General features: G+C 64.1%; 102 protein-coding genes (1 of these 102 only partly in view). 37 read left to right on the top strand and 65 right to left on the bottom strand.

From position 1 onward, the window contains the following. The 7 genes from Q0D44_RS09110 to Q0D44_RS09080 all read left to right on the top strand — a co-directional run. A protein-coding gene (locus Q0D44_RS09110) for a TonB-dependent receptor (RefSeq protein ID WP_294135564.1) crosses the window boundary here: on the top strand, positions 1-1,920 show its 3' portion. 225 nt of this gene lie to the left of the window's left edge; the window shows 1,920 of its 2,145 coding nt (coding positions 226-2,145); the start codon falls outside the window, past its left edge; it ends in the stop codon at positions 1,918-1,920. A 16-nt stretch (positions 1,921-1,936) separates the two neighbouring features. Next, positions 1,937-2,599, top strand: a complete 663-nt coding sequence (gene tenA / locus Q0D44_RS09105; protein ID WP_294135562.1) for a thiaminase II — start codon at positions 1,937-1,939, stop codon at positions 2,597-2,599. 210 nt (positions 2,600-2,809) lie between these two features. After that, entirely contained in the window at positions 2,810-4,294 is a 1,485-nt protein-coding gene (locus Q0D44_RS09100; RefSeq protein ID WP_294135560.1) for an aldehyde dehydrogenase family protein, read from the top strand. Then, positions 4,291-5,091: a carboxymuconolactone decarboxylase family protein gene (locus Q0D44_RS09095; RefSeq protein ID WP_294135558.1), complete on the top strand. Its 801-nt coding sequence runs from the start codon at positions 4,291-4,293 to the stop codon at positions 5,089-5,091. The genes Q0D44_RS09100 and Q0D44_RS09095 overlap by 4 nt, the downstream gene beginning before the upstream one ends. Beyond that, the gene (locus Q0D44_RS09090) at positions 5,088-5,846 is read left to right on the top strand and encodes an SDR family oxidoreductase (protein WP_294135556.1); all 759 of its coding nucleotides are present in this window, start codon (positions 5,088-5,090) and stop codon (positions 5,844-5,846) included. Before Q0D44_RS09095 ends, Q0D44_RS09090 begins: the two co-directional genes overlap by 4 nt. Positions 5,847-5,865: 19 nt before the next feature. After that, positions 5,866-6,672, top strand: a complete 807-nt coding sequence (locus Q0D44_RS09085) for an NAD(P)-dependent oxidoreductase (protein WP_294135554.1) — start codon at positions 5,866-5,868, stop codon at positions 6,670-6,672. Between the two features lie 22 nt (positions 6,673-6,694). Beyond that, entirely contained in the window at positions 6,695-7,480 is a 786-nt protein-coding gene (locus Q0D44_RS09080; RefSeq protein ID WP_294135553.1) for an SDR family oxidoreductase, read from the top strand. Here Q0D44_RS09080 and Q0D44_RS09075 read toward each other — a convergent pair. From Q0D44_RS09075 to Q0D44_RS09065, 3 genes are read right to left on the bottom strand one after another with little or no spacing between them, the layout of a single operon-like run. Then, positions 7,477-8,232 carry an SDR family oxidoreductase gene (locus Q0D44_RS09075; protein ID WP_294135551.1) on the bottom strand — a complete coding sequence of 252 codons (756 nt, stop codon included), beginning with the start codon at positions 8,230-8,232 and terminating at the stop codon, positions 7,477-7,479. The two genes, Q0D44_RS09080 and Q0D44_RS09075, sit on opposite strands and share 4 nt — an antisense overlap. Further along, on the bottom strand, positions 8,229-8,744 hold the full coding sequence (locus tag Q0D44_RS09070; RefSeq protein ID WP_294135548.1) for a cupin domain-containing protein: 516 nt from the start codon (positions 8,742-8,744) through the stop codon (positions 8,229-8,231). Before Q0D44_RS09070 ends, Q0D44_RS09075 begins: the two co-directional genes overlap by 4 nt. Then, a complete protein-coding gene (locus tag Q0D44_RS09065) occupies positions 8,741-9,700 on the bottom strand; it encodes a fumarylacetoacetate hydrolase family protein (RefSeq protein WP_294135546.1) in 960 nt (319 codons plus the stop codon). Before Q0D44_RS09065 ends, Q0D44_RS09070 begins: the two co-directional genes overlap by 4 nt. 180 nt (positions 9,701-9,880) lie before the next feature. Here Q0D44_RS09065 and Q0D44_RS09060 point away from each other — a divergent pair, with 180 nt between their 5' ends. Genes Q0D44_RS09060 through Q0D44_RS09050 form a run of 3 tightly spaced genes read left to right on the top strand, consistent with a single transcriptional unit; the run spans position 9,881 to position 12,458 of the window. Continuing rightward, positions 9,881-11,032 carry an alpha/beta hydrolase gene (locus tag Q0D44_RS09060; protein ID WP_294135544.1) on the top strand — a complete coding sequence of 384 codons (1,152 nt, stop codon included), beginning with the start codon at positions 9,881-9,883 and terminating at the stop codon, positions 11,030-11,032. Further along, positions 11,032-12,051, top strand: coding sequence for an aromatic ring-hydroxylating dioxygenase subunit alpha (locus Q0D44_RS09055; RefSeq protein ID WP_294135542.1), 1,020 nt, complete (start codon positions 11,032-11,034; stop codon positions 12,049-12,051). The genes Q0D44_RS09060 and Q0D44_RS09055 overlap by 1 nt, the downstream gene beginning before the upstream one ends. Further along, on the top strand, positions 12,051-12,458 hold the full coding sequence (locus Q0D44_RS09050; protein ID WP_294135540.1) for a VOC family protein: 408 nt from the start codon (positions 12,051-12,053) through the stop codon (positions 12,456-12,458). Before Q0D44_RS09055 ends, Q0D44_RS09050 begins: the two co-directional genes overlap by 1 nt. A 347-nt stretch (positions 12,459-12,805) precedes the next feature. On the opposite strand, the gene Q0D44_RS09045 is transcribed toward Q0D44_RS09050, so the two are convergent. The 4 genes from Q0D44_RS09045 to Q0D44_RS09030 all read right to left on the bottom strand — a co-directional run bounded on the left by Q0D44_RS09045 (position 12,806) and on the right by Q0D44_RS09030 (position 16,672). Then, entirely contained in the window at positions 12,806-13,876 is a 1,071-nt protein-coding gene (locus Q0D44_RS09045; protein WP_294135538.1) for a VOC family protein, read from the bottom strand. Positions 13,877-14,049: 173 nt separating this feature from the next. Then, complete coding sequence (locus Q0D44_RS09040) at positions 14,050-14,280, bottom strand: hypothetical protein (protein ID WP_294135536.1); 231 nt, start codon at positions 14,278-14,280, stop codon at positions 14,050-14,052. Beyond that, positions 14,277-15,866, bottom strand: coding sequence for an NAD(P)/FAD-dependent oxidoreductase (locus tag Q0D44_RS09035; RefSeq protein ID WP_294135534.1), 1,590 nt, complete (start codon positions 15,864-15,866; stop codon positions 14,277-14,279). Before Q0D44_RS09035 ends, Q0D44_RS09040 begins: the two co-directional genes overlap by 4 nt. Further along, complete coding sequence (locus Q0D44_RS09030; RefSeq protein ID WP_294135533.1) at positions 15,863-16,672, bottom strand: SDR family oxidoreductase; 810 nt, start codon at positions 16,670-16,672, stop codon at positions 15,863-15,865. The genes Q0D44_RS09035 and Q0D44_RS09030 overlap by 4 nt, the downstream gene beginning before the upstream one ends. Positions 16,673-16,769: 97 nt before the next feature. On the opposite strand from Q0D44_RS09030, the gene Q0D44_RS09025 reads away from it, so the two are divergent. Continuing rightward, a complete protein-coding gene (locus Q0D44_RS09025) occupies positions 16,770-17,210 on the top strand; it encodes a helix-turn-helix domain-containing protein (protein ID WP_294135531.1) in 441 nt (146 codons plus the stop codon). Between the two features lie 85 nt (positions 17,211-17,295). Here Q0D44_RS09025 and Q0D44_RS09020 read toward each other — a convergent pair whose 3' ends face one another. From Q0D44_RS09020 to Q0D44_RS09005, 4 genes are read right to left on the bottom strand one after another with little or no spacing between them, the layout of a single operon-like run. Beyond that, positions 17,296-18,324, bottom strand: a complete 1,029-nt coding sequence (locus Q0D44_RS09020; protein WP_294135529.1) for a LysR family transcriptional regulator — start codon at positions 18,322-18,324, stop codon at positions 17,296-17,298. Positions 18,325-18,337: 13 nt separating this feature from the next. Beyond that, positions 18,338-19,267 carry an NAD-dependent epimerase/dehydratase family protein gene (locus Q0D44_RS09015; protein ID WP_294135753.1) on the bottom strand — a complete coding sequence of 310 codons (930 nt, stop codon included), beginning with the start codon at positions 19,265-19,267 and terminating at the stop codon, positions 18,338-18,340. Between the two features lie 3 nt (positions 19,268-19,270). After that, entirely contained in the window at positions 19,271-20,659 is a 1,389-nt protein-coding gene (locus Q0D44_RS09010) for a sulfatase-like hydrolase/transferase (protein ID WP_294135526.1), read from the bottom strand. 57 nt (positions 20,660-20,716) lie between these two features. Further along, on the bottom strand, positions 20,717-23,158 hold the full coding sequence (locus Q0D44_RS09005; RefSeq protein ID WP_294135525.1) for a TonB-dependent receptor: 2,442 nt from the start codon (positions 23,156-23,158) through the stop codon (positions 20,717-20,719). A 234-nt stretch (positions 23,159-23,392) separates the two neighbouring features. Here Q0D44_RS09005 and Q0D44_RS09000 point away from each other — a divergent pair, with 234 nt between their 5' ends. After that, a complete protein-coding gene (locus tag Q0D44_RS09000; protein ID WP_294135524.1) occupies positions 23,393-24,517 on the top strand; it encodes an FAD-dependent monooxygenase in 1,125 nt (374 codons plus the stop codon). Positions 24,518-24,539: 22 nt separating this feature from the next. Here Q0D44_RS09000 and Q0D44_RS08995 read toward each other — a convergent pair whose 3' ends face one another. Genes Q0D44_RS08995 through Q0D44_RS08985 form a run of 3 tightly spaced genes read right to left on the bottom strand, consistent with a single transcriptional unit; the run spans position 24,540 to position 26,787 of the window. Next, positions 24,540-24,839 (bottom strand): antibiotic biosynthesis monooxygenase, encoded by a 300-nt coding sequence (locus Q0D44_RS08995; protein WP_294135522.1) that lies wholly within the window; start codon positions 24,837-24,839, stop codon positions 24,540-24,542. An 18-nt stretch (positions 24,840-24,857) separates the two neighbouring features. Then, positions 24,858-25,571 carry an SDR family NAD(P)-dependent oxidoreductase gene (locus Q0D44_RS08990; protein WP_294135520.1) on the bottom strand — a complete coding sequence of 238 codons (714 nt, stop codon included), beginning with the start codon at positions 25,569-25,571 and terminating at the stop codon, positions 24,858-24,860. Continuing rightward, positions 25,564-26,787 (bottom strand): MFS transporter, encoded by a 1,224-nt coding sequence (locus tag Q0D44_RS08985; protein WP_294135518.1) that lies wholly within the window; start codon positions 26,785-26,787, stop codon positions 25,564-25,566. The genes Q0D44_RS08990 and Q0D44_RS08985 overlap by 8 nt, the downstream gene beginning before the upstream one ends. A gap of 238 nt (positions 26,788-27,025) precedes the next feature. On the opposite strand from Q0D44_RS08985, the gene glpD reads away from it, so the two are divergent. From glpD to Q0D44_RS08970, 3 genes are all read left to right on the top strand, one after another. Further along, positions 27,026-28,477 (top strand): glycerol-3-phosphate dehydrogenase, encoded by a 1,452-nt coding sequence (glpD, locus tag Q0D44_RS08980; protein WP_294135516.1) that lies wholly within the window; start codon positions 27,026-27,028, stop codon positions 28,475-28,477. After that, a complete protein-coding gene (gene glpK / locus Q0D44_RS08975; RefSeq protein ID WP_294135515.1) occupies positions 28,474-29,952 on the top strand; it encodes a glycerol kinase GlpK in 1,479 nt (492 codons plus the stop codon). The genes glpD and glpK overlap by 4 nt, the downstream gene beginning before the upstream one ends. Positions 29,953-30,045: 93 nt before the next feature. Next, on the top strand, positions 30,046-32,070 hold the full coding sequence (locus Q0D44_RS08970; protein WP_294135513.1) for a M3 family metallopeptidase: 2,025 nt from the start codon (positions 30,046-30,048) through the stop codon (positions 32,068-32,070). 2 nt (positions 32,071-32,072) lie between these two features. Here Q0D44_RS08970 and Q0D44_RS08965 read toward each other — a convergent pair whose 3' ends face one another. The 21 genes from Q0D44_RS08965 to Q0D44_RS08865 form a co-directional block, all read right to left on the bottom strand. Then, the gene (locus Q0D44_RS08965; RefSeq protein ID WP_294135511.1) at positions 32,073-32,921 is read right to left on the bottom strand and encodes a shikimate dehydrogenase; all 849 of its coding nucleotides are present in this window, start codon (positions 32,919-32,921) and stop codon (positions 32,073-32,075) included. A gap of 76 nt (positions 32,922-32,997) precedes the next feature. Beyond that, positions 32,998-35,937, bottom strand: coding sequence for a TonB-dependent receptor (locus tag Q0D44_RS08960; protein ID WP_294135509.1), 2,940 nt, complete (start codon positions 35,935-35,937; stop codon positions 32,998-33,000). Between the two features lie 82 nt (positions 35,938-36,019). Continuing rightward, positions 36,020-37,309, bottom strand: coding sequence for an MFS transporter (locus Q0D44_RS08955; protein ID WP_294135508.1), 1,290 nt, complete (start codon positions 37,307-37,309; stop codon positions 36,020-36,022). Then, positions 37,306-37,764: a type II 3-dehydroquinate dehydratase gene (locus Q0D44_RS08950; RefSeq protein ID WP_294135506.1), complete on the bottom strand. Its 459-nt coding sequence runs from the start codon at positions 37,762-37,764 to the stop codon at positions 37,306-37,308. Before Q0D44_RS08950 ends, Q0D44_RS08955 begins: the two co-directional genes overlap by 4 nt. A 112-nt stretch (positions 37,765-37,876) precedes the next feature. Continuing rightward, a complete protein-coding gene (locus Q0D44_RS08945; protein WP_294135504.1) occupies positions 37,877-38,983 on the bottom strand; it encodes a hypothetical protein in 1,107 nt (368 codons plus the stop codon). Then, positions 38,980-39,513, bottom strand: coding sequence for a DUF3237 domain-containing protein (locus tag Q0D44_RS08940; RefSeq protein ID WP_294135502.1), 534 nt, complete (start codon positions 39,511-39,513; stop codon positions 38,980-38,982). The genes Q0D44_RS08945 and Q0D44_RS08940 overlap by 4 nt, the downstream gene beginning before the upstream one ends. 11 nt (positions 39,514-39,524) lie before the next feature. Continuing rightward, positions 39,525-41,150: a carboxylesterase family protein gene (locus tag Q0D44_RS08935; protein WP_294135500.1), complete on the bottom strand. Its 1,626-nt coding sequence runs from the start codon at positions 41,148-41,150 to the stop codon at positions 39,525-39,527. Then, positions 41,150-42,157: an alpha/beta hydrolase gene (locus tag Q0D44_RS08930; RefSeq protein ID WP_294135498.1), complete on the bottom strand. Its 1,008-nt coding sequence runs from the start codon at positions 42,155-42,157 to the stop codon at positions 41,150-41,152. Before Q0D44_RS08930 ends, Q0D44_RS08935 begins: the two co-directional genes overlap by 1 nt. 108 nt (positions 42,158-42,265) lie before the next feature. Then, positions 42,266-42,925: a TetR family transcriptional regulator gene (locus Q0D44_RS08925; protein WP_294135496.1), complete on the bottom strand. Its 660-nt coding sequence runs from the start codon at positions 42,923-42,925 to the stop codon at positions 42,266-42,268. A 28-nt stretch (positions 42,926-42,953) separates the two neighbouring features. After that, on the bottom strand, positions 42,954-44,816 hold the full coding sequence (locus Q0D44_RS08920; protein WP_294135494.1) for a sugar phosphate isomerase/epimerase and 4-hydroxyphenylpyruvate domain-containing protein: 1,863 nt from the start codon (positions 44,814-44,816) through the stop codon (positions 42,954-42,956). Between the two features lie 127 nt (positions 44,817-44,943). Then, positions 44,944-45,597, bottom strand: a complete 654-nt coding sequence (locus Q0D44_RS08915) for a peroxiredoxin-like family protein (protein ID WP_294135750.1) — start codon at positions 45,595-45,597, stop codon at positions 44,944-44,946. Between the two features lie 104 nt (positions 45,598-45,701). Continuing rightward, complete coding sequence (locus Q0D44_RS08910) at positions 45,702-47,051, bottom strand: LLM class flavin-dependent oxidoreductase (RefSeq protein WP_294135493.1); 1,350 nt, start codon at positions 47,049-47,051, stop codon at positions 45,702-45,704. Positions 47,052-47,065: 14 nt separating this feature from the next. Then, positions 47,066-47,857, bottom strand: coding sequence for a class II aldolase/adducin family protein (locus Q0D44_RS08905; protein ID WP_294135491.1), 792 nt, complete (start codon positions 47,855-47,857; stop codon positions 47,066-47,068). Positions 47,858-47,940: 83 nt separating this feature from the next. Next, entirely contained in the window at positions 47,941-48,906 is a 966-nt protein-coding gene (locus Q0D44_RS08900) for an ABC transporter substrate-binding protein (RefSeq protein WP_294135488.1), read from the bottom strand. Further along, positions 48,881-51,463, bottom strand: coding sequence for a TonB-dependent receptor (locus tag Q0D44_RS08895; protein ID WP_294135486.1), 2,583 nt, complete (start codon positions 51,461-51,463; stop codon positions 48,881-48,883). The genes Q0D44_RS08900 and Q0D44_RS08895 overlap by 26 nt, the downstream gene beginning before the upstream one ends. Positions 51,464-51,595: 132 nt before the next feature. Beyond that, entirely contained in the window at positions 51,596-52,555 is a 960-nt protein-coding gene (locus Q0D44_RS08890) for an ABC transporter substrate-binding protein (protein ID WP_294135484.1), read from the bottom strand. Between the two features lies 1 nt (position 52,556). After that, complete coding sequence (locus Q0D44_RS08885) at positions 52,557-53,645, bottom strand: LLM class flavin-dependent oxidoreductase (protein WP_294135482.1); 1,089 nt, start codon at positions 53,643-53,645, stop codon at positions 52,557-52,559. A 16-nt stretch (positions 53,646-53,661) separates the two neighbouring features. Next, on the bottom strand, positions 53,662-54,924 hold the full coding sequence (locus tag Q0D44_RS08880; protein WP_294135481.1) for a rhodanese-like domain-containing protein: 1,263 nt from the start codon (positions 54,922-54,924) through the stop codon (positions 53,662-53,664). Beyond that, positions 54,921-55,535 carry a cysteine dioxygenase gene (locus tag Q0D44_RS08875; protein WP_294135479.1) on the bottom strand — a complete coding sequence of 205 codons (615 nt, stop codon included), beginning with the start codon at positions 55,533-55,535 and terminating at the stop codon, positions 54,921-54,923. The genes Q0D44_RS08880 and Q0D44_RS08875 overlap by 4 nt, the downstream gene beginning before the upstream one ends. Beyond that, entirely contained in the window at positions 55,532-56,329 is a 798-nt protein-coding gene (locus Q0D44_RS08870; protein WP_294135478.1) for an ABC transporter ATP-binding protein, read from the bottom strand. Before Q0D44_RS08870 ends, Q0D44_RS08875 begins: the two co-directional genes overlap by 4 nt. A 2-nt stretch (positions 56,330-56,331) precedes the next feature. Next, a complete protein-coding gene (locus Q0D44_RS08865; RefSeq protein WP_294135476.1) occupies positions 56,332-57,150 on the bottom strand; it encodes an ABC transporter permease in 819 nt (272 codons plus the stop codon). 291 nt (positions 57,151-57,441) lie between these two features. On the opposite strand from Q0D44_RS08865, the gene Q0D44_RS08860 reads away from it, so the two are divergent. Further along, positions 57,442-58,278 carry a LysR substrate-binding domain-containing protein gene (locus Q0D44_RS08860; RefSeq protein WP_294135748.1) on the top strand — a complete coding sequence of 279 codons (837 nt, stop codon included), beginning with the start codon at positions 57,442-57,444 and terminating at the stop codon, positions 58,276-58,278. Between the two features lie 21 nt (positions 58,279-58,299). Here Q0D44_RS08860 and Q0D44_RS08855 read toward each other — a convergent pair whose 3' ends face one another. Genes Q0D44_RS08855 through Q0D44_RS08840 form a run of 4 tightly spaced genes read right to left on the bottom strand, consistent with a single transcriptional unit; the run spans position 58,300 to position 61,553 of the window. Further along, on the bottom strand, positions 58,300-59,244 hold the full coding sequence (locus Q0D44_RS08855) for a D-isomer specific 2-hydroxyacid dehydrogenase family protein (RefSeq protein ID WP_294135474.1): 945 nt from the start codon (positions 59,242-59,244) through the stop codon (positions 58,300-58,302). 12 nt (positions 59,245-59,256) lie between these two features. Then, positions 59,257-60,438 (bottom strand): acyl-CoA dehydrogenase family protein, encoded by a 1,182-nt coding sequence (locus Q0D44_RS08850; protein ID WP_294135472.1) that lies wholly within the window; start codon positions 60,436-60,438, stop codon positions 59,257-59,259. A 4-nt stretch (positions 60,439-60,442) separates the two neighbouring features. Beyond that, on the bottom strand, positions 60,443-61,420 hold the full coding sequence (locus Q0D44_RS08845) for an ABC transporter substrate-binding protein (RefSeq protein WP_294135470.1): 978 nt from the start codon (positions 61,418-61,420) through the stop codon (positions 60,443-60,445). A 1-nt stretch (position 61,421) separates the two neighbouring features. Then, positions 61,422-61,553 (bottom strand): hypothetical protein, encoded by a 132-nt coding sequence (locus Q0D44_RS08840; protein ID WP_294135468.1) that lies wholly within the window; start codon positions 61,551-61,553, stop codon positions 61,422-61,424. Positions 61,554-61,658: 105 nt separating this feature from the next. Here Q0D44_RS08840 and Q0D44_RS08835 point away from each other — a divergent pair, with 105 nt between their 5' ends. Together Q0D44_RS08835 and Q0D44_RS08830 are read left to right on the top strand one after the other, a co-directional pair. Next, on the top strand, positions 61,659-63,011 hold the full coding sequence (locus Q0D44_RS08835) for an FAD/NAD(P)-binding protein (RefSeq protein WP_294135466.1): 1,353 nt from the start codon (positions 61,659-61,661) through the stop codon (positions 63,009-63,011). A gap of 136 nt (positions 63,012-63,147) precedes the next feature. Further along, a complete protein-coding gene (locus Q0D44_RS08830; protein WP_294135465.1) occupies positions 63,148-64,485 on the top strand; it encodes an LLM class flavin-dependent oxidoreductase in 1,338 nt (445 codons plus the stop codon). Positions 64,486-64,592: 107 nt separating this feature from the next. Here Q0D44_RS08830 and Q0D44_RS08825 read toward each other — a convergent pair whose 3' ends face one another. Together Q0D44_RS08825 and Q0D44_RS08820 are read right to left on the bottom strand one after the other, a co-directional pair. After that, positions 64,593-64,868: an HU family DNA-binding protein gene (locus Q0D44_RS08825; RefSeq protein ID WP_294135463.1), complete on the bottom strand. Its 276-nt coding sequence runs from the start codon at positions 64,866-64,868 to the stop codon at positions 64,593-64,595. 155 nt (positions 64,869-65,023) lie between these two features. Continuing rightward, the gene (locus Q0D44_RS08820; protein WP_294135461.1) at positions 65,024-66,715 is read right to left on the bottom strand and encodes an FAD-binding protein; all 1,692 of its coding nucleotides are present in this window, start codon (positions 66,713-66,715) and stop codon (positions 65,024-65,026) included. Positions 66,716-66,862: 147 nt separating this feature from the next. Here Q0D44_RS08820 and Q0D44_RS08815 point away from each other — a divergent pair, with 147 nt between their 5' ends. Further along, positions 66,863-67,663, top strand: a complete 801-nt coding sequence (locus Q0D44_RS08815; RefSeq protein WP_294135459.1) for an enoyl-CoA hydratase-related protein — start codon at positions 66,863-66,865, stop codon at positions 67,661-67,663. Between the two features lie 22 nt (positions 67,664-67,685). On the opposite strand, the gene Q0D44_RS08810 is transcribed toward Q0D44_RS08815, so the two are convergent. The 7 genes from Q0D44_RS08810 to Q0D44_RS08780 form a co-directional block, all read right to left on the bottom strand. Continuing rightward, the gene (locus Q0D44_RS08810; protein ID WP_294135457.1) at positions 67,686-68,792 is read right to left on the bottom strand and encodes a Gfo/Idh/MocA family oxidoreductase; all 1,107 of its coding nucleotides are present in this window, start codon (positions 68,790-68,792) and stop codon (positions 67,686-67,688) included. Further along, positions 68,789-69,019, bottom strand: a complete 231-nt coding sequence (locus Q0D44_RS08805) for a lipoyl domain-containing protein (RefSeq protein ID WP_006950849.1) — start codon at positions 69,017-69,019, stop codon at positions 68,789-68,791. The genes Q0D44_RS08810 and Q0D44_RS08805 overlap by 4 nt, the downstream gene beginning before the upstream one ends. A 122-nt stretch (positions 69,020-69,141) precedes the next feature. Then, a complete protein-coding gene (locus tag Q0D44_RS08800) occupies positions 69,142-69,795 on the bottom strand; it encodes a carboxymuconolactone decarboxylase family protein (RefSeq protein WP_294135455.1) in 654 nt (217 codons plus the stop codon). After that, positions 69,792-70,571, bottom strand: a complete 780-nt coding sequence (locus Q0D44_RS08795; RefSeq protein ID WP_294135453.1) for a phosphatase PAP2 family protein — start codon at positions 70,569-70,571, stop codon at positions 69,792-69,794. Before Q0D44_RS08795 ends, Q0D44_RS08800 begins: the two co-directional genes overlap by 4 nt. A gap of 4 nt (positions 70,572-70,575) precedes the next feature. After that, positions 70,576-70,878, bottom strand: coding sequence for a DUF1330 domain-containing protein (locus tag Q0D44_RS08790; RefSeq protein ID WP_294135451.1), 303 nt, complete (start codon positions 70,876-70,878; stop codon positions 70,576-70,578). A gap of 12 nt (positions 70,879-70,890) precedes the next feature. After that, positions 70,891-72,225: an MFS transporter gene (locus Q0D44_RS08785; RefSeq protein ID WP_294135449.1), complete on the bottom strand. Its 1,335-nt coding sequence runs from the start codon at positions 72,223-72,225 to the stop codon at positions 70,891-70,893. Between the two features lie 34 nt (positions 72,226-72,259). Beyond that, positions 72,260-73,015, bottom strand: a complete 756-nt coding sequence (locus Q0D44_RS08780; protein ID WP_294135447.1) for an SDR family NAD(P)-dependent oxidoreductase — start codon at positions 73,013-73,015, stop codon at positions 72,260-72,262. A 222-nt stretch (positions 73,016-73,237) separates the two neighbouring features. Here Q0D44_RS08780 and Q0D44_RS08775 point away from each other — a divergent pair, with 222 nt between their 5' ends. Both Q0D44_RS08775 and Q0D44_RS08770 read left to right on the top strand, forming a co-directional pair. Then, a complete protein-coding gene (locus Q0D44_RS08775; RefSeq protein ID WP_294135445.1) occupies positions 73,238-74,455 on the top strand; it encodes an MFS transporter in 1,218 nt (405 codons plus the stop codon). Then, positions 74,452-75,315: an SDR family NAD(P)-dependent oxidoreductase gene (locus Q0D44_RS08770; protein ID WP_294135443.1), complete on the top strand. Its 864-nt coding sequence runs from the start codon at positions 74,452-74,454 to the stop codon at positions 75,313-75,315. The genes Q0D44_RS08775 and Q0D44_RS08770 overlap by 4 nt, the downstream gene beginning before the upstream one ends. Here Q0D44_RS08770 and Q0D44_RS08765 read toward each other — a convergent pair. After that, a complete protein-coding gene (locus tag Q0D44_RS08765; RefSeq protein ID WP_294135442.1) occupies positions 75,309-76,352 on the bottom strand; it encodes a dihydrodipicolinate reductase in 1,044 nt (347 codons plus the stop codon). The genes Q0D44_RS08770 and Q0D44_RS08765 overlap by 7 nt on opposite strands. Positions 76,353-76,370: 18 nt before the next feature. After that, complete coding sequence (locus tag Q0D44_RS08760; RefSeq protein WP_294135441.1) at positions 76,371-78,035, bottom strand: MFS transporter; 1,665 nt, start codon at positions 78,033-78,035, stop codon at positions 76,371-76,373. Positions 78,036-78,192: 157 nt separating this feature from the next. Here Q0D44_RS08760 and Q0D44_RS08755 point away from each other — a divergent pair, with 157 nt between their 5' ends. Both Q0D44_RS08755 and Q0D44_RS08750 read left to right on the top strand, forming a co-directional pair. Continuing rightward, positions 78,193-79,449, top strand: coding sequence for an acetyl-CoA C-acetyltransferase (locus tag Q0D44_RS08755; protein ID WP_294135439.1), 1,257 nt, complete (start codon positions 78,193-78,195; stop codon positions 79,447-79,449). A 76-nt stretch (positions 79,450-79,525) separates the two neighbouring features. Then, positions 79,526-79,990 (top strand): MarR family transcriptional regulator, encoded by a 465-nt coding sequence (locus Q0D44_RS08750; RefSeq protein WP_294135437.1) that lies wholly within the window; start codon positions 79,526-79,528, stop codon positions 79,988-79,990. A 61-nt stretch (positions 79,991-80,051) separates the two neighbouring features. On the opposite strand, the gene Q0D44_RS08745 is transcribed toward Q0D44_RS08750, so the two are convergent. Together Q0D44_RS08745 and Q0D44_RS08740 are read right to left on the bottom strand one after the other, a co-directional pair. After that, positions 80,052-80,357, bottom strand: a complete 306-nt coding sequence (locus Q0D44_RS08745) for a hypothetical protein (RefSeq protein ID WP_294135435.1) — start codon at positions 80,355-80,357, stop codon at positions 80,052-80,054. Positions 80,358-80,528: 171 nt separating this feature from the next. After that, positions 80,529-81,320, bottom strand: coding sequence for an SDR family oxidoreductase (locus Q0D44_RS08740; protein WP_294135433.1), 792 nt, complete (start codon positions 81,318-81,320; stop codon positions 80,529-80,531). Between the two features lie 231 nt (positions 81,321-81,551). Between Q0D44_RS08740 and Q0D44_RS08735 the strand changes: the two genes are divergently transcribed. From Q0D44_RS08735 to Q0D44_RS08715, 5 genes are read left to right on the top strand one after another with little or no spacing between them, the layout of a single operon-like run. Then, on the top strand, positions 81,552-82,778 hold the full coding sequence (locus Q0D44_RS08735) for a CoA transferase (protein WP_294135432.1): 1,227 nt from the start codon (positions 81,552-81,554) through the stop codon (positions 82,776-82,778). 22 nt (positions 82,779-82,800) lie between these two features. Next, a complete protein-coding gene (locus Q0D44_RS08730) occupies positions 82,801-83,091 on the top strand; it encodes a hypothetical protein (RefSeq protein WP_366009287.1) in 291 nt (96 codons plus the stop codon). Between the two features lie 9 nt (positions 83,092-83,100). Further along, positions 83,101-84,597 carry a fatty acid--CoA ligase family protein gene (locus tag Q0D44_RS08725; RefSeq protein ID WP_294135429.1) on the top strand — a complete coding sequence of 499 codons (1,497 nt, stop codon included), beginning with the start codon at positions 83,101-83,103 and terminating at the stop codon, positions 84,595-84,597. Position 84,598: 1 nt separating this feature from the next. Continuing rightward, positions 84,599-85,750 carry a CoA transferase gene (locus tag Q0D44_RS08720; protein ID WP_294135427.1) on the top strand — a complete coding sequence of 384 codons (1,152 nt, stop codon included), beginning with the start codon at positions 84,599-84,601 and terminating at the stop codon, positions 85,748-85,750. Continuing rightward, positions 85,744-87,156 (top strand): amidohydrolase family protein, encoded by a 1,413-nt coding sequence (locus Q0D44_RS08715; protein WP_294135425.1) that lies wholly within the window; start codon positions 85,744-85,746, stop codon positions 87,154-87,156. The genes Q0D44_RS08720 and Q0D44_RS08715 overlap by 7 nt, the downstream gene beginning before the upstream one ends. On the opposite strand, the gene Q0D44_RS08710 is transcribed toward Q0D44_RS08715, so the two are convergent. Then, a complete protein-coding gene (locus Q0D44_RS08710) occupies positions 87,088-88,035 on the bottom strand; it encodes an enoyl-CoA hydratase/isomerase family protein (protein ID WP_294135423.1) in 948 nt (315 codons plus the stop codon). The genes Q0D44_RS08715 and Q0D44_RS08710 overlap by 69 nt on opposite strands. Before the next feature lie 124 nt (positions 88,036-88,159). Between Q0D44_RS08710 and Q0D44_RS08705 the strand changes: the two genes are divergently transcribed. From Q0D44_RS08705 to Q0D44_RS08695, 3 genes are all read left to right on the top strand, one after another. Then, positions 88,160-89,668: a long-chain fatty acid--CoA ligase gene (locus Q0D44_RS08705; RefSeq protein WP_294135421.1), complete on the top strand. Its 1,509-nt coding sequence runs from the start codon at positions 88,160-88,162 to the stop codon at positions 89,666-89,668. A 77-nt stretch (positions 89,669-89,745) separates the two neighbouring features. Next, positions 89,746-90,573, top strand: coding sequence for a helix-turn-helix domain-containing protein (locus Q0D44_RS08700; protein WP_294135419.1), 828 nt, complete (start codon positions 89,746-89,748; stop codon positions 90,571-90,573). Beyond that, positions 90,566-91,843, top strand: a complete 1,278-nt coding sequence (locus Q0D44_RS08695) for an amidohydrolase family protein (RefSeq protein WP_294135417.1) — start codon at positions 90,566-90,568, stop codon at positions 91,841-91,843. Before Q0D44_RS08700 ends, Q0D44_RS08695 begins: the two co-directional genes overlap by 8 nt. A gap of 68 nt (positions 91,844-91,911) precedes the next feature. Here Q0D44_RS08695 and Q0D44_RS08690 read toward each other — a convergent pair whose 3' ends face one another. From Q0D44_RS08690 to alr, 3 genes are read right to left on the bottom strand one after another with little or no spacing between them, the layout of a single operon-like run. After that, positions 91,912-92,256 carry a RidA family protein gene (locus Q0D44_RS08690; protein ID WP_294135415.1) on the bottom strand — a complete coding sequence of 115 codons (345 nt, stop codon included), beginning with the start codon at positions 92,254-92,256 and terminating at the stop codon, positions 91,912-91,914. An 18-nt stretch (positions 92,257-92,274) separates the two neighbouring features. Continuing rightward, entirely contained in the window at positions 92,275-93,531 is a 1,257-nt protein-coding gene (locus Q0D44_RS08685) for a D-amino acid dehydrogenase (RefSeq protein WP_294135413.1), read from the bottom strand. Further along, entirely contained in the window at positions 93,528-94,661 is a 1,134-nt protein-coding gene (gene alr / locus Q0D44_RS08680) for an alanine racemase (RefSeq protein ID WP_294135411.1), read from the bottom strand. Before alr ends, Q0D44_RS08685 begins: the two co-directional genes overlap by 4 nt. A gap of 117 nt (positions 94,662-94,778) precedes the next feature. Between alr and Q0D44_RS08675 the strand changes: the two genes are divergently transcribed. Further along, the gene (locus tag Q0D44_RS08675; RefSeq protein WP_294135409.1) at positions 94,779-95,243 is read left to right on the top strand and encodes an Lrp/AsnC family transcriptional regulator; all 465 of its coding nucleotides are present in this window, start codon (positions 94,779-94,781) and stop codon (positions 95,241-95,243) included. A 542-nt stretch (positions 95,244-95,785) separates the two neighbouring features. Continuing rightward, positions 95,786-96,565, top strand: a complete 780-nt coding sequence (locus tag Q0D44_RS08670) for a cyclase family protein (protein WP_294135745.1) — start codon at positions 95,786-95,788, stop codon at positions 96,563-96,565. A 10-nt stretch (positions 96,566-96,575) separates the two neighbouring features. Here Q0D44_RS08670 and Q0D44_RS08665 read toward each other — a convergent pair whose 3' ends face one another. From Q0D44_RS08665 to Q0D44_RS08645, 5 genes are read right to left on the bottom strand one after another with little or no spacing between them, the layout of a single operon-like run. Further along, entirely contained in the window at positions 96,576-97,244 is a 669-nt protein-coding gene (locus tag Q0D44_RS08665; protein ID WP_294135407.1) for a cytochrome b/b6 domain-containing protein, read from the bottom strand. An 11-nt stretch (positions 97,245-97,255) separates the two neighbouring features. Next, positions 97,256-97,753: a cytochrome c gene (locus Q0D44_RS08660; RefSeq protein ID WP_294135405.1), complete on the bottom strand. Its 498-nt coding sequence runs from the start codon at positions 97,751-97,753 to the stop codon at positions 97,256-97,258. Positions 97,754-97,781: 28 nt separating this feature from the next. Continuing rightward, positions 97,782-99,149, bottom strand: a complete 1,368-nt coding sequence (locus tag Q0D44_RS08655; protein ID WP_294135404.1) for an ankyrin repeat domain-containing protein — start codon at positions 99,147-99,149, stop codon at positions 97,782-97,784. Further along, on the bottom strand, positions 99,142-100,482 hold the full coding sequence (locus Q0D44_RS08650; protein WP_294135403.1) for a DUF1552 domain-containing protein: 1,341 nt from the start codon (positions 100,480-100,482) through the stop codon (positions 99,142-99,144). The genes Q0D44_RS08655 and Q0D44_RS08650 overlap by 8 nt, the downstream gene beginning before the upstream one ends. 10 nt (positions 100,483-100,492) lie before the next feature. Beyond that, positions 100,493-102,925 (bottom strand): DUF1592 domain-containing protein, encoded by a 2,433-nt coding sequence (locus tag Q0D44_RS08645; RefSeq protein ID WP_294135401.1) that lies wholly within the window; start codon positions 102,923-102,925, stop codon positions 100,493-100,495. A 309-nt stretch (positions 102,926-103,234) separates the two neighbouring features. Between Q0D44_RS08645 and Q0D44_RS08640 the strand changes: the two genes are divergently transcribed. Further along, positions 103,235-104,749 carry an adenosine deaminase gene (locus Q0D44_RS08640; protein ID WP_294135399.1) on the top strand — a complete coding sequence of 505 codons (1,515 nt, stop codon included), beginning with the start codon at positions 103,235-103,237 and terminating at the stop codon, positions 104,747-104,749. On the opposite strand, the gene Q0D44_RS08635 is transcribed toward Q0D44_RS08640, so the two are convergent. The 4 genes from Q0D44_RS08635 to Q0D44_RS08620 form a co-directional block, all read right to left on the bottom strand. Next, positions 104,721-106,076, bottom strand: a complete 1,356-nt coding sequence (locus Q0D44_RS08635) for a nucleobase:cation symporter-2 family protein (protein ID WP_294135397.1) — start codon at positions 106,074-106,076, stop codon at positions 104,721-104,723. The genes Q0D44_RS08640 and Q0D44_RS08635 overlap by 29 nt on opposite strands. Continuing rightward, entirely contained in the window at positions 106,076-107,437 is a 1,362-nt protein-coding gene (locus tag Q0D44_RS08630) for an 8-oxoguanine deaminase (RefSeq protein ID WP_294135396.1), read from the bottom strand. Before Q0D44_RS08630 ends, Q0D44_RS08635 begins: the two co-directional genes overlap by 1 nt. A 1-nt stretch (position 107,438) precedes the next feature. Beyond that, a complete protein-coding gene (locus Q0D44_RS08625) occupies positions 107,439-108,539 on the bottom strand; it encodes a purine nucleoside permease (RefSeq protein ID WP_294135394.1) in 1,101 nt (366 codons plus the stop codon). Positions 108,540-108,602: 63 nt separating this feature from the next. Beyond that, on the bottom strand, positions 108,603-111,074 hold the full coding sequence (locus Q0D44_RS08620; protein ID WP_294135392.1) for a TonB-dependent receptor plug domain-containing protein: 2,472 nt from the start codon (positions 111,072-111,074) through the stop codon (positions 108,603-108,605). Between the two features lie 317 nt (positions 111,075-111,391). On the opposite strand from Q0D44_RS08620, the gene Q0D44_RS08615 reads away from it, so the two are divergent. From Q0D44_RS08615 to Q0D44_RS08605, 3 genes are all read left to right on the top strand, one after another. After that, positions 111,392-112,327 (top strand): LysR family transcriptional regulator, encoded by a 936-nt coding sequence (locus Q0D44_RS08615; protein ID WP_119744618.1) that lies wholly within the window; start codon positions 111,392-111,394, stop codon positions 112,325-112,327. 78 nt (positions 112,328-112,405) lie between these two features. Next, positions 112,406-112,936, top strand: coding sequence for a phosphoribosyltransferase domain-containing protein (locus tag Q0D44_RS08610; protein ID WP_294135390.1), 531 nt, complete (start codon positions 112,406-112,408; stop codon positions 112,934-112,936). Then, a complete protein-coding gene (locus Q0D44_RS08605; protein WP_294135388.1) occupies positions 112,936-113,514 on the top strand; it encodes a TIGR00730 family Rossman fold protein in 579 nt (192 codons plus the stop codon). Before Q0D44_RS08610 ends, Q0D44_RS08605 begins: the two co-directional genes overlap by 1 nt. Positions 113,515-113,649 lie beyond the last annotated feature (135 nt).

Genomic DNA, 113,649 nt, shown 5'->3' with positions numbered 1-113,649 from the left:
AACGATCAGGACCCCGGCACCAACCTTATTTCCGTGCGCGGCATATCCACCAATCGCAGCCAGTCTCCGTCGATCGCCTATATCGTCGATGGCCTCGCGCTGCCCGATTCCGAACTGTTCACGCTGCGCCCTTATGATCTGGCGCGGGTTGAGATTTTGAAGGGGCCGCAGGGCGCGTTGTTCGGTCGTTCCGCGTCGGGCGGGGCGATTGCCATGACCACCAATGATCCCGGCCCGGACTGGGGCGGCGAGGCAGCAGTCGGCATCGGCAACGGCCTGACCTGGACCGCCGATGGCGTGGTCAACGCCCCCGTGTCGGATCAGGTGCAACTGCGTCTGTCCGGTTCCTATCGCAACAGCGACGGCTTCATCCGCAACACGTTCCTCGAGAAGAAGGTCGATGGCAGCATTAGCCGCAATCTGCGCCTGAAGGCCAAGGTCGCACTCAACGAAACCGCCACTTTCCGCTTCCGACTAGGCTGGGCCAATGAGGAAGGCGGCGCGGCCTATATCTCGTCGGGCAATGTCACCGGTCTCTATGGCGGGCGACTGTCGGGCGCGGCGCTGACCAACCCGTTCGGCGATTTTGAAGGCCGGGCATCGCGCACATGGTGGGGCGCGCAGGCCAGTTATGAACAGGAAGCGGGCGACGCGCTGCTCTTCACATGGACTGGTGGCTATGACGATTATCACAAGGATTTCGTTGAGGAACTGGATTTCCGCAACGACAAGCCGCTGACCTTCTTTGGCGTCCCAGCCTTTCCAGATGGTATCCAACCCATTGCCCAACCTGTTGATATCAAGGCATGGACCAGCGAAACCCGGCTGACCTCGCGCGGCGACGGGCCGCTACGCTGGCATGTCGGCCTGTTCTACCAGCGGCTGGAGCGCGACCGCACCGATGATTTCGGCCCGCTGCTGTTCGGTGGCGAAGCGTTCCGCGCCGAAACCCGATCCAGCCAGATCGGCATTTTCGGACAGGCCAGCTATGACATCACGCCCCAGGTCGAAGCGACCCTCGCGCTGCGCTACGACCGCGACCGGCGCAAGGAAGATACGGTCGGCACCGTTAGCGGCACAACCGTTGCCCAACGCGCCCGGACGTTCGAGAAGTGGCAGCCCAAATTGTCTATCGCCTGGCGGCCGACCGATCATCTGACCGCCTATGTCACCGGCGCGATCGGATTCAAGGCGGGCGGTTTCAACCCCCTGCCCGGCCCGGCCGACGTATGGCAGGCGGTGTTCCCGGCCGAAACCGCCCGGTCGATCGAGGCGGGGGTCAAGGGCGAGAGCGCCGATGGCCGCGTTCGCCTATCGCTGGCCGGGTTCGTCACCGACTATGACAATTTCCAGAACACCGTATTCCTGGGCAATTCGGTCGTGCTGTCGGTGCCGCAGGTCGATGTCCACGGGATCGAGGCATCGGCGCAAGCGGCGCTAGGTGCGGGCTTCAGTCTCGACGGTGGGCTGGCTTGGACCCACAGCCGCACCGGCCCCTATTTCACCCCCAACCCCACGCCAGAACCGGGCGAACCAGCCATCCTCGACATTAGCGGCCAGCGGACCCCCAACGCGCCCGACTGGACCATCAATGGCGGCTTGGGATGGCAGGGCGCGACTGGTCCAGCAACTGTGGATGTACGGCTCAGTGTCGCCTATGTGTCCCGCGTCGATTTTGAGATCGACAATATCCTCCATTCGCCCGGCTACACATTGGTCGACGGACGGATCGGCGTCAGCCATGGCGCATGGACCTTCGACCTCTGGGCGAAGAACCTCCTCGATAAACGCTGGGCGATCTCGGCGTTCGGCCAACAGCAATTGCCGCTGCTGCTGGGCCTTGGTCCCAACGGCCCGTTCGACAGTTTCACCATCAACACCGGCCGCCAGTTCGGCGCCAGCGCCTCCGTGCGTTTCTGACGAAAAGGACATAGCGATGGGCTTTTGCGATCAGATCTGGGCAGACGTCGCCCCGCTGCGGCAGGCGATCCTGACCCATCCCTTCCTGACCGCACTGGCCGACGGCACGCTGCCGCGCGACAGTTTCCAGCATTATATCGTGCAGGACAGCCTCTACCTCGCCGAATATGCCCGCGTGCTGGCGATCGCTGCGGCCCGCGCACCCAGCGCTGCCGGACGGCTGGAATTTTCCGATGGGGCCAAGGTCGCGGTGCAGGTGGAGGAAGGCCTGCATCAGGCCTTCTTCGCACAGTTCGGCGTGACAGCAGCGATGGCACAGGCCGCCGAACCGACCCCGGCCTGCCTTGGCTATACCAGCTATCTGGCCAGCCTGGCCGCGACCCGCAGCTATGAGGAACTGATCGCAGGCATCCTCCCCTGCTTCTGGGTCTATTGGGAGGTCGGCTGCGCCATCAAGCCGCGCGCCACCAGCCTCAACCCCTATGCGCCATGGATCGACACCTATGCCGACCCCGGCTTTGGCGCAGCGACCGACCGGGTCCGCGCGCTGGTGGACGAAGCCGCCGCCGCCACAACGCCGACAATGCGCGACGCCATGGCGCGCGCCTTCCGCAACGCGACCCGTTACGAATGGATGTTCTGGGATTCCGCTTGGCGGCTTGAACGCTGGCCGGTCTGATGCGCGCAAATCGGCGGCGATCCTTGCAACTGCGACGGATGGAGCGACGCCGACGCCCCGATAGCATAGATATATTTATACGCACATAATATCCGCAACGCTACTGCGATATGGCTTAAATCCGCCATGAACCTGTAGTAATACGCGCATATTATGCTATCTTCCGCTCCTAGACGCCAAATCCGACGGATGGCGCAACAGGAGGGATGAATGGCTTTTACCCAACCCGCTATCGATCTGCTGCCGCGCCATCCCATCCTGATCGGCGATCGCCGGGCCGAAGCGGGCGGCGGCGCGATCCACGACCATATCTATCCCGCCACCGGCCAGGTCACGCGCAGCCTGCAACTGGGCAATGCCGATGATGTCGATGCGGCGGTAAAGGCGGCCAGGGCTGCGCTGCCGGGCTGGCGCGCGCTGGCAGGGGACAAGCGCCGCGACCTGATGTTCAAGGCGGCGGCTCTGTTCGAACAGGCGATGATGGAGCTGGCCACGCTCAGCGTCATCGAAAATGGCTCGATCATCCGCGCAGCGCCGTTCGTCGCGATGGATGCGGCACAGAAATTCCGCTATTTTGGCGGCTGGGCCGACAAGATTCAGGGGCAGACCGTGCCGACCTGGGGCAGCCCTGCCCATGATTATGTCGCCTATGAACCCTATGGCGTGGTCGGCGCGATCGTGCCGTGGAATGGGCCGCTCTTCGCCGCGACCATGGTGCTGGCCCCGGCACTGGCGGCGGGCAATTGCATCGTCCTCAAGGCACCCGAACTTGCCCCATGGGCCGTCATGCGGCTGGGCGAATTGCTGCTGGAGGCGGGCTTCCCAGCCGGGGTCGTCAATGTCGTTGCCGGTGGCGCTGATGTCGGGGCGGCAATGGTCGCGCATCCCGGCATCGACAAGATCCAGTTCGTCGGCAGCGGTGCGACGGCCAAGACGGTGCTGCGCAACGCGGCGGAAACGCTCAAGCCCTGCGGCCTAGAATTGGGCGGCAAGTCGGCAGTGATCGTCTTTGCCGACGCTGATCTTCAGGAAGCGGCCCGACGTGGCCTGTCCGGGGGCGTCAGCGCCAACGGCCAGGGCTGCGTCAATGGCACGCGCCTGCTGGTCCAGCGGCCGATCTACGAACAATATCTCCAGATGTTGGGTGCCATGGCGGCGCATGTCCCCGTCGGCGACCCGTTCGACAAGACGGTGGCGCTCGGTCCGGTCATCTCCCAGCCTGCCCTGCATCGCATCGCCGGGATCGTAGACGCGGCCAAGGCCGACGGCGCGCGGGTCGTTGCGGGGGGCGCGCGGCTGGAGGGTGATTATGCCGACGGCTATTTCCTGCCACTGACGATATTGGCCGATATCAACCCGAACCATCCTGTCGCCCGCGAAGAGATATTTGGCCCGGTCCTGACGGTCACCCCCTTCGACAGCGAGGAGGAGGCGATCGCGATCGCCAATGACAGCGATTTCGGCCTGGGTGGTTATATTCACACGCAAAATCTGCGCCGCGCCCATCATGTCGCAAGCCAGCTGGACGCCGGGCAGATTCAGGTCAATGCGTCCGGCGAAGCCATGACCCCCTGCGTTCCGTTCGGCGGGATGAAGCAAAGCGGCTATGGCCGTTTGGGCGGAGAAGCAGGTCTGCATGAATTTCTGCGGATCAAGAATGTTTACGTCAATCTGACTCTCCCGGCGGTGGCATGATGACGCTGCTCGATCCGCAGCAGCGCACGGCGCGCGGCCTGGCCTTGCAGGGCGAGATACTCGATCTGCAAGCGCCGGAAGCGGCGACGCTCTACGACCAGTCATGGCGCGATTTCGTCTTTGCCGAAGTCTGGTCGCGCGACGCCCTCGACCGCCGCTCACGCTACCTGATCGCGCTGGCGAGCGCCGCCAATACCGGCCATCGCGCGATGGCCACGGCCTATGCGCGGGGGGCGCTCAAAAATGGCGATCTGATGCTGGCTGAACTGCGCGAAGCCGCGACCCATTCCGCCATCTATTGCGGATGGAGCGCGGGCGCTTTGTTTGATGAAGCGGTCAGCAGCGCTGCCGACGCACTGGGCTTGTCCCCCGCCGACGTGCCGCCAATCCGGGCCGAACCATGGCAGCATGATGTGCGGATGGCGGACGGCATAGCTGCCTTCATCGACGTCATGACCTTTGGCGGCCCGCCTGCGAAAACTGCCTATTTTGAGGCCGGAATCAATGGCTATGTCTTTGGCGAAATTTGGAACCGGCCCGGCCTGGACCAGCGGGCGCGCCGCTGGATCACGCTGGTCGGGGTCTGCGATTCAGCCGCCTATACGCCGATCCACACCCATATCTACGCTGCGATTAAGAGCGGCAATACGACCCAAAGCGAGATGTTCGAATTCGTCCTGCAATATGCGATCCATGCTGGCTGGCCCAAGGCATCGGTCGCGCAAGGCGCAGTGATCGAACAGGGCGCACAGGTCGCCAAGGGTCTGGCCTTTGGCGCAAAGGAGACAGACGCATGACCCCTGCATCCATGGTGGACAAGGTGGCGCTCGTCACCGGTGCAGCTTCCGGCCTTGGCCGGGCAACAGCCATCGCGCTGGCCCGCGCCGGTGCCAGCGTCTGCATCGTCGATGTCAATGCGCAGGGGCTGGCCGACACCGCCGGGGAGATCACGGCGAACGGCGGGGTGGCCCACATCCATAGCGCCGACCTGTCGCAGCCCGACAATTGCGCCGCAGCCGTCGCAGCGACGGTGAGCGCCTTCGGTCGGCTTGACGCGCTGTGCAATGTCGCGGGTGTCATCAAATTCGCGCACACGCCGGACATGGCCGCGCGCGATTATATGCTGACGATGTCGGTCAATCTTCATGCCCCCTTCTACCTGTGCCAGGCGGCCATCCCGCACCTGCTGGAACAGAATGGCGCGATCGTCAACGTGACGTCATCGGCCGCCTTTGTCGGCGAAGCCTATCTTGCCGCCTATTGCGCCAGCAAGGCGGGGCTGACCCATATGACCAAGGCGCTGGCGATGGAATATATGCACCAGCCGATCCGCATCAATGCGGTTGCGCCGGGCGGCATGATGACCGGTATCGTCACCGGCTTGACCATGCCGGACAATATCGACCCGTCGCTGATCGCCCGTTTTTCCGGTCTACGCGGTCTGGTTGAGGTGGACGAGGTCGCCCAGACGATCGCCTGGCTTGCCTCGCCCGCAGCGCAGGGCTTCCATGGCGCCTGCATCAACATCGACCGTGGCATCACCGCAGGGTGAAACGGGGGAGGATAGCGGAATGACGGTCGGTTTCATTGGTCTGGGCAGTCAGGGCGGCCCGATGGCGCAGCGCCTGATCGAGGCGGGCCATCCGGTGATGCTATGGGCGCGTCGCCCCGACAGCCTGGCCCCCTATCGCCATAGCGGTGCGACCTTTGCCGACAGCGTAACCGCGCTGGGCGCGGCGTGCGCTATCGTTGCGGTCTGCGTGGTGGATGATGCCGGGGTAGAGGCGATTTGTGCCGATCTGATTCCGGCCATGGCTTCCGGCGGCATCATCATCATCCATTCAACCATCCATCCCCGCACCTGCACTGGCCTTGCGGATCAGGCCGCTGCGCGCGGCATCAGCCTGGTTGATGCGCCGGTCAGCGGTGGCGGTGGTGGCGCGGCAACCGGAACGCTCACCGTGATGCTGGGTGGCGATGCCGATGTCGTGGCGAAGGTCACGCCCCTGTTGCGCGCCTTTGCCGGGACCATCGTCCATCTGGGCGATGTCGGTGCCGGACAAAATGCCAAGCTCATCAACAATGCGCTGATGGCTGCCCATATGGCGCTGGCGCATAATGCGCTCGAAGCGGCGGACGCGATCGGCGTCGATCGCGCGGCACTCGCCGAACTGGTCAAGGTCAGCAGCGGGCGCAGCTTCGGCTTTGATGTCTATGCCCGCCAGCCGAGCGTTGGTGCCTTCGCTCATGGCGCCAAATTGCTCGCCAAGGATGTCGGGCTGCTCGGCGAGGTGATGGGCGACGCGCCATCCTTTGCCGTGTTGCGCGACACCGCTCACCCCTATCTCGATCTGGTCGCGCACAGCGCCGCCGCCTGACCCTTCATTCGCAGGAGCCTTTATGTCCTTTTCCATCGACCAGTTCCGTCTGGACGGCAAAGTCGCCATCGTCACCGGCGCGGGCGGGCGCGGTAACAGCATCGGTCGCGCCTATGCGACGGGCCTCGCCGCCGCGGGTGCCGCCGTCGTTGTCGCCGACATCAATCTGGCAGGCGCGCAGGCCGTCGCTGACGAAATCATTGCGGCGGGTGGCCGGGCCATTGCCGTCGGGGTCGATATCACCCAGGACGATCAGGTCACCGCGATGGCGGCGGCTGCGCAGAAGGCCTTTGGCGGGGTCGATATATTGGTCAACAACGCCGCGCTGATGCTGGAACTGGGACAGCTGAACGTCGCCGACGTGCCGTTCGATCAATGGGACAAAATCATGGCCGTCAATGTGACCGGCGCGCTGCGTTGTGCGCAGGCGGTCATCCCGTCGATGCGGGCGCGCGGCGGTGGCCGCATCATCAATCAGGTGTCGGGCGGTGCTTTCCCTGCCGTGTCCATCTATGGCGTCAGCAAGCTGGCATTGACCGGCCTCACCACCACCATGGCCAAGCAGTTGGGCCGGGACGGCATCACCGCCAACGCGATCGCGCCGGGCAACGTCACCAGCGAAGCGGGCGCGAAGTTGGTGCCCGAAGGCTCCCCTTTCGCGCAATATCTGGCGATGAGCGTCTGCACCCGCGCCAGTGGCGCACCGGACGAACTGGTCGGCGCGTTGCTGCTGCTCTGTTCGCAGGCCGGCGCCTGGATCACAGGGCAGACGCTGCATGTCGATGGCGGCTGGGTGCTGCGCCCCTAACTGCCGTCGGTGATCAGCGTACCGCCATCGACCACCAGATTATGGCCGGTGACAAAGCCCCCGGCGGGTGACGCCAGAAAGACCGCCGCGCCCGCCACTTCCGCCATCTCGCCGGGGCGGCGCAGCGGGGTCATCTGCATCCGCCGGGCCATGAAGCCTTTATTGGCGAGCAGCGGCGCGGATAATTCCGTGCGGATGAGGCCGGGCGACAGGGCGTTGACGCGCACGGCGCGCGGTCCCCATTCGACCGCTAGGTTGCGCGCGAGTTGCGCCACACCCGCCTTGGCCAGCGCATAGGCGTTGATCGCGCCATTGCCGCGCAGGCCAGAGAGACTGGCGATCAAAATGGCCGATCCCCCGCCCCGCTGCGCGATGTGCGGCAACGCCAAATTGCAAAGCACGACTTGACTGCGCAGGTTGATCGCCATGACACGGGCATAGTCGGCCATGTCGATCGTCGCGAACGGCCCCGCCTGCCCGGTGATGCCCGCATTGCAGACGAGTATGTCGAGACCGCCATGATGCGCGATCGTCCCATCGACCAGCGCTGTGAGTTGGGTATCGTCGGCAACGTCGGCCGGAATCGCCAATGTGCCAAGATCGCGGCCAACCCGTGCGCAATCAGCAGCGTCCTCGCTGGAAATCACCACTTGCGCGCCCTGGGCCTGAAGCGCGCGGGCGATGGCAAGGCCGATGCCGCGCGTCGATCCGGTGACCAGCGCGACTTTGCCGGTGAGGTCGAACAGGCTCAATGCTTGTCCTCAGGCTTATCCTCCGGCAACGGCTGGCCATTGTGGAGATAGGCGGGCGCCTCGATCAGGATGAAGGCGATGCGGCATGGTTTGTCGGTGACATTGCGCCACAGATGGTTGGTGCCGCGCTGGACGATGATGCCACCCTCCCGCACCGTCGACACCCGGCCATCGTCCAGTTCCAGCTCGATTTCGCCCGACATGACGATGCCATAGTCGATGCTGTTGGTGCGGTGCATCGGCGACTGCTTACCGGGCAGCATATCGACGATACGGATCACTGATCCGCGGCTGAGGGTCAGGCCAGCGTCGCGGAGGCGACCGTCGGTTTCGTCATTATTATCCGCCGGGACCGTTTCGGTCGTCCAGAGCAGGAGGAAGGCGGCGTCGCCCGACGGGATCATCTTCGTTGGCGTCACATCTTCCGATTTGAAGACGGCCCGGCCGTCCGCATCATGGCCCGTGACGACGCGCTGAACCGGGGGCAGGCCGGAATCGCTGAGGTCCGTCATGACGATGCTCCTGCATAGGCGACGACCTGCTGGTCGATAATACCGAACGGTGCGCGGCCATCGGCCAGGCGACCTTCCATGCGGACACGATCGCCAAAGCGCATGAAGGCGGTGCGGGCCGCGCCTTCATCGACAATTTCGATCCCGCGCCGCTCAGCGATGCAGGAAGAACCGATCTCGCGAAAATTGGCGTTGGACACGGTGCCGGACCCGATCACCGTGCCCGCTACCAGCGGTCGGGTGCGGGCTGCGTGGGCGACCAGTTCATGGAAGCCAAAGCCCATCGGCTCGCCATTGGCAGCGCCAAAGCGTTCGCCATTCCAATCGACGAGCAGGTCCATGCAAACCCGGCCATCGCGCCACTGGTCGCCCAGTTCGTCCGGCGTCACGGCGAAGGGCGCCATGGTGCAGGGCGGCTTGGCCTGTACCCAGCCGAAGCCGGTTTTCATTTCGGGACCAGCCAAAGCGCGCAGCGACCAGTCGTTGATCTGTACGATGAGGCGGATATGCGCCATCGCCTGGTGGGGCGTCGCGCCCATCGGCACGGCGTCGGTGATGATCCCAAACTCGCCCTCAAAATCGATTCCCAGCGCCTCGTCGGGCATCGGAACATCGTCTGTCGGGCCATAGAAACGGTCGGACACGCCCTGATACATGAGTGGAAGGCCGGTCTTTTCCGGGACGATGCCGAACACCTTGTCCATCAGCGCGCCGTGGCTTTCATAAGCCGAGCCATCGAGCCACTGCCAGGCGCGCGGCAGGGGTGCGGCGAGCGTCGCGGGGTCGATGGCGTTAGGAAAGTCGCTGATCGCGGCCAGCGCGGGCTGTGCGGCGTCCCATTGTTCGATCGCCTGCTGGAGCGTCGCGACCGGAGCATCGGCATAATGATTGCCATCGGGCGATAGCAGGATCAGCCGTCCGTCCCTGCTGCCGTCCCTGCGCGTTGCGAGCCGCATCGTCTCTCCCTCTCAATCTGTGTCGATGCTGGCGATGGGACAGGGCGGCGGCTGCGTCAAAGCGAAATCGTGGATAGCGGGCTTCCACCGTTTCAATTTGATCCACGCCACAGGACGCGGTCTGTGGCGAGATGGATCAGGTCGCCCTGCGCGGAGGCCGTGACAATCGAGAGGATTTGCATGTTCGAGCCATTCCCCGGAAATTATGTCTGGAATCTCGCCACCAATCTGGCGCTGGTGTGCGGCGGCAATCATGGCGAGATTGACGAGGCGAACCGGCCTATCATGGAAGCGGCCAAGGCAGGCGCGGATGCGGGCAGCGCGCTGATGTTCGACAGTTGGATAAAGGTAGCCGATCAGGTCGCGGCCAATGCGGCGGCCGACGAGGCGGCGGGCTTTACCCTGTCGGCGGGAAGCAAATATCTGCGCGCGTCGGGCTATTATCTGGCGGCGGAACGGATGCAGAGCCGCGACTATGCGCCGCGCTGGGCCGCCTATGACCGGGGGCTGGACCTCTATGCCAAGGGCGTGACACTGCGCGGGCTGCATGTCGATTTTGTCGAGATACCCTATGAAGGCAGCGCCTATACCGCGATCTTCGTCCATGACGGATCCGGCACGCCGCGTCCGACTTTGGTATCCGTCAACGGGCTGGATTCCATGAAGGAGCAGGTCAATATGGCGGGCCATGGTGCCGCGAATCTGGAGCGGGGGATCAATACGCTGTTCGTGGATCAGCCCGGAACTGGCGAGGCGCTGCGCAAGCGGGGGTTGACGGCGGTGTTCGATGCCGAGCGCTGGGGATCGCCCGCCTTCGACTATCTGCTGACCCGGCCCGACGTGATTCACGACAGGATCGGGATTTTCGGCCTGTCCTTCGGCGGCTATCATGCGCCGCGCATCGCTGCCAATGATCCGCGCTATGCGCTGTGCGCCGTCATGGGCGCGAACCATGTCTGGGGCCAGCGCCAGCGCGAGCGGGTCGCCAATGAGGGCGAGAACCCGGTGCCGCATTATTGGGATCATGTGATGTGGGTATTCGGCATCGACAATCAGGCCGATTTCCTGACCTATGCCGACCAGATCACGTTGGACGGGCAGATCGAGAAGATCAGGGTGCCCTTCCTGATCACCCATGGCGAAAATGACCGGCAGATCCCGGCGTTCAATGCGCAGCTGAGTTATGATCAGGCGATCAACAGCCCCAAGCGAACTTTGCGGATGTTCACCAAGGCCGATTTCGAGGTCGAACATTGCGGCGCGGACAATGGTACCGGGATGCGCGACTATATCGCCGACTGGTGCGCGCAGACCTTTGCGGAGATGGGGTGATGGCGGATTATCCCGCGCGATGCTGGTATATGGCGGGCTGGGCGGACGATCTGGGCGAACGCGGTTTTACCCGTGAGATCAGGGGGCAGCGACTCCTCTTCTTTCGCACCAGTGAGGGCGTCGCGGCCTTGCTGGATCGCTGCCCCCACCGGTTTGCGCCGCTGTCGATGGGGTCGCGCGATGGCGACCGGGTGGTGTGCGGCTATCATGGGCTGGCCTTCGCGCCCGATGGCCAGTGTGTTCATAATCCATTTGCCGACCGCATTCCCGCTGGGGCGAAGGTGCCGGCGTTTTGCGTGGTCGAACGGGACGGTATCCTGTGGCTATGGGGCGGCGCGCGGGAAGAAGCGGATGAGAACCTGATCCCCGACTTCGCCTTCGTGCCGGATACGCCCACCAGCCGGACGGTGCGCGGCTATACGCTGATGCAGGCCCATTATGAATATGGCACCGACAATCTGATGGACCTCAGCCATATCGAGTTCGTCCACAAGGGGACGTTTGCGGGCCAGGGGGTGATCTTTGCCGGGCAGCATAAGGTGCGGCTGGAGGGGGCGACGCTCCATTCGGACTGGTGGATGCCGGGCATCGCCCCACCCTCGGTCGCGCGGGGGCATGTGCCTGATGGCGCGCTGGTCGATCATTGGCTGGAGATGCGCTGGAATGCGCCCGCCTCCATGCGGCTGATGGTCGGCGTCTGCCCGCATGGCGCGGCGCGGGAGACGGGTTTTGAGGTGCCGCAGGCGCATATCCTCACCCCGGCCAACGATCATCAGACCCATTATTTCTGGTCCTCCACCCGCTATGATGCGCTGGAGTCGGCGGAAGTGGATGCAGCGTTGCTGACGCTGTTTGGCGAGGCGTTCGATCAGGAGGACAAGCCGATGATCGAGGCGGCCTATGCCAATGTCGGCAGCGGCGGCTTCTGGGCGGAAAAGCCCCTGTCTCTGGGGATAGACCAGGGCGGGACACGGGCGCGCCGCCTGATCGAGGCGATGATCGCGCGGGAGATCCACTGATGGCGGATTTCACCTTCCACCATGGCGGGGTGAGTGTTCCCAATCTGGACGAGGCGATCGACTGGTATGGCCGGATGCTGGGATTTGCGGTGGAAAAACGCTTCTACATCGAAGCCGCACGATCCCATGCGGCGATGGTGCGCAAGGGCGCGTTGCGTTTTGAGCTGTTCGAGGTGGAAGGTGCTGCACCGCTGCCCGACGAACGGCGGCATCCGCCGTCGGACATCAAGACGCATGGCAACAAGCATGTCGCCTTTCGGGTCGATGATCTGGAGGCGTTTCTGGTCGAGATGGGAGGCAAGGGGGCCGACATCGCCTTTGTCGTGCGCGAGGCGTTCGGCAAGGGATGTTTCCTGCGCGATTGCGCAGGCAATCTGATCGAATTTGTCGAGGAAGAGGCGGCCTGAAAAATAGGGTTTCGGGCGCTTAACTTCGCATATTTCCCGGTAAATGCGACATTATCGTGCGTCATAGAGACATTTTGTGTCGCGAAACTTCGCTAACTTCGCCCATATCGTCTATGTGAATTCAGGCATGACAGGAGGGACGACAGCGGCACGATGCGCTGTCGGGGATGGTGAGCGGACGATGGGAAGGAGCCATTGCCGAGCCTAGCAGAATCGGGGCGTGTAGGACAGGATGAGGGATGGGCGTGCTGCAGGAACCAGCGTCGATCCCCCTCTTCCAACTTCGCCTAACCCGCTGCGCGGGTAAGGCTGCGTATCCTTCTCCCCGCCGGGGAGAAGGTCTTTCCTCAGATCGCGTGTTCGTCCGCCTCGGTGATGTCGGCCAGCTTGCCCTCTACCGGGCGCTTGCCGGGGCTGGTCCTGCGATAGGGTTCAAAGCTGGCGCGGTCGGCGTCGAATGCCATGTCCCAGGGGATATTGTCGCCGCGGAAGATAGGCGGCGCGTTGTTCGACCAGAGCAGGGAGCCGAAGCGGAAATCCCAGGCGCGCGGCACCCAGTTGTCGTCGAGATAATCGGTATCGGCGTGATATTCCGCCTCCCCCGCCTTGCCCGGCATGTCGCAATAATAATAGATGGCGGATGAAATGCGGTGGCGCGAAATGCCGCCGGAGCTGTTCATGGACTGGTTCTTCCAGCCCCTTGCCTCCATGATGTTCGCGCCCAGCATCACTTCATCGATATCGTCGCACCCAAAGGCGATGTGCATGAATTTGAAATGGTCGGGCGCGATCGGCAGGTCGCAATTGACCCAGAAGATCGCATGATGTTCGAACGTGCCGGGCGCGCGGGCGAAAATGCCGGTCCCCTTGCTATGATCGACATAGCGGAAGCCCATGTGGCGCTCGTAAAATTCAAAGCTGCCGACATAGTCGGGCGAGAAAAAGACGACATGGTTGATCGTCTTGGGAATGGCTTTGCGCCGCCAGATGCGATGCTGGTTGAAGCGCGGATAGGAGGCCGGTGTGTTGACCGGGCTGGCTTCGCTGACCACCGGGCGCTTGGCCCAGACGCGCAGGGCGATGGGCTGGCCATCGGGGCAGGTGCAATGGATGGTGCCATCATCGTCGCGACGCACCGCGACTTCGGTGGCGAGGCTGGTGGCGATCCGATCCAGCGCGTCGGGGCTTTCCACGCCCCAGACGGTTTCCTTGAGGCCATCGCCGGGGAAAGGATCGGGCGAGGGCAGGCGCGCGTCGCCATGGCGGTAGAGGATGACGCGCGAACCGGAGGCGAGGCGGAAGATGGTTTCATGCTCATCCGCCTGTTCCAGCGGCAGGCCGAAATCGGTCCAGAAACGGGTATGTTCGCTCAAGTCTGCGACCCCGAAAATCGCGCTCTCAACGCCCAAAATGCTCATGCATGACTCCTCATCCTGGGCGTCATCATGGCGGCGGGGGGGACGGCGCGGAAACGCATTTCATGGGAGGCTGCTATCGGTGGGGCGGATAGGTGGGGGATGTTGCGCGCGCTGCTTTTGTCGATGGCCCCCACCCCAACCCCTCCCCTGACGGGGAGGGGCTATTATGGCTCCTACCCCCGGCGGAACAGCATTGTCAGCAGGAACAGGATGGTGCGCGCGTCCAGCAGTTTGAGCGCCGCGCGCGCTTCGGCGGGGGTGAGTTTGGCGACCATGGGCATCGCGCCGAAAATCTTGCCGCGGATGATCAGCGCATTGCCGTCGCGCTCGATCTTGCGGACCGTCATCAACTCCTTGTCCTGCGCGTCGAGGATTTTCATGACCGGCTGTTTCTGGTTCGTCATTGCACGGCTCCTGCGCAGACCTTGTCATAATCAATGCCCATATCGTCCATCATCTGGATCGCGGTGGCGCGGCCCGCGCCGAACACGCCGCCGCCCGGATGCATGAAGGGGCCGACGAGATAGAGGCTCTCAATCCCCGGCACGCGGAAATGGCCAAGGTCTGGCGTGGGGCGATGGCCGACCGTCTGGTACATGAAAGGCGCGCAGCCATGGATGTCGCCCTTGACGAAGCTGGCCGGGCTGTCGCGTTCATGGTCCAGGGGCGAACGGACCAGCGATCCGATGATATTGTCCTCGTCCAGATTGCTGTAGAACAGGCGATATTGCGCCAAGCTTTCCTGCGCGACCTGCTCCTTCACCCGGTCCCAGGCCGCCGGGCCGCCATCATGCAGATCATAGGGCGCGAATGTCACGCCGTAGAATATGCCGCCGCCCGCTGGCGCGCGGCTGGGGTCGTTGGACGTGTTGTCGCCGCCTGCGATCAGGCGGCGCGGTGGCACCACGCCCCGGCGCAGATGGTCGTAATCGAGCAGCATGTCGCGCATCGTGTGGGTCTGGAGCAGTTCGGTCATCACGCCGCCCTCCCCTTCGGCCCAGCGCAGCTTCGCCTTTTCCTTCAAGGCCATGTGCAGCAGATTGATCGAGAAAGTGGAGGGCGTGACCCGCTCGGCGCGTTGCAGCACCGGTTCGGGGGTTTCGCTTACGAAGCGGCGCAGGACATGGGGATGGATCGCGCCGATGACGCCATCCTTCGCCATGATCGTTTCGCCATCGGTCAGTTCCAGGCCTGTCGCCTTGCCCGACGAGACGATGACGCGCTTCACCTCCGCATTGCAGCGCACTTCGCCGCCCATATGTTCGATCGCACGGACCAGCGCTTTGCTCAATTCGCCGGAACCACCCTTGGGCATCGACACGCCATAGGTGTGGATGATGCCGGGCATCAGTAGCGCGCCCATGCCGGTACCCAGTTCGTCGGGCATCTGGAGGTTTTCGGTGACGAGCCGGACGATATGGATTTTGAGCCGGTCGCTCTCAAAATATTGGTTCACCACATCGAGCGCGGAGCGTTGCATCACATCGAGCAGGAAACGCCCTTCGTCCGACTGGTCCATCATCGCGACGAAGGCACCCATCGGGAAGGGCGGCGCGTAAAGGCCGCCCATGAACATCGGCAGCACGCTTTGGCTGATCTCGACAAACTTGCGATAGGCGTCGGCATCGCGCGGGCTGTACTGCGCGATTTCCTGACAGGTGCGGTCGAGATCCTTCCAGCTGCGCATCACGGTGCCATCGTCCCAGATGCTGACATGGGGCAGTTCGGGATAGATATAGTCGAGGCCGAATTTGCCGATCAGACCCAATTCATCCTCGCGGATCATCGGGTTGCCCTGAATCATGATGTGAACATTGCTATGTTCGTCATGCCAATAGCCTGGCGTGATGAGTTCGCGGGTGGAGACGCCGCCGCCGAAATGGGGCTTGCGTTCGAGGACCAGAACCTTCTTGCCCGCCTTGGCCATATAGGCGGCGGCGGTCAGGCCATTATGGCCCGCGCCCATGACGACGATGTCGTACTTGCTCATTGATGCTCTCCAAAGAAGGCGCGGAACCGGGCGATGCCGGGAACGTGCGACGCGCAGCCGCCATCGGCGACGATCAATTGCCCGGTGATGTTGCGGGCGGCGTCGGAGGCGAGGAAGGCGGCGACCTGAGCAATGTCGTCAGGGTCACCGAGCTGGTCGCGCAGGGTTTCAGCTTCCACGGCTTCGCGCAAGGTTGGCGGAAAGGCAGCGCGCAGCGCGGGCGTCATCGTCATGCCGGGCGCGACCGCGTTGCAGCGTATGCCGTCGGGTCCGTGACTGGCGGCGATCGAGCGGGTCAACTGGATGATCGCCGCCTTGGACGAGCTATAGGCCGCCTGGATCATATGGCCCTGCAACGCCAGATTGCTGACGGTGTTGACGATATTGCCGCGCGTGGCGCGCAAATAAGGGAGCGCGGCGCGGCAGGCGACCATGGTGCCGCGCACATTGACGGCATAGGTGCGGTCCCACAAAGCCGTGTCCATATGCTCGACATTGCCATCCTGCTGCGCGATGTCGGGGCCGAGCAAAGCGGCATTATTGTGGAGAATGTCGAGGCGTCCGAAATGGGCCATGGTGGTGGCGATCATCGCTTGCGTGGAGGTTTCGCTTTCCAGGTCGAGTGCGATGGCCAGCGCGTCGGGCAGGGTCGCGGCCAGCGCCTGCGCTGCCTCGAACGCGAGGTCGGCGATGGCCACGCGCGCGCCGCGCGCTGCCATCAGTTGCGCAGTGGCCGCGCCGATCCCGCCCGCGCCGCCAGTGATGATCGCCACGTTGCCGTCCAGTCGGATCGCGTCGGTTTGCATCGCCCTCTCCTCTCTTGCTCTTGTCGTCCGGCACCATAAGGTGGGCGGCAGAGGGGAAAAGACGGCACTTTTTTGTGCCTTCGATTTTGTGGGGCCGATGCAGGATTTTGATGATTTCGATGCCGGTTGCCGGGCCGGGCTGATCGCGCTGGCGGACGAGATGGCGCAGCATGGGGCGGCGCGCGACGCGCCCGTTCGCACCATATTCGGACTGCTGGGGGATCGCTGGTCGATGCTGATCCTGCTGCTGCTGGGAATCGCGCCGTTTCGCCATGCCGAATTGCGGCGGCTATTGATCCGGCTAAGCGCGGAGGGCGGGATTTCGCAGCGGGTGCTGACGCTCAAGCTGCGGCTGCTGGAGCGCAACGGGCTGGTCGCGCGCTCAGTCAGCGCCGATGTGCCGCCCAAGGTGGGTTATGCGCTGACGGACCTGGGCGGTGAGCTGGTGGAGGAAGCGCGGCGGTTGCTCGGTTGGGTGCAGGGCAGCGGCGCGCGGATCGAGGCGGCGCGGGTAGCGTTCGACGCGGGGGAGGATTAACGCATGATCCGTTCGTTTCGAGCGAAGTCGAGAAACCTGCGCGCTGCGTTTCTCGACTTCGCTCGAAACGAACGGGGATAGATGCTTAGCTCGCGTTGCGTCCCGCCGCGGCGGTGTCGCTCTGGAACTGGGCCGACAGAGCCTGATGCGATGCGTCCTTCTGACGAATTTCGTCGAGCGAGACGATACGCGCATCCGCGATTGGGCCGACTGGCGCTCTGGCGGCGGTGCCCAGCCGTTCAACGATCCAGCGAATGGCGGGATCATTATTGCTGCTGATATGCCACTGGATCATTTCGCGGATCGACGGGATTTCAAGCGGTGCCTCCCTTATAGTCAACGGCAAATATTCGGCCATCTTGCTGGCCAGTCGCCGGTGCAGGGTGGCGATGCGGTTGGAACCGATGACAAGGCCGGGCAGCGACATGAAGCTGGGCGCGATGATCTCGATCCGGCGGGCGCGCTTCTGACGGCGGACGAACCAGTCCTCAAATGCCGACACACGCCCGCGTCCGAAACGCGCGGTGACATGGCCCAGATCGAAATACAGCTCCTTGGTCATCGGCCCGGCCATGGCGGGATTGCCGTTCCAGCCGACGACGACATAGTCATCCTCGAACAATATCTGGCTGGGGTGGTCGGCCGAGATCGCATAGTCGATGGTGATGAGCATATCGACAAAGCCGCGTTCCAGCGTTTCGGTGAGCGCTTCGGTGAGCGGCTGAATCTCGAACCGCATGTTGGGGGCCAGCTGGTGCAGGTCTGTAAAGGCGGTGGTGAGCAAGACTTCGGTGACATAGTCCGACGCCATCAGGCGGATGGTGCGGTCGCAGGTTGCCGGGTCGAAGGGCGGCGGGACCGCGATGGTCGAGCGGATTTGCTCCAGCACCGCACGGACCGGCTCGACCAGTCCTTCGGCGCGGGCGGTCAGCACCATCTGACGCCCCTTTTGCACCAGCAGTTCGTCAGCGAAATAATCGCGCAGCCGTCCCAAGGCAGAGGATGTCGCCGATTGCGACAGGCAGATGCGATCCGCCGCCAGGCTGACGCTGCGTTCGCTGAGCAGCGCGTCGAGCGCCACCAGCAGGTTAAGGTCCAGCCTGTCGAAGCGCATGTCCGTCTCCCGCTCAGCCTGCCGCTATCACCGACAATGCATTGGCGACCAGTGTAGCAGGGTCGCCGTCATGGGCAAAGCCCGCGCGCTCGGCGGCTGGCGTGGCGAGCGGGGGATTGGCGCCGAATGCGGCCTCCAGCGCGGGGTCCGGGCGATAGCTGACAAGATCGGTCGAGACGCCGCACTGGCGGGCGATTTCGGTGGCGAGAGCGTCCATGGCGATGCGCTGGGCGGGCAGGGTCACGACGCGGGTGGCGGGCATCAGCGCGGCGTCCATCGTCAGCGCGTGGAGCAGATTGTCGGCGCAGCGCGCGACCGACTGCGCCCAGATGGTCGCGCCCTGCGATACGGGGCAGACGAACGGTTCATTGGCGCGCAGGGCGTGGAACAGGTCGCTCATGAAAGCGGATTTCATGCCCGACGGTCCCTTGGGCCGGGCGAGGATGCCGGGCAGGCGGACGCTGATCCCCTCTATCTCGCCACGATGGTGCATCATGGCGACGGCGATCTCCATCATCGCCTTGTGCCCGCCATAGATCATGCGCGGGGCAAGCGGGGTCTGATCGTCCACGCCCGATGCTGGCAGCGGGTCGCCGAATACTGCGATCGAGCTGGCATAGACGATGCGGGGGCGGTTGCCCGCTGCCTTGGCTTCGTCCAGCAGGTCGTACATCGCGTCGATATTGATCCGGCGGGAGGCGGCAGGATCGGCTTCCGCCGCGCCGCCCGGAACGGTCGCGAGATGGACGATCGCGCTGCATCCGTCGCGCAGGGCGTCGGCGCGGACGGCAGGCGACGCGATGTCGCCCGCGACCGCGCGCGCGCCCGCGGGGATGCCGCCCGCCCTGCTGTCCATGCCCACGACATCATGGCCCGCCGCCAGCAGCCGTTGCACCAGTTGCCGCCCGACAAAACCGCCCGCGCCCGTCACGATGATGGTCATCACTCAATACCTGTCTGCATAATGGTCCCGCACATCTTCGCTATAGCTGCCGAGCGGATAGGACAGCATCTGCGCGTTCCAGCTGTCCCATTGCAACCGCATCGCCTTGAGCCGCGCAGGATCGTCGGCGGCCAGATCGGCGCGTTCGCGTTCGTCCTGGGCCAGGTTGAACAGATGTTCCTTGCCGCCGAGTTTGAGATATTTCCAGTCGCCCTGCCGCAGCGCCGCCTGTCCGTTCGCCTTGAACCGCCAGTAGAGACTGCGATCGACCGGCGCGGCCTTGCCCGTCAGCTGGGCGGACAGATCCATGCCGTCGAACGTCCCGGCTTTGCCGACAGTGCCGCCCGCCATCGTGAGCAAGGTCGGCAGGAAATCCATCGAGATCATCACCTGGTCACTGGTCGATCCGGGCGCTATCCGCCCCGGCCAGCGCGCCAGCAGCGGTACGCGGATACCGCCTTCCAACAGTTCGCCCTTCACCCCGGTAAAGGGCCAGGTTTCGGAAAAGCGCTCACCGCCATTGTCACTGGTGAAGAGGATGATCGTGTTGTCGGCCTTGCCGCTGCGATCCAGCGCCGCCAGCAATTTGGCGACATTCTGGTCCATCGCCTCGACCATTGCCTTATATTTGGCGAGGCTGCCGCCATTATAATGGAAGGATGCGCCAAGGGTCGGCGCGACCGCAGCATCCTCCCGCCCCTCCCACGGCCAGTGCGGCGCGTTGAAATGGAGGCTGAGGAAGAAGGGCGTGTCACCGGGTGCTTCGATGGTTTTGACCGCTTCATCGCCGAACAGGTCGGTCAGATAGCCGTTGCGTTCGATCGGCGTATCGCCCTGCGCCAGACCGATGCCGACATCCTTGCCGCCCATTACCATATGGTGGCGGAAATAGTCGGCCGCGCCCTCGATAATGCCGAAAAATTCGTCATAGCCGTGATGGAGTGGGCTATGTTTGGGCGGCTCGCCCAGATGCCATTTGCCCACCAGCCTGGTGCGATAGCCCTGCGCGCGCAGCACCGATGCGATGGTCGGCCGGTCGAGCGGCACCCCGATCCCCGCGGGCGCACCCGGACCCAGCGGCTCCTCCACCCCGATCGGGAAGCGATATTGATAGCAGCCGGTCAGCAAGGCCGTGCGGGTCGGCGAACAGATGGCACTGTTGGCATAGCCCTGCCGCAGCATGATGCCCTGCGCGCCGATACTGTCGATCGCGGGCGTCCTGATATGGTGCGACCGGGTGCAGGACAGATCAGCATAGCCCAGATCATCAGCCATGATGAAAATGATGTTGGGCCGTGCCGCCTTGGGCGCAGCCCCCTGCCCTTCGCCCGTAACGGCCAGCGCACCCAGCGCACCCGCACCGCCCATGAAAGAGCGTCGATCGACCTGCATTATATCTCCTCTCCTGTCGGGGGCGGTGCGACCCGCTCCGCCCCCTTATCTATGCGCTCAGAAATTCGCCGACAAACGCAGGCCATAGGTGCGCGGCGCGGTGAAGCGGGCGACGGCCATGCCAATCGGCGAGCGCTGGGGCGAGGAGATGCGGCGTTCATTTTCCAGATTGTTGATGAAGCCGCCGATCGACCAGCCGCTGTCCGCCGCACGCAGCGTCAGGGTCAGGTCCGTCTGCCAGTAAGCCGGGATCCGTTCGAAATCGAGATATTCAAACGCGCCCCACTGGCTGGCGCGCCAGGCGGTGGCAATGTTGCCGACCAGTTCCAGCGTGTCGCCAAGCGGCACCACTTGTTCCGCGCCCAGATTGACCGTCCATTTGGGCGAGAAGAGCAAAGGGTTGCCCGAACAGTTGAAATCCTTGACCGGCGCGCCGCCTGCCGTCCCGCCGGTGAGGGTGAAGGGGCAGGCGATATTGTCGCGCGGCGATGCGGTGAAGAGGTGCAGATCGTCATAGGTGGCTTTGAGATATTGCACCTTGGCGTTCAGCGTCGTCGTCGGCGTCGCCTTGACAGTCGCGTCCACGTCGAAACCCTTGATCGTCGCCTTGCCCGCATTTTCGCTGGAGTTGATCAGCGTGCCGCTGGTATCGACCGTGAAATAGGTGATCTGCTGGTCCTTATACTTCCAGTAGAACCCCTCCACATTCAACTGCACCCGATTGTCGAAAAAGCGGTTCTTCGACCCGATGGTATAGGCGGTGATGAATTCCGGGTCATAGTGCGACTTGCCCTCGGCCAGCTGGAAGCCACCGGCGCGATAACCGGTTTCGACCGTGGCGTAGAGCAGGTTTTGCGGACCCAGATCAAATTCCGCCGACGCCTTCCACGTCACCCGCGAATAGGTGCCGCTGTCGACCACGGGGTTGTAGGTTTTAAGGATTGTCCCCCGGCCATTGAGCAGAGGAAATACCTGCGGGTTCGCCTGATCCGTGCTGCCGGGCGCGATCCAGCCATTGGTCGCCAGCCAGTTGACCGTGTCGCCGGTGGTCAGGAAATTGGGATAGCGCGGCAGCGCGTTGGGCGCGGCGCAACCATTGGCGAAGGAGGCGGGCGGGGTAATGTTGGCCGGTGGCAGGCCACCGCAGAAGGTGATGAAATTGTTGATGATGCCGTCCATCGCCTTCTTGTCACGGGTGTAGCGCGCGCCACCAACCAGGCGGAAGCGATCGGTGACATTGGCGGTCAACTGCCCGAAGGCGGCCCAGCTCTTGGTCTTGTGGGTGTAGGACTGGATCGGCAGGACGAATTCCTGATTATATTCGTTGTTCGCCTTGATCGTTTCGTCGAAATAAAAGCCGCCCAGCACATAATCGACCATGCCGACCGCGCCGGCCAGCCGTGCTTCCAGGCTGAACTGGGTGTCGGTTTCCCTGGTATAGGCGGTGTTGAAGGCCGGGCCATAGAAGAAGCTGTCGCCCTTCGACTTGCGATAGGCCGGGATCAGCGTGAAGGTGCCGAGATCGGTTTTCCAGTTCAGTTCCGCATTGACGCCCCAATAGGTGAAATCAACCGACTGCTGCTGGTTCATCCCATTAAGGAAGCCAAAGCCCGGCGCGCCCAGCAACGTCCGGCGATAGGCGTTGGCTGCCGCTGTACCCAAACCTTCGGATTCGTCGAACGGGCTGGGGGTGAAGGTAAAGCCAGCCGGTCCCGGCGTGAACGCGCCGAGATAGCTGTTGCCCGGCCCCACGCCGCCCACCTTCGTCCAGTCGGCGGCAAGGCGCAGATTGACCGTGTCGCTCGGTTCGATCAGGAACTGCGCGCGCAGGCCGCTGCGGTCGAGATCATCACTGCCGTCGCGGTTGAGACCATCGCGCACCTGCCGCGTCGCGGCGACGCGAAGCGCGCTATTGTCGCTGGTCGCCAGGTTCACATAGCCATCGACATTGACCGCGTCATAATTGCCAAAGGACAGGTTGAAGCCGCCGCCATTCTTGCCCAGTTCGGGCCGCGCCGGGATGATGTTGACTGCGCCGCCCGTGGCATTGCGACCGTAAAGGATGCCCTGCGGACCCTTCAGCACCTCGACACGGGCGAGATCGTAAAAGGCCGCGCCGAACGCGCCCGCCGCGCGCGCCAGCACGACGCCGTCATAGCTGGGCGTGACGGCCGGATCATTATAGCTGCTGGTGGTGACGTTGCCGACGCCGCGCAGGAAGATCGACGTGTTCGACCCGCCGCCATTGGCGATGCTGATGGCGGGGACCGTCTTGGTAATGTCCTCGGCGCGGGTGATACCTTGCTGGACAAGGTCGCTGCCGGCGACCGCGTCGAGCGCGATTGCGGCCTTTTGCGCGCTTTCGGACTTGCGCTGGGCGGTGACGACGATTTCGTCGAGACCGGAGGCGGCCTGCTCCGCGCTCTGGGCGACGGCCTGGCCGGGCATGGCCGCCATCAATCCGATAAAGGCGGTGGTGGCGAACAAGGTGCAACGCATAAGACTCTCCCTGGATGGTTTTGATTTTGGTCAATTCTGGTCATCGACAGGGGGGAATGTCACATTGATATTGTCCATGGCACCTATCTGCGCGCAAGGACGATGGCGAAACGATGGGCGTGCATCCTGCTATCCAAGTCCCCGATAGCATCTATTGAGGCAAAGCATTTGGCCACCCGCCAAGCCGCCGATAGCAGGAAGGGAACGAAAAGACCCCTGGGAGAGACCTGCATCATGATTTCGGGCAAACGCATCCTGATCGTCGGCGGCGGCATTGGCGGCATGGCGGCGGCGATCCGCTTGGCCGAACTGGGCGGGCAGGTTTTGCTGATCGATATCGACCCCCAATGGCGGGTCTATGGCGCGGGCATCACCATAACCGGGCCGACGCTGCGCGCCTATCGCCGCCTGGGCCTGCTCGACGCGATCAAGGAACAGGGGGCAATTGCGGCGGGATCGACCATCTTTCGCTATGACGGGCTGCGGCTTGGCCAATTGGACGAACCCGCGCTGGAGGAAGGCCTGCCGGCCACTGGCGGGATCATGCGACCCAAATTGCACCGGATCATGCAGGCGCGGGTCAAGGCGCTGGGGGTGGAAACCCGCCTTGGCCTGTCGGTCAGCGCGCTGGTCAACCGCGACGATGGCGTGGACGTGACCTTTACCGATGACGCGCAGGACCGGTTCGACCTGGTGGTAGGCGCCGACAGCATCTATTCCTGCGTGCGGCGCATGGCCTTCCCGCATATGGCCGAAGCGCAGCCCACCGGTCAGGGATGCTGGCGCGTGTCGATGAAGCGGCCGCCGACGCTCGAAAGCGGCGAGATTTATCTGGGGCATCGCTATCCGGCGGGGATCAACCGCTGTGCTGCAGACATGGTCTATCTGTGGATGCTGACCCCGCATGTGTCGCGCGAACGCCATTTCACCGATGACGAACTGTTCGACGCACTGCGCGCCAATCTGGCCGATTTCGGCGGCAATGTCGGGTGGGTGCGCGACAACATGACCCGCGACGATTGGATCAACTATCGCCCGCTCGCCGCGGCGCTGCAACCGGGGCCATGGTTTAACGGGCATATCGTGCTGCTGGGCGACGCGGTCCATGCGACGACGCCGCATATGGCGTCGGGCGCGGGCATGGCGGTGGAAAGCGCGCTGGTGCTGGCCGAGGAACTGGACCGGGCGGAGGCGATCCCCGTGGGTCTCGCTGCCTATCAGGCGCGCCGCTTTGACCGGTGCCGCCATGTGGTGGAAACCAGTATTGCGGTGGGCAAGATGCAGCTGGCCGGTGAATCCCCCGAAGCGGTCGGCAGCGCGCTGGGGGCGGGGCTGCACCGGCTGGCGGGGGATTATTGATCGGGGGGTTTTAGGCCTTGCCCTAAAAGCCCTCTACCGCCGTTTCGACATGATCGACCTGCGGCGGCGTCTTGAAAAAGGGGCCGGCCAGCGCGCGCCAGGCCTGGAATTCGGGCGAGGCGCGGAAATCGACCATATGCGCTTCGACGCTCTCCCAGCCCACGACCAGCAGATAATGGCCCGGATGATCGACCGAGCGGTCCAGCCGGAAACTGTGGCAGCCGGGTGCCGCGCGGAAATGCGGGGCGGCAGAGGCGACGGCAGCCTCGAACGCGGTAGCGTCCTGCGGGTCGATTTCGATCCGCGCCAGTTCGGAAATCATGCTTAGGCTCCTTTGGTATTACCAGGCGGTTGCACCGGCATCGACGGCAATGTCGGCACCGGTGACGTAGCGCGCTTCGTCGGAGGCGAGCCAGAGGGCGCAATAGGCGATATCGGCCGGTTCGCCCAGACGCTGGATCATATTCTTGGCCAGTACCTGCGCCTCGAACGCGGGGTCGGCGGCGAGATGGCGCTGTGTCGCGGCGGTGCGGATGAAACCGGGGGCGATGCTGTTGGCGCGAATATTGTGCGGCGCGCCCTCCATCGCCAGCTGGCGCGTCATCGCCAGCACCCCGCCCTTGCCCGCGCAATGGGCCAGCGCGGGCGATCCGGGGAGCGCGTGGCGGGCGTTGGCCGAGGCGAAGTTGATGATGGCGGCGCGCCCGCTGACCTTCAGCCAGGGCCAGGCGGCGCGGGTCGCGAGAAACACGATGTCGAGTTCGCCTGCCAGCGTCGCCTTCCACGCATCATAGGTCATCGCCTCGATCCAGGCGAAATGGGCGAAGGCGGCGGCGTTGACGATGATGTCGATATGGCCATGCTGCGCGCCGATCCGGTCGAACAGGGCGGTGGTGGCGCTTTCGTCGAGCAGGTTGCAGGCTTCGTCCGCCCCGGCGCGATCCACGCCGATGACGGTCGCGCCCTCTGCCGCGAACAGCTGCGCGCACCCCTGCCCTATGCCGTTGGCCGCGCCAGTGACTATAGCGACCTTGCCGGTGAGGCGATCAGCCATGCGCCACTACCCCCGCGACAGGCTGGCCGCCACGCCCGAATGGTAGCAGCAGCGCGATGCCGACGCCGATCAGCGCGCCGAGCGAGAGCAGGACGAAGGCAGGCAGCAGGCCGCGTGCCAGCCCGGACAGCAGAGTCACGACCAGGGGGCTTAAGAATTGGCCGAAGGCAAAGGCGCTCTGCCACAGGCCAACGCCGCGCCCGCGTATCTCGAAACGCAGCAGGCTCATCGCCCAGACCAGCAAGGTGGGAAGCAAAAGTCCCGCGCCGATCTGGTTGAGGAAACAGCCGATCAGGAAGATGGAAGGGGTGCGGGCATAGCCCATGATGCAGAAGCCTATGGCCAGAATCGCAAATTCCAGCAGCAAGAGCATCCGCACCGGCCAGCGCCCGATCCGCGAATAGAGAAAGGTGCCGAGCGGCACGCCAATGCTGGCGATCGAGGTCAGGAAGCCGATCCGCGCCGGATCGGTCAGCTGCAATTGCACCAGTCCCGACGACGCCTGAATCTGCACCGTGTAGAAGAAGATGGAGCCATAGACGGTGATCGCCAGGATGATCAGCATATTGGACCAGGGGAAGGCAACCGGGGCTGACGACGCGGCGTCGGCGGGCGATGGCGTGGCGTGCCTGGCCGGTTGCCGGGTGAAGATCAGCACCAGCAGGAACATCAGCAGCGCCGATCCATAGGCCCAGAAGGGCGTCCGCCAGCCGAGCGCGCCCAACTGCCCGCCTATGTTGAAGAAGAGCAAGGCCGACAGCGAGGCAAAGGCGGTCTGCGCCGCCAGCCAGCGGTCGCGCGCCGCGCCGCTGAAATGATCCGCGATCATCGCGGTGGACAGGACCATGATCAGCGCTTCGGAAAGGCCCACCCCGACCCGCGACAGCAGGATGGCGGGCAGGCTGTGCAGGAACAACGGCGCGACACCGACGACTGCATAGACCAGCAGCGATCCCAGCAGCAGGCGGCGATGGCCGAGCCGATCGCCCAGCAGTCCCGCTATCGGCGAGAAGAAGGCGACGCACAGCGCCGGGATCGTAAGGATCATCGGCACCCAATAGGCCGCGCCCGGCACATGACCGAACGCCTGCATCAGCTGCGGCAGGATCGGCGCGAGCAGCACGATCGCCATGGTGGACAGGGTGATGGGCAGCAACAACGCCACGCCCGTCAGCATGCCGGGCGCGCGACTCATCGGCTCAGGCTTGCCCTTCATATCCACTCCTTCAATCATTGCCTGCCAGCAGAGCCGGAGCGGCGGGCGGGATCAAACGCAAAATATGAAATCCACCTATCGACCCGATGGCGCGGGTAAAAAGGCCGCGTGTTCGGAAGCAAAGTCTATGGCAAGAAGCGGATTAACGATCGCCGATACAAACAGAAGGAGAGCTGCACCGCCATGGACACAGGGTTGACGCCGCACCGGACGCATGGCGACGAGGCCCGCCCCCTCCATGCCTGAGCCATATGACCTTTTGATCGTTGGCGGCGGGGTGAACGGCACCGCCATTGCCAGAGCCGCTGCGGTCGCGGGCCAGCGGGTGTTGCTGGTCGAGCAAGGCGATCTGGCGCAGGGGACATCGTCTGCCTCCACCAAGCTGATGCATGGCGGGCTGCGCTATCTGGAATATCATGAGTATAAGCTGGTGCGCGAGGCGCTGGCCGAGCGGGCGGTCATGCTGCGCACCGCGCCGCACATCGTCTGGCCGCTGGAGTTTCGCCTGCCGCACATGCCATCGATGCGGCCCTGGCCGATCGTGCGGATGGGATTGTGGCTTTATGACCTGTTCGCGCTTGGTGGCGGCCTGCCCCGCTCGCGCGGCATCCGGCTGGATGATCCGGCGCTGGTGCAGAATGGCGGGCGAGGGTTCAGTTACTGGGACGGCTGGGTCGATGATGCCAGGCTGGTGGTGCTGAACGCCATGGACGCAGCGGAGGCCGGGGCGGAAACCCGCACCCGTACACGGCTGGAAGCGGCGCAGCGGGCGGCGGACCAGTGGGCCGTGACGCTGCGCGACGCGACGGGCGTGGATCAGGTCGTGGCGCGCACTATCGTCAATGCGGCCGGGCCATGGGTGGAGCAAGTGCTGCACGGTCGGCTGGGGCAGAATGACGGCAGCCATATCCGGCTGGTGCGGGGCAGTCATGTCGTCGTGAAGCGGTGTTTGACGGGCGACCATGCCTGGCTGCTCCAGCAACCCGATGGCCGGATCGTCTTTGCCATCCCCTATCTGGACGACTTCACCCTGATCGGCACCACCGAAGTGACGGTGAACGACCCGACCGATACCAAGATTGCGCCCGCCGAGATCGCTTACTTGCTGGATGCGGCCAATCGCTATCTGCGCACGCCGCTGCGCGAGGAGGCGATCGTCGGCAGCTATGGCGGTATCCGTCCGCTGGTGGATGACGGGACGCAGGCCGCCAGTGCGGTCAGCCGCGACTATCGGCTGGAGCTGGACCGCAAGGGTGCGCCGTTGCTGAGCGTGTTCGGCGGCAAAATTACGACGGCGCGACATCTGGCGCAGGCGGCGCTGGAGCGGCTGGGGATAGAAGGCGGCGACACGCGCGCGCGCGCGCTCCCCGGTGGTGACATTGGGGATTTCGGGGCGTTCCTTGCTAGCGTCCGTGCACGCTGGCCGTTCCTAGACGAACCTGTCGCGCGGCGCATGGCCCATGCCTATGGCAGCCGGATCGGCACGCTATTGGGGGACGCCTGCGCGTCCGATGATCTTGGCACGGACTTTGGCGCAGGGTTGCGGGGGCGGGAGGTCGATTATCTGATCCGCCACGAATGGGCGCGCAGTGCCGATGACATAGTCTGGCGGCGGACCAAATTGGGCTATAATCTTGACCCCGCGCAGGTCGAACGATTGGGCCACTATATCCGCAAGAGCATCGCATGAGCATCGTCGCCATCGACCAGGGCACCACCTCCACCCGCGCGATCCGTTTCGATGCGGAGGCGGCGATCGAGGCGAGCGCCAGCCGCGACCTGCCGCAACAGTATCCCCATCCCGGCTGGGTCGAACAAGACCCGGAGCATATCTGGCAGGGGGCGATCGCAACGCTGCGCGAGGTGCTGACCGATGATGTCGCCGCGATCGGCATCACCAACCAGCGCGAGACGATCCTGCTATGGGACCGCGCTACGGCCAAGCCGCTGCACAATGCCATCGTCTGGCAGGACCGCCGCACCGCCGACCGCTGTGCTGCGCTGCTGGCCGATGGGGTGGAGCCGATGGTCCGGGCCAGAACCGGGCTGCTGCTCGATCCCTATTTTTCCGCGACCAAATTGGCTTGGTTGCTGGACACTATCCCCGGTGCGCGGGCGCGCGCGGAGCGGGGCGAACTCGCCGCGGGGACGGTGGACAGTTTCCTGCTGTGGCGACTGACCGGGGGGCGGGTTCATGCGACCGACCTGACCAACGCCAGCCGCACCCTGCTCTACAATATCGTGACCGAACAGTGGGACGATGATCTGTTGCGCCTGTTCGCGATTCCGCGCGCATTATTGCCGGACGTCCATGCCAATGCGCATATCTTCGGCATGACAGATCCGGCGATTACGGACCGTGCTATCCCGATTGCGGGCATGGCGGGGGATCAGCAGGCCGCGCTGATCGGCCAGCGCTGTTTCGCGCCGGGGCAGATCAAATCGACCTATGGCACCGGCTGCTTCCTGCTGTCCAACATCGGCACCGTGCCGACGCTGTCGGACAAGCGGTTGTTGACCACCATCGGCTACCGCATCGGGCAGGAGCGCGCCTATGCGATGGAAGGGTCGATCTTCATCGCGGGCGCGGCGATCAAATGGTTGCGTGATACGATGGGCATCATCGCCAGCGCGGAGGATAGCGCGCGATTGGCCGCATCCGTCCCCGCCGACCATGGCGTTCACCTGATCCCGGCCTTTGTCGGGCTGGGCGCGCCGCACTGGCGAACCGATGTGCGTGCCTCGATCACCGGGCTGACGCTCGACACTGGCCCGGCGCATATCGTCCGCGCCGCGCTGGAGGCGGTCGCGTTCCAGACCTGTGATCTGGTCGAGGCGATGACGGGTGATGGCGTCGCCCCGCCCGCCATGCTGCGGATCGATGGCGGTATGGCGACGAACGACTGGTTCGCACAGTTCCTGGCTGACATGATGGGATTGCCGGTCGAGCGGCCCGCCAATCATGAAAGCACGGCGCTGGGTGCGGCCTTTCTGGCGGGCATTACCGTTGGCCTGTGGCCCGATCTGGCCGCGCTCGACCGGCTGCCGCGCGCGACACGATCCTTCACCCCTGCCGCTGCCGCCCCGGATCGAGCGCTGTCGCTGCGACACTGGCGCAGGGCCGTGCAACAGGCGCTGGCGACCGGCGTGGAGGCGAGAATGTGATGGCCATTCCGTCGCCCAAAAAGATGTGACTGCCCGCAAGTCTGCGAAGGGATGCGGGCAGACAGGGGATATTGCGCTGTGTAAGGAAGCGTCATGACACAGACGAACCCCCTGCTCGATTCCGGCCTGCACCCGCGCTTTGGCGACATTCGGCCCGACCATATCCTGCCTGCCGTCGAAACGGCCATTGCGCAGCACCGTGCGGCGATGCGCCGCTGTGCCGAAGCGCAGGGATATGACGCGATTTTCCTGGCGAAGGATCGCGCCGACGCGGAACTTTCGCGGGTGTGGCAGACCGTCTCGCATCTGGTCGGGGTTGCCAATACGCCGGAATTGCGCGCGGCGCATGGCGAGGTTCAGCCGATGATCGACAGCTATTTTGCCGAAGTCGGGCAGGATCGCGCGCTTTACGACGTGCTGGTCGCCATTCCACGCGACGGGCTGGGTGAGGCGGAGGCGCGCGCGCTGGCGCTGACCTTGCAGGGGTTCGAGCTGTCGGGCGTCGGGCTGGATGGCGCGGAGCGGGAAGCCTTTGCCGCCAACAGCGTCGCGCAGGGCCGGCTGGCGACGGAGTTTGCCAATGCGGTGATGGACGCGACCGAAGCCTGGACGCTGCATGTCACCGACCCCGCCCGGCTGGCAGGCGTGCCGGAGAGCGACCGGGCTGCCATGGCGCGCGCGGCAGAGGCGAAGGGTCTGGACGGCTGGCTGATCGACCTTCATGCGCCGTCGGTGCGGGCGATTACCGGCTTTGCCGACGATCGCGATCTGCGGCGCACTGTTTATGAAGCCTATGGCACCCGCGCGTCGGATCAGGGGCCTCATGCCGGTCAGTTCGACAATAGCGAGCGGATTACGCAATTGCTGGTGTTGCGGCAGGCGGCGGCGGGGCTGTTGGGCTATGCCGATCCCGTCGCTTTGTCGCTGTCCACCAAAATGGCGCGCGATGGCGAGGAGGTCGATGCGTTTCTGGTCGATCTGGCCCGGCGGGCGCGCCCGCATGCCGAGCGGGAGCTGGCCGAGCTGGCCGAATTTGCGCAAGCACAGCTGGGTATCGATACGCTGGAGCCATGGGATATCGCCTATGCGACCGAGCGGATGCGGCGCGCGGTCCATGCGCTGGACGAGGCGGAAATCCGCGCGCACCTGCCGCTGGCGCGGATATTGGACGGCCTGTTCGCGCTGGTGACCGAGCTTTATGGGGTGGACATTCGCCCGGCCGATGGCGCGCCGGTCTGGCATGAGGATGTGCGCTATTTCACGGTGCATGACGCTGATGGCGCGCCTGTGGCTGCGCTCTATTGCGACCTGTTCGCCCGTGCGGGCAAGCGCGGGGGCGCATGGATGGATGTGTGCCGCCCACGGCTGCGCGAGGCTGACGCCGTGCAAATGCCGATCGCCTATCTGGTGTGCAATTTCGCCAGCGGCAGCGCGGGGCGTCCCGCGCATCTGACCCATCAGGAAATGGTCACGCTGTTCCATGAAATGGGGCATTGCCTGCATCATCTGCTGACGCAGGTCGATGTGCCATCGGTCGGCGGCATATCGGGCGTCGAATGGGATGCGGTGGAATTGCCCAGCCAGTTCATGGAGAATTTCGCCTGGGAACCCGCCATGTTGCGGCGTGTGTCCGCGCATGAGGAGAGCGGGCAGCCGCTGAACGAAGCGATGATCGGGCGGATGCTGGCCGCGCGACGGTTCATGGGGGCGGTGGCGCTGCTGCGTCAGGTCGAATTTGCGCTGTTCGACCTGCGCCTGCACCAGTCGGCGGCACAGAAGGATGGTCCTTCGGTGCAGCAGATTGTTGCGGCGGTGCGGCAGGATGTCGCCGTGATCCACCCCCCGGCATGGCATCGCTTCTCCCACAGTTTCAGCCATATTTTCGCAGGCGGCTATGCGGCGGGTTATTACAGCTATTTGTGGGCCGAGCGCCTGTCCGCCGATGCATTCGAAGCCTTTGCCGAGGAAAAGGCGGATCGCGCCGCGCTGGGCGGCCTGTTTCGCGACCATGTGCTGGCGCGCGGCGGATCGCGCCCGGCGATCGACAATTTCGTCGCTTTCCGGGGGCGGCAGCCGGACTCGGCGGCGCTGCTGCGCGCGCTGGGACTGGCCGCCTGATCCTAGCGGGCTGATATGGCCTGAAAGCTGGCCCGCATCCGTGCGGGATCGGCCTTTCGACCGGTAAAATGCTCGAAGGCTCCTGCTGCCTGGAAGATCGTCATGCCGCTGCCGTCAAGAACGCGGCAACCGGCGGCGCGGGCTTCGGCCAGCAACTGGGTTTCGAGCGGAAAATAGACGATATCGGTCACCCATAGACGGGGATCGAGACAGGCCTGTGGAACGGCGCTGCCGGGATAGCCGACCATGCCCAGCGGCGTCGCGTTGACGATGCCGTCGGCGCTGCGGATCGCCTGCGCCAGATCGTCGCCCACGATCGCCCGACCATTGCCGTAAATGGCGTTGAGCGACGCGCAGAGCGTCAGCGCGCGATCCCTGTTAGGATCGAACAGCACCAGCTTTCCCGTCCCCATGCCCATCAGGGCGTGCGCGGTCGCGGCCCCTGCCCCGCCGGACCCCATTTGCACAACCTGATCCAGGGGGGCATTGGGCAGGCCGGTGCGCAGATTTTCTGCAAATCCGAAAATATCGCTATTATATCCGTAGCGGCGGCCATTGCGGAAGGCGACGGTGTTCACCGCGCCGATTTGTGCCGCCTGTTCCGACAGTTCGTCCAGATGGGCGATGACCGCCTGCTTATAGGGGTGGGTGACGTTGACACCGGCGAAACCGCACAGTTGCAGCGCCGCCAGCATCCTGTCGAGGTCCGCCTCCCCCAGCCCATCGGCGGCGAAATCGAACAGGCGGTAGATGAGGTTCACCCCCTGCGCTTTGGCTTCCTGTTCATGCAGCCATGGCGAGAGCGACCGCCCGATATCGCGACCGATCAAACCTGTCAGAAAGGATGCCATATGATGAGCCAAGGCTGAAATATCCCGTGCAGAAAATCCGCTCCCCGCCGGATGGCGGAGAGCGGGAGGGGGAGAGTTAGAAGTTGAACTTCGCGCCGACATAGAAGGAGCGACCGACCATGTCGTAGGTGCCCGCATCGGTGCCGTTCTGCGAACTGGCGACGAAAGGAATAGCCTTGTCGAACAGGTTGGTGATGCCGCCGCGCAGCTGGAAATTCTCCGTAATGTCGACGGTGGAGAAGATGTCGAACAGGTTATAGGGCTTGACCCCGACCTGTTCGGCCGCCGGTGTGGTGATGGCGCTGATGTCGCGCAGCTTGCCCTGATAGCGCCAACGCAGGCCAGCCCCGAAAACGTCCGAGCTGTAGCCCACCGTCGTGAGCGCTTTCCATTTGGGCAGCGGGCGGCCCGGCGTGCTGGTGCCGACGAAATCCTGCACCGCCGAGCCCGGCAGGGTCTGGACCTTATAATGGTTGAGCCAGCCGATTGCCGAGGAGGCATAGATTTTGCCGGACCCGTTGCCCATGCCCGCATCGGCAAGCTTGAGCGACCAGTTGACCTGCACATCAACACCATCCGTATCGAGCGCGCCCAGGTTCAGATAGGGTTGCGCGATGGCGACCAACTGGCCGGTCGGATCGCGCTGGATCAGCTGGCAGAATTCATTGCTGTTGGAATAGCTGCTGTTCGATCCATCGAGATTATAACATTTCGCCAGCACCGTCAGGCCGTTGATGGTCGAGATGACGTTGCGGATCTTGATATTGTAATAGTCGACCGAGAAGGAAAAGCCCGACAGCCAGGGCGACGAGAATTTGGGATTATAGACGAAGCCGACGTTGAAAGTATTGGCCTTTTCCGGGGTCAGGCCGCTATTGCCCTGGATATTGCCGCCGGTTGCGGTCGTAGCGAACTGATAGGCGTCGATCGCGGCGAGCGGGATGCCCTGGGCCAGACAAAGCCCTCGAACCTGCGCGCCATTGGCACCGGTGCGGGCGGTCGAGCGGGTATCGCAGGGATCGCCGATCGCGACCGGCGGGGTGCCGATGGCGAGTTGTGACCCGGTCACCGGCGAGAACAGCTCCCCGATATTGGGCGCACGGACGGCGCGCTGATAGCTGCCGCGGATCAGCAGCGATTCTACCGGCTGCCAGCGTCCGTCAAATTCGAAGCTCTTGACGCTGCCGGTCGGGTTATAATCGGAATAGCGGAAGGCTGCGCCGACACCCAGTTCGTAGAAGAAGGGGGTTTCGGACAGCAAGGGAATGTCGATCTGCGCCGCAAATTCCTTGACGCTGATCTGGCCACGGGCGGCAGCCGAACCAACGACGGCCTCGACATTGTTGGACACCAGATCCGCGCTGGGATTGAAGGCGTAGCTGTTCTTGCGATAGCCCGCCAGCAGCGCGAGCTGGACCGGACCGGCAGGCAGGTTGAACAGCGGGCCGTTCACCTGGCCCTGCACCTGCGTCTGGGTCAACCGTTCGGTGCTGTTGACCGTGCTGGTCATATAATCCTGGCACGCCTGCGACAGGCTGGTCGCGTTGGCGATGCCGAAGGGGTTGAACCCGCCAGCGCAGAGCGACGCGCCGCCATCGGCCGCGTTGAGCAGGGTCTGGACCCGCGATTTCAGCACCGCGTTGAACATCGACTGATTGTGGACAGTCTCATCATAGGAGGCGAAAGCGTCGAACTTCCATGATCCGGCCAGCGTGCCTTTCAGGCCACCCAGATATTGCTGGACGCGGTAATTTTCGTCCCACCCCTTGTCGGCGATGCCGACATAGCGCGCGCTCCAGCGGAAGGGCGCAGCCGGATTGGTGCGCGAGGCCAGCAGCGTGCGCAGGTCGGACGGGATGAAGGGGTTGGTGACCGGGATCGTCGTGAAGGGTGCAAACTGGGTAAGGCTGCCGCCGCTTTCGGTCGTCACGGTGGAATCGACATAGAGGAACTGGCCATAGGCGGTCAGCGCTTCGGTGATGTCGAATTCGCCCTTGGCGAAAGCAGACTTGCGCTCGAAGGCGTTGAGGACCTGAAGCTGTGGTCCCACCGGCATACGGACATTGCCGCCGATTACGGCATAGGCGCCCGTGGTTGGCCCCTGATAGTTGATCGCCCCGGTCTGGGTAAACAGCGAGCCATTATTGTTGAAGCCAAGGTTGAGCGTGCGGTTGATCGGGCTGGTGACGCCATATTGGGCGAACACGCCCGCCAGTGCCGCCTGGCTGGGCAGGTTGAGCGCGTCGGGAACGAAAGCGCCAGTGCCGATGAAAGAGGAAGGGACGCGGTCGGCGAAGAATGAGCGCTGCGAGCCGGACAGCGGATCGCGCTTGGCGTAGCTCAGCGCCAGCATCAGCCGACCGCGATCATCCGCAAATTTGGTGCCCAGCGCGAGCGAGGCGTTGAACTTGCCATAGTCGCCGCGGAACGAGTCGCCCTGCTGGATGTCGGCGCGAACGCCGTCAAAATAGCGGTCGGTCTTGAAATTCACGACGCCGGACATGGCGTCCGATCCATAGATGGCCGACGCGCCACCGGTGATGACATCGACCGATCCGATGATCGATTCAGGCAGGATGTTGATGTCGACATTGCCGTTAATGTCCGACAGCGGCAGGCGGCGACCATCGAGCAGCACGAGATTGCGGTTCGACCCCAGCCCGCGCAGGTTGAGCGTGGCGCGCCCGCCCGCCCCCTGACCGCCGGTGCCGGCATTGCCCGACGGGGTGAAGCCGGGGAGCTGGTTGAGCGAATCTTCCAGCGTGATCTGACCGCTCTGCTGCACCAGCTCATCGGAGACGGTGACGATCGGGCTGACGGCGACATTATTCGGCCGCGCGATCAGCGATCCGGTGACGACGATATCGGCGGTGCTGGGCTGTTCAGGTTCCGCAGCGACCGGCGGGGTCGCGTCAGCCGCCGGTGTCTGGGCGATGGCGGGCGCTGCAAAGGCAGCCAATATCAGGGCCGTCGCCGACCCGCTCAGCCGCAGTCCCGTCAGAAAAGAAATAGTCATGCTCATCCTCCCTTATTATAACGAACTATTTAGTCCATTTCAGACCATGCCTCGTCGTGCATGGTGTCGTTCAATGCGTCATTCAGTCCATTTCCACCCGCTTCACATCGCCGACGATGAAGATATAGGCCGCGGCCCCGACCAGCGCGAGCGTGCCGATAAAGGCCAGTGCGCCATAGAAGGAGCCGGTCTGCCCCACGATCACACCGACCACGATCGGCGTGACGATGCCGGCCAGATTGGCGCAGAGATTGAACACCCCGCCGGTCAGGCCGATATATTGCCGCGGCGCGACATCCGAAATGAGCGTCCAGCCCAGATTGACCATGCCCTGCCCGAAAAAGGCGACCGACATGATGGCGATGACGAGCGTGTTGCTCTGCACGAAATTGGCAAGGATGATGGTCGACGCCAGCAGCAGTCCGACGACGATCGGCAGTTTGCGGCCGATATTGGCCGATCCCGTGCGCCGGATCAGCATGTCCGACACATGGCCACCCAGCAGCACGCCCGCCGATGCGGCGATATAGGGCAATATGGCGAAGGTGCCGGACTTGAGCCAATCCATGCCCCGTTCGGTCGCCAGATAGGTCGGGAACCAGGTCAGGAAAAAGACCAGCGTCGAATTGCCGCAAAATTGCCCGATCGATGCGCCCAATATCTGGCGCTGCGATAGCAGCTTGCCGACATTGGCCCAGGAAAAGCGGACAGATTTCGCCGGGGCGGCGTCTGCCAGACCGCCGCCCGCGCGGATATGGTCCAGTTCAGCGCTGTTGACGCGATGGCTGTGCTGGGGATCGCGATACCAGGCGTACATCAACAGGCCAAAGGCCAGACCGATGCCGCCAGCGATGATGAACAGCGCGCGCCAGCCCATGCTGCCGACCACCCAGAAGAGGACGGGGCTGAAGAAGGCCAGGCCAGCATATTGGCCGACGGCATAGACGGCGTTGGCGCGGGCGCGCTCCTGCTGAGGGAACCAGCTGCTCAGGATGCGGCTGTTGCAGGGGTAGCAGGGCGCTTCGGACATACCGAGCGCCAGGCGAAAGCCGAACAACATGGTGACGTTGGTGGCGAGGCCATGCAGCAGGGTGAAGAAGGACCAGAGGATCAGCGATCCCGCATAAGTGATCCGCGTGCCCAGCCGATCAAGCAGGAGTCCGCCGGGAATCTGGGACGCTGCATAGGTCCATGAAAAGGCGGAGAAAATAAGCCCCATCATTTCGGGTGAAATCTGCAATTCCTGCGTCAGCGACGGCGCAGCGACGCCCATCACGGCGCGATCCATATAGTTGAGCAGGGTCGCGATGCTGATCAGGCCAAGAACGCCAAAGCGCGCCCTGGTCGGACGAAGGGTCGATGCGATGGTCATGCCGCCAACTGCCGCTGATCGAGCATGACGAGATGCCGCACGGCCAGCGCATAACCGTCCGTGCCAAGGCCAGAGACAATGCCGGTCACGACCTGCGTCATGATCGAGCGCGAGCGCCATTCCGCGTCGCGGCGATGGATGTTGGAGATATGCACTTCGACGACCGGGCATTCGCACATTTTGAGCGCATCGAGTATCGGATAGGCGGCGTAGGAGAAGGCGGCGGGATTGATGACGATGCCCGCCGATCCAACCCGTGCTTCATGCAGCCAGCCAACCAGATCATGCTCGGCATTGCTCTGGCGGAACAGGATATTAAGCCCCGTGCCTTCGACTTCGCGCCGACAGGCCGCCTCGACATCGACCAGCGTATCGCGACCGTAAATCTCCGGCTCCCGCACACCGAGCAGGTTGAGATTGGGTCCGTTCAGGATGTGAATGCAACGCTGGCCCATGGCTGGCCTGTCCTCCCCGATGCGTCGGGATTGCACCCCGATCGCCATGGCCCGTTCGTACGCCGACATTTTCATCAGCGCAAGCGAAATGTACGAACTGGTACATGCAATGTCAGGGCAAGGCATAAGGCAGCGCGCGAACCGCGATCCGATCGGCCTGATAAGAGCCGAGCCATAGCTGCTGTCCGATCAGAATGGCAGCAGAAGCGCCGTTGAACTGCGGATCGGGCGGACCATAGGCCAGCATCGTCAGTTGATGGGCGACGGGATCGACCTGCGCCACGGCATAGCCGCGATGACAGGTCATGCCATCGGCGACGCCGTCGATAATCCGGCGAACCCCGCCGCACGCCGGTTCTTCCCGCATCATCCCCGCTATTATCAGGCGGTCGCCATCCCAATGAATATTGTCCGGCATGAAGTCCGGCACGGTCAGCCGCCAAAGCGGGACACTGCTGTCATGTCGATCATAGCCCAGCACCTGCCGCAAGCCGAAGGCAATGACATAGAAGCCGCTGTCATCGCGTGCCGCCTCAAGGCCGTTATTGCCCGGTAGTTGCGTTCCCGGCAGCAACTGAAATGCCGTTTCGCCGGGACGGCGCTGGTACACGCCGCCCGTCACCCGCCCTTCTACGAAGTCGGTGATGCTGGTTCCCGGTCGGGTCAGGACGGTCGCCAGCACTGTGCCGTCGCTATAGGTTGTGACGCTGTTGGCGGCATGGCCCGGCGGCATCAGCAGACAGCCCTGCCATTGGAGCGCAGGCTTCTGTCTTGCGTCGCCAAAATCGACGGAAAAGACTTCGATCGATTCGCGGCCGCCATGATTGACCACATGGAGCCGCGCTTTGCCGGGAGCGACGCCACGCAGGCTAAGGCCGCGCGTGGTGAACAGGGCTGGGTCCGGCGGCTGGTCGCAATCGGGGAAGGCGGGATCGCGCGCAATCTGATCGGCGCGACCGGTAAACCAGATGCGCGCGGTCCTTTGGCGGGTATCGACCAGTTTCAGCCCTGCCCCTTTGGCAAAGCCGCTGGCGATCAACCAGGGCGTATCGGGGATATGGGCGAGATCTTCGGGCTTGTCCGCGCCGCAGACGAAAGAGAATTGCGCCGTCGCGGCGCAGGGGGTCGGCGGATCAACTGCGCGGGTCGGCGTGTCGGGCAGCGTCGTGCAACTGCCCAACAGCATGGCCAGTATCGCGGCCTTGGCGGCGTGCTTCATGTGACGCGATAGACGCGGATGCGCACCGATGGCTTGGGCGCATCATCTGGGGGTGGCCCCAGCGTGCCGATGAAGATCGCCTGATTGAGCCAGGCATGAGGTCCATCGGGCGCCTCGAAACTGGGGACGGTCCGCAGATAGCGTTCCGGCGCGCCCGCGACGCGGCTGTTGGTCAGGCCGACATTGCGGACATGGATCAGCGTGCCATCGTCGGCCCGCATCATATAGTCCGCCTCTATCACGGTCCAGTCATCTGCCCGCTGCAACTGCCAGTCCGCGCCGCCCGACAGCACGGTTCCACGGATGCGCGGCCCGGCAAAATGTCCGCCGGTTATGGGGATGCGGCGACGGGTGCCGAGCGGCGTCCTGCCAACCTCCATCACAGGCTCCAGCGTCACGATCGCTTCATAGACGAACGCCAGTCCCGGCGCGTCGGTTGCGCCTGACGCCGCTGCATGGGCAAGAGTCGGTAGTAGCAGCGGCGTTGCCATGCCGAGGCCCAGCACATGCCTGCGTGAATAATGGGTCATGACGCCCTCCCTCAATCGCGAACGCGCGGCCGGTCCAGCGGCGCTGCTGGCGGGGGCGCTGCTGCTGCCTTGAGCAGTGGCAAGGCGGCATAATGGGGCCAGTCGATCTTTCCCCCCGGATCGCCCAGCAGGCGCATTTGCGGGCGCTTGGCCTGAAATATCGGCCAGCCAGAGCCGGGCTGGCCAGTGCGCGCGAAGGATAACAATGCCGCCATCATCGCGTCCGACAGGGCGTGATCCTGCGCCGTCCAGTCGCGGGTGACGCGAAAGCGGTTGAGACTGTCGAGCGTCCCAAGCCAATAGGGCACGTCACCGGTATGATAGGCCCCGACCGTCGCCGGGTCATGATCGGCAAAGGTGACGCCGGGCCGATAGGGATGCACCCGTGTGAAGAAGAAGGGATAGACCGGTGCCTTCCCATAGGTCGCCTGTGCCTTTGCCCAATCAGCCATTTGCGCGCCGACGCTGGCGTCGCGTTGCAGGTCGCGGAGCGCGCGGCGGGCCGCTTCATCGGTTTTGGCAGGATAGTGGGTCAGGATTTGCGCGGCGGTTTCGGGGAAGGCTTTACGCACGGCGGCGGTGTAATCGGCGATGCTATTGACTAGTCCCAGCGCGCGGAAACTTTCGTCGCGGGTGAAGCCGATCATCGCGGGCACGTCATTCTGCTGGCCAGCTGCAAAGCTGGCGGCTGGCAGGGATTGCAATATCTGCCCGTCCAGCACGATCGGGCGACGCGGCACGGTTGCCGCTACGCTGATGAGGCGGTCTGCCGGGATGTCGCGCATCGCCTCGATCGATGACGCACCGAGCGCCTGTTCCAGCGCGCGTCCTTCCTGTTCCGCCTGCGCCAGCGGGACCGGCGCCATCAGGTCACCAAAGCTCGATCCGCTCATGCCGACCACGCGATGGAACAGGCCGCGCGCCGCCGGGCTTGATTGCAATAGGGAGATGGACATGGAGCCAGCCGACTGGCCGACCACCGTCACCTTGCCGGGATCGCCGCCGAAACCGGCAATATTGCGCTGAATCCAGCGCAGTCCGGCGATTTGGTCCTTCAGGCCATAATTGCCCGAATGACCTGCGCCCTCGACCGTCAGATCGGGATGGGCGAGAAAGCCGAGCGGGCCGACCCGATAGGCGATCGCAACATAGACCACACCCTTGGCCGCAAGCGGCGCGCCGGAATAATTGGCCATCGACGCCGAACCGACGTTGAACGCGCCGCCATAGATCCAGGTGATGACGGGATAGGGCTTGCCCGCGGGAGCGGGTTCGGGCGGCGCCCAGATGTTGAGGTAGAGGCAGTCCTCACTGGTCGCCTCTTCCCCGAAATAATGGTTGATCGAACGGCCACGCAAGGGCTGGATACATTCGGGCGCAAAGCGATCGGCGTTCCAGACACCGGTCCAGCTGTCATGCGGACGGGGATCGCGCCAGCGCAGGTCGCGGACAGGCGGGGCGGCGAATGGCACGCCAAGCCACGCCCGCACCCCCGATGGCAGGGTGATGCCGCCAACCAGCCCGGCATCGGTCTGGACCGGTGACCCAGCAGGCCGCTCCACCACCTGGGCAAGCACGCTCTGGTCGCTGATCAGCAGGGCCAGAGACAGCACCACGGCTGTCCACAAGCGACGCATCAGCGGCTATCCTTAAGCCGGGCCTTGAGCCGGGCGTCGAAAAAGCGGAATGTCAGGTCGAGCGCACGGAGCGATGCCGCGCGGGTCGCGGCTTCGTTGGCGCCGATCCAGCTATGGCCGACCCCGGCGATGATATCGAGCGTGACGGGCACCTGCGCAGCCTTGAGCTTGGCGGCCAATTCCTGCGACTGCGATACCGGTACGACACGATCCTCCGTGCCGTGGATCAGCAGCATGGGCGGGTCTTTCCGGTCGACATGGGCGGCTGGACTGGCGGCCGCGACACGATCCGCCGGGCAACTCGCCTTCTCACAATCGAGATAGGCATTTTCGGCCTGCGGGATGTTGGACTTGGGCATGATGGCGAAGTCATAGACGCCATACCAGCCGACCCCGGCCTGGACGCAATCGGACTGGGTGGCATTGGCCTTGTCCGCGCCGCCGGGAGCCGCGCCACAGTCCAGCGCGGCCAGCGCCGCCAATTGTCCGCCCGCCGAACCGCCCCAAACGCCGACGCGGCCAGCATCAATGCCATAGCTGGCCGCATTGGCTTTCAGAAAGCGGATGGCGGTGCGGACATCGTCGATCGCGGCGGGGAACGGGGCTTCGCGCGACAGGCGATATTCGAGCGAGGCGACGACATAGCCGCGCGCGGCAAGGTCCGCGAGGACGGCCGGGAAGTCACTGAATGCGCCGGACTGGCGGGTATGGCCATTCATCCAGCCGCCGCCATGGATGTAGATGACGAGCGGTCGTGGCCCGCTGGCGCTAGCCGCGCGATAGAGGTCGAGCGTGATCGGGCGATAGCCGGGAATGGTGGAAAAGACGATGTCGGTGCTGGCGGTGACGCCGCCCGGAAAGGCCACGCGCCGTTCGGGCATGGGATCGCTCAGCGCAGGTTCGGGCGCTGTCGGCGGTGCGGGGGTGGATGGCGGCTGGGCGTGGGCCGGACATGCGACCGTGCTGAGCAGAGCGGCTGCTACTGCGTTGAAAGTCGGCTTGCGCATCCGCTTCTCCTCACCCGCTAGTTTTATGTGCTAACTATTTCGTACATTGTTATCCAAAGATGGGTTGCTGCGCAAGGGCCAGCAACCTTCTAACGGGCAGTGCGCCGATCAGGCCCGGCACCAGCTTTCGATAATGTCTATCACCGACATGCGGCGACGGCCCAGCGCCTTGGGGGATGTCATGTCCCGGTCGAAGCCGAAGGCAAAGGTGTAGCGGTTCGACACATTATAGAAGCATAGCGCGCTGATGGTCATGTGCAGTTCGACCGGGTCTATGCCCTCGCGAAAATGGCGGGTAGCGACCCCCTGGGCCAATATCTCACGCAGATTATCGATCACCTTGCGGTTGCGTTCGCGGATGCCCGGTATCTCCCCGACATGCGCGCCGCGCAGAATATTCTCGTTCATGACCAGCCGGACAAATTCGGGATGCTGGATATGATAGTCAAAGGTCGTGGTGATGAGATCGCGCAAGGCTGCATCCGGGGGCAGATGATCGCGCCGGACGGCGGCATCGACTTCGCGCACGGCGGTATAGGCCCGCTCCAGGACCGCGCGATACAGCCCCTCTTTGCCACCGAAATAATAATAGATCATCCGCTTTGACGAATTGGTGCGTTCGGCGATTTCGTCGATCCGCGCGCCGCTCAGTCCCTTGTCGGCAAATTCGACGGTGGCGACGTCCAATATGTTGCGCCGCGTCTCCTCGGCCTCCGCCGTGCGCGCGCTCGCCCCACCTTCGACTGCCGTCAGGGCCGCCTTACCCACTCCGCCTGTCCTTCTCGTCAAACCGTCATCAACCCGGCATATCGTCCCTGAAACGCGACTGGGCCGCCAGCCTTATTGTCGCATTACCCGCGCCATAGCCATCATAACCACGCCGTTCGACAAATTCGAAGAAGAAACGCTTGGCAAAGGCGCGGCTGTAGAATTGGAAATATTCCTGATCGCCTACCCGGTCGTAGAGAATGCCCGACGCGGCCATGCGCGCGACGAGTGCGGGGTCCAGACTGAAGCGCGCGGCCAGATCATCATAATAGTTGGCCGGGATGTCGAGCAGTTCCAGCCCGCGCGCCACCATCGCGTCGCGGGTGGCGAATATGTCGGCGCAGGCAAAGGCGATATGCTGCACCCCTGCCCCCATATAATGGTGCAGGAAGCGGGAGGAGAGTGTCTGTGCCGCTGCCGATCCGTTGAGGGTGATGCGAAAGCCGCGATCCGGGGACTCCACCGCCTGGCTATGGACGATGCCCAGCGGATCGGCGATTTCCAGTTGCGGCGTCTTGGTCACGTCGAACAGCGCGAAATAATAGAGCAGCCAGGACAAGAACTCCTCATACCCCATTGCCTGCGCGATATGGTCGATCCGGTCCAGACCGGCATCGGCCGGCGCCGCGTCGGTCACAGGCACAAATTCCTGTGCCCAGACCGCGTCCTGCGTGCCGGTTTCGATGAAATAGATCAGGCTGCCACCCACGCCGCGCACCGACGGAATCTGCATTTCGTCGGACGCCACCGCCTGTTCAAAGCGGGCAATCCGCAGCGCGCGCGCCCGATCGAGAGCGGAGGCGACGTCTGTCACCCGAAGGCCCAGCGCGCAGACCGATGCGCCATGGACGATGTCATGGCTGTGGGCGAAGCCTTCGGTTTCGCAATTGATGACCAGGTTGATCGCCCCCTGCCGCCATCGCTTAACGGCCTTGCGGACATGGCGTCCGACCAGGGTGAAGCCCATCGCTGACAGCATGTCGGCCAGGACCGGTGCCTCGCTTTCGCTGGCGGCGAACTCGATAAATTCCACCCCATCGATCTTGACGCGCGCGGCGATGGCGGCGGGCCGGGCGGAGAGGCGGCGCGCCTCATCCTCCACCATGCGGAGCGAGCGATAGCCGTCGAGCGCGACCCCGGAGGATGAGCCGGCGCGGAAGCGGTCGTTGAAGATTTCCAGCGACAAGGGGCCATCATAGCCAATGTCGAGCAATGCGCGCACATAGTCCGCAATGGGCAAATCGCCCTGCCCCGGCATGTTGCGGAAATGGCGGCTCCAGTAGAGATAGTCCATGTCCAGCGCGGGCGCGTCGGCGACCTGGACGATGAACAGCTTGGCCGGATCAATCGCAGCAATGCTGTCGATCGGCACGCGGCGTGCGAGCGAGTGGAAGCTGTCGAGGATCAGGCCGATCGCGGGATGATCGACGGAACGGACAATCTCCCACGCATCGCGATGATCGAATATATGGCGGCCCCAGGCGAGTGCCTCATAGCCGACCCGTAAACCGCGACTGCCTGCGCGGGCACCGAGTTCTGAAAAATCGTCGATGATCCGTTGGCGATCGCCCAGCGCTTGGGGTGAGACGTTCGAGCAGACTAGCACCAGATCGGTGCCCAGTTCCTGCATGATGTCGAATTTGCGTTCGGCGCGGTCGAAGGTCTTGGCGCGCAAATCGCCGGGCATCCCTTCAAAATCGCGAAATGGCTGAAACAAGGTGCAGACTAGGCCATGATCGCGGATCATCGCGCCGACCTCGCGCGGCGATCCGGCATAGCCGATCAGGTCATTCTCGAAAATCTCGACACCGTCGAACCCGGCGGCGGCAATCGCCTGCAACTTGGTATCGAGCGTCCCGCTGACGGAAACGGTCGCGATGGACGTCCTCATATGATGGCCCTTCTCTGCATCCTCGCGGATCATGTACCATTTAGTACAATGAGAGAGAAGGGGGAATCATGATGCTATTGTTGCGACGATCCATCGATCGGATCGCCGCAGTCAGGATCACGCCGCCTTATGTGCCGATCTGGCGCAATATCTCGTCCGCTTCGGGCCGGTCCAGCCAGTCCGGGCTGACTGCAAGCCAGCGAACCACCCGCCCCGGTCCCACCAGCAGGACAGCGGGTTGCGGCAGTTCCCAGCTGCCCGTGCCAGTGACTTCGCCGATCCAGCCGGCAGGCGGGGGAGACGGGCGATCGTCGGGCCGGAAGGCGATGCCCAGTTCCCGTGCGAGGCTGTTGTCGTCATCGGTCGCGACCGGAAAGGGCAAATCGTGGCGCTTACGGATCTCGTCCAGGCGATCGGCCTGCTGTGGGCTGAGCGCGACGAGAGGAATGCCCCGGTCACGCAGCGTGGGGTAGAGCGTATCGGCATAATGAGGCAGCGCGATATTGCAGGCCGGGCAACCGGCGAAGCGGAAGAAGATCAGCAGCGCCGGGCCATTGGCGGTCAGCGTGTCGAGGCTGAGCTGATCGCCATTGGCCTGGGCGAAATCCTGCGGTGGCAGGATGTCGCCGACCTGCGCCACGGCAGCAGGATCGAACCGTTCGCGCAACAAGCGCCGCTGGCGGGCATTGCCCTCCAGTTGCGCGGGCGTCCAGCTGCGCTCACGCTCTGCCTGCAAGGCTTCAAATTGCGCCTTGAGTGTGTCCTTGAGGATCGTCGCCATCATAGTCTCCTTCCCGCAACAGCCATAATATTGGCGATAGAGGGGTGAGCGCGCCAATGAGAGTTGCGGGAAGGAGACTGACGAATTGTCATAGATGTCTGCGTTCAGGCGGCATCGCGCCGATCAGCGGCTGTCCTGCCGCGACCGGCAGGGATAGGCAGGCCAAGATGGCCGCGGAGCGTGTCCGCCTCATAGTCCCGGCGGGACAGGCCCCTCTCTTGCAGGATCGGGACGACTTCGCCGACGAAGCGGTCGAACTGACTGGGGTGGCCTAGATGGACGTTGAGGCCGTCGAGCGCGCGGCCTTCAAACCAGCGCTGGATTTCATTCGCCACCGTTTCGGCTGATCCGACGAAGGGACTGCCGCGCCCGGCCCGCGCTCGCTCGACCGTCTGGCGCAGGGTCAGGCCTTCGGCAACGGCGAGGTCGGTGACCCGTTTGGCGTGCGTATAGAAGCTGCTCTTGGCATGTTCGAGCGCTGTGACCGGGAATGGCGCGTCGGGATCATATTGGCGGAAATCATGCCAGCCGAACGGACGGCCAAATTCGGCGAGCGCCTGATCGAAACTCTGGTCGAGCGTGCGATAATGGCGCTCTATGTCCTTCGCCTGTTCGTCGGTGTCGCCGACATAGACCGAGAAGCCGGGCAGGATGACGATCTGGTCGGGATCGCGGCCCTGGCGGACGGCGCGACCCTTGAGGTCGGCGTAGAAGGCCTGCCCCTGTTCGATCGTCGCCGCGTGGGTGAAGATGGCGTCGGCGACGGTCGCGCCCAGATCGCGGCCCTGATCGCTGTCGCCAGCCTGAAAGATGACCGGCTCCCCCTGCGGCGAACGCTGGATGTTGAGCGGGCCGACGACCTGAAAAAACTCGCCTGCATGATCCAGACGGTGCAGTTTATCAGCGTCGAGAAACTGGCCGGTCGCGCGGTCACGGACCAGTGCGCCCTCCTCCCATGACGACCACAGGCCCCGCGCCACGTCGAGAAATTCGACCGCGCGGCGGTAGCGTGTGTCATAGTCGAAATGTTCGGGCTGGCTGAAATTGCCCGCTGTGCCTGCGTCCCCGCTGGTGACGACATTCCAGCCAGCCCGCCCCTTGCTGATCAGGTCGAGCGAGGCGAAACGGCGGGCGAGATTGAACGGGTCATTATAGGAAGTGGTCAGCGTGCCGACGAGGCCGATCTTCTTCGTGGCGACCGCCAGCGCCGACAACAGGGTCAGCGGCTCCAGTCGGTTGAGATAATGGGGCGGGGAATTGGCGGTGATGAACTGGCTGTCGACGATGAACACCAGATCGAATTTCGCAGCCTCCGCCTGACGCACGACATGGATATACCAGTCGATATTGACGCTGGCGTCGAGCGGAATGTCGGTGTCGAGCCAGCGATTGCTGTCGCCGGGACCGCCAACGCCGGTGGGGACGAGGCCGAGCTTGAGCTGGCGTTTGCTCATGATCGCGCTCCGGGTCAGACGTCGAAGCCGGGCGCCAGCCGCTGCGCCTTGCGCAGGGCAGCTTCCCAGACCAGATCATAATGGGATTTGGCACCTTCGACCGGCGCGCGTTCGCGCGCCATCTGGCGGCGGACTTCCTCCTGCGCTTCCTGCGGGGCGATCAGGATATTGTCGCGGCCGATGCTGAGCGTGCGCACCTGCGCCTTGCAGGCTTCTTCCAGATGATAGATGCCGCTGAACGCCTCACCCGGCGAAGCGCCCAACGCCAGTGTGCCGTGATTGCGCAGCAGCATGACCTTGGTATCGCCAAGATCGGCGACCAGCCGTTCGCGCTCGTCCAGATTGAGCGCGACCCCTTCATAATCATGATAGGACAGGCGCGGGATCAGGGCGAGCGCGCGCTGGTTGAGCGGCAGCAGCCCTTCGGCATGGGCGGAGACGGCCATGCCGTCGGCGCTGTGGAAATGGGCGATGTAATGGGCGTCGTCGCGTGCGCCGTGGATCGCCGAGTGGATCACATAGCCGGCATAGTTGATGCCATAGTCGCTCTTGCCGATGACATTGCCGTCAAGATCGACCTTGACCAGGCTGGACGCGGTAATTTCGTCGAACATCAGGCCGAAGGGGTTGATCAGGAAATGATGCTCCGGTCCCGGTACGCGGGCGGAGATATGGGTGTAGATGAAATCATCCCAGCCATAGAGGGCCGAGAGGCGATAGAAGGCGGCGAGATCGACGCGGACCTTCCATTCGGCCTCGCTGATATGGGTGTCACGGAAGCGATCATCCTTGAGGATAGTGGCCATGGCTCAGACTCCTTTGCCGACGATAATAGGGAGGCCGCGCGGCGCGGCCCAATGAGAATGGCTGAAGTGAAGGGCGCTGATGCTCATGCAGGGAAGATCCCGGCATCGACGATCGACGCAACATCGACATGGGCGGGCAGTTCGCCATCGGCGTAGAAACGATCGACCACGCGCTGGAGGGGGTGGATGACGGCAGCATCGGGCGCGACAAGCACGCTGTTCTGGCGCTCCACCATCAGCCGGGCGACCTGCGGGTCCACTTTGGTCTGCTGCTGAAAAATCGCGGCATAATCCGCCGGATGGGCCGCTGACCATTCAGCCGATTTCTGCAATCGGGCCAGGAGGTCGCGCAAGGCGCTGCGCCGGGCCGGATCGTCTAGCGCTTCCTGCGACGCGGCAATCAGGGCGTAAGGGCTGTTGATGCCCTCTCCATCGCGCAAGAGCCGGGCACCGGCGAGTTCGGCGGCGATCTGATAGGTGCCAAAGGTCGCCCAGGCGTCGATGCGGCCGGCGGCAAAGGCCGCAGCGGCATCGTTGGGCAGCATGAAGCCGATATCGACCTTGCGCCGGTCAACCTTCGCTTCCTTGAGCGCTTCGAGCAGCAGATAGTGCGAGATGCTGCCGCGCGCACTCGACACGATGACGCGCCGACCGGCCAGATCAGCGATCCTGTGCAGCGAAGAGGCTTTGGCAGCGATGATACCGATGTTGCGGGTCGAAAATTGCGTGCCCGCGATAATCTTGAGCGGGGCCTTGGCGGCGGCGGCCAGCACCACCGGCAGGTCGCCCGCAGGCGCGGTATCGACCGCGCCTGCATTGAGCGCTTCCAGCAATGGCGCGGCGCCGACGAAATTGGCCCATTCAATGTCATAGGCCAGATTGTCGAGGACGCCCGCCGCCTCCGCCTTCGACTGAAGGAGATGAACCTGATCGCCCAGCACCAATTTGGTGCGCCCGCCCTGCCCGGTCCCGCTGCAGGCAGCGAGACTGAGGGCCGCGGCACCGGCCAGGAAGCTGCGCCGGTCAGAAAGCAAGTGCGAGCCGTCCATAATAATATCCGCCTGCGGGGTTGAAGGGGGACGGGCCATAATAGCCCTGCCCTGTCTGGGGATTGCCCGGTCCGTTGGTTTCGGGGCGGACGTCGAAGAGGTTGGTCGCGCCGACCGACAGGGTGGCAAAGCTGGTCACTTTGGCGCTGATGCTGGCGTCGGTGATGATCTTTGCGCCGAAGTGGCGATTGTCGCCTGCGGCGGTGCGCTGGGTATATTTTCCGTAGCGGGTGTTGGTGAGGCTGAGGCCGAAAATCCCCTTCGACCAGTTCAGGGTGCTGACCAGCTTGGTATGGGGTTGCAGCACTTCGAGTTCGCCGATCTTGTCGCCGCCGAAGAACACCGACCCTGCGCCCAGCAGCGATGTGCCGTTGGCCGCGAACAGCTGCGTCGGGGTGGCGACGACGTCGTTCACCTTGGTCCGCGAATAGTTGAACGCCAGCGTTGCACCCAGTCTGCCGAAATCGCCAAGCGTGGTGGAATAGTCCGCGACGATATCGAAGCCCTTGGTCGTGGTATCGGCGGCATTGATGAAATATTCCGCCTGTTCGATGTCGGACAGTCCATTGGCGGCGAGGATGGCGGAAATGCCCGTGCCGAACAGGCGACCGGTGCGTTCGATCCGGTCCTTGATCTTGATATAATAGCCATCGAGCGTAATCGACAGCGACGGGGTGGGCGTGAACACGACGCCAAGACCCGCATTCCAGGTCTTTTCCGCCTTGAGCGGTTTTGCCCCCAACAACTGGCCGACGGCCGAGTCCGCCGTCACCAGCTTGGCGACAGTGGGGCGCAATTCGGTCTGGCCTGTTTCGGCATTGAAGAAGGAGGATGTGCGCCCGTCGGTCTGGGCATAGCCGATCTGGGTCAGCGAAGGCGCGCGGAAGCCGGTGCCCACGGTGCCGCGAATGGCCAGCGCCGGGCTGAATTCATAGCGGCTGTTGAGTTTGAGGCCGACCGGGCTGCCCGATCCGTCGCTATAATGTTCGGCCCGCACCGCTGCGCCGATATACCAGGCGTCGAGCGGATAGACACCGACATCGACATAGCCGGCGTAAACCTTGCGGCTGATGTCCGCTTCATCAGCGGGAGACAGGACGATCGCGCCCTGCACCACCGGGGAAGCGATGCGGCCGACATTCCAGTCATATTGCTGATCGCCGGGCTTGAAGGTGTAGATGGCCGGTTCATAGGCCAGCGGATCGCCCGCGAAGGTCCGGAAGCGGTCGAGGCGATATTCGCCGCCGACCGAGATCTGGACCGGGCGGGCGAGGCCTATGTCGAACTCACGAGTCAGATCGACATTGTGGGTCCATTGGCGAAATTCGAAATTGGCAAGGTTGGGCCATTCGGTCGGTCCCGTTGGCCCCAGCGAGGGACGGACCGACAATTTGGAATATTGATGGCTGTAATTGCGACCGAAGGAGGACGAAACGTCATAGTTCCAACCCGCCAATTCCCCGCGCAGACCGCCGACGAACTGAAAGTCATTTTCGTCGATATTGTTGAGCGGATAATAGCCGTCGGGGAATTGGGCGGTAAAATTGGCCGTGCTGTTGGGGCGGCGGAAGTTGTTGCCGATCTGGGCGTCGCGTTCGCCATAGGTGCCAAAGCTGTAAAGGGTGGCGTTGTCGGTCACCGGCAGCTGGGCATTGTAGGAAAGGTTGAACGCCTTGATCTGCGGATCGCCATTATGTGCGCCGTCACGGTTCCACTGGGCATTGCGCGCGTTGGCGTCAGCGACATTGGCCAGCACCTGATCGCGAGTCAGGCCGCTGGTCGCCACGACCTGATCGATCGTGCGACCGGCGGGCAGGCCATAGAGATTGGTGTCGGTGGCGGGCAGGTTCCACCAGGCACCGCCGCGCTTGCGAATGTCGCCGCTGATCGTCAGGAAACCGCCATCACCGATGCGGGTGCCGTAGCGGATCGTCCCCTTCCAACTGTCCGGCTCGCCATTGGCGTCATAGAGGGTGCCATAGGTGAAATCGCCGCTCAGCCCCGGCTTTTCGGCCAGCTGGATATTGATGACCCCGGCAATGGCGTCGGTTCCATATTGGGCGGCGGCGCTGTCCTTCAGCACTTCGATCCGGTCGATCGCGCTGGTGGGGATCAGGTCGATATCGACCGGGTTGGAGCCGGACGTGTCGGCAGTACTGTTGCTGAGGAACGCGCCATTGTGGCGGCGTTTACCGTTGACCAGCACCAGCGTGTAGGCAGGGGCCAGGCCGCGATTGGTGACGGGACGGCCGATCGAGAACACGCCCGCATGGGTCGCGCCGAAGTTGAGCGAGGGCAGCAGCTTGGACAGGGCTTCGCCAAATTCGGCCGATCCGGTCGCCTGGAGCTTGTCCGCGCTGATGACGTCGATCGGGGCCGGGCTTTCGGCCACGGTGCGCGGCGCGCCGCGCACGCCGGTGACGATGATGGTGCCTGCGTCCGCCGCTTCGGCAGCAGCGGGCTGCGGTGACGCATCGGCCTGCGCATGTGCAGGACCGCCTGCCAGCAATAAAGCGGCAGCGGCTGTCGATGCGTAATAGGACACGATATTCTTCATTGCTTTTATGTTCCCCAATAGATTTCCGGGGACCGTCTATTTTCTACCATGAGAATTGAATAATGACTTCGCTGCCGAAGCTATGATTAAAATTAAATTTTAGATTGTCTTTTTCACGTAAAACTTATTGTTTCAGTGATTATCGGCAAAGCTGGTGTCAAATGCCTGGGCGACGTCGCGTTTGCCGTCGGTAAGGCCCGCTTTCTGGAACCTTTGGGTGATCGCCTGTTCATGGGCGATGATGCCGGCGTCGATCGGCCGCGACACACGGTTGCTGCGGTCGAAGCTGGCGCGGGCGATGTCGAGCGGCAGGCCGGTTTCCTTCGCCAGCACCTGCGCGAACTGATCGGGGTGCGCGCGCGCCCAGGCGACCGCCTGCGCCTCCCGCTTCAGAAAGTCCGCCAGCAATGCGCGTTTGGGGGCGATCGAGTCGGCGTGGGCGATGTCGATATAGAGCGGCAGGCCATAATCTTTGGCATCGACCACGACGCGCGCGCCTTCCTTGATCGCGACATTGGTATAGGGGGTCCAGGTCGCCCAGGCATCGATCGCGCCGCTGTCGAACGCGGCCTTGGCATCGCCGGGCGGCAGCAGGGTGACGCGCACCTTGTCCGCCGGGATATTGGCCCGCTCCAGCGCCTGAAGCAGCAAATGATGACCGATCGACCCGCGCGTGGTCGCAATGGATTTCCCGACCAGATCGCGCGGCGTGCGGATCGGCGAGGCGGTCTTGACCAGTATCGCCAGCGCTTGCGCCGCCTGATTGGCGGGTGCCTGCACCGCGATCGCCTTGACCGGGCTGCGGCTCTGATAGGCGAAAATGAAGGGAGCGTCGGCGGCAAGGCCCAGATCCGCCGCGCCGCCGCCGACCGCTTCGAGCAATGGCTGTGCCGCGGGAAATTCCGACCATTCGACCGTGTAAGGCGCGCCATCCAGCACGCCCGACGCGATCATCATCGCCTTTACCTGGCCCTTTTGATTGGCGACGCGCAGGACCGACTCATGCCCGCTGCGAAAGGTCGCGGCGGCAAGGCCGATGCCCGCCGCCGCGACGAGGGTCGCCGACAGGAGGACGGCGGTCTTTTTGCGCATGTCAGCCCGCAAGCGCAAGGCGGGCGCTGTCACGCTGCGCAACCTTGGCGCGCACGACCGGCAGCAGTTCGCGGCCATAGAGGATCGAATCGCCGAGCGGATCGAAGCCGCGGATCAGGAAATGGTCGATGCCGATGTCATAATAATCGAGCATCGCGTCTGCGACCTGTTCGGGTGTGCCGACTAGGCCGGTGCTGTTGCCCGCCGCGCCGATAAGCGCCGCAACGCCGGTCCACAGCCGCGTGTCGCGTCGGTTGCCGCTGGCGGTCTCCAGCAGGCGCAGCGATCCGGCATTGGGCGGACGATGGCCGGTGAGCGGCAGGCCCGCCGCAACCCGGTTCTCGCGGACCTGCTCCTCAATCTCGGCAGCACGCTTCCATGCCGCTTCCTCGGTATCGGCGATCACTGGTCGCAGCGACAGCGAGAAGCCGGGGTTGCGGCCATATCGCGCAGCCGATCGGCGGACCTGTCGCACCGTGTCGCTCACCGCTTCGAGCGTTTCGCCCCAGAGCGCATAGACGTCGGCATGGCGGCCTGCCACGTCGATCGCTTCATCGGACGATCCGCCGAAAAACACTGGCAGATTGTCGGGCTTGATCGCGCTGAACGCCTGCTTGACGTCATAGAAGCGGCCCTGATGGTCGAAGGGCTGCGCGGCGGTCCATTCCTGGCGCAGGATCGTCAGATATTCGTCGGTGCGGGCATAGCGTTCGGCCTTGACGCTTTTCGTGTCCCCATCGCGCGCCATTTCCTCGTCCGCGCCGCCGGTGATGATGTGGACCGCGACGCGCCCGCCCGAAAGCTGGTCCAGCGTCGCCAGCTGGCGCGCGGCGACGGTCGGCTGGGTGAAACCGGGGCGATGGGCGACCAGAAAGCCGAGTTTGGTCGTGATAGCCGCCGCATGGGCCGCGACGATCTGGCTTTCCGGGCTGTTGGAGCCGAAGGGGATGAGGACGCGATCGAAGCCGCCCTCCTCCTGCGCTTGAGCGGCGGCTTCCACATAGTCCTTGTCCAGCACGCGGCTGCGCACTGCCGCCTGTATTTCAGAGCCGTTGTTGAAGCCGATATAGCCGATGAATTTGACGCTCATGGGTGTTTCCTGACGATCAGATGACGAAAAAGCCGTGGGTGCCGTCGCGCTCAAGCTGGGCGACGAGGCCATATTCCCAGTCGAGATAGGCCTGCATTTTTTCGGCCTGGTTGTCGGTGCCTTCATAGGGGCGTTTGTAGCGCCCCTCCCGCGTGCGGGGCGTGGGCGCGCCGTCCGGGCCGGTTTCCAGCGTGACCGCCGACCAGTCGACATCGAGGATCGACACGTCCCAGCCCAACTGGGCGAGCCAGGAGGCGGTCATGTCGGCGCGCGGGCCAATATCGTCAGTGACGACGATGCGCGCGCCGCGTACCGGAGCGTTATGGTCGGTTTCCTGCACCAGCTGGCCGCCCTGCGCGTTGCGGAAGCCGGGGAGATGACCGCTTTCAAACTCGCGGGGCTGGCGCACGTCATAGAGGTAGAGGGTGCGGCCAGTATCGGCCTTGAGCTGTTCCAGTTCTTCCCAGCCGATCCGTTTCACCCCGGCGCGATAGGCGACGTCGCGGGCATGGGCGCGGGCTTCCTCGGCAGACTGATGGTCGATGTCCGGCGCAACGCGGGTTTGACCGGTTTCGAGTTCCTGCCCTGCCAGCGTCCAGCCGATCGTGCCGTTACGCAACGCATAGATTTTGTTGGGCAGGCCTGCATTGACCAGCGACTGGGTGCCGATGATCGAGCGGGTGCGGCCGGCGCAGTTGACGATGATCGTGGTGTCGGGATCGGGCGCGATGCTCCGCGCGCGCAGCACCAGTTCCGCGCCCGGCACGCTGGTGCCGGTGGGGATGCTCATGGTGTTATATTCGTCGTAGCGGCGGGCATCGAGGATGGCGATGTCGGCCTTCTCCCGGATCAGCGCCTGCACCTCTTCGGCGGGCAGGCTGGGGGTGTGGCGGCGATGTTCGACCAGTTCGCCAAAGGCCTTGGAGTAGCTGTTGACGTCCTCGAACAGTTCATAGCCAGCCTCGCGCCAGCCCGACAGGCCACCGTCCAGTTCGCGCACATCAGTATAGCCCAATGCTTCGAGGCGGACGGCGGCCTTGCGCGCCAGACCTTCTCCATTGTCATAGACGACGATCGGCGTCGCCAGACGGGGGATGCGCCAGCGGGCTTCCTCATCGATGCGGCGGAGCGGGATCTGGGCGGCGAACAGGGGATGGCCCTGCGCGAAATCATGTTCCTCACGCACGTCGATCAGCGCGAGTTCGCTGCCGACCAGCAGCGCGCGGCGGATATCCTGCGGAGTGGAGGTCAGGATGCGGTCCAGTGTGTCGGTAGTCATGTGCTTTTCGATCTGTCCCAGAGATTGGGGATCACGCTGTTGGCGTAACCCGAAATGAAGGTCTTGGCCGTGCCGTCGAGGGCGTAGGTCGCACGCTCGACCGCGCCGATATTGGCGCCATAGACATGGATGGAGACGGAGGGCGCGTCGGTGCGGCCATTGGTGACGCGGTGAATGTCGCCAATGCGGGGAGAGACCGCATCGACCTGCCCCTCGCCCAGATAGTCCTCACCCTCGTTGATCAGGCCTCCGGTCGGCAGGCGACGGAAGCGCTCGACCTTTTCCACGCCGCGCAGCACACCGACCAGACCCCAGACTTTATGGTCGTGGATCGGGGTGGACTGGCCCGGCCCCCAGACGAAGCTGACGACGCTGAACCTCTCGCGGCTGTCGCAGTGGAGCAGATATTGCTGGTAGCGATCGGGGCTCGGGCGGGCGAACGCATCCGGTAACCAGTCATCCCTGGCGATCAGGCGAGTGAGCAGCGCAGCGCCGCTTTGCAGGATGGCGCCTTCGTCGCGGGTGGCGGACAGCAGATCGGCAAAGGCGGTGACAAAGCCACGCAGCCGGTCCAGCTTGACGGGCCGGTCGATCACCGTGACCGCGTTCATTCCGCTGCCTCGGCGATCGGGAACGGGACGACACCATCGCCATGATCGTCGCCGCCCAGATGGGAGAGGAGTTTTTCGCGCAGGCGCTGGGCGAAGCTGGCGCGTTCGCCGCGGGGCGCGGTGATGCGTTCCTGCGCAACGATGCGACCCTTGTCGAGGACCAGCACCCGGTCGGCCAGCGCAATCGCTTCCTCGACATCATGAGTTACGAGCAGCACGGCGGGCCGATGCTTGCGCCAGAGCGAAAGGACGAGATCGTGCATACGGTAGCGGGTCAGCGCATCGAGCGCGGCGAAGGGTTCGTCGAGCAGCAGCAATTTGGGTTCACGCACGAGCGCGCGGGCGAGCGCCACGCGCTGGGCTTCGCCGCCGGACAGGGTGAGCGGCCAGGCGTCGAGACGGTGGCCAAGGCCGACTTCCTTGAGCGCCGCTTCGGCCCTATCGCGGGCATTGTCGCCCTTCAGGCCCAGCGCGACATTCTTCCACACCGGTTTCCAGGGGAGCAGGCGGGCGTCCTGAAAGACGACGGCGCGGCTACCCGGCACTTCGACATCCTGCCCGCGCACTTCGTCCAACCCGGCAAGGGTGCGCAGCAGCGTGGTCTTGCCGGAACCGGAACGGCCGAGCAGAGCGATGAACTCGCCCGGCGCAATCTCCAGGTTCAGTCCGTCGATGATGGTGTTCGGACCAAAGCGGCGGACGAAATTGCGCAGCCGCACGACAGGTTCGGGATGGGGAAGATCGGGTACGAAAGCGGCGTTTTGCACTGTGGAAAATCCCTGGGCAGCGTTCATGCTTATTGCTCCACTATGCTGGGGCGCCAGATGAGGGCGCGGGCTTCGATCGTGCGGACCAGCCAGTCGGCACCAAGGCCGAGAATGGCATAGACCATGAGGCAGACGACGATGATGTCGGTCCGCATGAAATCGCGAGCATTGTTGATGAGATAGCCAAGCCCCGCCGAGGCATTGATCTGTTCGGCAACGACCAGGACGAGGATGGACACTGACAGGGCGTAGCGCAGCCCGACCAGCAGCGAAGGGAGCGCCGAGGGCAGGATGACGTGCCAGACCTGTTCCCAGCGGCTGAGGCCGAAGCTCTTGGCAGCGTCGAGAAGGCGCAGATCGACGCCGCGTATGCCGCTATAGAGGTTGAGATAGACAGGAAAGATAGTGCCAAAGGCGATCAACGCGACCTTGGGGGTTTCACCGATACCGAACCAGACGATGAACAGCGGCGTGAGCGCGAGTGCGGGAATGGTGCGCTTGATCTGCATAAGCGGATCGACCGCCAGTTCACCGGCACGCGATAGGCCAGCGATCAGGCCGAGGCCCACGCCGAGGCTGACGCCGATGAGCAGACCGGCAGCGACGCGGGCAAAGGAGACGAGCAGGTTGGAAGGGAGTTCGCCCGATATGACCATCTCCAGCAAGGTGCCAATGACAGCCGAGGGTGCCGCCAGCGTGCGTTCGGGAATCAGGCCGGTGCGCGACCCCAGTTCCCACAGCAGCAGCAGCAGCAGGGGGGAGAGCCAGCGCCCGCCAAAGCGCGACAGCGAAAAGCTGCGCTCGCTCGGGGCTGGCAATGCCCCGCTGGCTATTGTCAAAACCGTCATATTCTCGCCCTTTTGATCATGATGAGAAGCCCACCACCATTTCTCTACCAATTCAATTAAGTTTTTCATGACCCACCTATTGGGATATTTGATAGCTGGGCATTGGCCGCATTTTTCGGCCCGCCTGACGTGGAATATGGCTGTTTCGCGGGCATTGTCCGGCAGAGACCAAGAATTTCATGGGATCGATAAATCTCTACTATTTTGATTGATATATGAGCATCGTCGATAAGGGCGGATGCCGGTGCCGACTGCGGGACGGGCGCTTCCAATATGTTCATGAGGTGTATCGTGCCGGTCAATTTGCCGACCAATTTGCTGCGCAGCTTCGTCGCTATCGTCGACACCGGCTCGATGCTGAATGCGTCGGAACAGGTGTTCGTGACGCAATCGGCGCTCAGCCTGCAGATCAAGCGGCTGGAGGAGCTGGTTCAGCAGAGCCTGTTCCTGCGCGAAGGGCGGCGATTGACGCTGACGAGCGCGGGCGATGTGCTGCTCGATTATGGGCGGCGAGTGCTGAGCCTGCATGACGAGGCGGTCGCGGCGGTCAGCGCGGGTCGCTTTGCCGGTCCGGCGCGTATCGGCATGGTGCAGGATTTTGCCGACACGCTGCTGACCGGCCTGCTTTCACGCTTTGCCGAACTGCATCCCGACGCGCAAATCTACGCCCGTGTTGCCGGGACGGCGGAGTTGCAGACTTTGCTCGACCGGCGCGAGCTGGACATATTGCTGGGCTTTGCCGCGCCTAACGATCCCCATGCGGTGACCGTCGCGCCGATGAGCTGGTATGGCGAAACCGCGCTAGCGGAGCGTGAGGTCATCCCGCTCGCCGTGCTGGAAGAGCCGTGCCGCTTCCGCGAGGCAGCGATCCGCGCGCTGGAGGATGCTGGACTGCAATGGCGAATCACGGTGGAGACGCCGAATCTGGCGACGTTGAAGGCCGCCGTCGGCGCGGGGCTTGGCATTACCTGCCGCACGCATCTGTTCCTGGGGGACGATGCGGTTCTCGATCATGATAGCCTGCCATCGCTGCCCCGCGTGGCTGCGATCCTGCGGGCGGGGGACAGGCTGGACAAGGCTGCGAGCCGTCTGGCGGAACTGGCGCGGGAGACGGTTCAGGCGCTCTGAACCGTCGATATCCCAAACCCTTCAATAGCCCCGCGACGGATCGACAATGTCGCTGGGTTTTTCCCCGCGCACGAAACGGGTCAGATCATCCTGCACCTTCTCCAGCAACCGGTGGCGAACCAGCGTGTGGTTGCTGGAGATATGCGGGGTGAGGCGCACTTGGCTGTGGGTGTAGAGGAGATGGCCTTCGGGCAGCGGCTCCGGTTCGGTCACGTCGAGCGTGGCAAAGCCCAACGGCCCGTTGTCGAGCGCATCGACCAGAGCGGTTTGATCAATCACGGAGCCGCGGGCAACGTTGATGATGTGCGCGCCGGGTTTCACCTTGGCCAGGAGCGCCTCATCGAACAGGTGGCGGGTTTCCGGGGTCGCAGGCACGGCGATGACGATATGGTCGGCGCGCCCGACCAAGGTTTCGATATCACGGACAAGCTCGACCCCATTGAGGCCCGACTGGGTGCCGGATCGACGGACGCCGATGACTTGCGCGCCCAGCGCCAGCCCGCGCCGGGCGACCGCAACCCCAATCGCGCCAAGGCCGACAATGCCGATGGTCGTGCCCGATACACGGCCAAGCGGCGCATGGACCCATTGCGCGCGCGATCGGGCCGTCACCGCCTCCAGATTCTTGGCATGGGCATAGATGGCGGCGATGACATAGTCGGCAATCTCTTCCGACGCGACGCCGCGCCCGCAGGTGACGAGTGGCGCGTCGAGCAGCCAGTCGGGATAGAAATCCACGCCCGCCGACGCGCTATAGACCCATTTCAGGCGACCCGGCCAGATATTGGGGCGCGCATGAAGCGGCTGCCTCCAGGCGAGCGAGGGGCGGACGAGCAATATGTCGGCCTCACTGGCGGCGGTCCAGGGTTCATCCTCGGCCACGTCGATCAATGTCGGGGCGGACGGATGCAGGCCAAGGCTGCGGTTGAAATCGGCTTCCATCTGGCTGGCGATGATCAGCGACATTTCAGCGTCCCTTCAATTCCCAAGCGCCGCGCGGCCCGCTGCGATCAGGATCGTGTCGGTCTGGGGCGAATGGATGCGGCTGCACAGCACGTCGCGATAATGGCGTTCGAGCGGATTTTTGCGGCTGATGCCGGGGTTGCCGGTCAGCTCCAGGCCTATTTCGACGGCCCGGATGGCGTTGGCGGTGGCGACATATTTGATAGTGTTCACCTCCGCCGCACCGGGCGGATCACCGGCATCGTGGCGCGCAGCCGCGTCGCGGACCAGCGTGCGATTGACCTGCAACAGGGTTTCGATCTCGCCGAATTTCTCCTGCACGCGCGGCAGGGTGGCCAGCGATGCGCCCAAATTGGTTGGCACCCGATCATTGAGATAGGCGCGCAGCCAATCGCGCGCGGCGCGTGCCACGCCATCATAGATGGTGGAGATGGCCAGCGCATTCCAGATCGCCAGCCCCGGATCGGCGGCCGCGCTCGCCCATTGTTCAGGCCGGCGAATGTCGACCGCATGGTCTAGCGGCGTGGGCGTATCGGTGAAATGGACCGCATGACTGACCGTGGCGCGCATCCCCAGATGGTCCCAGACCGGCTCAATCTCTATGTCTGGGCTGTCCGCTTTTACCAGGAAATTGCCGACGCGCGGATTTTGCTCATCAGTCCTGGCCCAGACCGAAAGCCAGTCGAGACCGGTCGATCCGGTGGAGTAGATTTTCGTGCCGCTGATCGCCCAGCCGTCAGCGGTGCGCCGCGCGACCGTGGCGGGCAGGCCGCCGCGCACGGGCGTCCCCAGTTCCGGTTCCACCCGCAGCCCGCCGATCAGCCCCCTGCCCGCCACCGCATCGCGCGCCAGCCGCTCGTAAATGTCCTTTGGCCAGCCCTGCGCCCGCGCTGGAGAGGCATGATAATGATAGGTCATGAACAGGATCAGGGCGGTCGATGGTTCGCCCTTGGCGACGGCTCCCAAGACCCGGATCGCCTCGGACAAGGATGCGCCCCGACCGCCCAGATCGCGCGATACGGTAAGGCCGATCAGCCCTTCGCGCGCCAGAAGATCGAAATTGGCGCGGGGAAATTCGCCGCTGCGGTCATAGGCTTCGGCGGTGGCGGCAAGTTGCCGGGTCACGCGATCGAGCAGGTCAGCAGACACCGGCGCTGCGGACGGAGGTGTGTCGAGGAGTATCGGCTGGCTGGCCATCGTTTCAGCCTCTCTTTGGAATGACGGAGTTGAAGCGGGTGTCCCATAGCGGGCGGACGTCCACCGGCTTGGGCAGCAAGCCCTGTTTGAAGAACAGGTCAGCAACCTGCTGTTGCGAGGCGATGGCGGCGTCGGTGACGGGGCGCAGCTCGAACGAGGCGCTCTTGCGCTGGAACTGATCGACAACATAGGCGCGCGGCACGCCGATATCTTGCGCGATAATCCCGGCCCATTCTTCCTGATGCGCGACCGCCCAGCCAAAGGCTTTCTGGACGAGGCCCAGATAGTCGCCGATCAGCTTTGCCTTGTCAGGATCGGCCAGCGCATCGACATGGGCGGCGACCAGATAATTGCCCGACAATATGCCATAAGCAGTGCGCAGCACCCGCGCCCCTTCCGTCGCGACGGCGCGCTGGATCGGGAAGCCGTAAATCGCCCATGCATCGAGCGCCCCTTGTGAAAAGGCGGCGGCACCGTCGGACACGCCCATGGCAACGGGCGTAATGTCATCCCAGCTCAGCCCCGCTTGTTCGAGCATACGAATCAGGAAATATTGGGTCGTGGTCGCCCGGACATAACCTACGCGCTTGCCCTTGAGATCGGCGATGGAGCGCGCCTTGGACCCTTTGGGCACCAGCACCACCTGATTATTGACGTCGCCATGGGCGACCGCGATCTGGCGGAAGCTCTGGATGGTGGAAGCGGCGGCGAAGATGGGCGGGATTTCGCTCATGCCACCATAGTCGAGCGAACCGCCATTCAGCGCCTCCACCACCAGATGGCCGGACTGAAATTCGCTATATTGGAGATCGAATCCCTCAGGCTTGATCCCCGCCGCCTTGAACAGCAGCCGCGTGTCCCCCTCCCCCTTGCCGGTGATGGACACGCGCAACCGGGGGCGGCCGCTTTCGCTTCGACCGCATCCGGTCAACAGCAGGGCGCTCCCAGCGGTGGCACCCAGAAATCCACGCCTGGACCACATGCTAGCGTGCGCCCGCGCCCTTTGGTGCCGGGTCGACGGCCCGTTCAAACAGGATCACATCGGGATCACGCAGAAATTCGCGCCTTGCCAGCTCACGCAGGCGTAGCCAGCCGCGCTTCAGGGAATGCAACAAGGTCATAATCGTCCTTCTCTCGTGCAGATGAACGATTTATCTATTGCAACAGTAGAGATAAGTCCCACAAGCAATGCTCTGCCAATGATTAGAAATGCTTGATTCATGTTGAAGGTCGACCACGCCACCATCATTGGAGGAGGCTTCAGCGGCACGTTGCTGGCGATCAACCTGCTGCGCCACGGGTCGTTGCGGGTGACGATGGTGGAGCGCCGGCCCGACCGGCTGGGACGGGGCCTCGCCTATGGGGCAGCGCAGGCGGACCATATATTGAACGTGCGCGCCGCTAATATGAGCGCACTGCCCGACCAGCCGGGCCATTTCACCGCATGGCTGACGCAGGCGGGGCTGGGGCAGGAAGGCAGCTTTGCGACGCGGCGCGATTATGGTGCCTATCTGTGCGCGATGCTGGATTCGGTGCGGGGACTGGCAGGAGACCGGCTGACCGTGCTGGAGGATGAGGCGATCGATCTGGTGCTTGATCCGGCCGGCGCGCAGGTGGCGTTGCGATCGGGAGCGACGATCGCGACCGATGTTGTGATTATCGCGCCCGGCAATCTGCCGCCCCATGACCTGCCCGCTTTGGCTGGAATAGCCAGCCCCGCCTATGTCAATAATCCCTGGGCCGCCGATATCGCGAAGGGGCTGGGCGAGGCTGATACGGTCCTGCTACTGGGCAGCGGGCTGACCGCGGTGGATTGCGCGCTGAGCCTGAACACTGCCGGTTTTGCGGGGCGGATCATCGCCCTGTCGCGGCGCGGGCTGTTGCCACATTGCCATGCGCCCGCCCCGCCCTATGCACCGCGTCGCGAACGACCACGAGGACCGGCATCCGCGCTGGTCCAAATGGTCCGTATGCGCGCAGCGGAGATTGGCTGGCGCAATGCGGTCGATGAGCTGCGCCCCTTCACCCCCGACATGTGGCGCGCCGCCAGCCCCGCCGAACAAGCCCGTTTCCTGCGTCATTTGCGGCCCTATTGGGATGTCCATCGCCATCGCATCGCGCCGCCGGTCGCTGCACGGCTGGCGGCGATGCAGGCGGAAGGGCGATTGCACGTCCGCGCAGCCAAGGTTGTTGATGCGATCGCGGTGGAATCGGGCATCAGCATGGCCGTGCGCGGACGCGGGCAGGACGCGATCGAGCGGATCGATGCTGCGCGGGTGGTCAATTGCACCGGGCCACTGGGCGACCTGCGCCGCACGGGCGACCCCCTACTGCAAAATCTCCATGCGCGCGGTGCGATCCGTCCCGATCCGCTGGCTATCGGCATCGACGTGGACCAGCAGTGCCATGCCATTGCCGATGACGGATCGGCGCAGGCCCGCCTGTTCGTCGTCGGCCCGATGACACGCGGCGCGCATTGGGAGATTGTGGCGGTGCCAGACATTCGGCGGCAAGTGTGGACGCTGGCGCGGCAGATTACAGGCGCACATTGGGTCGAGGCGGAAGGGCTTTAGCGCCAGGCCAACGTCGGCGCGACAGGGATCGAATCCCGCTCTATTTGCCCAAATCATATGTCGTCGAGGACTTGGCGTTGGTTGGCGCTGGGCGCCTCCAGTAAAACCGGGCGTGGTTTTCCTGAAAGGCATAGTCATGACCCAGAAACGGCATATCAAACTCGGCTTCATCCTGCATGGCGTAGGGCGGACATGGAACGACTGGCGGCATCCCGACCGCGACGTCAACGCCAGCACCAGCCTTGCCCATTATCAGAAGCAGGCCGCCAGCGCGGAGCGGGGGAAGTTCGACTTCCTCTTCGTCGCCGACAGCCTGTCGATCACCGAGAAGTCCAGCCCGCATTATCTCAACCGCTTCGAACCGATCACGATCCTGTCGGCGCTGGCCGCCACGACATCGCGCATCGGACTGGTCGGCACATTGACGGTCAGCTATTCCGTACCGTTCAACGTCGCGCGGCAATTCGCATCGCTCGACCATCTGAGCGGCGGGCGCGCGGGGTGGAATGTCGTGACGTCCTGGCTGGGCGATACCGCCGCCAATTTCAGCAAGACCGAACATCCCGCCCATGCCCTGCGCTATCGCATTGCGGGCGAACATCTGGACGTGGTGCAGGGGCTTTGGGACAGCTGGGATGACGGCGCGCATGTCGGCGACAAAGACAGCGGACAGTTCGTCGATCCCGACAAGCTCCACCGGCTGGACCATAAGGGCGAATTTTTCCAGGTGCGCGGGCCGCTGAACATCAAGCGCACGCCACAGGGGCAGCCGGTCATCTTCCAGGCGGGCGCATCAGAAGATGGTCGCAATTTCGCCGCGCGTCGGGCAGAGGTGATCTTCACCCATGCTCCGACACAGGATGAGGGCCAAGCCTATCTGGCCGATGTCAAGGCACGCGCCAAGGGACTGGGCCGTGACCCCGACCAGCTGTTCATCCTGCCGGGCATCGCCCCGATCATCGGCGACAGCTACGAGGACGCTGAAGCGCGTTATCGCGAATTGGCGGCGCTGGAGTCGATCGCCACCGGGCTTGGCTTCCTGTCACGCACCTTCAACGACCATGATTTCCGCCAATATGATCTGGATGCCCCATTCCCCGATGTCGAACATATCGGCCTCAACAGCCAGCAGAGCGCTACGCTGCGGATTCTGAACGAGGTGCGGGCAGAAAATCTGACGCTGCGGCAGGTGGTCGAACGGCTGGCGAGCCCGCGTGGCGCCTTTGTCGGATCGGCCGAAACGGTGGCGGATCGCTTGCAGGACTGGTTCGAGAGCAGCGCGGCGGACGGCTTTGTGGTGTTCGAGCCATTGCCGGGACAGCTGGACCTGTTCGTCGACAGGGTGATCCCCATTCTTCAGGCGCGTGGCCTATTCCGCACGGACTATGAGGGCACGACCTTCCGCGAACATCTGGGCCTGCCAGTGCCGGAAAACCGCTATTCAGTAGGTAAAAACCGCAAAAGCGCGGCCTGATGCGCGCTTCGCGCAAACCGGTGCGATAGAGATCGGACCGCATCCCCAAACATCAGGGGTATATAGGCAACCGGCGTCGCTCCTGAGAGCGGCGCCGGTTTGTCCGATCAGCCGTTCAGCTTGTCCTTGACCGCCTTGGCCGGCGTGAAACCCAGCTTCTTCGACGCGGCGATCTGAATGGTCGCACCGGTCGAGGGGTTGCGGCCTTCGCGCGCTTGCGAATCCTTCACCTTGAACTTGCCGAAGCCATTGAGGGATACTTCTTCGCCCTTCGCGGCGGCATCGGCGATGGCAGCAAAAACACCGTCGACAATCTTGCGGGCATCGGCCTTAGTGATGCCATGTGCCGAGGCAACGCCGTCGGCCAGATCGCTATTGTTCATAAAAAGCCTTTCTTAGGGGTTATTGCCTAGTCCGCATAACCAAGGCTGAGGCGCTGGTCTATATGCCAAGTGCCGCAATCTTAGGCTTAGCGCGACGTTTAGGCCGATTTTCCTGTCCTTTGTCGCACTTGGCCAGTTTCGGAACGGCCGATCGACTAAAGCTGGTTGTCCAAACCAGCCGCATGGCGCGCAGCGATATAGCCAAAGGTCAGGGACGGGCCGATGCTTGCGCCCGCGCCGGGATAGACATTACCCATCACCGATGCGGTCGAAACCCCGGTGGCGTAGAGGCCTGCGATCACATTGCCATCGGCGGTGACGACGCGGCCCTTGTCGTCGGTGATGACGCCGCCATAGGTGCTGACGTCCCCCGGCACGACCGGAACGGCGTAGAAGGGCGCCTTGTCGATCGCACCGATGGCGCTGCGCTGCGAGAATGGATCGCCGACGAAGCCGCAATTGTCATAGGCGCGCTCACCCCGGTGGAAATCCTCGTCCACGCCCCTGGCCACATGCCCGTTCCAGCGCGCCACGGTCGCCGCCAGTGCGGCGGGATCGACATGGATGCTGGCGGCCAGTCCCTCGATCGTGTCGGCGGTGTTGAGATAGCCGCTTTCGATCCAGTTTTCGGGGATCTTCTTGTCGATAAATTTGCCCGCGATCGCGTAGAGTTCCACATATTGGCGGTCGAGTATGGCCCAGCTGGGAACCGACGGGGCGACGAGATTCCGTTTGCGCATATTTTCGCAATAGAGTTCGTAACTGCCGCCTTCGTTCATGTAGCGCTGGCCGCTCTGGTCGACCAGGATCGCGTGGGGCTTGCCGGTCATCGACTGGGCACCGGGCGCGACATAGAGCTTGTCCCAGCCGGGCGCGAGGGTCATCTGGTAGCCAACCAGCTGGTCCATCTGCGCCAACTGGCCGCCGACCCGTTCCAGTTCGCGGTGCATCTCTCCGGTGTCGCCCTCGGCGGTTTGCGACCATTGCGCCTGCGTGCCAGGCATATAGGCATCGCGCATCGCCTGGTTCCGGGCAAAACCGCCCGCATTGATGAGGACGCCAAGTCGCGCGCCGATCCGCCATGGCTTGCCATCGCGCATCGTCACGACGCCGGTGGCTGTCCCATCCTCGATCACCAGTTCGCTGACCGGCGCGTTCAGTCGCAGCTCTGCGCCCGCCGCAAGACCGGCCTTGAGCAGGCGTCCCTGCAACGCGCCGCCCGCCGTGGTATGTTTGCGCCCCAGCACCAGATCACGCAGTGTGCGCAGGATGATCCGCCCCAGCATCTTGCCCGACGCTTTGTTGGTCCGGCGATGGCCCTGTGCCTCCATCCCCTCGACCAGCGTCACGTTAAATTCGGCAAAGCCCTTGCGCAGCTTGTCGCGCCATGACCCCAGTTCCTTGCGATCGAAGGGTTTGGCGACCACCGTGCGCGACGTCTTGCAGCCGCCCGGCAGCTCATCATAATAGTCCGGCCAGAAGGTTGCGCCGCGTTGCAGCGCCACGCCCTTGTCCACCAGAAAGTCGATCGCGCGGGGTGCCTGCGTCACATAGGCCAGCCGTTTTTCGCGCGAGGTGCCGGGAGCGGGTGTGCCGTCCAGCTCCTGCAAGGCGTCGAGATAGGTCATGGCCGCATCGGCGCTGTCCTGTTCTCCGTCGGCCAGCATGAAGCGATTGGCGGGAATCCACATGACGCCACCCGACTTGGCGGTCGTGCCGCCGGCCCAGGCCGTCTTTTCGAGGATGACGACCGACTTGTCGGCATGGCGCATGACCAGCGCGGAGATCATCGATCCAGCGCCGCTGCCCACGACCACCCAGTCGAACGTCTCGTCAAACCCGGCCATGCTCCGCTCTCCCTTATGTCTTGCCGCGAAGCTATAGCGCGATGACAGGGAATGGCAGCTCGCGCGGGCAAACGGGCTGCGCTTATCGCCATGGCGACGTTGGCAGGGGCACGGAGCATGATAAGGGAGGGGCAAGGAGACCCGCGCATGAGCCAGCCACTGCCCCTGTTCCAGACGATTTTGCTCGAACGACGCGAACGGTTGCTGGTCGTGACGCTCAATCGGCCCGATGCGCTGAACGCGGTCAATCTGACGCTGCATGACGAATTGCCCGAAGCGCTAACCTTTGCGGCGACCGACCCTGCGTCCGACGTCATCCTGCTGACCGGCGCAGGGCGCGCCTTTTCGGCTGGTGGCGACACTGCGCATATGGAGCATAATGCCGCCAACCCGCATCTGTTTGACCATGAAGCGCGGCAGGCCAAGCGGATCGTCTTTGCGATGCTGGACATTGAAAAGCCTGTCGTGTGCCGGATGAATGGCCATGCGGTGGGTCTGGGCGCGTCGATCGCCTTATTGTGCGACGTGATATTTGCCGCCGAGGGTGCCAAGATCGGTGATCCGCATGTCGGCATCGGGCTGGTTGCCGGGGATGGTGGCGCGCTGGTGTGGGCGCAGCGGATCGGGCTGGCCAAGGCCAAGGAATATCTGCTGACTGGCGAGTTGCTGTCTGCGCGCAAGGCGGCGGAGATCGGGCTGATCAATCACTGCGTCGCGCCGGAGGAACTGGACGGGGTTGTGGAAGCCTTTTGCAGCAAGCTGCTGGCGGGCGCGCCCAATGCGATCCGCTGGACGAAAGTGCTGACCAATATGGAGTTGAAGCGGATAGCCAGCGCCGTGATGGAGGCAGGGATCGCCTATGAATCGCTCAGCGTCCGCAGCGATGATCATCGTGAGGGGATTGCGGCGTTGAAGGAGAAGCGCGCGCCGCGGTTTACGGGGCAGTAGAATATGAGGTCTGGTTATGGCGTCAGTTGACGTCCGCCAGTCGCACCCAGCGGCGGGTTTCGCTCGACAGGCGGATCGCTTCCTGAAGGCGTTCGACCTCCAGCGCTTCGGCAAAGTCCGGGGCGCCAGCGCCGCGACCATGGATCGCTTCGACCATTGCGTGCATCGATAGCGCCATCGGGTAGCTGGGCTGAGGTTCGCTCTGCCAGTCGAGGGCGATGCCCGGCGCGCTTTTGTAGCGGTCGGAGATAGCGATCTCTTGCAATTCCCCGCCCAACTGACCGCCGCGCAGGGTGCAGTCGCGCGCGGTCGGGAAGGTGGGCGAGGAAGCGACCAGTCGCCCCTTGCTGCCAAAGACATCGGCCAGCCAGCCGTCGTGCAGCGCCATGCTCCAGCTGATCTGCATCTGCATGGTGAGGCCGCTTTCGAAGCGCAGGATGACATTGGCGAAATCATTGGTTTCGGGCGTGATTGCGTCGCCATCGGGGAAGCGCCATGCGCGCAATATCTGGCTGTCGTCCGCAACCAGTTCGGCGACAGGGCCGAACAATTGGCGCAGCATGTAGAGGGCGTGGCTGCCATTATTGCGGACGGCGGAGACCCCCTGCCCACTTTGCGCGAACCAGTTATAGGGGAATTGTTTGACCGGGCTGTTGAACAGCGACAGGTTGAAATGGCAGGTGCCACCCAACGGACTGCCGATATAGTCTGCGTCCAGCATCGCCTTCATCTGGGCATGGGCTGGCAGCCATTGGGAGAAGGCATCGACCACGCCGATGCTGGTCCCCGCACGCCATGCGGCATCGATCGCCTTCGCCCCGGCCCAGTCAGGGGCGTGAGGGCTGGCATTATACACATGTTTGCCATTGGCCAGCGCGGCCAGCACCATAGGCAGGCGAACGCTGGGCCTTGTCCCCAGATCGACGATGTCGATATCCGGGTCGGCGCACATTTCGGCTGCGTTCCAGAAGGCGCGCGGCAGGTTCAGGCGGTCGGCGGCGGCGCGGGCAGTTTCCTCCCGCGATGTGCAGATCGCGGTGACGTCTACGCCGGGAATGGCGCGCCAGGCGGGCAGATGGGCGAAGGCACCCCAAGCGGCGCTGACGATGCCGACGCGCAATGGTCTCATTCGATCGTGCCGAGGACCGTACCGACTTCATAGGTTTCGCCGGGCTGGGCAATGATGCGCAGCGTGCCGCTGGCGGGCGATTCCACTTCATTGGCCGACTTGTCGGCTTCGAGCAGATAGAGCGGCTGGCCTTCCTCGACCTGCGCGCCATCTTCGGCGAGCCATTCGGCGATCTGGGCCTCGGTCATCGAAAAGCCGATTTTGGGCAGCAAAATGTCGGTCGCCATAGTCTTGTCCCTCATGCAAACAGGAATGTCTCTTGGCATCCGTCATGCCCGCTCCGGCGACGGTGCGGCAATGCGCAGGGGCGATGATGCAGCCAATATCGTTGCCGCGATAGCGCCCGAAATCAGTAGCCGCGGCTGTCGGTCCAGTCCTCGGTCTCGCCGGGCTTGTAGGTCTTGCCGGGGGTCTTGCCGGATGCCGTCTTGAGGTCGAAGCCGATCGGGTCTGCGCCGCCCTCGATCCCGACGCCGAAGGAGGAGAGCGCCCAACTGGTCATCACATAATGGCCGATGGAGAATACCAGATCCATCTGCTGCTGCTTGGTGAAATGGCGGCCCAGCACGGCCCAGTTGGCGTCGCTGATGGTGCCGTCGGCGATGAGTTCATCAACCGAGCGCAGCACGGCGTCGTCCGCCTCGTCCCAATTGCCGCCCGCGGGATAATCGCGGATGGCGGCGATATCCTCCAGCGTCAGGCCGGCGTTCAGGCCATAGCCGACATGATTATGCCATTCATAGGCGGACTTCACGGCCCATGCGACGCGCAGGATCAGCAGCTCCAGATGCCTGGTCGACAGTGAGTTGGACATAAGCAGATGCTTGCCCCAGACATTATACATCTTGCCCAGCGCAGGATGGTTGGCCATGACCATTAACACATTGGTTTTAGAGCCTTCTTCCCAGGAATTTGGCTCACCCCAATAGGAAAACACCTCCCGCGCATCGTCGGTCCACTCCTCGCGCGGCAGCGGCAGGATGCGGGGTTTGATGTCGGTCATGGCTGGGGCACTCCTTGGGTCAGTGCGGCCGCTTCACTGTCGCAGCCGGTGGGCCGGGCCTTGGCACGGGCGATATCCTTGCGCGCGGCCTTCATGTCTTTCTGGAACGTCCGGTCGGCGTTCAGCCGTGCGAACACGACCGTGGCGGCAAGGCGGCCTTCCTCGGTATCGCTGAGCCAATGGACGTTGCAGACGCGGCGGCTGTCGCCAAAGGCGCGACCGCGCGCGACCAGGGCCGGGGCAATGTCCGGGCGCAACTCGGCCAGCACCAACCCCCAGCCATAGCCGATGGCGCTGTGGCCGGACGGATAGGAGCCGTCCTTGCGCAGCATCGGCTCCCAGTCCGGCGTGCAGGTGGGTTGACCATTGACCATGAAGGGGCGCGGGCGGGCGTAGCGATGCTTGATCGCGCTGGTGGACATGCCGAAATCGGCAATGGTCCGGCGCAGCAGCCGGTCGAGCCGGGGCGTCGTGTCCGGGCCGATCGCAACGCCGAGCGTGCAGGAGAAGGTCGCGGTCGCCTTGGGACTAAGCAAATCGGCGTCTGCGGTCGCGAGCGTCCAGCGCGGGCCGCCTCTCAGCGTCAGCGCGGCCTTCGCTCCCTCCTCATCGCGGGCCAGCGCGGCGGAGCCGGGTGCGGGCGGCGGCGGGGCAAAGCTGTCGGGCAATGGCCCGCTCTTGAGATAGCCCGTGCCCAGCCGGGGGGCGGCGGGTTCGGCTGCGACGCTGGGCAGCGCGATCGTGGCGAGGCAGGCGGCGAGGAAGTAAGCTTTCATAGCGTTACAGCCCCTCGACCAGCAGTGCACGGTAGGGCGCGCCCTTTTGCCGGAGGAGCGCCGATTCCTGATATTCCGGGCTGTTGTACCAGGCGCGCGCTTTATCCGCGTCGGGGAATTCCAATATGACGATGCCCTCCGGCCCCTCACCCTCCAGCGTTTCGAGCGCGCCATAGACGGCAAGTGGTTTCAGCCCATAATCGGCAACGAAACGCCCGGCATGGCTGCGGTTCATGCCGCTATAGGCGTCCATCGCCGCCTGATCGGTTATCGGGCCTTCGCGGGTGAAGATCATATAGGCCGGCATTACCTGTCCTTTTCAATGCATCGCATGGTTGACCGCCGCGCCGTTCCAGCCGCCGGCTGCCGCAAAATCGGTGCGGCAGGACCGGCTGGCGATCCAGGCCAGGATAGTGCTGGGAATGCCGACCAGCAACGCCCAGCGCATCGCCATGCCCAGCGAATCCTCGCCGTAAATCGGGCGCAGCATATCGCTGAGCCAGCCGACCAGCACCGGGCCGCCGCCAAGGCCAATGACCTGGATCGACACCATCAGCACGGCGATAGCGGTCGCACGGGAGCGGGACGGGACAAGGCCAGCGACCACAGCCATCAGCGGCGCGGCGGACAGGCCGCCGATGAGCATATTGAGGCCATAGAGCGGGAATACGCGGTCGGCCGAGCCAGTCAGGATCAGCCAGCCAATGCCGGTGGCGAGCGCGCCGCTGATCATCAGCATCCAGACATACCAGCGCATGTCGCGACGGCCCAGAAAGTCCGCCAGCGGGCCGCCGACCGTATGGCCGATCGCGGACCCGAAGAAGAGCGCGCCGCCCATCTGCAACCCGGCTTCATTGGCGGGCATCCCATGGGTGCGCTCCATGAAGGCGGGCGCCCAGCTGATAAAGCCCATGGTCAGCAACGCATTCAATGAGGCGGCGAGAATGAGCGGTGGCAAGGTCTTGATCGCCATCAATTCGCGCGCGGTCTTGAGAAACGACGCCGGTGGGCTTGTTTCAACCGGCGCGCCATCGGCCAGTCCCGCGCGGGTGTCACGCAAGGTGAACCAGACGATGGGCGCCAGGATGAAGCCGGGAATGCTGCCGAAGATCAGCGTGTTGCGCCAGCCATATTCCTGCACGGCCCAGCCGCCTACCGCCGGGCCAAGGAAGGTGCCAAGCGACGCGCCGAGCAGAAAGATGGAGAGCGCCGTCGCGCGCTGGCGAACGGGGAAAAGGTCGGCGATCCATGCCTGCGACGGCGGGGTAAAGCCCCCTTCACCAAGGCCGATGCCCGCCCGACCGATCAGCAAGACCCAGAAATTCTTGGCCATGCCGCAGACGATGATCGCCAGGCTCCAGACGGTAGCGGCGATCGCCACGATCTTGCGTTTCGACCAGCGATCGGCCAGCCGCGCGAGCGGGATGATGGCCAGGATATAGACGATGGCGATGATCATGTCCTTGACCATGCCGATCGCTGCGTCGGACAGGCCCAGTTCGCGACGGATCGGTTCGACCATCACCACCATCAGATAGCGTTCGCCCTGCACGGAGGCAGACACCAGCACCATGATGAAGAGGAACCAGGACCGGTAGGCCATGCTGGGCAGCGCCTCTGACAGCGCGGGCGCGCGTGGTTCGATGTCGGCCATATATTTCCTCGCCTCTTATTCTGTCGGGGTCGGCCTACATCGCCGCCGTGTCGGCGGTCGGGCGGATCAGGATTTGCGACACGTTCGCCCGTGCGGGCAATGACGTGATGAAAAGGATCGCTTGCGCGATGTCGTCGGGCTGCATCGCTGTGTCCTTGCCGACATGGTCGGTCATCGCCGCGCGCATCGCCGGATCGCTGATGCCGCTTGCGACTTGCGTGGCGGTCGCGCCCGGCTCGACGATGGACACGCGGATACCCGCGCCGCCCACTTCCTGACGCAGGCTTTCGGTCATGCCGGTGAGGCCGAACTTGCTGGTCGAATAGGGACCGAACAGCCCGGCTGCGCGCCGCCCGGCGGTGGAGGAGATATTGATGATGTCGCCGCTGCCCTGAGCCTTCATCGGGCCGATCGCCGCCTTGCAGGTGTAGAGCGTGCCGAGCAGGTTGATGTCTATCACCCGCCGCCATTCGTCGAGCGAGAGGCTTTCCACCCCACCCGCCTGGATGACCCCGGCGGAATTGACGAGGATGTCGATGCGGCCAAGCCGATCGACGGTGTCGGTGACGGCGCGGGTGGCGTCCGCCTCCACCGCCATGTCGCCGGGCAGCGCGATGGCCTTGCCGCCCTCACCAACAATACGATCGACCAATGCGCCCAATCGATCGACGCGCCGGGCCGACAGCGCCACGCTGGCTCCCGCACCCGCCAGAGCCAGTGCAGCCGCTTCGCCAATGCCCGACGATGCGCCGGTCACCAGCGCGACCTTTCCTGTCAGGCTGCCTGCCATGTCCGCTCCTTCTATGTCTGTTACAGCGATGATCGCCCGAAGGCGCATGGCCGCACAAGGCAAGCGGGTGACATATCGCTCAGGCGGGCGGGCGGCGATTGTCCGGCTGGCCTGCCGTGAGACCATGATAGCGCGGGGGCGATTTGCCTGGCGCGGCCCGACATGGCAGCCAGTCTGTGCCTGAACAGCCGGACAAGCATGACATCATAACAGGAGACGAGGATGGGATCGGCCTATTGGGGCGAATTGCGGACGCATTGGCGCCCGCTTCTTGCCGCGACCATGGGACTGGGGTTCGGCATAGGCCTGTCCGCCTATACGATGGGCCTGTTTGCGCCCAAGCTGATCGCCGAATTTGGCTGGCCCAAATCGCAATTCGCGCTGCTGGGCAGTTTCGGGCTGCTGATGCTGATCGCGCAGCCGATCACCGGGCGGCTGACCGACCGGTTCGGGGTGCGGGCCGTGTCCGCCGTGGGTGTGCTGGCCGGGCCGAGCGCCTATATCGCCTTTGCCATGCAACCGGGCAGCATCCGTGCCTTCTTTGCCATTGCGATGTTGCAGATCGTGGTCGGCACGCTGACCACATCGCCCGTCTATACAAGGATCGTGGCGGAACGATTCCAGCGGGCGCGCGGACTGGCCTTTTCCATCGTCATGACCGGGCCGCCGCTGGTCGGCGCGGTGATCGCGCCGCTGCTGGGCAGGTTCATAGAGAGCGATGGGTGGCGCAACGGCTATCTGCTGATGGGCGGGGTCACGATGATCTTCGGCCTGATCGCCGTGCTGATGACGCCGCCGCATATCGGCGTGCATCAGGACGCGGACGTGCCGGTGGAACCCAAAGCTGGCTATGGCGTGATCGTGCGCAATCCCGCCTTCTGGGTGCTGATCGTCGGCATGATATTGGTGAATATCCCGCAGGGCCTGCTGTCGTCCCAGTTGAAGCTGGTGCTGATGGATAGCGGCGCGCAGTCGCAGACGGCGACCTGGCTGATTTCCGTTTTTGCGATCGGCGTGATGGTGGGCCGCTTTGCCTGCGGCCTGTCGCTCGACCGGATGGAGCCGCATCTGGTTGCGGCACTGACGCTATCCATGCCGGCCATTGGCATGATGCTGATGGCGTCGCCCTTCGACAGCACCGTCGTCCTGGCGCTGTCGGTCGGGATGATGGGGCTGGCGCAAGGGGCCGAGGGGGATATCGCTGCCTATCTGGTATCGCGGCGGTTCGGGCTTAAAGTGTTCAGCCTGGTCATGGGGCTGGTCGGCGCGTCGATCGCGGGCGGGGCTGCGCTGGGCTCGCTGACGCTGAGTTACACACTCGGCCTATGGGGCAGCTATGCGCCGTTTCTGATGATCGGCGCCTGCGTCACGATCGTGGGAGCCGCCCTGTTCCTGACACTGGGCCATGGTTCCCGCAAGATGGAGGCGGCGCGCACATGACGAGCCGGGCAAAAGTCGCTGTCGTCACGGGCGCAAGCGCGGGCATTGGCAAGGAAGCAGCGCGCGCCCTGCTGCAACAGGGGTGGCGGGTGATCGGCGTCGGGCGCGACCCGGCACGGTGCGCGGCGGCGGCGGTAGAACTGACCGCCCTGCCCGGCGCGGATTTCACCATGATCCGGGCGGACATGGCGCTGCTGGCGGAAACGGCGCGGGCGGCACGCGAGATTGCGGCGCTGGCACCGGAGATCGACGCGCTGCTCAACAATGCGGGCGGGGTGATGGCGCAGCGGATCATCACGCTTGAGGGGCATGAGGCGACCTTCGCGTCCAATCACCTCGCGCCGTTCCTGCTGACGCAGATATTGCTGCCCAATTTGCTGGCCGCGGCGGCGCGATCGGACCCTGGTTCAGTGCGGGTGGCGGCAGTGTCCTCCACGGGCCACGAACATTGTACCGGGATTGCGTGGGACGATCTGAGCTTTGCCGCGAGCTTTGTCGGTGGCGCGGCCTATTGCCATGCCAAGCTTGCCAATATTCTGTTCATCCGCGAACTGGCGCGGCAGCTGGAAGGAACGGGGATCGTCGCCCATGCGATGCACCCCGGCGTGGTGGCGAGCAATTTCGCCAGTCACTGCGACGCGCCGATGCAGGCCTATATGGAATCGATCGCCGACCGGGCGCTAACCCCGGCGCAGGCGGCGGACACGCTGGTGTGGCTGGCCAGCGATCCGGCACCGGGCCGGTCGAGCGGCGGCTATTTCCATATGCGCGAAGCTGTGGCCTGTTCGGCAGCAGCGCAGGATGATGCCGCCGCTGCGCGATTGTGGCGGGTGAGTGAAGCTCTGGTAGCGGGCTACTGAAAGCGGGCGATCACTTGCGGCATGTCCGCCGTGGTGCGGATGCCGGGCGGGGCGTCGCAGACCGCTGCAATCGCGTTGACCGCGCGATGGGCGGTCAGGCCGGGGGTGAAGGCGGCATAATCTTCCGGGGCGACCGGGAAGCCTATATCGACTTCGACCGGCGTGTCTCCCTCCACCCGGATGCGCCAGCCGGATTCGCGCAGGCGCCAGTCGGGCCGGTCGATTTCCCGGCTGCAATACCAGTTGGCGCGAAAGCGCAGCACCGGCGTGCCGTTGCGCATTCCCGACACGGTAATGCGCTGGGCCGCGACGGTGCCTGCCGGGATAGTGCCAGCCGCGATCAGGATATCGCGGGTTGCTGCCCCCATCTCGCCGACGGCGTCCCAGCTGTCGATGGTGATCCCCGCCGCATCGGCCAGCTGGGCCAGCGAGCCGGCGAAGTCGCCCTTCACATGCTCGATCTGGCGCGGGTCGAAGGCGCTGGGGATGCGGCCAAAGCCCATGATGTTGAACAGCAGGTCCGGCGAATTGCGGCTCGAAACGTCGCCATATTCGTCGATCGTCAGGCAATCGAGCCGACGGGAGAGGGAGAGTAGCGGGATCGGCAGGGCTTCGGTCACGAAACCGGGGCTGGAGCCTGTGCTGTAGATGGAGCTATTGCCGGTGCGGCAGGCCGCCTCGATCTTGTCTCGCGCGACCGGGTCCATTGCGGGCGGATGATGGAAGTCGCCACGGGTCGTAACGACATTCTTGCCCGATGCGAGCAGGCGGCACAGTTCGTCCATGTCGGTGCCCTGCCGCATGTAGAGGACGCAATCGGCCTCCATCGCGACGAGTTCATCGACCGAGCCTGTCGCAATGACGCCGCAGGGGGCCAGCCCGGCAAGGTCGCCCGCATCCCTGCCGCGCTTGTCGTTGGAACTCACCCACAGGCCGACAAGATCGAGCGCGGGATGATCGATCACCGTGCGCAGCGCGCGGGAACCGATATTGCCGGTCGCCCATTGGATGACGCGGTATCGCCGCTTGCCTGTCATTGCCTCTCCTTCCGGGCATCATGGCCCGATATAGTTGATCATGCCCTGCTGCGGATCGGGCGTATCGGGACGCCAGCGCACCGACCCGAAAGGCCGTTCCAGCCGCCGCCGGACGCGCAAAACGCCCGGCCTGCTGTGAAAGGAACTGGCGTGCGACTGGATGTCCTTGTCCGCCTGGGTGAAGCGTTCGCGCATGTGCAGATAGTCACCCCAGGTCGGGCATTGATAGCGTTCGGTCCATTGGGCCGGATCGGCAATGTCGCGCGAAATGGACCAGTTGAACCCGCCATTGCGCAGCCGGGTGCGCTGGACCTGCAACATCGCGCCGTAGAAATCACGCGCCCGTTCGGGATCGACTTCATAGTCTATTTCAATGATGATCGGTCCTGACCGGCCGGTCAGCGCCATGCCGACTTCAGGTTCGTTACCGAGCAGGAAGGGTTCGACATCCGATTCCTTGGTGTCGGGCAGGGGCAGCAGCAGGCCGATGATCGGCAGCGCCGCCAGCGCAAGACCAGACAGATAGAGCGCACCATCGACCGAAGCCAGGCCTGCGACCCAACCCCACAGGGCCGCGCCGATCGCGATGCCGCCTGTCAGCGCCGAGGAGAAGAGTGAGAGCGCCCGCGCAGTCACCCAGCGCGGGGCGGACAACTGGACCGCGACGTTGAACAGGGCGATGGTCAGGATATTGGCCCCGCCCGCGATGAACAGTGCGAAACAGGTGAGCGGCACCGAGCGGCTGAAGCCAGCGAGCGCCAGCGCCGCGCCGCTGATCAGCGCCAGCAGCGTCACGGTCCGGTGGGTGCCGAGCCGTTCCCGGCAGGGCGCCACCAGCAAGGCGCCGCCGACCGCGCCCAGCCCGCCTGCGCCCAGCAGCAGGCCAAAGGTGCTGGCATCGCCGCCCAGCAGATGCTTGGCGATCAACGGCGCAAGCGCGGACGAGGATGCCCCCGCCAGACCGAAGAGGAAGGCGCGCACCAATACCGTGCGGATCGGCGCGGCGTGGAGGGCGTAGCGCGCGCCGGACACGATCGCGCGGTGGATCTGTTCGGGCGGCAGGCGTGAGGAGATATGGCGGCGCTGCCAGAGGAAGAAGGCGATGAACAGCGGCAGATAGCCGATGGCGTTGACGGCGAAGGCGGCATGAGCGCCCGCCGCCAGCACGATGACACCGCCAATCGCCGGACCGAAGCTGCGCGCGACATTATAGCTGATTGTGCCGAGCGCGATGGCGGCGGGCAGATGATGCGGGCCGACCTGCTCGCTGATCGAGGATTGCCAGGCGGGCGAATAGAGCGCGACCCCCGCACCGATGAGCGAGCAGAAGGCCAGCAGCATCAAGGGCGAGCTATGGCCGGACCAGGCGAGCAAGGTGAGGATGGTCGCGCAGACCATGGAGAAAGCGAGGCCCACCATGGCGATGCGCCGCCGGTCGAACATATCGGCCAGCGCACCAGCCGGCAGCGCCACCAGCATCAGCGGCAGCATCAGCGCGCTTTGCACAAGAGCCACCATGCCGGGCGACGGGGTGAGCCGGGTCATTTCCCATGCCGCGCCGACGCCCAGGATCAGCTGGCCGAAATTGGACAGCAAGCTGGCGCTCCAGATACGGCGGAACACAGGTTCGCGCAGCGGCGCAAAAGTGCCGCCCGATGACCGATCATGCCCGCCACTCGCCATCCTGCCTCCTGCGCTTTTTGATCCCGACCCACCTTGGGCAGCGGGCGGTCCTGCCGTCCACCCTGCACGCCCCGGCCCGTCTGATCAATCGCCCATGCGATTGGGAATGTGCGCCTTCCATGCGATAGCAAAGCCAGCAATCTACGGGAGACGAGCCTTGGCAGAGGCCTATATTATCGACGCGGTCCGCACCCCACGCAGCATCGGCAAATTGGGCAAGGGCGCGCTGTCGCATCTGCACCCGCAGCATGTCGCCGCGACCGTGCTGCGCGCGATCCGCGACCGCAACGGCATCGATACCGCAGATGTGGACGACATCATCTGGGGGACCAGTGCGCAGATGGGATTGCAAGGCGGCGATATGGGGCGGATGGCCGCGCTCGACGCCGATTATGATGTGCGCGCATCCGGCGTCACGCTTGACCGTTTCTGCGGCAGCGGGCTGACCGCCACCAATCTGGCTGCCGGGCAGATCATGGCGGGGATGGAAGATCTGGTGATTGCGGGCGGGACGGAGATGATGTCGCACGTCATGTCCTATGGCCAGTCGTTGCGCGAGGCAGGCGTGCCATCGGTCGGTGGGCTTGGCACCGGCAATATGCGGTTGCAGGCCAAGCATCCCCAGTCCAACCAGGGCGTGGCCGCCGATGCGATTGCCGCGATGGAGGGGATCAGCCGCGAGCAGCTGGATGCCTTTGGCGCGGAGAGCCAGCGACGGGCGGGAATCGCTCTTAAGGAAGGGCGCTTTGCGCGGTCGACCGTGCCGGTGGTGGACGATGCTGGCACGGTGATATTGGACCATGAGGAATATCCCCGGCCCGACACCACGGCCGAGCAGCTGGCGCAGTTGAAGCCAGCCTTTGCCGCCTTTCTGGACATGCCGTCGCGCGCCGATGGGCCGACTTTCCGCCAGCTGATCAACCAGGTCTATCCCGATCTGGCGATTACGCCGCTGCATCATGCCGGGACATCGTCGGGCGTGGTGGATGGGGCGGCGGCGATCCTGCTGGCGTCGGCGGATTATGCGCAGCGCCACAGCCTGAAACCCCGCGCGCGGATCGTGGCGACCGCCAATATGGGCGATTGCCCGACGCTGATGCTGAACGGGCCGGTCCCGGCGGCGCGCAAGGTGCTGGCGCGGGCGGGGCTGCGGGTCGAGGATATCGACGTCTTTGAAGTGAATGAGGCGTTCGCGGTCGTGACCGAGAAGTTCATCCGCGATCTGGGCATCGACCGGGCGAAACTAAACCCCAATGGCGGGGCGATCGCGCTGGGCCATCCGATCGGTGCGACCGGGGCGGTGCTGATCGGCACGGCGCTGGACGAGCTGGAGCGGACCGGCGGACGTTATGGCCTGATCACCATGTGCGCGGCGGGCGGCATGGCCCCAGCGATCATCATCGAACGTGTCTGATCCAGCGCAGACCATCGCACCGGCTTGCAACGAGGACGGTTTCGTTTCGCCGCAATGGCGCTATGGTACGCGCTTCATGGCTGAACCGAATGACGATCTGCTGGCTGATGACGCGAAGGCGCTGATGCGCAACGCTTCGCTGAAGCTGGCGGTGATCGCGCGGCAGTTGCGGGCGCATTTCGACCAGAGCGTGGTGCGACTGGGTGTGACCCGGTCGCAATGGACGGTGATCGCGGTGGTCGCGCGCCACCCCGGCGCGACGCAGCGCACCATCGCCAATATGCTGGAAATTGCCGAAGCGTCTGCCGGGCGACTGATCGACCGGCTATGCGCCGAAGGGTTGCTGGAGCGGCGGGCCAAGGACGATGATCGTCGCGCCCATGCGGTGTTCCTGACCGAGGCAGGACAGGCGATCACGGCGCAACTGGCGGGGATTGCGCGCGCCAATGAGGAAGTGGCTTTTGCCGGTTTCGATCATGACGACCTGCACCGGATCAATGCGCTGCTGGATATGATTTCCGAGAATATCGCCAAGACGTGAAAAAGGCCGCTCCGGGTCAGGGAGCGGCCTTTTCAAAGGCGAAGGGCCAAAGCCCCTCCGATCAATGCGCGGTCAGCAGGTCGCGCTTCGACAGGTTGGTTACCAGCTTGCCATCGGCAGCAGCCAGGCTGGCGGCGGGGACGGCAACCATCTTGCCGTTGAGGATGATCTGCGCGGCGCCATCGGCACCGACGCGATAGACGGCGGCAAGGCGATCGCCCGACGCGGTGTAGAGCATCTTGCCCTTATATTCGGTGGCAATGGTCGAGGCCGAGGTCAGCTGCACCGCATCATCAGCGGCAGCGACCTGCGGCACGATGGCGGCAGTGAGTGAGACATAGGCGGCGATTTTGGCAAAACGGATCATGGTGAACCTCTGGGCATAAAAGGGAGAGCGATTCATTTAATACTAAGCCAGGTTAGTAGTTCGTCAAAAACATGTCAAGCTAGCTTAGTATTTTATTTTTGCATGTGCGAAGAAAAGGGGCGCGCCGCTGGTGCGACGCGCCCTGCAATCGGCGTCAGAATATGCGGCTGATCAGCGCGGCGGGAAGCGAATCGCGCCGTCGATGCGGAAGGTCTGGGCGTTGATGTAACTGTTGCGGGCCAACTCCATGGCGAGACTGGCAAACTCGTCGGGCTGCCCCAGCCGACGCGGGAACGGCACCGATTTTTCCAGATTTTCATACATAGGCGGGTTCATCTCCTTGAACCGCAGCATCGGCGGCGTGGCGAAGATGCCGGGCATGATCGCGTTAACGCGAATGCCCAGATCCATGAGATCGCGCGCCATTGGCAGGACCATGCCGTTGACCCCGGCTTTGAGCGATCCATAGGCGATCTGGCCGACCTGGCCGTCCTCCGCCGCTGCGCTGGACGTCAGGATGATGCTGCCCCGTTCATTGTCGGCCAGCGGATCGAGCGCGGCCATGCCGAGCGCGGAGATGGAGGCCATGCGGTAGCTGGCGACCAATATGCCCTGCGCGGACATTGCATAATCTTCGGTCGACAGCCGTTTGAAACCGCCGCTTTCCTTGTCTTTCGAGACAGTCTTGCCGCCCCTCGACACCATGGCGCAATGGACCAGCAGCCGTTCCTGCCCCTGGGTGGCACGGGCGCTGTCGAAGCCTGCGATCGCGCTTTCCTCAGACATGATATCTACACGGTGGAAAGTCGCGCCGACCTGCGCTGCGATGCTTTCGCCCTGATCCTGGTTGATGTCGAAGATCGCGACCTTCGCACCTGCAGCACGCAACGCTTTCACCGTGGCCAGGCCCAGGCCCGATGCGCCGCCGGTGACGATGGCGGAAAGCGAAGAGTCGATCAGCATGGCAATCCTTCCGGTATCTTATCCCGTCCGCTATCGGCCCGGATTTACCGGCGCTCAATCCCAGTTTTTCTGACCGCGCCGCATATCGTGGCGGCGTTGAGGCAGAGCTTTGCATCGCGCTAGCGATAGCCCGCACCCAACAGCCTGTCGGCTCTTGCGGCAACCGCCACAGCTTCTACCACTTTTAGGGATGAAGGCTGCGTTGCGCGGCGAATGAGGGGATGAGAATTTATGACCCAGGTCATGAAGGGTGTGCGCGTACTGGAAGTGGCGCAATTCACCTATGTGCCTGCCGCAGGGGCGATCCTGGCCGATTGGGGCGCGGACGTCATCAAGATCGAGCATCCGGTGCGCGGCGACACGCAGCGCGGGTTCCTGAACATGGGCGGGGTGACGCTCGATCCACTGCGCCATACCTTGTTCGAACATCCCAATCGCGGCAAGCGCAGCGTAGGCATCGACCTGTCCACAGCCGAGGGACAGGAAGTGCTTTACGAACTGGCCAAGACGGCGGACGTGTTCCTGACCAACTACCTGCCCCAGGTGCGGCAGAAGAACAGGTTTGACATCGAGCATATCCGCGCGGTCAACCCGAACATCATTTATGCCCGTGGCAGCGCGCTGGGCAACAAGGGGCCGGAGCGCGAAATTGGCGGCTTTGACGGCACCTGCTTCTGGTCGCGCAGCGGCGTCGCCTATGCGATGACGCCTGAAGCCCTGCCGGGTCCGCTGACCCAGGGCATTCCCGCATTCGGCGACTCGATCGGCGGCATGTTCATCGCCGGGGGCATTTCCGGCGCGCTGCTCCATCGCGAAAGGACCGGCGAGGCGACCGAACTGGACGTGTCGCTGCTGAGCGCAGCTTGGTGGGCGTCGGGCGCGCTGATTTCGCAGGTGATGGAAACCGGGATCGAGACGCGCAACGGGATGCCGGTATCGGGCGGATCGCTGCGCAACCCGTTCATGGGCAATTTCCGCACGTCCGATGGCGGCACCATCAACCTGTGCATGGTCAGCCCGACCGGCCTGATCGCCGATACCTTCGCGCATGTGGGCGTGCCGGAAGCAGCGGACGATCCGCGCTTCAAGGATGTGCTGTCGCTCATTGAGAATGCGGGCGCGGCGAGCGACATATTGGTCAAGGCATTCGCGCAAAAGCCCTTCGCCTATTGGCGGTCGCACCTGAAAACGATGAAGGGCCAATGGGCGCCGGTGCAGAGCTTTGCCGACCTGTTGACCGACGAACAGGCGCTGGCCAACGACATGATCATCGAGGTCGAGGGCGCCGATGGTGGCAAGCCATTGCGGCTGGTCCGTGGCCCGGTGCAGTTTGACGGCAAGCCGCTGGAAACCACCCGTGCGCCCCAGGCATCCGAGCATACCGAAATCGTGCTAATGGAACTGGGCGTCGAATGGGACCAGATCGAACAATGGAAAGCCAGCGGCGCAATTGCGTGACGCTTTGAAAGGCAGGATGGACATGAAGCCCGGAACGAAACTGAAAAGCGCGGTGTGCGATACCGAAGTGATGGTGATCCGCAGCGGCAATGGCGGCATAGAATGCGGCGGTGCGGCGATGGGCGAAGCGAAGCCCGATGCGATCGGCGCGCCGGACGCGGCCTTTGCCGCAGGCACACTGATGGGCAAACGCTATGTCGATGCGGCCGGGACGTTCGAGCTGCTGTGCGTCAAGCCGGGCAAGGGATCGCTGTCGGTCGATGGCGTGGCGCTGAGCATCAAGGATGCCAAGCCCCTGCCCGCGTCGGACTGACACCCACCCATGAACATCGCCCTTTTTCTGGAAATGGCCGCCGATACAGCGCCCGACCGTATCGGCCTGGTCTGTGACGGCCAGCGCTGGTCCTATGCCGATCTGCTGGCTGGCGCGCGCGGCGCGGCGGCGCTGATCCGCGACAGCGGCTGTGCCCATGTCGCGTTGCTGGACGAGAGCAGCGAGGCGGCGGCAATGGCGCTGTTTGGCGCGGCGCTGGCGGGCGTGCCCTATGTGCCGTTGAATTACCGGCTGGCGGACGCAGACCTTGGCGCATTGCTGGAGCGGATTACCCCGGCGCTGATCGTGGGCGATGTCGATCGGGTAAGGCGGCTTTGCCCGGCGGACAGCAATGTCGTGCTGACCCGCGCTGCCTTTGTCGAGGCGGCCCAGGCGCGCGCTGTGGATGCACCGAGCGAGGGCGAGGATGGCGAAGGGGTCGCGATCCAGCTGTTCACCAGCGGCACCACCGCCGCGCCCAAGGCGGCGATTTTGCGGCACGCGAACCTTGTGTCCTATATATTGGGGACGGTCGAATTTGCCGCTGCGCCGGAAGAGGATGCCGCGCTGGTCAGCGTGCCTCCCTATCATATTGCGGGCATCGCCGCTTTGCTCAGCTCCATCTATGCGATGCGGCGCATATTGATGCTGCCCGCTTTCTCGCCCGAAGCCTGGCTCGATCTGGCGGCAGGCGAAGGGGCGAGCAATGCCTTTGTCGTGCCCACCATGTTGTCGCGGATTATCGAGGCGATGGCGAAAGGTCATCGGCCAGACCTGTCCGCGCTGCGCGCGATCGCTTATGGTGGCGGCAAGATGCCGACCGAATTGATCCATCAGGCCCTGGACCTGTTTCCCGCAACCGGCTTCACCAATGCCTATGGGCTGACCGAGACCAGTTCGACCATCGCCCTGCTGGGACCGGACGAGCATCGCGCGGCGCATGGATCGGACGACCCGACCGTGCGGGCGCGGCTGGGATCGGTGGGCCGACCGCTGCCAACCGTCGAGATCGAGATACGCGACGAGGATGGCGCTGTGCTGCCGCCGGGTGAGCCAGGCGAAATCTATGTGCGTGGCGAGCAGGTGTCGGGCGAATATCGCGAACGCAGCGCGCTGGACGCCGACGGCTGGTTCCCGACGCGCGATGCGGGCTATATCGACGCGGATGGCTATCTGTTCCTGTCGGGCCGCGCCGACGATGTGATCGTGCGCGGGGGCGAGAATATCTCGCCCGGCGAAATCGAGGATGTGGTCATGACCCATCCGGCGGTGGCCGAAGCGGCGGCGGTCGCGATCCCGTCGCACGAATGGGGTGAGGCGGTCGGGCTGATCGTCGTGCCGCGCGCGGGGCATGATGCGCCGGGCGAGGAGGAATTGAAGCAGATGGTGCGCGCCCGGCTGCGGTCGTCGCGGGTGCCGGAACGGGTGCTGTTCGCCGACGCCCTGCCCTATAATGAAATGGGCAAGCTGTTGCGGCGGGAGATCAAGACGCTGTTTGCTGCCTGACATGCCGCGCCCGCTGACCCTGCCGCTGGCTGGATGGGCGGAGGGAGAGTTGCGGGCGATGGGGATGCCGGAGGCACTTACCGGCGCGATGCTGATGGGTGAGCGGGCGGCATTGAACGGCTTTGCCGTACCGGGCGCGGTATCGGCGGGGGGCGGATGCCGTCTATATGCAGCGCGCGACGGGCATGTCGCGCTGACGCTGGCGCGCGATGATGACCGGGCGATGCTGCCTGCGCTGTTTCAGGATGGCGGACTTGATCCCGACGATGAGGCGCAGATTGTGGCGGCCTTTCGTGCGCGCGATGGTGCGGCGCTGGTGGCGCAGGGGCGGATGCTGGGGCTGGCGCTTGCGCGTCTGGGCGAGGTGTCGGTTTCGCCGCCCTGTCAAGTTACAGCGGAGGGGCCGGTCAAGGCGCGGACGGTACCGTTGCTGGTTATCGACCTCTCAGCTCTATGGGCGGGACCGCTGGCCGCGCATCTGATCGGCCTGACCGGCGCGCGGGTGGTGAAGGTGGAGAGTCGCAACCGGCCCGACCGGATGCGCGAGGGCGATCCGGCGCTATTTGCGCGGATCAATCAGGACAAGGATAATGTCGCGTTGGACCTGCGCAAGGGGGCGGACCGGGAGGCGCTGGTCGCGCTGATTCGCCAAGCCGATGTGGTGATAGAAGCGGCTCGGCCACGCGCTTTGCGGCAATTGGGTGTCGACGCCGATGCGCTGGTGCGGTCGGTGCCTGGGCTGGTGTGGATGACGATTACTGGCCATGGCGCTGCCGCGGATGCGGGCGACTGGATCGGCTTTGGCGATGATGCCAGCGTGGCAGGCGGGTTAAGCGATGCGCTGATGGCCGCGAGCGGGCGGGTGGGCTTCGGCGGGGATGCCTGCGCCGATCCGCTGACCGGCATATATGCCGCGCGGCTGGCGCTGGAGCGGGTGCGCGACGGGCGGGCGGCGCGGATGATACTGTCGATGAGCGCGATCGTCGCCATGGTGCTGGACAGCGAAAGGCGGCGCGACGAGAAGGCGCTGATGACCGATCTACAGGCATGGGGCGCAGCGCAGGGACAGGCTTTTTCGGTGACGGATATGCGTCCCGCCGGGCGCGTGGCGGCCATGGGGCAGGATAATGACTTCTGGCTGGCGCGATGCTGATCCGGCGGGCCGAGATTGACGGGCGGACGCTCGCCGATGTGCGGATTGCAGGCGGGCGGATCGTGGCAATCGGGCAGCTTGCGCCGATTGATGGCGAGCGGGTGATCGAGGCGGCGGGCGGGGCGTTGCTGCCGGGGCTGCATGACCATCATATCCATTGCGCCGCGCTGGCGGTGGCGCGGGAGTCGGTGGCGTGCGGGCCGCCCGATATAGTGGACGAGGATGGTCTGGCGGCGGCGCTGGCCCGGCCCGGTGACGGCTGGCTGCGCGGGATCGGCTATCATGAGAGCGTGGCCGGGATGCTGGACGCGGAGCGGCTGGACCGCTGGGCGGGTGCGCGGCCAGTGCGGGTGCAGCATCGGTCGGGGCGCATGTGGTTTCTGAACAGCGCGGCGATGGCGCTGTTGCTGGGCAATGGACCGGTGCCGCCGGGGCTGGACCGGGCGACCGGGCAATTGTTCGATGCCGACCCATGGTTGCGCGATCGGCTGGGCAGCGTGCCGCCGGATTTTGCCGCGATCGGGGCGGAACTGGCGGCGATGGGGGTGTCGGGGGTGACTGACATGTCGCCCGCCAATGACGCGGCGATGGCGGCGCACTTTTCGGCAGAGCATCAGGGCGGGCGGCTGCCGCAGCGAGTCGTGCTGGCGGGAACGCTGGGGCTGTCGGATGCGCCATCCCTGCCCGGCATCATGATCGGCCCGGCCAAGCTGCATCTGCATGAACAGGCACTGCCCGATTTTGACGATTGCGTGGCCTTCCTGCGCGGCGGTCATGATCGCGGGCGGGTGGCGGCGATCCATTGCACGACGCAGACCGAGCTGGTGTTCGCGCTGGCAGCGCTGGGTGAGGCCGGGGTGATGCGGGGCGACCGGATCGAACATGCCGGGGTGACGCCCGATACGCTGCTGGCGGACATGGCCATGATGGGGTTGCACGCGGTCAGCCAGCCGCATTTCATCGCCGAGCGGGGCGACCGCTATCTGGCCGATGTCGATGTGCGTGACCGGCCCTTTCTCTATCGGCTGGGCGCGTTCATGAGGGCGGGCGTGGTGCTGGCGGGGGGAAGCGATGCGCCCTTTGGCAGCGCCGATCCCTGGGCGGCGATGCGCGCAGCGGTGTCGCGGCGCACGGCGGCGGGCGTGATGGTCGGGGTGGATGAGGCGCTGACGCCGGAGCAGGCGCGCGACCTGTTCCTGGCCGATCCGCTGGACCTGTCGCGGGTGCGGCGGGTGGAAGTGGGCGCGGCGGCGGATCTGTGTTTGCTGGACCGGGGTTGGGACGACGCGCGGACGCGGCTGGACGCGGGGGATGTCAGGCAGACGATCATTGACGGGTCAATCGTCCATGATGGCGTCGATCAGGCCCCAGTCGAGCGCCGTCGCGGCGTTGATCCGGCGGCCTGACAGGATCATCAGTGCCGCGCGTTGCCGCCCGATCCGGCGCGATACCGACACGCAGCCGCCCGCGCCGGGGATGATCCCCATCGCCAGTTCGGGCAAGTGGAACCAGGCGCTGGGGCTGGCGGTCAGGCGGGTGGCGAAGGCCGCCATCTCCAGCGCGGAGCCGACGCACGCGCCCTGCACATGGGCTTCGAGCCGGTCGGCGCAGCCTATGATCGCATGGGCGGGGAGCGTGACCATGCGGATGGCGTGGGCGGTCGCGGGATCGCGGGTGGTGCCAAATTCGGAGAGGTCGGCGCCGACCGAGAAGCTGCGCCCTGCCCCGTGCAGGCTGATGCGGGCGATGTCGCGGTCCAGCGCCGCCAGATCGAACGCCTCGCGCAGGCCATCGCGTAGCGTGCGGTCGATCGCGTTATGGGCGTGGGCGCGGTCCAGCGTGATGGTGAGCTGGTCGTCGGTGCGGTCCAGTTGGATTTCGCCGGGCGCTGCGGCGGGCACGGGGGTGCGAGTCGCCAGCCAGCGGGCATGGCCTTCACTGCCCTGAAGCAGGCCATAGGCCAGCGATTCGGCGACCAGCGCCGTGGCGGGGTCCATGCCTTCAATCAGGCGCAACAGCTGGACCAGTATGGCGGCGGCCCGTGGCTGGGCGGTGATGGCGGCGACGATCATGGCGAGCGAGGCGGGCGGTTCGATCAGCAGGTCGACGTCTTTGGCGCGGACATGGTCCGGGGTGCCAATGCCGATCAGCGGACAGGGCGGCAGATGCCAAGGCGTGGCGTCCTGCACGGTCGCCAGATCGACAATTGCATAGGGCGCACCCTCCCCGTCCCACGGGATCCTAAGGCATTGCGGGTCGATCGGGGCGGCGGGCGGCGTCATCATGGCAGGTTAGAAGCCCGTGCCGGTGTCGCAAACCGAAACATCCATTCATCGCCGTCGCGTTGCGCAAGATGGTTGGCGGGACGCCCTCCCCTGCCCCACTATCGGCCATGTCAGGGAGACAGGCATGAGCTTGCAGCAACGCAGCATTGACGCCTTGCAGCGTGACCCGGCGCTGCCGGCGATCGAATTTGAAGGGCGGTGGCATGACTGGGGCGCAGTGCGCCAGGTTGCCGATGCGGTGCAGGCGGCATTGATCGCTAGCGGGATCGGCGCGGATGCGCCCGTCGCCTTCGTGCCGCGCAACCGGCCCGCAGCGCTGGCCGCGCTGCTGGGATTGTTGGCGCAGGGGCGCACGATCCGTATGATCTACGCCTTCCAGTCACCGGGCGGGATTGCGCGCGATGTCGTCAAAGCCGCAGGATCGGCGCTGGTCGCTTTTGCCGACGATCTTACGCAAGCGGTGATCGACGCCGCACGGGACGAGGGCGTGGCGGTAATCGCGCTGGACGAGATGGCGGCGGCTCTGCGCAGTCCGGCGACGGGAGCGGCGTGTGAGCGGGCCGCGCCCGCCCACCCGCAGATCGAGATATTGACCAGCGGCACCACCGGCCCGCCCAAATCTTTTGCCGTCCCCTATGCCCTGATGGAGCAGCATTTTCTGGGGTCGCCGCTGACCCAGAGGCAGGGCGAAGATGTGCAGGCCGCGCCGCCTTTCCTGCTCTATTTTCCGATCGGCAATATTTCGGGCCTCTATTCCACCCTGCCGATGCTGATCCGGGGGCAGCGGATGCTGTTGCTGGAGCGGTTCACCATCGCCGCCTGGCACGACCATGTGCTGCGCTATCGCCCGGCCCATGCGGGATTACCACCCAGCAGCGTTCGCGGGGTGCTGGACGCGGATATTCCGGTCGCCAATCTGGCGTCGATCAAGGCGATCGGCTGCGGCGCAGCGCCGCTCGACCCCGGCGTGCAGCAGGCGTTCGAGGCGCATTATGGCATTCCCATCCTGCTATCCTATGGTGCCACCGAATTTGCCGGGCCGGTGGCGATGATGACGGCGCAGCTGCACGCGACATGGGGCAAGGCCAAGCGCGGGACGGTGGGCAGGGCGATGCCGGGGGCGCAATTGCGAGTCGTCGATGCGGACAGCGGGACGCCCCTGCCGTCCGATACGCCCGGATTGCTGGAGGTCATATCGCCGCGAATCGGGCCAGACTGGATTCGCACGTCGGACATGGCGCGGATCGACGCGGACGGATTCCTGTTTCTGCTGGGCCGGGCGGACGGCGCGATCATCCGGGGCGGGTTCAAGCTGCTGCCTGAGTCGATCGAACAGGCGCTGATGCTGCACCCGTCGGTCGCCGAGGCGGCAGTCATCGGCGTGCCGGACGCGCGGCTGGGGCAGGTTCCGGCCGCAGCGATCCGGCTGTCGCCTGCGGCCTCGGAGACCGACGCCGATACGTTGGCGGCGCATGTCCGGGCGCATCTGTTGGCGACGCATGTTCCGGTAAAATGGCGGTTTTGTATGGATTTGCCGCGCACCCCGTCGCTCAAGACAGATCGCATGGCGCTTCGCCGCCTGTTTGATGAAAGCGACAGCGAGCCGGACAATGAGACAATGAATATGACATAAACGAGACCATCTCATTTTTAATTGACAGGTCCGCCGCGTTAGTGAACACTACTGTTCATAAACCGGAGGAGAGGACCATGGCTCAAGTCGAGTCCAACAAGGCTAAGATCGCCAAGCGCGTCATCGAAGTGCTCGAATTCTTCGATGAGGATCATCCCCAGGCTACCGTGATGGACATTGTCCGCCGGTTCGACCGTCCCCAGTCCAGCACGTCTGAACTGCTGTCGAGCCTTGTGGACCTTGGCCTGCTGCACAAGGATCCCTGTTCGCGTTCCTATTCGCCCACCCCGCGCGCCGCGATGCTGGGGGCTGCCGTTCAGCCCAAGCTGGTGCGTGATGGCGCGCTCACTGGCCTGATCGACCGGCTGTCGGCACAGACCGGCCTTGGCGTGGCCGTGTTCGGCATGGTCGGGCTGAAGGCGCAGGTGTTCAACTGGCGCGTTGGCAAACGGACCTTCCGCACGGCCGGTCCTGCCGGTTTCTGCGGTGGCCAGCAGGATCATCTGTCCGATAGCGCCGCAGGCTGGCTGCTGCTGTCGACCATTGCCCAGCCGCGTCGCGACGGCATGATCCGTCGCCTCAATGCCGAAGCAAGCGCCGACCGCAAATTCCTGCCCACCGAAATGGCGGCGCAGGTCCAGGCCTGCCGCGATCATGGCTTTGCCACCGGCAAGGCAGGCTTCGGATCGATTGCCGACGTCACCGCCGTGCTGTTGCCCAACATGCCCGACGGCCAGCCGCTGGCCATTGGCTTTGTCTATGAACCGTCCGACCAGATCGATGCCGACAGCCTGCTGCGCACCCTGAACGAGGCGGTCCGTCGCTGCGTCGAGGAACCGGCACCTGCGCCCGTTTCCCCGCTGTTCGATGCCAGCCGCCAGACGATGGAGGCCAAGCATGGCTGATGTGAAAGACAAAGCGGACGAGGAACTGGCCGCATCCGCGCGCAAATATTGGTCGGCCGAAGGCTATACCGAGGGCGGCGTCATCCGTGAGGTCGATTATGCGTCCCAGTCCGGCGGGCTGGACCCGTCGCTTGCCGGAATCAAGATTGTCGATACCGACACGCATATCACCGAAGCGCCCGACCTGTTCACGTCGCGCGCGCCCGCTGCGCTAAAGTCCAAGGTTCCCTATGTGAAGCTGGACAATGACGGGGTGGAACGCTGGTATGTCGGCGACCGCAATTTCGGGTCTATGGGCGGCAATGTCATCCGTGCCGACAATAACAAGCTGCTGGGACGGCTGGCCTTCCCGAAGCTGGAGCAGGCCCATCCGGGTGGTCATCTGATCAAGGAACGATTGCAAGCGATGGACGATATGGGCGTCTATGCCCAGATCGGCTTCCAGAATTCAGGTGTGACCCAGGCCGGGTCGCTCATGTCGCTCGGCGATCCCGACCTCGCGCTGGCCATCGTCCAGATGTATAATGACGCATCCGCCGAATATCAGCAGGTGTCGGGCAACCGCATTTTCAACATGGGTCATCTGCCCTTCTGGGACCAGAAGGCGCTGGAGACCGAAGCCCGCCGTTGCTACGACATGGGCCTCAAGGGCTTCGTCCTGCCCGACACGCCCGAACGTGTCGGCGTGCCGAGCTTCCTGCACGATTATTGGACGCCGTTCCTGGAGATGTGCGAAGCGACCGGTATGCCGCTCAACTTCCACCTCAATTCCGCGGTCGATCCCAATACGCTGACCTGGGAAGGCTTTGGCTTTGAACAGACGTTGTCGGTGGTGGCGACGATGTTCTCGATCGGCAATGCCGCGACGCTGGGCAACTGGATGGTGTCGGGACGGCTGGACCGTCACCCGAAGCTGAAGATCGGCCTCATCGAAAGCGGCATGGGCTGGCTGCCCTTCGCGATCGAGGCGCTGGAGCATCAGTTCAACGAGATGCTGCCGACCAAGAAAGGCCTGCTCAACAAGCGGCCATGGGAATATTTCCGCGACCATTTCTGGGTCACCTTCTGGTTCGAGAAGGTCGGTCCCAAGCTGTTGCTGGAAACCATCGGCGTGGACAAGGTGATGTTCGAGACCGACTTCCCGCATCCCACATCGCTCTATCCCGGCGTGCAGGCGCATGTCGTCGATGTGCTGGGCGGCTATGACTATGCGGTCAAGAAGAAGGTGCTGCAGGACAACGCGACGACCATGTATAATTTGCCCTTCTGATTGAGGGCATAACCGGGGCGCTCTGTCCCTCTCTCCAGAGCGCCCCGCTTTTTTTGCGCCGTGCCGGATCAGGCGCGGGCGGCGGTGATGATTACTTCCACCTTATAGTCGGGCGTTGCCAGTTTCGCTTCGCCGGTGGCGCGCGTGGGGGCCGCGACGTCGGCGATCCAGGCGTCCCATACCGCATTCATTTCCGCAAAATCGGCGATGTCGGCCAGCCAGATGGTGGCGCGCAGGATGTGCGCCTTGCTGCTACCCGCCAGCGCCAGCAGACGGTCGATCTCGGCCAGAGCGCTCTGGGTCTGGGCGGTCACGCTGTCGCCTTCGCCGACCTGACCGGCCAGATAGACGGTGTCGCCATGAATGACCGCTTCGCTCATGCGCGGGCCGGTTTCGATGCGGGTAATGGTCATGCGTTTTCTCCTTGGAAATCAGCGCCGATAGCGGGCCAGCGCCAGATCGGCGGTTTCGATCGCGGGGGGTTGGCCGCCGATCAGGTCGGCGATTACCTGGCCCGACCCGCAGGCCATGGTCCAGCCCAGCGTGCCATGGCCGGTGTTGAGGAACAGATTGTCGATCGGCGTGGCACCCACCACCGGCGTTGAATCGGGCGTCATCGGCCGCAGCCCGCTCCAGAATGTCGCTTTGCTCAGATCCCCCGCGCCGGGGAACAGCGTGCCGACACTATGGTCAAGCGTGTCGCGGCGCGCCTGTGGCAGGTCATTGGTGTAACCCGACAGTTCGGCCATGCCACCCACGCGGATGCGGTCGCCCAGCCGGGTGATCGCGACCTTGTAGCTTTCATCAAGCAGGGTGGAGACCGGGGCGGCATCCGGCTGCACGATCGGCACGGTGATCGAATAGCCCTTCACTGGATAGACAGGCAGGCGCAGGCCGAGCGGAGCGAGGAGCAAGGGCGAGAAGCTGCCCATGGCGACGAGATAGGCGTCGCCAATCACGTCGCCTTCGTCAGTCACGACATGGCTGATGCGCCCGGCTTCGCGCGCCAGCCCCTTGATCGTGCGGCCCATCAGGAACTGGACGCCGCGCGCACGCGCCATGTCTGCAAGGGCATTGGTGAATTTGAAACAGTCGCCCGTCTCGTCATTGGGCAGGCGCAGACCACCTGCGATGGACGAAGCGCTGGCGGCGAGGCCCGGTTCGGCGGCGATGCATCCGGCGCGGTCCAGCACCTCGAACGGGACATTGTCGGCGCGCAGCACCTCAATATCCTTGGCGATGCCGTCGAGCTGCTTCTGTTCGCGGAACAGCTGGAGCGTCCCCTGGCTACGCTCGTCATAGCTGATGCCAGTGGCGGTACGCAGGGCAATTAGTTGGTCGCGGCTATATTCGGCGAGGCGCACCATCCGCCCCTTGTTGATGCGATAGTTGGCCGCATTGCAATTGCCGAGCATCGCGATCATCCAGCGCAGCATCGCCATGTCGACATTGGGGCGCAGGATCAGCGGGGCGTGCTGCATGAACAGCCAGCGCAGCGCCTTGGCCGGGATGCCGGGCGCAGCCCATGGCGACGCATAGCCGGGCGAGATTTCCCCCGCATTGGCGAAGCTGGTTTCCTGCGCCACGCCAGTCTGGCGATCGATCAGGACGACCTCATGGCCGGCCTGCGAGAGATACCAGGCGGAGGTGACGCCGATGACGCCGCCACCCAGAATGACGACCTTCATGCCATGATGCTCCTGTCGGGGGTGGCGACCGGCGCGGGCAGATAGGTGCGCGCATAGCGGTGGCCGAGCCGGGTCAATATTTCGTAGCTGATCGTGTCGGCCTGCGCCGCGACATCGTCGATCGTCTGGTGCGGGCCGATCAACTCGACCGGCGCACCGGCGTGAAGCATCGCATCGGGGACGTCGGTGACATCGAGCGCCATGCTGTCCATCGACACCCGCCCTACGATCGGCACGCGCACGTCGCCGATCCAGGCACTGCCCCGATTGCTCAGGTGACGCGGCCAGCCATCGGCATAGCCGACCGAAACGGTGGCAACGCGCGACGGGCGATCGAAACGGTGGGTCAGGCCATAGCCGACCCCTGCCCCCGCATCGACGGTGCGGAGCTGGACGATATAAGCGTCGAGCGCGACGACCGGCTGCATCGGGTTGGGCTGGCCATGGGGCGCGCCGCCATAGAGGGCGATCCCGGCGCGGACGATATCGCCATGACCCACACCCGATGTCATCGCGCCGCCCGAATTGTCGATCGAGCGGGGGATGCCGGGGAACTGGCTGGCGATGGCGTCAAAGGTGGCGCGCTGGCGCGGGTTGAAGGCGTCGTCGGGATCGTCGGCGCAGGCGAGATGGGTCATGACCAGCCGCAGGTCTATGCCGTCAAGCCGCTCAGGCAACTGGCGCAGTGTAGTTAAATCGTCCGGGGTCAGGCCGAGGCGGGCCATGCCGCTGTCGACCTGAATCACGCCCGGCAAGTGGCGGCCCTGTGTGCGGGCAAGGGCGGCCCAGCGGTCAATCTGTTCCAGCGCGTTGAGGACCGGCACCGCGCCGATCGCCGCGCAATCCGCTTCCGCGCCGGGCGGCAGGCCGTTGAGGATATAGAGGGTGGTGTCGGTCGGCAGATGCTGCTTCAGAGTCTCCGCTTCGCACAGATGGGCGACGAAGAAATGGCGGCAGCCTGCCGCATAGAGAGCAGCCGATACTGGGGCGGCACCCAGGCCGTAAGCGTCAGCCTTGACCACGCCCGCCACGCTGGCGGGGGCAACATGCCGGGTGATCAGCCGATAATTGGCCACCAGCGCGCCAAGGTCGATGCGCAAATGTCCCGCGGTCCCATGCTGCATCGCCATTCCCTTTCCGATCCCGCCGCAGTGTAAATCACGTTTGTGCGAATATCCACGCAATCAGTGGATGATTATTCGATATTTTCCGCCTATATAGCCGATTGTTTCAGGGAATTTGCATATATGGCCATGTCCTTCGACAATATGGATCGCGCGATTCTGCGCCTGCTCAAGCTGAACGCGCGGCGATCCAATGCCGAGATCGCGGCGGAGATCGGCCTGTCGCCGTCGGCCTGTCACCGCCGCATCCGCCAATTGGAGGCCGAGGGCTATATTCGCGGTTATACCGTGGTCGCGGGCGGGCGCGACGACAACAGGCTGGTCAATGTGCTGGTGCAGGTGACACTGGACCGGCAGACCGAGGATCATCTCGCCCGCTTCGAACATGCGGTGCGGCAATGCCCGGAAATCCGCGAATGTTTCCTGATGACCGGCGCGGTCGATTATTGGCTGCGGGTGGAGGCGGACAGCGTGGACGCCTATGAGCGTATCCATAGCGAGATATTGTCGCGAATGCCCGGCGTGACCCGGATCAATTCCAGCATCGCCATGCGCGACGCGCTGCGCCCGCGCCGCAGCAAGGGGTGAGGGGCTGAACACGGATAGCATATAGGTTGGATCATGCGATTTCGCCGTCTCGACCTTTAATTTGCTGGCGGTGTTCGAGGGGCCGATGCATCTGAGCTGGCCTGCGATGAGTGCGGCGCTGATGGTTGTTCGACGAGGCAGTGGAGATTTTCCTGCCAGATGGCACGATGATCGCGCGGGTTCCATCGCCCGCTTGAAGGGCTGCTGGTCTAGAGCCCATGGCACAAAGGACAGATTGTCCTGCTGTGCGACGGCGTCCATGCAACGACTCCCCATTTGGGGCAAGGGGCGGGCATGGCGATCGAGAATAGTCTGACGCTGGCCGACAAACTGTCGCGCTATCATGATCTTGAAACGGCGCTGATTGCCAATCCGGACCGGCGTTTGAGCGCTGCGCCTATATCGTGCGCGAAAGCCTGGCGATCTGGCACGGCCAGACTGGTCAGGGAAAGCTGGTCGACAACGCCAAAGCCGCCCGTGCCATGTTGGAGACCGTCGCGCAGCCGCTCTGAAGCGCGCCGATTTTTCAGGAGTCTGCAATGATGAGCCGCCAATTCATCGACCTGTCGATCACGCTCGACAATGATGTGGTGTCCGACCCGCCCTTCATGCGGCCCAGCATCACTTATCAAACCCATGGCGATACGGTGCAGGAATTGCAGCATTTCTTCCCCGGCGTGACGGCGGAGCAGACGCCGGATGGAGCGGGTTTTGCGGCAGCCGAGTGGGTGACGCTGACCACGCATAATGGCACACATCTCGACGCGCCCTATCATTATCATCCGACCATGGATGGCGGCCAGCGGGCGATCACGATCGACGAGGTGCCGCTCGACTGGTGTTTCCGGCCGGGCGTGAAGCTGGACTTCCGCCATTTTGCCGATGGCTATGTCGTGACCGCCGCCGATGTCGAGGCGGAGCTGGCGCGGATCGGCCATGATCTCCAGCCGCTCGACATCGTGCTGGTCAACACCGCGGCGGGCCAGGCGCTCGGACGGCCCGACTTCGTCAACGTCGGCTGCGGCATGGGCTATGAGGCGACCATGTACCTGACCACTCGCGGCGTGCGCGTGACCGGCACCGACGCATGGAGCTGGGACGCGCCCTTTGCCCATACCGCGCAGAAGGTGAAGGAAACGGGCGACACGTCGCTGATCTGGGAAGGGCATAAGGCAGGCCGCGACATCGGCTATTGCCATCTGGAAAAGCTGCACAATCTGGAAGTGCTGCCGCCCTACGGCTTCACCGTCAGCTGCTTCCCCCACAAGATCAAGGGTGCGTCGGCGGGCTGGACCCGCGCCGTCGCCATTATCGAGGTATAAGCACTGCCGCCTAGCGGAAGCCGATGGCCCAGGTGCAGGCGGCGGCGACGAGCAGGCCGATCACGGCTTTCCAGGGTGAGCCGGCAGGCAGCGCCTTTGCTTGCTCGACCGGCATAGTGCCGCGGCCATGGATCATCGGGCCGATCAGATTATGGCGCAGGCGCAGCAGATAATAGAGGATCGCGACGATGTGGAGCGCGACCAGCGCGAGCAGCAGGTTGAACAACAGGCCGTGCAGATCAGCGGCCATCCGCCCCTGATCGAAGCTGACATAATCGGCGAGGGGACCGGATTCCAGACCGTCCACATCCACCGCGAACAGGCCTGCCGTCACCATCGCGATCAGGCTGACAAGCATCAGCAATACGCTCCAGCCGCCGACCGGATTATGACCGGCGGTGGCACGATAGGGGCGCGTCCTGAGATTGCGGAGATAGGCGAAGGCCGTGCGGGGGCTGCGCACGAAATGGACGAAACGGGCCGTCCCGCTGCCCACAAATCCCCAATAGAGGCGGAAGATCAGCAGGAAGAGGATGGCGTAGCCCGACAGGCGGTGCCATTCCATCTCATGCCGCTCGCCGCTCCACCAGGAAAAGCCCAGCAGGCCGACGAGCAGCCAGTGGAACAGGCGGATATAGATATCCCAGACAAGTGGGCGTCGGGATGCGTCGGTCGGCATGGCGGGATCGCTCAGCTGTCGGCGCGGAACTGGCGATGGCAGGCGGCGCAAGTGCCGCCAGTCGCCTTGCCCTGGGCGCGGATGGCGTCGGCATTGCCGCCATTGACGATGCCGACCAGCTTGCCCGATTCGACGACCAGCTTCGCCATCTGGCCGTCAAAGGTCGCGCGATCGGTCCAGATATTGGGCAGCGCGTCGGTGGGGACGCCTGCCGTCGGGCCACTGCCTGCCGGAAACAGCCGGGACTGATCGCGCGCGGTGGCGGCGATCGTCTGGGCCGCAGCGACCATTGCGGCTTTCGCCGGGGCGTCGCTCTTGAGCTGGTCGTTCAGCGCCTTCATCGCTGCGCCCATTTTCTTGTATCCGGCCTGCCGCGCGACGACCGCTGCCTTGGGCGAGGGCGCGGCGGCTGGGGCGGCTGTCAACGGTCCCGCCAGCATCGGCAGGCCGATCAGCGAAAATCCCAGCAGCGCAAGCATTGGGCGGCGGAAAGACGGTGATTTGGTCATGCGATAATCTACCCTGCTTTTTGGCTGGTCAAGGCTCTGGAACGATCTGCGGCGCAGCACCCGCCATCTTCACCGACACCTTGTCGGGAAAGACGGTGCGAAAAATCTGCTTCACTTCGGTGAGGCCGCCATCGGCCATCTGGGCGGCAGTCGTGCCGAACTTGTTGGGGATGTCGATGCGCGCGCCATGGGCGGCAAGGATGCGCAGCATCGCTTCAAGCTCCGGCTGCACGCCACCGGCGAGCACCAGGTGGAGCGCGGTCATGCCGTTAGCCCCCGCAACGTCGACGGCGGGGGATAGCGACAGGGCAAAGTCGAGCGTGGCTGCACTGCCCCCGCGCGCGGCCGCCAGCACAACATTGGTGCCGTCAGCCGCGACGAAGCGGGGGTCGGCCCCTGCGGCCAGCAACAGCGCCATAGCATCCTTGCGCCCGTTGGCGGCGGCGATCAGCAGCGGCGGTGTGGGCGGTACGGGCGGCGGGGGAACGCCGAAATTGGCTTCGGTCACCCATTTGATCCGCGATGGGCCGGTCAGGCCATTGGGATCGGCGCGCTTGGCCAGCAGCAGATGGATGAGTTCGGTGTCGCCGCCCGCTGCGGCGCCGTGAAGCAACTGCTCCCCGGTCCGGTCCCGCTCGGCCACGTCAACGCCATGCGGGACCAGCAGGGCGGCCGCCCCGTAATTTTTCTGGTAAAGCGCAAGCTGCGCGGCGCTCGTGTTTTCCGGGCCGCGATAGGCGCTGTCCGCGCCCGCAGCGAGCAATATCTGGGTGGCCGCAACCACGCCGCTCTTGATCGCGAAGAATAGGGGCGTGAAGCCACCCTTAGACACGCGATTGGGGTTTGCGCCAGCCTTGAGCAACAGGGCGATGGCTTCGGTCCGTCCGGCGGCGGCGGCCCACATCAAGGGCGTCTGGCCGCGACTGTCGATCCGGTCCGGGGCCGCGCCCATGGCGAGCATCCGCGCGACGGCGTCGGCAGGGCCATGGCGGGCGCAGATGGCAAGCGGGGTCGTGCCGTCGGCGCGGGCGCCGCGCACATCGGCGCGGGCATCAAGCAGTTGCGCGACAATTGTCGGCTCGCCCAGTTCGCAGGCTAGTGACAATGGCGTCACGCCATCCTGATCGGCGCTGTTGACGCTTGCGCCGCCGGCCAGCAGCGCAGCGACGATCGATGGATTTTGGACATTCACCGCCCAGCTGAGCGGCGTCGCGCCAAAGGCCAATATCTGATTCGGGTTTGCCCGATCCGCCAATGCGGCCTGCACGGCCACGACGTCATTGGCCATAATCGCCCGCTCAAGCCCGTCATCCTTTTGCGGCGCGCGCGCCTGTGCCATGCCGCAACCGGCGAGCAGCGCCAGCAAGGCGAGGAGCGCGCGCAGGCGATCAGGCACTGGTCAGCGCCTTGAACGGGCCATCGCTGTCGCCGAAGCGGGTCGCGGGGACATCCAGCACATGCAGCGCACTCAACAGCAGGTTGGACATGGTCGTCCCCTTTTGCGCGACGATATGCCGGTCGCCCGGCACCAGTCCGCCCGCTACGATGACGGGCAGGTCCATATGGTCATGCTCATTGGGATCGCCAAAGGCCGATCCGCGCAGCACCAAAGTCCGGTCCAGCAGCGATCCTTCGCCGTCCTTCACCGCCTTCATCCGGTCCAGATAATAAGCGAAATATTCCATATGATGCCGGTTGATCCGGGCCAGTTTCGCCATTTTTTCCGGGTTGTTGCCATGATGGCTGAGCATATGGTGCGAATCCGGCACGCCGATTTCGGGATAGGTGCGGTTGCTGAGTTCCCGGCCGATCATGAAGCTGCCGATGCGCGTGATGTCGGCTTGCATCGCCAGCACCTGAAGGTCGATCATCAGGCGGACATGCGCGTCGAAGCTGTCGGGGATACCCGCAGGCCGTTCCAGATCGGCGCTCTGCGCGCCGCCGCCCGATGCGATGGCGCGCTGGATGCGCCGTTCGATGTCGCGGGTCGCTTCGAGATATTCCTCGAGCTTGTGGCGATCCTCCATCCCCAGCACGCCGCTCAGCCGGGCGCTGTCATCCATCACGAAATCCAGGATGCTCGATTGCCGCCGCAACTGGGCCAGGCGGCTCTTGGCGTCCAGCGCGTCACCGTCGCCGAACAGCCGCTCGAACACATCACGCGGATTGGCGGTGACGGGCAGCGGCACGGTGGGGTTCCGCCAGCTGATGCCGTTGGTATAGGCGCAGCTATAGCCGATGTCGCAACTACCCAGCAGGCTGGCCTGATCGATCCCCAGTTCCAGCGAGCTGAGCTGGGTCGCGTCACCCAGATGATCGGCATAGGCCTGATCGACCGAAATGCCGCAGCGTATGTCGGTGCCTTCGGTCTGCTTGACATGGACGCCGGTGATGAAGGCGGGGCAGGAGCGGCCATGCCCGGCGGGACGATCCCCCATCGCCGCCGCGCTGGGGTGGCCAAGGCCGGTGATGACGCTGATCTGCGTTCGGTGCGGCGCCAGCGGCTCCAGCGTTGGCGGCAGTGCGAAACCCGGTCCCTGCGTTGTCGGCAGAAACTGGTTCATCATCATGCCGTTGGGCGAATAGAATATCTGGAGCCGTTTGGGCCGGGCCGCGACATCGGCTGCTTTGGCCGATGGCATCATTGCTTCCAGAAATGGCAGCGCCATGGTCGTGCCTGCGCCGCGCAACAGGGTGCGGCGGCTAAGCGGTTTGCGCAGGATGATCATCTTGCTCCCCTCATTGACCGGTTGTCCTTCGCAGGGTGAAGGGCGCGCTATGCACGATCCCCTTGATGACGGTCTGGATGCGATAGCCATCCGCAGCAGCGCTGCGGCCGATGGTGCGAATGGCCGGCATGTCGCGCGCATCCACCCCGCGGGCCAGCGCATAGGTCAGCAGCCGCTCGGTAAAGGCGCTGGCAAACTCGTCCTTTTGCGTCAGCAATATCCGTTTCAGCCCGGAAAGCCCGGCAAATTGGGTGCCGTCCGGCATCCGCGCCGACACGTCGATGGGCTGGCCCGCATCCTTCTGACGGAAGGCGCCGATCGCATCGAAATTTTCAAGGCTAAAGCCCAGCGGGTCCATTTTAACATGGCAGGCGGCGCAGGCCGGACTCTTGCGATGCAGTTCCAGCTGCTCGCGCGCGGTCAGCAGACGGCCGTCATGCTTTTCCTGCAAGGCCGGTACGTCTGGCGGCGGCGGGGGTGGCGATGCGGCGAGCAGATTGTCGAGAATCCACTTGCCCCGTTTCACCACGGACGTGTGATTGCCATAGGAGGTGACGGTCAGGATGCTCGCCTGCCCCAGCAACCCGCCGCGATTGGACGCCGGGTCCAGGCTGACGCGGCGCATGGCGGTGCCGGTAATGCCGCTGATGCCATAATGGTCGGCCAGCCGCTGGTTGAGGAAGGTATAGTCCGCCGCAATGAAATCAAGCAGACTGCGGTTGGTCCGCAGAACGTAACTGAAGAACATTTCCGTCTCCCGCGCCATGGCGCTGCGCAGGCGGGTATCGAATTTGGGGAAAACGGTGATGTCGGGCCGCTGCTGGTCCAGATTGCGCAGATAGAGCCATTGGCCTGCGAAATTGGTCGTCAGCGCCTGCGCGCGCGGATCGGCCAGCATCCGCGTGACCTGCGCGTCCATGACGCCCGGTTTCTGCAACTGGCCGGTTTCAGCCAGGTGGAGCAGGGTTTCGTCGGGGATGCTGCTCCACAGGAAGAAGGACAGGCGGGAGGCGAGTTCAAGGTCGGTCAGCCGCCGGACGCCGCCCAGCTTGCTGCCCGCCGGGTCCTGTTCGACCAGGAACAGGAAGTGGGGTGACACCAGGATCGCCTCCACCGCCGCCTCGACCCCATGTTCGAAATCGGACTGGGCGCGTTCCGTCGCATAAACGCGCATCAGCGGGGTCAGGTCGCTGTCGGTCACCGGACGCCGATAGGCGCGGCGGGCGAGCGACGCGACGATCTGCCGGGCGCAGGCGGTTTCGGCGGTGGCGCGGGCAGGCTTGCACAGGAAGATGCGGTCGCGGCTGGGGGTTCTGCCGACGCCCTTGGGCGAAAATGGCCCGGCCACGTCGATCTGGAGGACGTCGCGCGGGTAATTTTGCTGCGAATAGCGCGGCGATATGCGATAGGACGGCACATCGACCGTTTTGACGCGCACGCCATCGACCGAAACGTCCATTGGCAGCATCACCGGCGCGGCGGTCGGCACCGGCACCTTGTCGAGATCGTTACGCAGCGTCTGGACACTTTCGTCGGGCGCGATCTGGCGGCGGAACGACAGGCCGATGACATGCGCCCCGGCTTTCAGCGGCACACGGACGCTGACCTTATCCTCCTTCTGCCGGTCGGTTTCATTATTGGTGTTGGCGTTCAGCCAGCCGCTGATTTCGTAGGTCGCGTCGTAGCGGGCATAATAAGTGAATGCCCCGCCGCCGCGCGAGCCGAGCGGCAGGTCGTCGCTGGCGCGCTCATTATAGGCGGGGCGGCCGCCATTCATGACCGACCCGTCCTTGGGCACTTCATAGGAGGTCACAAATTCCCGCCGGGACGTAAGGCCCGTCGCCATGCGCCCGACCTTGCCCGCCACTGCAATGTAGCGGTCCATCAAAGTCGGCGAGACGCTCAGCACGTCGGCGATATTATCAAAGCCATAACCCGAATTATCCTGCGGCAATTCGCGGCTGACATCGACCTTGAGCGCCAGCAGGTCGCGCACGGCATTGGCATATTCGACCCGGTTCAAGCGCCGGATAGTGGCGCGACCGGGATCGGGATGCTGGGCGGCATAGCTGTCCAGCCCATTTTCCAGCCATTGGACGAAGGCGGCTCTGGCGGCGGGGGTTGGCTGCGGCTTGTTGAGCGGGGGCATTTCGCCCTGCCGGGTGCGGCGCAGCACCTTTTCCCAAATATCCATATTCTTGCCGTGAAACAGGTCACCATTGCGCACATCGTCGAGCGACAGGTTGGCGATCTTGTCGCTGTCATTATGGCAGCGCGAACAATAGTCGCCCAGGATCGCAGGAGTCGCATCCGGCGCAGTCACGGCCGCAACGGTGGGCAGTTGCGGCACTTCGTCAGGCCGCGCCAGAACCGATGCCGTGGCGACCAGCGCGCTGAGCGCCAGGATGCAACTGGGCAATGTCGGATGCCAGTTCAGGCCCATCTACTATGATCCCATGTCCCGCAGACGGCTGCGCGCCACCCCCTTCAACCTGACAGAACGCTTGGCGGCGCATCGTCCGCCGTCCGTCCATGCAAATTGGGTATGAGCGCGGCCCTATTGGGCTTTGGGCGTTGCGTCCATTGCCGTTAACGGGACGGAGGAATCGCAAAATTAGGCCACCCCCATGGATAGGGCCGCCCTGCCCCGTGCCCGCCCGACCGCCCTGATTTTGGCAACGGGACGTCCGCAATATCGTCATTGAACATCGCGGGAGTCGTCGTCAGAAGGGCCGCGAAACGGGGGATATTTATGACGCGGGTGGCTGCATTATTGGTGGCGCTGATGGCAAGCGCCGGGCCGGTCATGGCGCGGACGCCCGCCGCCCCTTTATCCAATGAAGCGCGCACGGCGGCCTATCTGGACCGGATCGCCGGCAGCAATCCGCGCTTGCGCATCTTCCTGCAAGCCATGCCCAAGGGCGGCGACCTGCACAATCATGCGGGCGGCGCCAATTTCGCGGAAGATTATCTGCGCTGGGCGGCGGCGGACGGGCTGTGCATTACGACCGACAATCATCATATCGTCGAACCGCCCTGTACCACGCCGGGGCGCATAGCGGCAGCGGGGCTGGAAAAGGCCTATCCCCATTATTCACGCGCGATCGACGCCTTTTCAACGCGCGGTTTCGAGGCGGGCGTGGGTGACCCGGAAGTGTCGGGCTATGATCGTTTCTTTGCGACCTTCGACGCGTTCGGCCCGGCCTATAGCCGCCATGTCGGCGAAGCGATGGCGCTGACCCGGCAGCAGGCGGCGGCTGATCATGTCTCCTATGTCGAACTGGGCAGCGGCGCGCGGGCGGGCTGGATGCTGGGCATGAAGATGGCCGATGCCGACGCCGGTGATCTTGCCGCGCTATACGCAAAGGTCGCGCCGTTGCTGCCGGACGCAGTCGCCAGCGCGAAGGCCGATTATGACGGCTATGATGCGCAGGGTGCGGCGATCGACGGGTGCGGGACGGCGAGTGCCAAACCGGCCTGCAGCGTCGAAATGCGCTATCTCTACACCGCGATCCGCACCAGTCCGCCCGCGCAGGTGTTCGCACAACTGGCCTTCGGCTTTGCCCTGGTCGAGGGCGATCCGCGCTTTGTCGGGGTCAACATCGCCGCGCCAGAGCATGATCCCGTCGCGGTGCGCGACTATGCGCTACATATGCAGATGATCGCATTCCTCAAGGCGCGGCACCCCACGGTGCAGCTGTCGCTCCATGCGGGCGAATTGACGCTGGGGCTGGTGCCATCGCGCGACCTGGCCTTTCATATTCGTAGTGCCGTGGAAGTGGCGGGCGCGCGGCGGATCGGTCATGGCATCGACATCGCCTATGAGAGCGACGCACCGTCGCTGCTGGCGCGGATGGCGCGCGATCAGGTGGCGGTGGAGATCAACCTGACCAGCAACGCCGTCATATTGGGGGTGAAGGGCAGCGATCATCCACTGTCGCTCTATCGCGAAGCGGGCGTGCCGGTGGTGCTGTCAACCGACGATGAAGGCGTGTCGCGCAGTGATATGACCAACGAATATCTGCGCGCGGTGACCGAACAGGGGCTGCGCTACATGGATTTGAAGCAGATTGTGCGCAACGGATTGCATTACAGCTTCCTGCCCGGCGACAGCCTGTGGCAGGACAAGCCCGGCGGCGCGCGGGTCGCGGCGTGCGTGGTGATGGATGCGCCGGGATGCGGCGCCTGGCTGGCGAAAAATGTCAAAGCTGCGGCGCAGGCGCGGCTGGAGCGCGATCTTACAGCCTTTGAAGCGATCCCGCGCTGACCCGGTCGGGGACGGCAAGATTCAAGATCACCGCCACCAGTGCGGCGGGCAGCACACCCGACGTCAGGATAATGCGCAGCGTTTGCGGCAAGTGCGATACCGCGTCCGGCTCCAGTTCCAGCCCGATGCCGATCGACAGCGCAACGCCGAAGATCAGCATGTTGCGCTGGGTCCATTCGACGCCCGACAGGATAGACAGCGCCGCCGAGGCGACCATGCCGAACATCACGATCACGCCGCCGCCCAAAATCTCGATCGGGATGGTGGTGATCAGCGCGCCGATCTTGGGCGCGAAGCCGCATAGGATGAGGAAAAGTGCGCCGATCGTCACGATATGGCGGCTCATGATGCCGGTGATGGCGATCAGGCCGACATTCTGGCTGAAGGACGTGTTCGGCATCGCTCCGAACATGCCCGCCAGCGCAGTGCCAAGACCGTCCGCGCTGGTCGCACCGATCAGTTCGCGGTTCGTGGCCGGGCGACCGGCGCCGCCTTCGCAAATGGCCGATACCGCGCCGATCGATTCGATCGCGGAGATGAAGCCCATCAGGCAAAAGCCAAGGATCGCAGGGAGCGACACGGCAAAGCCGAAATGGAAGGGTTGCGGGACCATCACCCAGCCCGCCGTCGCGACCGGGGCGAGCGACACCCGCCCCATTGCGGCGGCCACTGCATAGCCTGCCAGCAGGCCCAGCAGCACCGAGGCGGTAGACCACAGACCGCGCCCGTAGAAGCTGAGGCCCAAAGTCACGACCACGACGATGCCCGCCAGCATCCAGCTGTTCCCCGCGCCATAGGCTGGCGTACCCTGCGCCGCGACGCCACCGGCGGCATATTGCACCCCGACGCGCATCAATGACAGGCCGATCATCAGCACGACCAGTCCCGTGACCATCGGCGGCAGGGCGAAACGAATGCGACCGATGCAGCTGCTGACACAGGCGTGGAACAGGCCGCCGATAATGGCGGCGGTCGTGAGCTGCGCCATCGCAGCCACTCCCTGCCCCGCGACGATCGGGATCATCACCGGCAGGAAGGCGAAGCTGGTCCCCTGCACGATCGGCAGGCGAGCGCCGATCGGTCCGATACCGATCGTCTGCATCAGTGTGGCGATTCCGGCGAACAACATGGCCATCTGGATCATGTAGATCATGGGGGTGGGATCGGCCGATCCGAAGCCGAAACCGGCTGCGCCCGCCACGATGATCGCGGGGGTCAGATTGCTGACGAACATCGCCAGCACATGCTGGACGCCCAGCGGAATTGCGACGGCGAGGCCGGGGAAATGATCGGGATCGCGGGCTTGCTCCGCCGTCATGGGTGTCATCAGGCCAGACTCATCAGGCGGGTGAGCGATCGGTATGCGGCTTGCAGGATGGTCATGCGGTCGCCCTGGACCAGTTGGCCGTCGCGCACGACTGCGCGGCCTTCGACAAATACATCGCGCGCGCCCGTTGGTGGGCTGAGGATCAGGCCTGCGACCTTGTCCCAAGCCCCCATGGAGGCCACGTTCACAACGTCCCACAGGACGATGTCGGCGCGCTTGCCCGGCGCGATCCGGCCGCAATCGTGGCGGCCCAGCATTTCCGCCCCGCCACGGGTGGCGATGAAGAGGGCGTCGCGCGGATCGAAGGCGGCGGGGCCGCCGATCGCGCGCTGGAGCAGCATCGCCTGGCGCGCTTCCAGCAGCAGATTGCCGCTGTCGCTGGAGGCGGAGCCGTCGACGCCAAGGCCGAGCCGCACGCCCTGTTCAAACATCGCTTTGAGCGGGGCGATGCCGGAGCCAAGGCGGCAGTTGGAACAGGGGCAATGGGCGACGCCGGTGCCGGTCCGCGCGAACAGGGCGATTTCGCGGGCATCAAGCTGGACGCAATGGGCGTGCCATACGTCCGGGCCGACCCAGCCCAGACTTTCGGCATAATCGCCGGGGCAACAGCCGAAGCGTTCGAGCGAGAAGGCGACGTCGTCGGCATCCTCCGCCAGATGGGTGTGCAGCATCACGCCCTTGTCGCGGGCGAGCAAAGCGGCGTCGCGCATCAGCCCCTGACTGACCGAAAAGGGTGAGCACGGTGCGACGCCGACGCGGACCATGGCTCCGTCCCCCGCGTCATGGAAACGGTCGATCACGCGGATCGTGTCGTTAAGGATCGCACGCTCATCCTCGACCAGACTGTCGGGCGGCAGGCCGCCATCGCTTTCCCCCACGCTCATCGCGCCGCGGGTGGGGTGGAAGCGGATGCCGATGCCCTGCGCGGCGGCGATCGTGTCATCGAGCGTCACGCCATTGGGGAAGAGATAGAGATGATCGGAGGTGAGCGTGCAGCCCGACAAGGCCAGTTCCGCGAGGCCCAGCTGGGTCGCGGCGAACACGTCCTCCGGGCGATACTGCGCCCAGATGGGATAGAGGCGCTTCAGCCAGTCGAACAGCGAGGCGTTGATCGCGCCGGGCAATGCGCGGGTCAGCGACTGGTAGAGATGATGATGGGTGTTGACGAGGCCGGGGGTGATAACGCAGCCGCGTGCCTCTACCACCTCATCGGCTTCCGCCAGCCACGAGCCCAGTTCCGTCGTCGTGCCTACCGCGACGATAACGCCATCCCGAAACGCGACGGCCCCGTCGGCAATTTCGCGCCGGGGATCGTCCATGCAGACAAGGACATCGGCGTTGCGGATGACGGTCAGTGCCATGCTATTGCGGCACGGTCTTTTCGTAGCGGTCCCAATGGCCGATCAGTTCGTCCACCACCTTTGACCCGACCAGATAGAGGCTTTCGAGCGCGGCGTTCATGCCGGCATAGCCCTCATTTTCGGTCAGCAGATAATGGGCGGCGGTGTCACCGGGTGGCGGCATGGTGAAATTGCTGCCTGCGCGCAGCACCATGAAGCGCTGCTTGTCCACCTTGCCGATCTTGTCGAGATAGGTGATCGATTGATAGATGCCGGTTTCCTCCATCGCGGAGGTGACAAATTCGCCCTTACCCTGCGTCCAATATTTCACCCAGTCATTGGCCCAGTCGGTCATCCGCGCGCCGTGCCAGAAGGTCATCGCCGCAAGCTGATCGCCCTTCAGGACGAAGGGCGGACGCTGCGCCATCGGGTGGTTGGTGAAACGCGCCCTTTCCTTCTCAATCGAAGGATCGTCGGGCAGGACCATGTCCCTGGTCAGATTGAAGGCCCAGTCGCGCAAGGTGGGGTTGATCTCGAATATTTCGCCCTGCCCCACCGGTGGGCTTGGATCGTTTGGGCCTTTGCTGTGCAGCGGGAAATAGCCGCTCTTCCAGTCGGCCGGGATTTCCCGCGCGTCGATTTCATGGGCGAGGTCGCCATCGACCAGATAGCGCGCCCAGGCGGCTGATCCGATCGACGCATCCTGCGGGTCGATGCCCGCAATCCCGGCAACCAGCCAATAGGCGTGGGACAGGTCGAACCGCGGGTCGAGACCCAGCGCCATGGTCGCGGTCGCCGATTTGATATTACCCATGCCGGTGACCATGCCCAATATCTGGGTCTTGGGATCATAATAGAGATCGTGATGGGACTGGGGGAAAGGGATGCGGGTATCGAGATGCCGCCGTTCCTTCCACAGCTGGAATTCGCCGGGCTTGTCGCCGCTATCCTCGCCAATTTCAAACAGCGACACGATGACGACACGGACGGGGAGCGGATGGGTACAGGCTTTGCCGGGCAGGCAGTCCTCGACGGCTGATGGCGGCGCAGCATGGGCCGTGACTGGGGCCATGAGCAGCAGGGTCGCACTCGCCAGTGTCGCGACATAAGACAGGAGGCGCATCGAACGTCCCTTATAACCGATCAAGAATGGAAGGCGCCGGTCGCCCGGCGCCTTCCACAGACATTAGAATTTATACGATACCGTCGCCTGGAAGCTGCGCGGCCGTTCGGGCAGGACGATGGTGCTGCCGAACAATTCGGTGAAGTTGGCGCGGAAATATTTTTCGTTGGTCGCATTTTTGACGACGAAGCGGAACAGCCAATTATCCAGCTGATAGGACGCGCCCAGATCGACCAGCGCATAGCCCGGCAACTTGACCGCCTGCGACTGGCCGGAGAATACCGAGTCCACCTTCACGACGCTGGCGCTGAGCGCCAGGCCGCTGTCGAAGGAATAGGTGCCGGTCAGCGAGTAAAGATTTTCCGGGATACCGGCGCGGCGTGCGTCATTCTTGCTACCAATCGGCAGCAATGCGCCAGGCTGGCCACCAAAGATCAGCGACGGGTCGGTCAGGCTGCCTTTCAGATCCTCATAGCCCAGGAAGCTGAACGCCGTACCACTGTCGAGGAAGGTCAGGTTGACGACTTTCGTCTTGGTATAGGCGCCGGTGATCAGGAAATGCCGATCGACCGACCAGCGGAATTCCGCCTCCAGTCCCTTGGTCTGCACCGACTGGTTGACCGTGGAAGACTGGATATTGTGATCGGTGCGCTCCTGCTTATACACCGACAGGGCGGCATAGAGCTGGCCGCCAAGCCAGCTGCCCTTGACGCCGCCTTCGACCATTTTGGAGGCGGTGATGAAGCCGTTGGCGGCCACCGTGCCAGCATCGATTTCCGACCCCTGGCCTGCAATCACCGTCGATTGGCGTGAGGCGGTGGCATAGGGGATCAGGCCGAAGGGCATTTTGTAGGAGGCACTCGCCGTCCAGGACCAGCCGCCCTTGCTGCCCTTGGCAGAGGTGACGGCGGGCAGGTTGTTCATCTTGGTCGGGATGAAGCTGGAATCGACGGTGATATCGTCATAGCGCGCACCCAGGATGATGCCGAGGCCGAAGTTGAAGTCGAGGTCGGCCAGGCCTGCAAAGCCGTAATCGGTATAATGGCCCTTGAGGTAGTTGGAATAATCGCAATCGCATTCGGTCGATAGCAGACGATCCGACAGCGCGTCATAACCCTTGGTCAGGTCGACGCGGTGGAAATATTCGAAGTTGAAATCATCGCCGTGCAGGAACTTGGTGTAGCGAACCGACGGCGACAGCTGGAACGAAAATTTGCCCGCGCTGCTGTCAAAGCTTTTCGAAATGACGATCTTGTCCTCGATCACCCAGCTTTTGTGGAACTGGGAGAAGCCGTAACTATTTTCGTTATCATTATCGATGCCGTCGTAGAAAAACTGATTCTTGATCTCAAACCCGTTGTCGGCATTGAAGATCATGTCGAAATAGGCGGTCTTTGCCTTGTTCACCAACAGGTCGTTCTTGCCGGTCAGCACCTTTCTGCGGCTGAGCTTGGTCGTACCGACATTGGTCAGGCCCAGCCAGGGATAGTTGGTCGCATAGCAGGCGTCATTGTTGGACGCGTTGGCGAAGATGCTGCCACCACCGCAACCGAAGGAACCGAACGGGTTGAAATCGCCGATCGCGCTGAATTCCTGCTGCGACAACTGGCCATCGCCATTGGCATCGACGGGTTTCGCCGATCCCGTAATGTAGGTCCCGTCATCGACCAATGCCTGGGTCAGACGGTTCCAGCCGCCATTTTGCTGACCGGAATATTTCTGGTACATGCCGCCAAATTCGATGCGGAAATTATCGGTGATCTGGCTGTCGAACGCGGCTTGCAGGATCGTCTGGTTGGTTGACATATTGTCGTAATAGCTGCCGCTATCCTCGACCTCTGCGTAAAGGCTGTAGCCAAATTCGGCGGTGCCGATCTTCGCCGGGCCGCGCAATTCGGCTTTCAGCACATTGCGGTTCCAGCTGCCGATCGTGTAGCTGAGTTCACCCTCCGGCCCGGTCAGCAGCGACCCGTCCTTCACCCGCGCCGATTTCGGCACGAAATTCATATAGCCGCCGGTCTTGGATGGGCCATAGATGGGCGAAGCCGGGCCGCGCACGATGTCGATCCGGTCCGATGCGCCAATGGGCGTGGGATAGTTGCCAGGATTGTCGAGGCGACGAACGCCACGAAAATAGACTTCGCCAGGCGTGCCGCGAATGTCGAGCGCGCCGCCGACGCCAAAGAAGCTGTTGGTGAAGGTGCCGGGTGCCTGGGCTACGAGATCGTAAATGTCGGTGATTCCGAAGCGCTCAATCTGTTCGCTGCTGACGGTGGAGGCCGAACGGGGCGTTTCCACCAGCGTTTTGGCAAAACCGAAGATCGACCCGACATCCTTGTCCGGCAGCGCGTTGAGCGCGCCGGTCACGATGATTTCATCCCCCGGTGCAGGTGCATCGACAGGGGCACCATCCTGTGCCCAGACGGGGGTCGTCAGCGCGGTGCAGGCCAGCAGACCAGCGGCCACCATGCCAAAAGGCCGACCGCGACGGTCCTGGCGCGGCGCTATGTCGTGCAGTCGATGAATGTTCGCCATGAATATGATACCCCCCAATTGAAACAGGGCGGCACATATTGATCGCCCTGCTGTTAAAGCTCCCTGTTCCTCTCCCTTTTGGTCGGCGGCTGGATTTCATTGAGAAATTCCAGCCATATATGTCGTCACGACAGGCTTTTGCCGCGGCCGGACGGGACCTGCGGCGTCGCCCTTTGGCAACGGTGCTTTGCAGCACGCACAGCCATGATTCCCGCCAATCGTCGGCAGACGATGTGGTGTGCATTGCAACTAGGGGCTTGACGTGGTGCGATCAAATGCAATGAATTCGACGCAGTGTTGCAAAAAATAGGGTGGGTATGCCGGCACTTTCACGTTTCTTGCGCTATTTCATAGCGGTAGGCCGATTGGGGTCGATCCGGCGGGCGGCTGATGAGCTGAACGTGTCAGCCTCAGCGATCGATCGGCAGATTTTGAACGTCGAGGCCAATCTGGGGATGCCGCTGTTCGAGCGGCTGCCGACCGGGCTGCGCCTGACGGCGGCGGGCGAAATCATGATGGCCGCTGGCAGCAAATGGCAGAAGAATATGGCCGATGTCCGCGCACAGATAGAAGATCTGCGCGGGCTGAAACGCGGGCATGTCGACATCGCCGTCATTGATGCTTTGGCCAAGGGCTATGTCCCCGCCGCGATCCAGGCGCTCCAGAGCAAATATCCCGGCATCACCATCGGCGTGCGGGTGCTGGAAAATGATGCCGCACGGCTTGCGACGGTGCGCGGCGAGGTGGATTTCGGCATCTTCTTCGAGCCGCAGACGGTGCGCGACCTGGCGGTGCGGTCCTTCGTGGAGGTGGTGCTAGGCTTTGTCACGCCAACCGGCCATCCGCTGGGCAGCAAAAGGGAGGCGCGCTTTTCCAGTTGCGTGGGGTCCAGGCTAATCGTGCCCGCCGAACCGCTGGCGGTTTATGAGCAGATTTCGGTGCTGGAAGGGACGACGGGCGTGGTGATCGACCGGGCCGTATCATCGGACAATATCCAGATGATCACCTCGCTCGTCATGCAGGGCGTGGGCATTGGCGTGCTGACTTCGCTCGACGTGATTACCGAAGTGCGGCGCGGCCTGCTGTCCTTCACCAAGATTTCCGACCCGATCCTGCGCCCGATGACGCTGGCGCTCTGCACCGCGTCGGCGCGCACGCCATCCTATGCGGCGGGCATAGCCTTGCAGGAAATCGAAAATGGCTTCCCGCAGCTCAGCTATCCGATATCGATCGATGGTCCCGCCGTCGCATAAGCGCCTTTGTGCCGATTGCCCAATGCGTGCAGACCCGATAACGGACAGTCTTTCCTGACCGTCAACGGACCCCCTGCCATGAGCCAAACTGCCGAGCCTCAGCTCCATTACATCTCCAACGACGCCTTTGTCGCCGACGTGCAAATGCTGGCGCGGCAGATTGAACAGGGCGACTGGACGCCCGATTTCATCATCGGCATCGGGCGCGGCGGGCTGGTGCCGGCGGTCTATATCTCGCACCAGACAGAGCTGCCGATGCTGTCGATCGACCATAGTTCCAAGGTGCCCGGCTTTGCCGACGAGCTGCTGGCCAAGGTCGCGGCCAAGAGTGCCGCGGGCCAGCGGCTGCTGTTCGTGGACGATATCAACGACAGCGGCGGCACGATCGACTATGTGCGGCGGTTGCTGGCGGATAATGGCTGCAATGGCGATAATCTGCGCTTTGCCGTCATCATCACCAACAGCCGGTCGCGGGTGACGGTCGATTATTGGGCGGAGATGATCGACCGGGACGAGGACAAACGCTGGTTCGTGTTCCCCTGGGAAGCGGTCGGCGCCAAGGGGACGATCGTCGAAGAGGCGCTGTCCGTGCCTGAGCGGCTGGCCTGATGCGGATCTGCGTCTATCTGGGTTCCTCGCCCGGCAACTCGCCTGTCTATCGTGAAGCCGCCGAACGGGTCGGCACGCTGCTGGCCGAGCGTGGCATTGGCCTGGTCTATGGCGGCGGCACAGTCGGGCTGATGGGCGTGATTGCCGATACCGTCTGCGCGGCAGGGGGCGAGGTGATCGGCGTCATCCCCGAAGCGCTGCGCGCGCGGGAGCATGACCATCCGGGCATCACCCAGCTGCATGTCGTCAAGACGATGCATGAGCGCAAGGCGATGATGGCCAAATTTGCCGACGGTTTCCTGTGCCTGCCCGGCGGCATCGGCACGCTGGAGGAGATATTCGAGGCGTGGTGCTGGTCGCAGCTGGGCTATCATGAAAAGCCGTGCGGACTGCTCAACGTCAATGGCTTCTATACGCCGATGTCGACCTTCATCGATTCGGTGGTCACGGAGGGCTTCCTCCAGCCCCGGCACCGGGCGATGCTGCTGATCGACGATGACCCGGACATATTGCTGGACCGCATGGCGCAATATCTGCCGCCGCAGACGGAGCATTGGCTGGGCGACGGGGATGTTTAGAATGTGATGCCCTACATCCGTTCGTTTCGAGCGAAGTCGAGCATCTGTCTTGTTGGTCAAGCATGGATTGGGGACCAAGTTCGATTTTCGGCAACGAGGCGATTGGCGAGGACGACGATTTTTCTAGCGACGGCG

The organism is Sphingobium sp. (assembly GCA_023266575.1).
GTDB lineage: Bacteria > Pseudomonadota > Alphaproteobacteria > Sphingomonadales > Sphingomonadaceae > Sphingobium.
The sequence above is the reverse complement of the archived record's forward strand: the minus strand, read 5'-3'. Positions and strand labels throughout refer to the sequence as shown.

Bases quoted from the DNA above. Each gene is read 5' to 3' on its own strand.
- Q0D44_RS08960 (WP_294135509.1), bottom strand. From the start codon at position 35,937: ATGACTATTTCTTTTCTGACGGGACTGCGGCTGAGCGGGTCGGCGACG.
- Q0D44_RS08675 (WP_294135409.1), top strand. From the start codon at position 94,779: ATGGCCATGTCCTTCGACAATATGGATCGCGCGATTCTGCGCCTGCTC.
- Q0D44_RS08740 (WP_294135433.1), bottom strand. From the start codon at position 81,320: ATGCTGATCGACTCTTCGCTTTCCGCCATCGTCACCGGCGGCGCATCG.
- Q0D44_RS08775 (WP_294135445.1), top strand. From the start codon at position 73,238: ATGGGATCGGCCTATTGGGGCGAATTGCGGACGCATTGGCGCCCGCTT.
- Q0D44_RS09040 (WP_294135536.1), bottom strand. From the start codon at position 14,280: ATGACGAACCAGAAACAGCCGGTCATGAAAATCCTCGACGCGCAGGAC.
- Q0D44_RS08995 (WP_294135522.1), bottom strand. From the start codon at position 24,839: ATGATTTCCGAACTGGCGCGGATCGAAATCGACCCGCAGGACGCTACC.
- Q0D44_RS08790 (WP_294135451.1), bottom strand. From the start codon at position 70,878: ATGCCGGCCTATATGATCTTCACCCGCGAAGGCCCGATAACCGATCAG.
- Q0D44_RS09030 (WP_294135533.1), bottom strand. From the start codon at position 16,672: ATGCAAACCGACGCGATCCGACTGGACGGCAACGTGGCGATCATCACT.
- Q0D44_RS08610 (WP_294135390.1), top strand. From the start codon at position 112,406: ATGAGCCAAACTGCCGAGCCTCAGCTCCATTACATCTCCAACGACGCC.
- Q0D44_RS08910 (WP_294135493.1), bottom strand. From the start codon at position 47,051: ATGAGCAAACGCCAGCTCAAGCTCGGCCTCGTCCCCACCGGCGTTGGC.
- Q0D44_RS08990 (WP_294135520.1), bottom strand. From the start codon at position 25,571: ATGGCTGATCGCCTCACCGGCAAGGTCGCTATAGTCACTGGCGCGGCC.
- Q0D44_RS08710 (WP_294135423.1), bottom strand. From the start codon at position 88,035: ATGATGACGCCGCCCGCCGCCCCGATCGACCCGCAATGCCTTAGGATC.
- Q0D44_RS08795 (WP_294135453.1), bottom strand. From the start codon at position 70,571: ATGAAAGCTTACTTCCTCGCCGCCTGCCTCGCCACGATCGCGCTGCCC.
- Q0D44_RS08905 (WP_294135491.1), bottom strand. From the start codon at position 47,857: ATGGCCACTATCCTCAAGGATGATCGCTTCCGTGACACCCATATCAGC.
- Q0D44_RS09020 (WP_294135529.1), bottom strand. From the start codon at position 18,324: ATGCGCTTCGACAGGCTGGACCTTAACCTGCTGGTGGCGCTCGACGCG.
- Q0D44_RS08745 (WP_294135435.1), bottom strand. From the start codon at position 80,357: ATGATCCGTTTTGCCAAAATCGCCGCCTATGTCTCACTCACTGCCGCC.
- Q0D44_RS08875 (WP_294135479.1), bottom strand. From the start codon at position 55,535: ATGAACGCGGTCACGGTGATCGACCGGCCCGTCAAGCTGGACCGGCTG.
- Q0D44_RS08950 (WP_294135506.1), bottom strand. From the start codon at position 37,764: ATGGGCCAGCGTTGCATTCACATCCTGAACGGACCCAATCTCAACCTG.
- Q0D44_RS08620 (WP_294135392.1), bottom strand. From the start codon at position 111,074: ATGGCGAACATTCATCGACTGCACGACATAGCGCCGCGCCAGGACCGT.
- glpK (WP_294135515.1), top strand. From the start codon at position 28,474: ATGAGCATCGTCGCCATCGACCAGGGCACCACCTCCACCCGCGCGATC.
- Q0D44_RS08865 (WP_294135476.1), bottom strand. From the start codon at position 57,150: ATGACGGTTTTGACAATAGCCAGCGGGGCATTGCCAGCCCCGAGCGAG.
- Q0D44_RS08870 (WP_294135478.1), bottom strand. From the start codon at position 56,329: ATGAACGCTGCCCAGGGATTTTCCACAGTGCAAAACGCCGCTTTCGTA.
- Q0D44_RS09055 (WP_294135542.1), top strand. From the start codon at position 11,032: ATGGCGGATTATCCCGCGCGATGCTGGTATATGGCGGGCTGGGCGGAC.
- Q0D44_RS08730 (WP_366009287.1), top strand. From the start codon at position 82,801: ATGAAGCCCGGAACGAAACTGAAAAGCGCGGTGTGCGATACCGAAGTG.
- Q0D44_RS09070 (WP_294135548.1), bottom strand. From the start codon at position 8,744: ATGACGGACCTCAGCGATTCCGGCCTGCCCCCGGTTCAGCGCGTCGTC.
- Q0D44_RS08605 (WP_294135388.1), top strand. From the start codon at position 112,936: ATGCGGATCTGCGTCTATCTGGGTTCCTCGCCCGGCAACTCGCCTGTC.
- Q0D44_RS09090 (WP_294135556.1), top strand. From the start codon at position 5,088: ATGACCCCTGCATCCATGGTGGACAAGGTGGCGCTCGTCACCGGTGCA.
- Q0D44_RS08800 (WP_294135455.1), bottom strand. From the start codon at position 69,795: ATGACCGACATCAAACCCCGCATCCTGCCGCTGCCGCGCGAGGAGTGG.
- Q0D44_RS08965 (WP_294135511.1), bottom strand. From the start codon at position 32,921: ATGGCATCCTTTCTGACAGGTTTGATCGGTCGCGATATCGGGCGGTCG.
- Q0D44_RS08940 (WP_294135502.1), bottom strand. From the start codon at position 39,513: ATGACCCATTATTCACGCAGGCATGTGCTGGGCCTCGGCATGGCAACG.
- alr (WP_294135411.1), bottom strand. From the start codon at position 94,661: ATGGCGATGCAGCATGGGACCGCGGGACATTTGCGCATCGACCTTGGC.
- Q0D44_RS08670 (WP_294135745.1), top strand. From the start codon at position 95,786: ATGAGCCGCCAATTCATCGACCTGTCGATCACGCTCGACAATGATGTG.
- Q0D44_RS08650 (WP_294135403.1), bottom strand. From the start codon at position 100,482: ATGATCATCCTGCGCAAACCGCTTAGCCGCCGCACCCTGTTGCGCGGC.
- Q0D44_RS08700 (WP_294135419.1), top strand. From the start codon at position 89,746: ATGGCTCAAGTCGAGTCCAACAAGGCTAAGATCGCCAAGCGCGTCATC.
- Q0D44_RS08930 (WP_294135498.1), bottom strand. From the start codon at position 42,157: ATGCGCAAGCCGACTTTCAACGCAGTAGCAGCCGCTCTGCTCAGCACG.
- Q0D44_RS09005 (WP_294135525.1), bottom strand. From the start codon at position 23,158: ATGCGTTGCACCTTGTTCGCCACCACCGCCTTTATCGGATTGATGGCG.
- Q0D44_RS08955 (WP_294135508.1), bottom strand. From the start codon at position 37,309: ATGACCATCGCATCGACCCTTCGTCCGACCAGGGCGCGCTTTGGCGTT.
- Q0D44_RS09045 (WP_294135538.1), bottom strand. From the start codon at position 13,876: ATGAGCATTTTGGGCGTTGAGAGCGCGATTTTCGGGGTCGCAGACTTG.
- Q0D44_RS08630 (WP_294135396.1), bottom strand. From the start codon at position 107,437: ATGGCACTGACCGTCATCCGCAACGCCGATGTCCTTGTCTGCATGGAC.
- glpD (WP_294135516.1), top strand. From the start codon at position 27,026: ATGCCTGAGCCATATGACCTTTTGATCGTTGGCGGCGGGGTGAACGGC.
- Q0D44_RS08945 (WP_294135504.1), bottom strand. From the start codon at position 38,983: ATGAAGCACGCCGCCAAGGCCGCGATACTGGCCATGCTGTTGGGCAGT.
- Q0D44_RS08855 (WP_294135474.1), bottom strand. From the start codon at position 59,244: ATGTCGCTGATCATCGCCAGCCAGATGGAAGCCGATTTCAACCGCAGC.
- Q0D44_RS08665 (WP_294135407.1), bottom strand. From the start codon at position 97,244: ATGCCGACCGACGCATCCCGACGCCCACTTGTCTGGGATATCTATATC.
- Q0D44_RS09000 (WP_294135524.1), top strand. From the start codon at position 23,393: ATGATTTCGGGCAAACGCATCCTGATCGTCGGCGGCGGCATTGGCGGC.
- Q0D44_RS08825 (WP_294135463.1), bottom strand. From the start codon at position 64,868: ATGAACAATAGCGATCTGGCCGACGGCGTTGCCTCGGCACATGGCATC.
- Q0D44_RS08695 (WP_294135417.1), top strand. From the start codon at position 90,566: ATGGCTGATGTGAAAGACAAAGCGGACGAGGAACTGGCCGCATCCGCG.
- Q0D44_RS08880 (WP_294135481.1), bottom strand. From the start codon at position 54,924: ATGACTACCGACACACTGGACCGCATCCTGACCTCCACTCCGCAGGAT.
- Q0D44_RS08750 (WP_294135437.1), top strand. From the start codon at position 79,526: ATGGCTGAACCGAATGACGATCTGCTGGCTGATGACGCGAAGGCGCTG.
- Q0D44_RS09035 (WP_294135534.1), bottom strand. From the start codon at position 15,866: ATGAGCAAGTACGACATCGTCGTCATGGGCGCGGGCCATAATGGCCTG.
- Q0D44_RS09015 (WP_294135753.1), bottom strand. From the start codon at position 19,267: ATGACCATCATCGTGACGGGCGCGGGCGGTTTTGTCGGGCGGCAACTG.
- Q0D44_RS08615 (WP_119744618.1), top strand. From the start codon at position 111,392: ATGCCGGCACTTTCACGTTTCTTGCGCTATTTCATAGCGGTAGGCCGA.
- Q0D44_RS08625 (WP_294135394.1), bottom strand. From the start codon at position 108,539: ATGCGCCTCCTGTCTTATGTCGCGACACTGGCGAGTGCGACCCTGCTG.
- Q0D44_RS08810 (WP_294135457.1), bottom strand. From the start codon at position 68,792: ATGAGACCATTGCGCGTCGGCATCGTCAGCGCCGCTTGGGGTGCCTTC.
- Q0D44_RS08885 (WP_294135482.1), bottom strand. From the start codon at position 53,645: ATGAGCGTCAAATTCATCGGCTATATCGGCTTCAACAACGGCTCTGAA.
- Q0D44_RS08770 (WP_294135443.1), top strand. From the start codon at position 74,452: ATGACGAGCCGGGCAAAAGTCGCTGTCGTCACGGGCGCAAGCGCGGGC.
- Q0D44_RS09025 (WP_294135531.1), top strand. From the start codon at position 16,770: ATGCAGGATTTTGATGATTTCGATGCCGGTTGCCGGGCCGGGCTGATC.
- Q0D44_RS08900 (WP_294135488.1), bottom strand. From the start codon at position 48,906: ATGGACGGCTCGCACTTGCTTTCTGACCGGCGCAGCTTCCTGGCCGGT.
- Q0D44_RS08820 (WP_294135461.1), bottom strand. From the start codon at position 66,715: ATGGCCGGGTTTGACGAGACGTTCGACTGGGTGGTCGTGGGCAGCGGC.
- Q0D44_RS09095 (WP_294135558.1), top strand. From the start codon at position 4,291: ATGATGACGCTGCTCGATCCGCAGCAGCGCACGGCGCGCGGCCTGGCC.
- Q0D44_RS08780 (WP_294135447.1), bottom strand. From the start codon at position 73,015: ATGGCAGGCAGCCTGACAGGAAAGGTCGCGCTGGTGACCGGCGCATCG.
- Q0D44_RS08895 (WP_294135486.1), bottom strand. From the start codon at position 51,463: ATGAAGAATATCGTGTCCTATTACGCATCGACAGCCGCTGCCGCTTTA.
- Q0D44_RS08985 (WP_294135518.1), bottom strand. From the start codon at position 26,787: ATGAAGGGCAAGCCTGAGCCGATGAGTCGCGCGCCCGGCATGCTGACG.
- Q0D44_RS09065 (WP_294135546.1), bottom strand. From the start codon at position 9,700: ATGCGGCTCGCAACGCGCAGGGACGGCAGCAGGGACGGACGGCTGATC.
- Q0D44_RS08835 (WP_294135466.1), top strand. From the start codon at position 61,659: ATGTTGAAGGTCGACCACGCCACCATCATTGGAGGAGGCTTCAGCGGC.
- Q0D44_RS09060 (WP_294135544.1), top strand. From the start codon at position 9,881: ATGTTCGAGCCATTCCCCGGAAATTATGTCTGGAATCTCGCCACCAAT.
- Q0D44_RS08685 (WP_294135413.1), bottom strand. From the start codon at position 93,531: ATGAAGGTCGTCATTCTGGGTGGCGGCGTCATCGGCGTCACCTCCGCC.
- Q0D44_RS08890 (WP_294135484.1), bottom strand. From the start codon at position 52,555: ATGCGCAAAAAGACCGCCGTCCTCCTGTCGGCGACCCTCGTCGCGGCG.
- Q0D44_RS08805 (WP_006950849.1), bottom strand. From the start codon at position 69,019: ATGGCGACCGACATTTTGCTGCCCAAAATCGGCTTTTCGATGACCGAG.
- Q0D44_RS08635 (WP_294135397.1), bottom strand. From the start codon at position 106,076: ATGACACCCATGACGGCGGAGCAAGCCCGCGATCCCGATCATTTCCCC.
- Q0D44_RS09100 (WP_294135560.1), top strand. From the start codon at position 2,810: ATGGCTTTTACCCAACCCGCTATCGATCTGCTGCCGCGCCATCCCATC.
- Q0D44_RS08915 (WP_294135750.1), bottom strand. From the start codon at position 45,597: ATGGCGACGATCCTCAAGGACACACTCAAGGCGCAATTTGAAGCCTTG.
- Q0D44_RS09080 (WP_294135553.1), top strand. From the start codon at position 6,695: ATGTCCTTTTCCATCGACCAGTTCCGTCTGGACGGCAAAGTCGCCATC.
- Q0D44_RS08690 (WP_294135415.1), bottom strand. From the start codon at position 92,256: ATGACCATTACCCGCATCGAAACCGGCCCGCGCATGAGCGAAGCGGTC.
- Q0D44_RS09050 (WP_294135540.1), top strand. From the start codon at position 12,051: ATGGCGGATTTCACCTTCCACCATGGCGGGGTGAGTGTTCCCAATCTG.
- Q0D44_RS08720 (WP_294135427.1), top strand. From the start codon at position 84,599: ATGCCGCGCCCGCTGACCCTGCCGCTGGCTGGATGGGCGGAGGGAGAG.
- Q0D44_RS08660 (WP_294135405.1), bottom strand. From the start codon at position 97,753: ATGACCAAATCACCGTCTTTCCGCCGCCCAATGCTTGCGCTGCTGGGA.
- tenA (WP_294135562.1), top strand. From the start codon at position 1,937: ATGGGCTTTTGCGATCAGATCTGGGCAGACGTCGCCCCGCTGCGGCAG.
- Q0D44_RS08640 (WP_294135399.1), top strand. From the start codon at position 103,235: ATGACGCGGGTGGCTGCATTATTGGTGGCGCTGATGGCAAGCGCCGGG.
- Q0D44_RS08645 (WP_294135401.1), bottom strand. From the start codon at position 102,925: ATGGGCCTGAACTGGCATCCGACATTGCCCAGTTGCATCCTGGCGCTC.
- Q0D44_RS08850 (WP_294135472.1), bottom strand. From the start codon at position 60,438: ATGGCCAGCCAGCCGATACTCCTCGACACACCTCCGTCCGCAGCGCCG.
- Q0D44_RS08920 (WP_294135494.1), bottom strand. From the start codon at position 44,816: ATGAGGACGTCCATCGCGACCGTTTCCGTCAGCGGGACGCTCGATACC.
- Q0D44_RS08735 (WP_294135432.1), top strand. From the start codon at position 81,552: ATGACCCAGGTCATGAAGGGTGTGCGCGTACTGGAAGTGGCGCAATTC.
- Q0D44_RS08830 (WP_294135465.1), top strand. From the start codon at position 63,148: ATGACCCAGAAACGGCATATCAAACTCGGCTTCATCCTGCATGGCGTA.
- Q0D44_RS09085 (WP_294135554.1), top strand. From the start codon at position 5,866: ATGACGGTCGGTTTCATTGGTCTGGGCAGTCAGGGCGGCCCGATGGCG.
- Q0D44_RS08785 (WP_294135449.1), bottom strand. From the start codon at position 72,225: ATGGCCGACATCGAACCACGCGCGCCCGCGCTGTCAGAGGCGCTGCCC.
- Q0D44_RS08765 (WP_294135442.1), bottom strand. From the start codon at position 76,352: ATGACAGGCAAGCGGCGATACCGCGTCATCCAATGGGCGACCGGCAAT.
- Q0D44_RS08705 (WP_294135421.1), top strand. From the start codon at position 88,160: ATGAGCTTGCAGCAACGCAGCATTGACGCCTTGCAGCGTGACCCGGCG.
- Q0D44_RS08845 (WP_294135470.1), bottom strand. From the start codon at position 61,420: ATGTGGTCCAGGCGTGGATTTCTGGGTGCCACCGCTGGGAGCGCCCTG.
- Q0D44_RS08715 (WP_294135425.1), top strand. From the start codon at position 85,744: ATGCTGATCCGGCGGGCCGAGATTGACGGGCGGACGCTCGCCGATGTG.
- Q0D44_RS08760 (WP_294135441.1), bottom strand. From the start codon at position 78,035: ATGGCGAGTGGCGGGCATGATCGGTCATCGGGCGGCACTTTTGCGCCG.
- Q0D44_RS08815 (WP_294135459.1), top strand. From the start codon at position 66,863: ATGAGCCAGCCACTGCCCCTGTTCCAGACGATTTTGCTCGAACGACGC.
- Q0D44_RS08970 (WP_294135513.1), top strand. From the start codon at position 30,046: ATGACACAGACGAACCCCCTGCTCGATTCCGGCCTGCACCCGCGCTTT.
- Q0D44_RS08935 (WP_294135500.1), bottom strand. From the start codon at position 41,150: ATGCGTCGCTTGTGGACAGCCGTGGTGCTGTCTCTGGCCCTGCTGATC.
- Q0D44_RS08725 (WP_294135429.1), top strand. From the start codon at position 83,101: ATGAACATCGCCCTTTTTCTGGAAATGGCCGCCGATACAGCGCCCGAC.
- Q0D44_RS09010 (WP_294135526.1), bottom strand. From the start codon at position 20,659: ATGCAGGTCGATCGACGCTCTTTCATGGGCGGTGCGGGTGCGCTGGGT.